Origin of the sequence: Erwinia tasmaniensis Et1/99 (assembly GCF_000026185.1) — a bacterium.
In the GTDB taxonomy this organism is placed as follows: domain Bacteria; phylum Pseudomonadota; class Gammaproteobacteria; order Enterobacterales; family Enterobacteriaceae; genus Erwinia; species Erwinia tasmaniensis.
This window is the reverse complement of record NC_010694.1, coordinates 3,739,583-3,854,925: the sequence shown is the minus strand read 5'-3', so window position 1 is coordinate 3,854,925 and position 115,343 is coordinate 3,739,583. Positions and strand designations below refer to the sequence as shown.

General features: G+C 54.4%; 97 protein-coding genes and 1 pseudogene (1 of these 98 cut by a window edge). 54 read left to right on the top strand and 44 right to left on the bottom strand.

Features of this window, described 5'->3' with window-relative positions; genetic code table 11:
• Positions 1-50: 50 nt before the first annotated feature.
• The 4 genes and pseudogenes from yidC to rpmH all read right to left on the bottom strand — a co-directional run bounded on the left by yidC (position 51) and on the right by rpmH (position 2,439).
• A complete protein-coding gene (gene yidC, locus ETA_RS18465; RefSeq protein ID WP_012443123.1) occupies positions 51-1,697 on the bottom strand; it encodes a membrane protein insertase YidC in 1,647 nt (548 codons plus the stop codon).
• A 2-nt stretch (positions 1,698-1,699) separates the two neighbouring features.
• A pseudogene (gene yidD, locus ETA_RS19520) lies at positions 1,700-1,958 on the bottom strand (membrane protein insertion efficiency factor YidD).
• Entirely contained in the window at positions 1,922-2,281 is a 360-nt protein-coding gene (gene rnpA, locus ETA_RS19515; RefSeq protein WP_004161182.1) for a ribonuclease P protein component, read from the bottom strand. The pseudogene yidD and the gene rnpA overlap by 37 nt, the downstream one beginning before the upstream one ends.
• Before the next feature lie 17 nt (positions 2,282-2,298).
• Positions 2,299-2,439 carry a 50S ribosomal protein L34 gene (gene rpmH / locus ETA_RS18455; RefSeq protein WP_003023858.1) on the bottom strand — a complete coding sequence of 47 codons (141 nt, stop codon included), beginning with the start codon at positions 2,437-2,439 and terminating at the stop codon, positions 2,299-2,301.
• Between the two features lie 627 nt (positions 2,440-3,066).
• Between rpmH and dnaA the strand changes: the two genes are divergently transcribed.
• The 6 genes from dnaA to ETA_RS18425 all read left to right on the top strand — a co-directional run bounded on the left by dnaA (position 3,067) and on the right by ETA_RS18425 (position 11,893).
• Positions 3,067-4,458: a chromosomal replication initiator protein DnaA gene (gene dnaA / locus ETA_RS18450; RefSeq protein WP_012443122.1), complete on the top strand. Its 1,392-nt coding sequence runs from the start codon at positions 3,067-3,069 to the stop codon at positions 4,456-4,458.
• Positions 4,459-4,460: 2 nt separating this feature from the next.
• A complete protein-coding gene (gene dnaN, locus ETA_RS18445) occupies positions 4,461-5,561 on the top strand; it encodes a DNA polymerase III subunit beta (protein ID WP_012443121.1) in 1,101 nt (366 codons plus the stop codon).
• A 187-nt stretch (positions 5,562-5,748) separates the two neighbouring features.
• Complete coding sequence (gene recF, locus ETA_RS18440) at positions 5,749-6,834, top strand: DNA replication/repair protein RecF (RefSeq protein WP_012443120.1); 1,086 nt, start codon at positions 5,749-5,751, stop codon at positions 6,832-6,834.
• 17 nt (positions 6,835-6,851) lie between these two features.
• Positions 6,852-9,260 (top strand): DNA topoisomerase (ATP-hydrolyzing) subunit B, encoded by a 2,409-nt coding sequence (gene gyrB, locus ETA_RS18435; RefSeq protein WP_012443119.1) that lies wholly within the window; start codon positions 6,852-6,854, stop codon positions 9,258-9,260.
• A gap of 447 nt (positions 9,261-9,707) precedes the next feature.
• Entirely contained in the window at positions 9,708-10,517 is an 810-nt protein-coding gene (gene yidA / locus ETA_RS18430; protein ID WP_012443118.1) for a sugar-phosphatase, read from the top strand.
• Between the two features lie 77 nt (positions 10,518-10,594).
• Positions 10,595-11,893: a DUF3748 domain-containing protein gene (locus tag ETA_RS18425; RefSeq protein ID WP_042959219.1), complete on the top strand. Its 1,299-nt coding sequence runs from the start codon at positions 10,595-10,597 to the stop codon at positions 11,891-11,893.
• Here the strand turns inward: ETA_RS18425 and ETA_RS18420 are convergent.
• A complete protein-coding gene (locus ETA_RS18420; RefSeq protein ID WP_012443116.1) occupies positions 11,844-12,206 on the bottom strand; it encodes a YceK/YidQ family lipoprotein in 363 nt (120 codons plus the stop codon). The two genes, ETA_RS18425 and ETA_RS18420, sit on opposite strands and share 50 nt — an antisense overlap.
• 316 nt (positions 12,207-12,522) lie before the next feature.
• Between ETA_RS18420 and ibpA the strand changes: the two genes are divergently transcribed.
• Positions 12,523-12,942: a small heat shock chaperone IbpA gene (gene ibpA, locus ETA_RS18415; RefSeq protein ID WP_012443115.1), complete on the top strand. Its 420-nt coding sequence runs from the start codon at positions 12,523-12,525 to the stop codon at positions 12,940-12,942.
• Between the two features lie 52 nt (positions 12,943-12,994).
• Here the strand turns inward: ibpA and ETA_RS18410 are convergent, their stop codons facing one another.
• Both ETA_RS18410 and ETA_RS18400 read right to left on the bottom strand, forming a co-directional pair.
• On the bottom strand, positions 12,995-13,297 hold the full coding sequence (locus ETA_RS18410) for a YjeO family protein (protein ID WP_012443114.1): 303 nt from the start codon (positions 13,295-13,297) through the stop codon (positions 12,995-12,997).
• 763 nt (positions 13,298-14,060) lie between these two features.
• Positions 14,061-15,311, bottom strand: coding sequence for a valine--pyruvate transaminase (locus ETA_RS18400; protein ID WP_012443112.1), 1,251 nt, complete (start codon positions 15,309-15,311; stop codon positions 14,061-14,063).
• 322 nt (positions 15,312-15,633) lie between these two features.
• Between ETA_RS18400 and ETA_RS18395 the strand changes: the two genes are divergently transcribed.
• The gene (locus ETA_RS18395; RefSeq protein ID WP_012443111.1) at positions 15,634-16,842 is read left to right on the top strand and encodes an aldose 1-epimerase family protein; all 1,209 of its coding nucleotides are present in this window, start codon (positions 15,634-15,636) and stop codon (positions 16,840-16,842) included.
• Positions 16,843-16,987: 145 nt separating this feature from the next.
• A complete protein-coding gene (locus ETA_RS18390; protein ID WP_042959218.1) occupies positions 16,988-17,266 on the top strand; it encodes a hypothetical protein in 279 nt (92 codons plus the stop codon).
• 221 nt (positions 17,267-17,487) lie between these two features.
• Here ETA_RS18390 and ghrB read toward each other — a convergent pair whose 3' ends face one another.
• The 4 genes from ghrB to ETA_RS18370 form a co-directional block, all read right to left on the bottom strand.
• Entirely contained in the window at positions 17,488-18,453 is a 966-nt protein-coding gene (ghrB, locus tag ETA_RS18385) for a glyoxylate/hydroxypyruvate reductase GhrB (RefSeq protein ID WP_012443110.1), read from the bottom strand.
• 42 nt (positions 18,454-18,495) lie between these two features.
• The gene (locus ETA_RS18380; RefSeq protein WP_012443109.1) at positions 18,496-19,785 is read right to left on the bottom strand and encodes an MFS transporter; all 1,290 of its coding nucleotides are present in this window, start codon (positions 19,783-19,785) and stop codon (positions 18,496-18,498) included.
• Positions 19,786-19,860: 75 nt separating this feature from the next.
• Entirely contained in the window at positions 19,861-20,814 is a 954-nt protein-coding gene (locus ETA_RS18375; RefSeq protein ID WP_012443108.1) for a sugar kinase, read from the bottom strand.
• A 3-nt stretch (positions 20,815-20,817) separates the two neighbouring features.
• Entirely contained in the window at positions 20,818-21,567 is a 750-nt protein-coding gene (locus ETA_RS18370) for a sugar phosphate isomerase/epimerase family protein (RefSeq protein WP_012443107.1), read from the bottom strand.
• 581 nt (positions 21,568-22,148) lie between these two features.
• Between ETA_RS18370 and ETA_RS18365 the strand changes: the two genes are divergently transcribed.
• The gene (locus tag ETA_RS18365; RefSeq protein ID WP_012443106.1) at positions 22,149-23,858 is read left to right on the top strand and encodes a protein-tyrosine phosphatase family protein; all 1,710 of its coding nucleotides are present in this window, start codon (positions 22,149-22,151) and stop codon (positions 23,856-23,858) included.
• A gap of 165 nt (positions 23,859-24,023) precedes the next feature.
• Here ETA_RS18365 and ETA_RS18360 read toward each other — a convergent pair whose 3' ends face one another.
• The 4 genes from ETA_RS18360 to fdhE form a co-directional block, all read right to left on the bottom strand.
• On the bottom strand, positions 24,024-25,058 hold the full coding sequence (locus ETA_RS18360; RefSeq protein WP_012443105.1) for a LacI family DNA-binding transcriptional regulator: 1,035 nt from the start codon (positions 25,056-25,058) through the stop codon (positions 24,024-24,026).
• Positions 25,059-25,345: 287 nt separating this feature from the next.
• Positions 25,346-25,918: a DNA-3-methyladenine glycosylase I gene (locus tag ETA_RS18355; protein WP_012443104.1), complete on the bottom strand. Its 573-nt coding sequence runs from the start codon at positions 25,916-25,918 to the stop codon at positions 25,346-25,348.
• A gap of 32 nt (positions 25,919-25,950) precedes the next feature.
• Positions 25,951-26,562, bottom strand: coding sequence for a glutathione S-transferase (locus tag ETA_RS18350; protein WP_012443103.1), 612 nt, complete (start codon positions 26,560-26,562; stop codon positions 25,951-25,953).
• 3 nt (positions 26,563-26,565) lie between these two features.
• Positions 26,566-27,471, bottom strand: coding sequence for a formate dehydrogenase accessory protein FdhE (gene fdhE / locus ETA_RS18345; protein ID WP_012443102.1), 906 nt, complete (start codon positions 27,469-27,471; stop codon positions 26,566-26,568).
• 469 nt (positions 27,472-27,940) lie between these two features.
• On the opposite strand from fdhE, the gene fdhD reads away from it, so the two are divergent.
• Positions 27,941-28,708, top strand: a complete 768-nt coding sequence (gene fdhD, locus ETA_RS18340; protein WP_042959391.1) for a formate dehydrogenase accessory sulfurtransferase FdhD — start codon at positions 27,941-27,943, stop codon at positions 28,706-28,708.
• Here fdhD and ETA_RS18335 read toward each other — a convergent pair.
• Positions 28,705-29,481 (bottom strand): DeoR/GlpR family DNA-binding transcription regulator, encoded by a 777-nt coding sequence (locus tag ETA_RS18335; RefSeq protein ID WP_012443100.1) that lies wholly within the window; start codon positions 29,479-29,481, stop codon positions 28,705-28,707. The genes fdhD and ETA_RS18335 overlap by 4 nt on opposite strands.
• Positions 29,482-29,661: 180 nt before the next feature.
• On the opposite strand from ETA_RS18335, the gene ETA_RS18330 reads away from it, so the two are divergent.
• The 5 genes from ETA_RS18330 to ETA_RS18310 all read left to right on the top strand — a co-directional run bounded on the left by ETA_RS18330 (position 29,662) and on the right by ETA_RS18310 (position 35,744).
• Positions 29,662-31,002: an aspartate aminotransferase family protein gene (locus ETA_RS18330; RefSeq protein ID WP_012443099.1), complete on the top strand. Its 1,341-nt coding sequence runs from the start codon at positions 29,662-29,664 to the stop codon at positions 31,000-31,002.
• Between the two features lie 203 nt (positions 31,003-31,205).
• Entirely contained in the window at positions 31,206-31,823 is a 618-nt protein-coding gene (gene sodA / locus ETA_RS18325; protein ID WP_012443098.1) for a superoxide dismutase [Mn], read from the top strand.
• Positions 31,824-32,143: 320 nt separating this feature from the next.
• On the top strand, positions 32,144-33,649 hold the full coding sequence (locus ETA_RS18320; protein ID WP_012443097.1) for a sugar ABC transporter ATP-binding protein: 1,506 nt from the start codon (positions 32,144-32,146) through the stop codon (positions 33,647-33,649).
• Positions 33,650-33,678: 29 nt separating this feature from the next.
• Entirely contained in the window at positions 33,679-34,653 is a 975-nt protein-coding gene (locus tag ETA_RS18315) for an ABC transporter permease (protein WP_193345542.1), read from the top strand.
• A 23-nt stretch (positions 34,654-34,676) separates the two neighbouring features.
• Positions 34,677-35,744, top strand: a complete 1,068-nt coding sequence (locus ETA_RS18310; RefSeq protein ID WP_012443095.1) for a sugar ABC transporter substrate-binding protein — start codon at positions 34,677-34,679, stop codon at positions 35,742-35,744.
• 337 nt (positions 35,745-36,081) lie between these two features.
• Here the strand turns inward: ETA_RS18310 and ETA_RS18305 are convergent, their stop codons facing one another.
• Positions 36,082-36,486 (bottom strand): winged helix-turn-helix domain-containing protein, encoded by a 405-nt coding sequence (locus ETA_RS18305; RefSeq protein ID WP_012443093.1) that lies wholly within the window; start codon positions 36,484-36,486, stop codon positions 36,082-36,084.
• A gap of 362 nt (positions 36,487-36,848) precedes the next feature.
• On the opposite strand from ETA_RS18305, the gene ETA_RS18300 reads away from it, so the two are divergent.
• Positions 36,849-37,118, top strand: a complete 270-nt coding sequence (locus tag ETA_RS18300) for a FaeA/PapI family transcriptional regulator (RefSeq protein WP_012443092.1) — start codon at positions 36,849-36,851, stop codon at positions 37,116-37,118.
• Positions 37,119-37,210: 92 nt separating this feature from the next.
• On the opposite strand, the gene ETA_RS18295 is transcribed toward ETA_RS18300, so the two are convergent.
• The 6 genes from ETA_RS18295 to ETA_RS18270 form a co-directional block, all read right to left on the bottom strand.
• Positions 37,211-37,834, bottom strand: a complete 624-nt coding sequence (locus ETA_RS18295) for a response regulator transcription factor (RefSeq protein ID WP_012443091.1) — start codon at positions 37,832-37,834, stop codon at positions 37,211-37,213.
• A 540-nt stretch (positions 37,835-38,374) separates the two neighbouring features.
• A complete protein-coding gene (locus ETA_RS18290) occupies positions 38,375-38,737 on the bottom strand; it encodes a YibL family ribosome-associated protein (RefSeq protein WP_012443090.1) in 363 nt (120 codons plus the stop codon).
• 73 nt (positions 38,738-38,810) lie between these two features.
• Positions 38,811-39,356 carry an MltR family transcriptional regulator gene (locus tag ETA_RS18285; protein WP_042959217.1) on the bottom strand — a complete coding sequence of 182 codons (546 nt, stop codon included), beginning with the start codon at positions 39,354-39,356 and terminating at the stop codon, positions 38,811-38,813.
• A gap of 71 nt (positions 39,357-39,427) precedes the next feature.
• Positions 39,428-40,576, bottom strand: coding sequence for a mannitol-1-phosphate 5-dehydrogenase (locus tag ETA_RS18280; protein WP_012443088.1), 1,149 nt, complete (start codon positions 40,574-40,576; stop codon positions 39,428-39,430).
• Between the two features lie 101 nt (positions 40,577-40,677).
• Positions 40,678-42,609, bottom strand: a complete 1,932-nt coding sequence (locus ETA_RS18275; RefSeq protein ID WP_012443087.1) for a PTS mannitol transporter subunit IICBA — start codon at positions 42,607-42,609, stop codon at positions 40,678-40,680.
• 685 nt (positions 42,610-43,294) lie between these two features.
• Positions 43,295-44,011, bottom strand: coding sequence for a DUF3053 domain-containing protein (locus ETA_RS18270; protein ID WP_012443085.1), 717 nt, complete (start codon positions 44,009-44,011; stop codon positions 43,295-43,297).
• A gap of 334 nt (positions 44,012-44,345) precedes the next feature.
• On the opposite strand from ETA_RS18270, the gene ETA_RS18265 reads away from it, so the two are divergent.
• A complete protein-coding gene (locus tag ETA_RS18265) occupies positions 44,346-44,642 on the top strand; it encodes an HTH-type transcriptional regulator (protein WP_012443084.1) in 297 nt (98 codons plus the stop codon).
• 42 nt (positions 44,643-44,684) lie between these two features.
• Here the strand turns inward: ETA_RS18265 and ETA_RS18260 are convergent, their stop codons facing one another.
• The 3 genes from ETA_RS18260 to glyQ form a co-directional block, all read right to left on the bottom strand.
• Positions 44,685-45,731 (bottom strand): NAD(P)-dependent alcohol dehydrogenase, encoded by a 1,047-nt coding sequence (locus ETA_RS18260; protein ID WP_012443083.1) that lies wholly within the window; start codon positions 45,729-45,731, stop codon positions 44,685-44,687.
• A gap of 188 nt (positions 45,732-45,919) precedes the next feature.
• The gene (glyS, locus tag ETA_RS18255) at positions 45,920-47,989 is read right to left on the bottom strand and encodes a glycine--tRNA ligase subunit beta (protein ID WP_012443082.1); all 2,070 of its coding nucleotides are present in this window, start codon (positions 47,987-47,989) and stop codon (positions 45,920-45,922) included.
• Between the two features lie 9 nt (positions 47,990-47,998).
• Positions 47,999-48,910, bottom strand: a complete 912-nt coding sequence (gene glyQ / locus ETA_RS18250; protein ID WP_012443081.1) for a glycine--tRNA ligase subunit alpha — start codon at positions 48,908-48,910, stop codon at positions 47,999-48,001.
• Positions 48,911-49,164: 254 nt separating this feature from the next.
• Between glyQ and ETA_RS18245 the strand changes: the two genes are divergently transcribed.
• Positions 49,165-50,160, top strand: coding sequence for an acyltransferase (locus ETA_RS18245; RefSeq protein ID WP_012443080.1), 996 nt, complete (start codon positions 49,165-49,167; stop codon positions 50,158-50,160).
• On the opposite strand, the gene ETA_RS18240 is transcribed toward ETA_RS18245, so the two are convergent.
• The 4 genes from ETA_RS18240 to ETA_RS18225 form a co-directional block, all read right to left on the bottom strand.
• On the bottom strand, positions 50,145-50,597 hold the full coding sequence (locus ETA_RS18240; protein ID WP_012443079.1) for a SemiSWEET family sugar transporter: 453 nt from the start codon (positions 50,595-50,597) through the stop codon (positions 50,145-50,147). The genes ETA_RS18245 and ETA_RS18240 overlap by 16 nt on opposite strands.
• Entirely contained in the window at positions 50,594-51,997 is a 1,404-nt protein-coding gene (gene dalD / locus ETA_RS18235) for a D-arabinitol 4-dehydrogenase (RefSeq protein ID WP_012443078.1), read from the bottom strand. The genes ETA_RS18240 and dalD overlap by 4 nt, the downstream gene beginning before the upstream one ends.
• Before the next feature lie 113 nt (positions 51,998-52,110).
• Entirely contained in the window at positions 52,111-53,031 is a 921-nt protein-coding gene (locus tag ETA_RS18230) for a GlxA family transcriptional regulator (RefSeq protein ID WP_012443077.1), read from the bottom strand.
• 1 nt (position 53,032) lies between these two features.
• On the bottom strand, positions 53,033-53,575 hold the full coding sequence (locus tag ETA_RS18225; protein WP_012443076.1) for a cysteine hydrolase family protein: 543 nt from the start codon (positions 53,573-53,575) through the stop codon (positions 53,033-53,035).
• On the opposite strand from ETA_RS18225, the gene ETA_RS20085 reads away from it, so the two are divergent.
• On the top strand, positions 53,550-53,813 hold the full coding sequence (locus ETA_RS20085; RefSeq protein ID WP_157861826.1) for a hypothetical protein: 264 nt from the start codon (positions 53,550-53,552) through the stop codon (positions 53,811-53,813). The genes ETA_RS18225 and ETA_RS20085 overlap by 26 nt on opposite strands.
• Here ETA_RS20085 and ETA_RS18220 read toward each other — a convergent pair.
• From ETA_RS18220 to ETA_RS18210, 3 genes are all read right to left on the bottom strand, one after another.
• Positions 53,788-54,648 carry a carbon-nitrogen hydrolase family protein gene (locus tag ETA_RS18220; RefSeq protein ID WP_042959216.1) on the bottom strand — a complete coding sequence of 287 codons (861 nt, stop codon included), beginning with the start codon at positions 54,646-54,648 and terminating at the stop codon, positions 53,788-53,790. The two genes, ETA_RS20085 and ETA_RS18220, sit on opposite strands and share 26 nt — an antisense overlap.
• 413 nt (positions 54,649-55,061) lie before the next feature.
• Positions 55,062-55,397 (bottom strand): DMT family transporter, encoded by a 336-nt coding sequence (locus ETA_RS18215; RefSeq protein WP_012443073.1) that lies wholly within the window; start codon positions 55,395-55,397, stop codon positions 55,062-55,064.
• 103 nt (positions 55,398-55,500) lie between these two features.
• Positions 55,501-56,082: an HD domain-containing protein gene (locus tag ETA_RS18210; protein ID WP_012443072.1), complete on the bottom strand. Its 582-nt coding sequence runs from the start codon at positions 56,080-56,082 to the stop codon at positions 55,501-55,503.
• 63 nt (positions 56,083-56,145) lie between these two features.
• Here ETA_RS18210 and ETA_RS18205 point away from each other — a divergent pair, with 63 nt between their 5' ends.
• From ETA_RS18205 to ETA_RS18100, 22 genes are all read left to right on the top strand, one after another.
• Entirely contained in the window at positions 56,146-56,607 is a 462-nt protein-coding gene (locus ETA_RS18205) for a MarR family winged helix-turn-helix transcriptional regulator (RefSeq protein WP_012443071.1), read from the top strand.
• 90 nt (positions 56,608-56,697) lie between these two features.
• Positions 56,698-57,126: an organic hydroperoxide resistance protein gene (locus tag ETA_RS18200; RefSeq protein WP_012443070.1), complete on the top strand. Its 429-nt coding sequence runs from the start codon at positions 56,698-56,700 to the stop codon at positions 57,124-57,126.
• A 306-nt stretch (positions 57,127-57,432) separates the two neighbouring features.
• Positions 57,433-59,100 carry a kdo(2)-lipid A phosphoethanolamine 7''-transferase gene (gene eptB / locus ETA_RS18195; protein ID WP_012443069.1) on the top strand — a complete coding sequence of 556 codons (1,668 nt, stop codon included), beginning with the start codon at positions 57,433-57,435 and terminating at the stop codon, positions 59,098-59,100.
• A 381-nt stretch (positions 59,101-59,481) separates the two neighbouring features.
• Complete coding sequence (locus tag ETA_RS18190; RefSeq protein WP_042959215.1) at positions 59,482-59,931, top strand: hypothetical protein; 450 nt, start codon at positions 59,482-59,484, stop codon at positions 59,929-59,931.
• A 522-nt stretch (positions 59,932-60,453) separates the two neighbouring features.
• Positions 60,454-62,064, top strand: coding sequence for a dipeptide ABC transporter periplasmic-binding protein DppA (dppA, locus tag ETA_RS18185; RefSeq protein ID WP_012443068.1), 1,611 nt, complete (start codon positions 60,454-60,456; stop codon positions 62,062-62,064).
• A gap of 203 nt (positions 62,065-62,267) precedes the next feature.
• Positions 62,268-63,287 (top strand): dipeptide ABC transporter permease DppB, encoded by a 1,020-nt coding sequence (gene dppB / locus ETA_RS18180; protein WP_012443067.1) that lies wholly within the window; start codon positions 62,268-62,270, stop codon positions 63,285-63,287.
• Between the two features lie 9 nt (positions 63,288-63,296).
• Positions 63,297-64,199, top strand: coding sequence for a dipeptide ABC transporter permease DppC (gene dppC / locus ETA_RS18175; RefSeq protein WP_012443066.1), 903 nt, complete (start codon positions 63,297-63,299; stop codon positions 64,197-64,199).
• A gap of 8 nt (positions 64,200-64,207) precedes the next feature.
• Positions 64,208-65,194 (top strand): dipeptide ABC transporter ATP-binding protein, encoded by a 987-nt coding sequence (gene dppD, locus ETA_RS18170; RefSeq protein WP_012443065.1) that lies wholly within the window; start codon positions 64,208-64,210, stop codon positions 65,192-65,194.
• Positions 65,184-66,185, top strand: a complete 1,002-nt coding sequence (gene dppF / locus ETA_RS18165; protein ID WP_012443064.1) for a dipeptide ABC transporter ATP-binding subunit DppF — start codon at positions 65,184-65,186, stop codon at positions 66,183-66,185. Before dppD ends, dppF begins: the two co-directional genes overlap by 11 nt.
• A 351-nt stretch (positions 66,186-66,536) precedes the next feature.
• Positions 66,537-67,160 (top strand): cellulose biosynthesis protein BcsO, encoded by a 624-nt coding sequence (bcsO, locus tag ETA_RS18160; RefSeq protein ID WP_012443063.1) that lies wholly within the window; start codon positions 66,537-66,539, stop codon positions 67,158-67,160.
• Positions 67,151-67,948 (top strand): cellulose biosynthesis protein BcsQ, encoded by a 798-nt coding sequence (gene bcsQ / locus ETA_RS18155; protein ID WP_012443062.1) that lies wholly within the window; start codon positions 67,151-67,153, stop codon positions 67,946-67,948. The genes bcsO and bcsQ overlap by 10 nt, the downstream gene beginning before the upstream one ends.
• Before the next feature lie 83 nt (positions 67,949-68,031).
• Positions 68,032-70,131 (top strand): UDP-forming cellulose synthase catalytic subunit, encoded by a 2,100-nt coding sequence (bcsA, locus tag ETA_RS18150; protein WP_012443061.1) that lies wholly within the window; start codon positions 68,032-68,034, stop codon positions 70,129-70,131.
• A complete protein-coding gene (bcsB, locus tag ETA_RS18145; protein WP_012443060.1) occupies positions 70,128-72,524 on the top strand; it encodes a cellulose biosynthesis cyclic di-GMP-binding regulatory protein BcsB in 2,397 nt (798 codons plus the stop codon). Before bcsA ends, bcsB begins: the two co-directional genes overlap by 4 nt.
• Positions 72,454-76,551, top strand: a complete 4,098-nt coding sequence (locus ETA_RS18140; RefSeq protein ID WP_042959214.1) for a cellulose biosynthesis protein BcsC — start codon at positions 72,454-72,456, stop codon at positions 76,549-76,551. Before bcsB ends, ETA_RS18140 begins: the two co-directional genes overlap by 71 nt.
• 2 nt (positions 76,552-76,553) lie before the next feature.
• Positions 76,554-77,021: a cellulose biosynthesis protein BcsD gene (gene bcsD / locus ETA_RS18135; RefSeq protein WP_012443058.1), complete on the top strand. Its 468-nt coding sequence runs from the start codon at positions 76,554-76,556 to the stop codon at positions 77,019-77,021.
• Between the two features lie 8 nt (positions 77,022-77,029).
• The gene (locus tag ETA_RS18130; protein WP_012443057.1) at positions 77,030-78,031 is read left to right on the top strand and encodes a glycosyl hydrolase family 8; all 1,002 of its coding nucleotides are present in this window, start codon (positions 77,030-77,032) and stop codon (positions 78,029-78,031) included.
• A 308-nt stretch (positions 78,032-78,339) separates the two neighbouring features.
• Complete coding sequence (gene hmsP / locus ETA_RS18125; protein WP_012443056.1) at positions 78,340-80,334, top strand: biofilm formation regulator HmsP; 1,995 nt, start codon at positions 78,340-78,342, stop codon at positions 80,332-80,334.
• A 192-nt stretch (positions 80,335-80,526) separates the two neighbouring features.
• Complete coding sequence (locus tag ETA_RS18120; protein WP_012443055.1) at positions 80,527-81,801, top strand: dicarboxylate/amino acid:cation symporter; 1,275 nt, start codon at positions 80,527-80,529, stop codon at positions 81,799-81,801.
• A 297-nt stretch (positions 81,802-82,098) separates the two neighbouring features.
• Entirely contained in the window at positions 82,099-83,565 is a 1,467-nt protein-coding gene (locus tag ETA_RS18115) for a M16 family metallopeptidase (RefSeq protein ID WP_012443054.1), read from the top strand.
• A gap of 158 nt (positions 83,566-83,723) precedes the next feature.
• Positions 83,724-85,004, top strand: a complete 1,281-nt coding sequence (locus ETA_RS18110) for an alginate lyase family protein (RefSeq protein WP_012443053.1) — start codon at positions 83,724-83,726, stop codon at positions 85,002-85,004.
• 235 nt (positions 85,005-85,239) lie between these two features.
• Positions 85,240-86,013, top strand: a complete 774-nt coding sequence (gene pdeH / locus ETA_RS18105) for a cyclic-guanylate-specific phosphodiesterase (RefSeq protein ID WP_012443052.1) — start codon at positions 85,240-85,242, stop codon at positions 86,011-86,013.
• 64 nt (positions 86,014-86,077) lie between these two features.
• Positions 86,078-88,135, top strand: coding sequence for an AsmA family protein (locus ETA_RS18100; protein WP_012443051.1), 2,058 nt, complete (start codon positions 86,078-86,080; stop codon positions 88,133-88,135).
• A 68-nt stretch (positions 88,136-88,203) separates the two neighbouring features.
• On the opposite strand, the gene ETA_RS18095 is transcribed toward ETA_RS18100, so the two are convergent.
• On the bottom strand, positions 88,204-89,526 hold the full coding sequence (locus ETA_RS18095; RefSeq protein ID WP_012443050.1) for an MFS transporter: 1,323 nt from the start codon (positions 89,524-89,526) through the stop codon (positions 88,204-88,206).
• Positions 89,527-90,226: 700 nt separating this feature from the next.
• Here ETA_RS18095 and ETA_RS18090 point away from each other — a divergent pair.
• Together ETA_RS18090 and mgtA are read left to right on the top strand one after the other, a co-directional pair.
• Positions 90,227-90,925 (top strand): MgtC family protein, encoded by a 699-nt coding sequence (locus ETA_RS18090; protein ID WP_012443049.1) that lies wholly within the window; start codon positions 90,227-90,229, stop codon positions 90,923-90,925.
• 293 nt (positions 90,926-91,218) lie between these two features.
• Positions 91,219-93,900 (top strand): magnesium-translocating P-type ATPase, encoded by a 2,682-nt coding sequence (gene mgtA / locus ETA_RS18085; protein WP_012443048.1) that lies wholly within the window; start codon positions 91,219-91,221, stop codon positions 93,898-93,900.
• A 198-nt stretch (positions 93,901-94,098) separates the two neighbouring features.
• On the opposite strand, the gene ETA_RS18080 is transcribed toward mgtA, so the two are convergent.
• Positions 94,099-94,344, bottom strand: coding sequence for a DUF1158 family protein (locus tag ETA_RS18080; protein ID WP_012443047.1), 246 nt, complete (start codon positions 94,342-94,344; stop codon positions 94,099-94,101).
• Between the two features lie 461 nt (positions 94,345-94,805).
• On the opposite strand from ETA_RS18080, the gene mntP reads away from it, so the two are divergent.
• Positions 94,806-95,378, top strand: a complete 573-nt coding sequence (mntP, locus tag ETA_RS18075) for a manganese efflux pump MntP (protein WP_012443046.1) — start codon at positions 94,806-94,808, stop codon at positions 95,376-95,378.
• A gap of 105 nt (positions 95,379-95,483) precedes the next feature.
• Here the strand turns inward: mntP and ETA_RS18070 are convergent, their stop codons facing one another.
• The 6 genes from ETA_RS18070 to ETA_RS18040 all read right to left on the bottom strand — a co-directional run bounded on the left by ETA_RS18070 (position 95,484) and on the right by ETA_RS18040 (position 100,566).
• On the bottom strand, positions 95,484-96,116 hold the full coding sequence (locus ETA_RS18070; protein WP_012443045.1) for a LysE family translocator: 633 nt from the start codon (positions 96,114-96,116) through the stop codon (positions 95,484-95,486).
• 178 nt (positions 96,117-96,294) lie between these two features.
• A complete protein-coding gene (locus ETA_RS18065) occupies positions 96,295-97,470 on the bottom strand; it encodes a Gfo/Idh/MocA family protein (RefSeq protein ID WP_012443044.1) in 1,176 nt (391 codons plus the stop codon).
• Between the two features lie 15 nt (positions 97,471-97,485).
• Positions 97,486-98,409: a TIM barrel protein gene (locus tag ETA_RS18060; RefSeq protein WP_012443043.1), complete on the bottom strand. Its 924-nt coding sequence runs from the start codon at positions 98,407-98,409 to the stop codon at positions 97,486-97,488.
• Positions 98,410-98,866: 457 nt separating this feature from the next.
• Positions 98,867-99,076, bottom strand: coding sequence for a YdgH/BhsA/McbA-like domain containing protein (locus ETA_RS18050; RefSeq protein ID WP_012443042.1), 210 nt, complete (start codon positions 99,074-99,076; stop codon positions 98,867-98,869).
• 124 nt (positions 99,077-99,200) lie between these two features.
• Positions 99,201-100,121 (bottom strand): nucleoside hydrolase, encoded by a 921-nt coding sequence (locus ETA_RS18045; protein ID WP_012443041.1) that lies wholly within the window; start codon positions 100,119-100,121, stop codon positions 99,201-99,203.
• 49 nt (positions 100,122-100,170) lie between these two features.
• Positions 100,171-100,566 carry a hypothetical protein gene (locus ETA_RS18040; RefSeq protein ID WP_012443040.1) on the bottom strand — a complete coding sequence of 132 codons (396 nt, stop codon included), beginning with the start codon at positions 100,564-100,566 and terminating at the stop codon, positions 100,171-100,173.
• Between the two features lie 484 nt (positions 100,567-101,050).
• Between ETA_RS18040 and ETA_RS18035 the strand changes: the two genes are divergently transcribed.
• Complete coding sequence (locus ETA_RS18035) at positions 101,051-101,968, top strand: DMT family transporter (protein WP_012443039.1); 918 nt, start codon at positions 101,051-101,053, stop codon at positions 101,966-101,968.
• A 247-nt stretch (positions 101,969-102,215) separates the two neighbouring features.
• The gene (kdpF, locus tag ETA_RS19755) at positions 102,216-102,305 is read left to right on the top strand and encodes a K(+)-transporting ATPase subunit F (RefSeq protein ID WP_071819206.1); all 90 of its coding nucleotides are present in this window, start codon (positions 102,216-102,218) and stop codon (positions 102,303-102,305) included.
• Positions 102,306-102,415: 110 nt separating this feature from the next.
• Here the strand turns inward: kdpF (ETA_RS19755) and ETA_RS18025 are convergent, their stop codons facing one another.
• Positions 102,416-103,108, bottom strand: coding sequence for a hypothetical protein (locus ETA_RS18025; protein ID WP_012443038.1), 693 nt, complete (start codon positions 103,106-103,108; stop codon positions 102,416-102,418).
• Between the two features lie 885 nt (positions 103,109-103,993).
• Here ETA_RS18025 and kdpF (ETA_RS19505) point away from each other — a divergent pair.
• Genes kdpF (ETA_RS19505) through kdpD form a run of 5 tightly spaced genes read left to right on the top strand, consistent with a single transcriptional unit; the run spans position 103,994 to position 111,101 of the window.
• On the top strand, positions 103,994-104,083 hold the full coding sequence (gene kdpF / locus ETA_RS19505; RefSeq protein WP_071819206.1) for a K(+)-transporting ATPase subunit F: 90 nt from the start codon (positions 103,994-103,996) through the stop codon (positions 104,081-104,083).
• Positions 104,083-105,768 carry a potassium-transporting ATPase subunit KdpA gene (kdpA, locus tag ETA_RS18005; RefSeq protein WP_012443034.1) on the top strand — a complete coding sequence of 562 codons (1,686 nt, stop codon included), beginning with the start codon at positions 104,083-104,085 and terminating at the stop codon, positions 105,766-105,768. The genes kdpF (ETA_RS19505) and kdpA overlap by 1 nt, the downstream gene beginning before the upstream one ends.
• Before the next feature lie 18 nt (positions 105,769-105,786).
• A complete protein-coding gene (gene kdpB, locus ETA_RS18000) occupies positions 105,787-107,835 on the top strand; it encodes a potassium-transporting ATPase subunit KdpB (RefSeq protein ID WP_012443033.1) in 2,049 nt (682 codons plus the stop codon).
• A gap of 11 nt (positions 107,836-107,846) precedes the next feature.
• Complete coding sequence (gene kdpC / locus ETA_RS17995) at positions 107,847-108,419, top strand: potassium-transporting ATPase subunit KdpC (protein WP_012443032.1); 573 nt, start codon at positions 107,847-107,849, stop codon at positions 108,417-108,419.
• 9 nt (positions 108,420-108,428) lie between these two features.
• Positions 108,429-111,101: a two-component system sensor histidine kinase KdpD gene (kdpD, locus tag ETA_RS17990; RefSeq protein WP_012443031.1), complete on the top strand. Its 2,673-nt coding sequence runs from the start codon at positions 108,429-108,431 to the stop codon at positions 111,099-111,101.
• 65 nt (positions 111,102-111,166) lie between these two features.
• Here kdpD and ETA_RS17985 read toward each other — a convergent pair whose 3' ends face one another.
• On the bottom strand, positions 111,167-112,669 hold the full coding sequence (locus ETA_RS17985) for an RNA-directed DNA polymerase (protein WP_231853294.1): 1,503 nt from the start codon (positions 112,667-112,669) through the stop codon (positions 111,167-111,169).
• 14 nt (positions 112,670-112,683) lie between these two features.
• Positions 112,684-113,334, bottom strand: a complete 651-nt coding sequence (locus tag ETA_RS17980) for a hypothetical protein (RefSeq protein ID WP_012443029.1) — start codon at positions 113,332-113,334, stop codon at positions 112,684-112,686.
• Positions 113,335-114,505: 1,171 nt separating this feature from the next.
• Here ETA_RS17980 and ETA_RS17975 point away from each other — a divergent pair.
• Both ETA_RS17975 and ETA_RS17970 read left to right on the top strand, forming a co-directional pair.
• A complete protein-coding gene (locus tag ETA_RS17975; RefSeq protein WP_042959211.1) occupies positions 114,506-115,084 on the top strand; it encodes a cupin domain-containing protein in 579 nt (192 codons plus the stop codon).
• Between the two features lie 12 nt (positions 115,085-115,096).
• A protein-coding gene (locus ETA_RS17970) for an SMP-30/gluconolactonase/LRE family protein (RefSeq protein WP_012443027.1) crosses the window boundary here: on the top strand, positions 115,097-115,343 show its 5' end (the start). Its footprint extends 770 nt past the window's final position; only the first 247 of its 1,017 coding nucleotides appear in the window; the start codon lies at positions 115,097-115,099; its stop codon lies beyond the right edge, outside the window.

Here is a 115,343-nt window from a genome sequence, read left to right as displayed (position 1 = left end):
ACTGACCGCCTTATGATAGACATCGTGCCTTATTTTAGCACGGACTGAAATTACGCCTTTTTCTTGTCGCGGCTGTGCAGGCCACGTTTTTCCAGCCCGCGGTAAATCAGCTGCTGCTGGAGGATCGTGACCAGGTTACTGACGATGTAGTACAGCACCAGTCCTGACGGGAACCACAGGAAGAAGACGGTGAAAATCACCGGCATAAAGGTCATGATCTTCTGCTGCATCGGGTCGGTCACTGTGGTCGGAGACATCTTCTGAATGAAGAACATCGTCACGCCCATCAGGATCGGCAGGATGTAGTACGGGTCTTGTGCAGCAAGGTCATGGATCCACAGCGCGAACGGCGCATGGCGCAGCTCCACCGAGCCCATCAGCATGTAATACAGGGCCAGGAAGATAGGCATCTGGATAACCAGCGGCAGACAGCCACCCAGCGGGTTGACCTTCTCTGCCTTGTACAGCGCCATCATTTCCTGGCTCATACGCTGCTTATCATCACCTAAACGCTCACGCATTGCCTGAATCTTGGGCTGCAGCATGCGCATTTTTGCCATTGAGGTGTACTGCGCTTTGGTCAGCGGGTACATGATGCCGCGCACGATAAAGGTGATAACGATAATTGAGAAGCCCCAGTTACCGATAAAGCCATGCAGGAATTTCAGCAGCTTAAACAGCGGCTGCGAGATAAACCATAGCCAGCCATAATCCACGGTCAGATCAAGATGTGGCGCAACCGCCGCCATTTTGTCCTGAATTTCAGGTCCAACCCACAGCGTAGCTGCCAGCTGCTGCTGGGAACCTGCGGCGACGATCACCGGTGCAGATTTATAACCGATAGCGGCAACACCGTTACCCAGATTGCTGGTATAAAGGGTGTTGCTGCCCGCCGTCTGCGGGACCCATGCGGTGGCGAAATACTGCTGTAGCATCGCTACCCAACCATTGTTAGTGGTGGTGCTGAGATTTTCGTTATCGCGGATGGTATCGAATTTGTACTTCTCGTAGTTGGTTTCGCTGCTGGAGTAAGCCGCACCACGGAAGGTATGCAGGGCAAAATTGCTGCTGCCGGTATCGCGATGCTTCGGCAGGTCAATTGTCTGCTTCAGCTGACCAAACATCGACACTTCCAGCGGCTGCTGGGTGGTGTTGTTGATCTGATAATCGACGCCGATAGCATATTCACCGCGCTTCAGGACGAAAGTCTTGGTGTAGGTGACGCCATTTTCTGCGGTAAAGGTCAGCGGGATACGCAGCTCGCCCTGCCCATTGGCAAGCTCGAAATGATCCTGACCGCTGGTGTAAAGAGGGCGTGCGCCGTTAGCCGGGTTATCCGGGCCGTTACGCCCTGTCAGGCCGCTCTGCGCCTGATAGAGGAAGCCTGGAGTGGATTCCAGCAGCAGGAAAGGCTGGTCTGAACCCAGTTTATCCGGGTAGGTCAGCAGCTGTGCCTGATCGATGTCGCCACCGCGCGTATTAATGTTTAAAGACAGGACATCAGTCTTAACGGTGATCGTTTTGCCCTGTCCGCTGGCAGGTACACCCTGATTGACGGCATCACCTGCTGCGCTGGTCGTGTTCTGTGTGGTCTGGGTTTGCAGTGGCTGCGGAGCGTTATCCGTCTGCCAGGCTTGCCAGATCATAAAGGACACGAACAGAAAAGCGATGAGGAAGAGATTGCGTTGCGAATCCATCGTTAATGTTCTCTGGTATCAATGGTTGTGTGGCGGCACCGGGTCGTCGCCACCCGGGTTCAAAGGGTGGCATTTTAATATGCGTTTCATCGCCAACCAACTCCCTTTTACTATCCCAAACCGACGCAACGCCTCGATAGCGTATTGCGAACAGCTGGGATGAAAACGGCAGTGGGGTCCTAACAGCGGGCTGATAACGCGTTGATAGACGCGTACCAGCCCGATTAAGAGCCGCGAGCCAAGCGACAATGGCGACGCCATAATTTCTCCAACGCTTCCGTCAGTGCATGGTTATCCAGCTCACCAATGCCCTTTTTTGCAACGATCACAAAGTCCATCGCCGGAAGTTCATGCTGACGCAGGCGGAAACTTTCTCGGGTCAATCGCTTGATCCGATTGCGTTCATGCGCACGTTTAACATGTTTTTTCGCGACGGTAAGACCGATGCGGGGATGCCCCAGCGCGTTCAGGCGGCCGAGAATGGTGATTTGCGGCGTGCCAGCCCGTTGTGGCTGCTGGAAGACGAAAGTGAAGTGAGTGGGAGTTAACAAACGTAACTCCCTGGGAAATGCGAGCTTAACCACTCAGCGGTTAGCTTTTATTACTTAGAAACGGTCAGACGAGAACGGCCTTTAGCACGACGACGTGCCAGAACCTGACGACCATTTTTATTTGCCATACGAGCACGGAAACCGTGTGAACGGTTACGCTTCAGTACGGACGGTTGAAAAGTGCGTTTCATGGCGATTTCTACCTAAACTTGAAAAATTTCACTTGTGACGCGTATCTGGCCCGAAAAAAAGACCGACGCCTCAGTGTGTCTTTAATAAAGAGGCGGGATTGTAATAATTGTACAGTCCAGAGTCAATTTACTTCGCGTGCAAAGCGCGTCTTGATTGCCCGTAGTGAACCTAAAAATCATCCAAAAGGGCTATGGCGCACATGCCGGGGCAAGAATTATACGGCGTCCGCTAAAAATCGCAAGGATCGCGCAGGATCTTAACGCGATCCGTCGACGTCATATTGTCCATCTTAGCGAGCCGAGCCGATTGATTTCACAAATTGCGGACGATGCGGAGTGCCTTTTGCACAAGGTGGCGTAAACTTATCCTCAGGATCCGCACCTGTGGATAAATTGGATCAAAACTGTGTAGAAAGTGAAGATCTCTGTCGCGCTTTACGCTATGATCCGCCCTTCCGCTAGAGATCCTCCGGGTCGATCGTTCTCGAAAGCATGAAAGATATCGGGCACGGGCGGAGTAACCGCGGATAGCGGTTCGCATGCGTCTCTTCGGCATGCGTCAACAATGATGAAATTATCGCTTCAGTACCTTTGTTACTTATCGAACTTTTTCGAGTGGAGTCCGCCGTGTCACTTACGCTTTGGCAACAGTGTCTTGCCCGCCTGCAGGATGAACTACCTGCCACCGAATTCAGCATGTGGATACGCCCCTTGCAGGCCGAGCTGAACGACAATACGCTGGCCTTGTATGCACCAAACCGTTTTGTGCTCGACTGGGTTCGAGATAAATACCTCAATAACATCAATGCGTTGCTAAATGAGTTCTGCGGGGCGAACGTGCCTTTGCTGCGCTTTGAAGTGGGCAGCAAGCCCGTGGCTCAGGCGATCAGTCAGCCGGTAATGGTCAGCGCACATGCCAGCGCACCCGGCGTGGTGAGCCGCCCGGCACCCACTCGCCCGAGCTGGGATAACGTGCCGGCATTGGCAGAGCTTTCCTACCGCTCAAACGTCAATACCAAACATAATTTCGACAACTTTGTTGAGGGTAAATCAAACCAGCTGGCGCGTGCGGCGGCACGTCAGGTGGCCGATAACCCCGGCGGGGCGTATAACCCCCTGTTCCTTTATGGCGGTACGGGCCTGGGTAAAACTCACCTGTTACATGCGGTGGGGAACGGGATCATGGCGCGTAAACCCAACGCGAAAGTGGTGTATATGCACTCCGAGCGTTTCGTGCAGGATATGGTTAAGGCGCTGCAGAACAACGCGATCGAAGAGTTTAAACGCTACTATCGCTCGGTTGATGCGCTGCTAATCGATGATATTCAGTTCTTTGCTAATAAAGAGCGCTCGCAGGAAGAATTTTTCCACACCTTCAACGCCCTGCTTGAAGGTAATCAGCAGATCATCCTGACCTCGGATCGTTACCCGAAAGAGATCAACGGGGTTGAAGATCGCCTGAAATCGCGCTTCGGTTGGGGATTGACGGTCGCGATCGAGCCGCCGGAGCTGGAAACTCGCGTAGCGATCCTGATGAAGAAAGCCGATGAAAATGACATTCGCCTGCCGGGCGAAGTGGCTTTCTTTATTGCCAAACGTCTGCGTTCAAACGTACGCGAGCTGGAAGGGGCGCTGAACCGGGTGATCGCCAATGCCAACTTCACCGGCCGTGCGATTACTATCGATTTCGTGCGTGAAGCGCTACGTGACCTGCTGGCGTTGCAGGAGAAGCTGGTGACCATCGATAATATTCAAAAGACGGTGGCTGAATATTATAAAATTAAGGTGGCCGACCTGCTGTCGAAGCGCCGTTCGCGTTCGGTGGCCCGTCCGCGCCAGATGGCGATGGCGATGGCAAAAGAATTGACCAACCACAGTCTGCCGGAAATCGGTGATGCTTTTGGGGGTCGTGATCATACCACGGTGCTACATGCCTGCCGTAAAATCGAGCAGCTGCGTGAAGAGAGTCACGACATTAAAGAAGATTTCTCAAATCTAATCAGAACATTATCTTCCTGACTATGAAATTTACTGTAGAACGTGAGCTTTTACTCAAACCATTACAGCAGGTAAGCAGCCCGCTGGGTGGCCGTCCAACGCTGCCGATCCTCGGCAACCTGTTGTTACAGGTAACGGAAGGCACCCTGTTGCTGACCGGTACCGATCTGGAAATGGAAATGGTGGCGCGCGTTGCGCTAACGCAGGATCATGAGCCGGGTGCGACCACCGTGCCCGCGCGCAAGTTCTTTGATATCTGCCGTGGCCTGCCGGAAGGGGCAGAAATTGCGGTGATACTGGAGGGCGAAAGAATGCTGGTGCGCTCAGGCCGCAGCCGTTTCTCTCTGTCTACCCTGCCAGCCAGCGATTTTCCGAATCTTGATGACTGGCAGAGCGAGGTTGAGTTCACCTTGCCGCAGGCCACCATGAAGCGCCTGATCGAAGCCACCCAGTTTTCTATGGCCCATCAGGACGTGCGTTACTACCTGAACGGGATGCTGTTTGAAACCGAAGGTGATGAGCTACGCACCGTGGCCACCGACGGTCATCGCCTGGCGGTATGCTCCATGCCGGTCGGCCAGTCGTTGCCGAGCCATTCGGTGATCGTGCCGCGTAAAGGCGTCATTGAGCTGGTGCGACTGCTGGACGGCGGTGACAGCCTGTTGCAGGTACAGATCGGTAGCAATAATATCCGTGCTCATGTGGGTGACTTTATCTTCACTTCCAAGCTGGTGGATGGTCGTTTCCCTGATTATCGCCGCGTATTGCCGAAGAACCCGGATAAGACCCTCGATGCCAGCTGCGATCTGCTGAAGCAGGCCTTTTCCCGTGCGGCGATCCTCTCAAACGAGAAGTTCCGCGGCGTTCGTCTGTACGTGAGCGAAAATCAGCTGAAAATTACCGCTAATAACCCGGAGCAGGAAGAGGCGGAAGAGATGCTGGACGTCACTTATGGTGGCACCGACCTCGAAATAGGCTTTAACGTCAGCTATGTTCTGGACGTGTTAAACGCGTTGAAGTGCGAAAACGTGCGTCTGCTGCTGACCGATTCCGTCTCCAGCGTGCAGATTGAAGATGCGGCCAGTCAGTCTGCCGCCTATGTCGTTATGCCGATGAGGTTGTAATTTATCGGGCTAACGTGCTTGCCATTTTGGGATTGGGCAGTGCCCAAAATCCTCACGTACTTTGTGTACGCTGTGGTTTTTGCGCGCTGGCCGCACCCAAACTGCCTGCACCGTTGACGCCCTGGTTTATCGTCAAGAAAAGACAGGGCGATGCCGCATCATCGCCTGTTTTGGGATTTCCTCCGCTATGGCTTTAACCCGCCTGCTTATCAAAGACTTCCGTAATATCGAAAACGCGGACCTGGCGCTGGCTCCGGGGTTTAACTTCCTGGTCGGGCCAAACGGCAGTGGCAAAACCAGCGTGCTGGAAGCGATTTATACTCTCGGCCACGGCCGTGCGTTTCGCAGCTTGCAGGCCGGTCGGGTGATCCGCCATGACCAGGACGCCTTTGTCCTGCACGGGCGTATCGCCACTGCCGAACGTGAAATTTCCGTTGGGCTGACGAAAAATCGCGCCGGTGACAGTAAGGTACGCATTGACGGCAGCGACGGTCATAAAGTGGCCGAGCTGGCGCAGATGTTGCCCATGCAGCTGATTACGCCGGAGGGGTTCACCCTGCTGAACGGCGGACCCAAATATCGCCGGGCCTACATCGACTGGGGCTGTTTTCACAACGAGCCGGGTTTTTTTCACGCCTGGAGCAATCTGCGTCGGCTGCTGAAGCAGCGAAACGCCGCGCTGCGCCAGGTTTCGCGCTACCAGCAGATCCGCGCCTGGGACCAGGAGCTGGCTCCGCTGGCCGAGCAGATCAGCCAGTGGCGTGCAGCCTACAGCGAAGCCATTGCGGCGGATATCAGCGCCACCTGTGCGCAGTTCCTGCCCGAATTTCAGCTGAGCTTCTCCTTCCAGCGCGGCTGGGACAAAGAGAGTCATTACGCTGAGCTGTTGGAACGCAACTTCGAGCGCGACCGCGCGCTCACCTACACCGCCAGCGGCCCGCACAAAGCGGATTTCCGCATTCGTGCAGAGGGCACGCCGGTGGAAGATTTGCTGTCACGCGGCCAGTTAAAGCTGCTGATGTGCGCCCTGAGGCTGGCGCAGGGTGAGTTTCTCACCCGACAGAACGGGCAACGTTGCCTGTATCTGATAGATGATTTTGCCTCTGAGCTGGATGAGACACGCCGCCACCTGCTGGCAGCGCGTTTAAAAGCCACTCAGGCCCAGGTTTTTGTCAGTGCCATTGCCGCGGAGCACGTCTTCGACATGACTGACGAAAAGGGCAAGATGTTCCACGTAGAACAAGGTAAAATAGCGGTTCAACCTGAAGATTAAACGAGCGAGAAAAGTTGATGTCGAATTCTTATGACTCCTCCAGTATCAAAGTTCTCAAGGGGCTGGATGCGGTACGCAAGCGCCCGGGTATGTACATCGGCGATACGGATGACGGCACCGGTCTGCATCACATGGTATTTGAGGTCGTGGATAACGCCATTGACGAAGCCCTCGCCGGTCACTGCTCCGATATTCTTGTGACTATTCATGCCGATAACTCTGTATCGGTACAGGATGATGGCCGTGGTATCCCTACCGGTATTCACGAAGAAGAGGGGATCTCTGCCGCTGAAGTGATCATGACCGTGCTGCATGCCGGCGGTAAGTTTGACGATAACTCTTATAAAGTGTCCGGCGGCCTGCACGGCGTGGGCGTTTCCGTGGTTAACGCCCTGTCGGAAAAACTGGAACTGACCATCCGTCGTGAAGGCAAAGTTCACCAGCAGGTCTACGTTCACGGCGTACCCCAGGCCGCGCTGAATGTCACCGGTGAAACCGACCTGACCGGAACGCGCGTGCGTTTCTGGCCGAGCCACCAGACGTTTACCAACGTTGTCGAATTCGAATACGAGATCCTGGCAAAACGCCTGCGTGAGCTGTCGTTCCTGAACTCCGGCGTCTCCATCAAGCTGGAAGATAAGCGTGACGGTAAGACCGATCATTACCACTATGAAGGCGGTATCAAGGCGTTCGTTGAGTATCTGAACAAAAACAAAACGCCTATCCATCCCAACGCGTTCTATTTCTCCACTGAGAAAGACGGCATTGGCGTGGAAGTGGCCCTGCAATGGAACGACGGTTTCCAGGAAAACATCTACTGCTTTACCAACAATATTCCGCAGCGCGACGGCGGTACGCACCTGGCAGGCTTCCGCGCCGCCATGACCCGTACCCTGAATGCCTACATGGATAAAGAAGGTTACAGCAAGAAGGCCAAAGTGAGCGCCACCGGTGACGATGCGCGTGAAGGTCTGATTGCGGTGGTCTCGGTCAAAGTGCCGGACCCGAAATTCTCCTCACAGACCAAAGATAAGCTGGTCTCCTCTGAGGTGAAGTCGGCGGTTGAACAGCAGATGAATGAACTGCTGGCTGAATACCTGCTGGAGCATCCGGGCGATGCGAAAATCGTGGTTGGAAAAATCATTGATGCGGCCCGTGCGCGTGAAGCGGCACGTCGTGCACGCGAAATGACCCGCCGTAAAGGCGCGCTGGACCTGGCAGGGCTGCCGGGCAAGCTGGCCGACTGCCAGGAACGCGACCCGGCGCTGTCTGAAATCTACCTGGTGGAGGGCGACTCCGCCGGTGGTTCAGCCAAACAGGGCCGCAATCGTAAAAATCAGGCCATCCTGCCGTTGAAGGGTAAAATCCTCAACGTCGAGAAGGCGCGCTTCGATAAGATGCTGGCTTCGCAGGAAGTAGCCACGCTGATCACTGCGCTGGGCTGCGGTATCGGTCGTGACGAATACAACCCGGACAAACTGCGCTATCACAGCATTATCATCATGACCGATGCTGACGTCGACGGCTCGCATATCCGTACCCTGCTGCTGACCTTCTTTTATCGCCAGATGCCGGAAATCATCGAGCGCGGCCACGTCTATATTGCGCAGCCACCGCTGTACAAGGTAAAAAAAGGCAAGCAGGAACAGTACATTAAAGACGACGAGGCGATGGATCAGTACCAAATTGCCATCGCCCTCGACGGTGCCACGCTGCACGCCAATGACAGCGCTCCGGCGCTGGGCGGCAAGCCGCTGGAAGACCTGGTGTCTGAGTTCAACAGCACGCGCAAGATGATCAAACGCATGGAGCGCCGCTATCCGATGGCGCTGCTGAATGCGCTGATTTACCACGCCACGCTGGGTGACGTGTCGGCACAAGCGCCGGTACAGAACTGGCTGGACGGTCTGGTGACGTATCTCAACGATAACGATCAGCACGGCAGCAGCTACAGCGGCATGGTGCGTGAAAACCGCGAACTGCATCTCTTCGAGCCGGTACTGCGCGTGCGTACGCACGGTGTGGATACCGATTATCCGCTGGATAACGAATTTGTTCTCGGCGGTGAATATCGCAAAATCTGCGCGCTTGGCGAGCAGCTGCGTGGCCTGATCGAAGAAGATGCGTATATCGAACGGGGTGAACGCCGCCAGCCGATTGCCAGCTTTGAACAGGCGATTGAGTGGTTAGGCAAAGAGTCGCGCCGTGGCCTGTCGGTTCAGCGCTACAAAGGTCTGGGAGAAATGAACCCGGAGCAGCTGTGGGAAACCACTATGGACCCGGACAGCCGCCGTATGCTGCGCGTGACGATTAAAGACGCCGTTGCGGCCGATCAGCTGTTTACCACGCTGATGGGCGATGCGGTAGAACCTCGTCGCGCCTTTATTGAAGAAAACGCCCTGCGCGCCGCCAATATCGATATCTGATCCCGCTCCAGACAATCCGGCAGCCCCAGCGTTGCCGGATTGCCCCGTTGGTTCCCCGCAGATCGCGTCACTTCAGGTCTGATAAGGTTTACCTCCCCCACGCACTATCTCCCTTCAGTCCCGGCTTTGCTTCCCCTTCGATGGATCTTTTTTCTGCGACAGATCGGGTATGTTACGAAAGGGCAGCTTCCTCACGTCTGTGTTTTTACGTTTTCGTTTATCCCTGACTGTTGGCCAAAAAATGAGAATATCGGCGAGGATGTCCAGTAGCCCATTCATAGCAGAATAACTCCTGTCGATTTTCAGTGACGGATGCTGATAGTAACAGACACAGCGCTCTCTCAATTGAGCGGATGATTGCTGCATCAAGCTTTCGCACACTCCGGCTGGTCAATGTGAACTGAATCGCGCTAGCATGCAGAGATACCGTTAGCTAACGAGGATGATATGGCGATTAAACTGATTGCGATTGATATGGACGGCACGTTACTTAATCCGCAGCATGAGATAACGCCACGGGTCAGACAGGCGATTCAAACGGCGCGTGATAAGGGCGTTGCGGTTGTTCTTGCCACCGGGCGGCCGTTTATCGGCGTACAGCGCTATTTGCAGGAACTGGGCTTACAACAGGAAGGCCAGTACTGCATTACCAATAATGGCGCGCTGGTGCAGCAGGCGGCTGACGGCGAATGTGTGGCGGAAGTGGCGCTCACCTTCGAGGATTATCTCTATTTTGAACAGCTGTCACGTACGCTGGGCGTGCATTTCCAGGCGCTAAGCAAAACCGAGCTGTTTACCGCGAATAAGGATATCAGCGAATACACCGTCCATGAGTCGTGGATGACCGGTATTCCCCTGCGTCACCGCAGCGTCAGTGAAATGGATCGCAACCTGACCTTCCCGAAGGTGATGATGATCGATCCTCCTGAACTGCTGGACGCGGCCATTGCCCGCATTCCGCACGAAGCGTTACAGCGCTATACCATTATGAAAAGTTCGCCTTACTACCTCGAAATTCTCGACAAGCGGGTGAATAAAGGGGCGGGCGTACGGCTGCTGGCAGAGCGACTGAAGCTTTCAAGCGACGAAGTGATGGCGATTGGCGACCAGGAAAACGACCTGGCGATGCTGGAGTATGCCGGTACCGGCGTGGCCATGGGCAACGGCATTGATAAGGTGAAGGCTGTGGCGCAGTTTGTCACCAAAACCAACGCAGAAGACGGTGTTGCCTGGGCGATTGAGAAGTTCGTACTTTAACCGGGCGGATCGCTGACCGATACCATCATGGCTGTGAATGGATTACCCTTAGCAAAACCGTGCTAAGGGTATTTCCGATGAAAGAAAACCAGCTTACATTTGCGCCGCGCAATCATCAGCTTACCAATATTAACGTCTGGACCGCCGACGGTCAGTGGCTGGCTTATGACGTGCGCCCTAACGGCGCCTCTTTTACCGGACTGACCATTGAGCGGATACATATCGGCAGCGGTAGCACCGAGGTGCTGTATCAGGCGCGCAACGGTGCCTATGTTGGTGTGGTTACCGTCAGTCCCGATCTGCCGCCGCGCTATGCGTTTATTCACGGCCCGGAACACCCGGACGAGCGCTGGCACTATGACTTTCATCATCGGCGCGGCGTGGTGGTTCAGCAAGGACGAGCAGAAAATCTTGACGCCTGTGATATCACACCGCCATTTACCGCCGGAGCGCTGCGCGGCGGTTCCCATGTGCACGTCTTCAGCCCGGACGGATCGCGTCTGAGCTTTACCTATAACGATCATGTGATGCACGAGTGGGATCTACGACAGGATCTGCGTAACGTGGGGATCGCCCTGCCGCTGCATGCGGTTTGTCCACCGAAAAGACATCCGCGAGAATACGATGGCAGCCATTATTGCGTGTTGGTGAGCCGGACCACGGCCACGCCGCGGCCGGGCAGCGACGACATCAATCGCGCTTACGAAGAGGGCTGGGTGGGCAATCGGGGCTACCTGCGCGCCGATGGCAGCCGGCAACGCTGGGCGCTGGCGTTTATCGGCGACACGCTCTCGGCCAGCGGGGAAAAAGTGGCTGAGGTGTTTATCGTCGATTTGCCGGAGAAAAATGCTGATTATGCCATTCCCGGTCAGGCGCCGCTGGAAGGAACGGCGATGACGTTGCCCGCGCCTCCCGCCGGCGTCAAACAGAAGCGCCTGACTTATACCGATCAAAGAGCTTATCCGGGCCTGGCGACCACGCCGCGCCACTGGTTGCGCAGCTCGCCCGACGGTAGCGCGATTGCGTTTCTGATGAAGGATGACGTGGGGCGGGTACAGCTGTGGACGGTTTCACCGCTGGGAGGGTTGCCCCGGCAGGTCACGCGCTGCGACAGCGATATTCAGTCAGCGTTTAGCTGGCATCCTGACGGCCGCGGGCTGGCGTTTGTTTATGACAACAGCATTACCGTCTGTGATATTGCCAGCGGGGCGTTACGCAGGATCAGTGAGCGCAGCGCTACCCCACCGGTGGCGGATGCGGTGGTCTTCTCCCCGGATGGAAGGCGGGTGGCCTTTATGCGTGACTGTGCCGATCACCGTCAGATATTTACGGTGCGGGTTGACTGGCCGGAGCCGGGGCGATCGTCTGCGACATGATGGTATCCGTGTGGTTAGCCTGCTCGCTACGGCGTACGCGCTCACCGGGTGAATCGCGATCGCCAGATGTCACATAATCGACCGGCAACAGCAGCGTATCGAGTAGGGCGGAGAAAGGCAGGTCGATTAACGCCATTGGCCGCATAATCCAGCTGCTGTTTTCATCGGTGAGAACGGCCGCGCTGGCTCGTGTTCCGGGATAGTAGCCCGTGTTGGGGCCAGTGTGTGCCATCATACTGGAGCAGCCGCTGGCGCTGGCCAGAGACAAACAGGCAACAAAGCCGGCAATGTGGCAACGCTTAAATGCTTTCATTTTATAATCCCTTTAGTCACAACAAGTCCGGCTGATAATAGTTGCCAGCGCGTGGGATAACCTATCCCTTTCCCTTCAGTGGTGGCTGGTGCGCAATGCCGATGAGTTCATCCTTGAGTGTAAGACATTCGCTGATTTCAGGTTAAAAAAAACCGCATTTATCCCCTTGAAAGCGTATCCGGCACCACCATCTTATGACTACGCTCAGTAAAACCCGTGCCGACAGGGCGGTGTTTTTCTGCAGCGGCGGCCCGTCCATTGTGGAGGGTTGCGTGCCAAAATCAATCAATAACTCGCTGAATATCAGGAGCTGAAAATGCGTAACTTCGATCTTGCCCCGCTTTATCGTTCATCCATTGGTTTTGACCGTCTGATTAACCTGCTGGAAACCAATCAGAGTCAGGGAAACAATGGCGGTTACCCGCCGTACAACGTTGAGCTGGTGGCTGAGAATCACTACCGTATTACGATTGCCGTGGCGGGGTTCGCCGAAAGCGAGCTGGATATCACCTCCCATGACAATCTTCTGAGCGTACGGGGTTCGCACCCTGACGAACAGCAGGAGCGTACCTGGCTTTACCAGGGCATCGCCGAGCGCAACTTTGAGCGCAAATTCCAGCTGGCTGAGCATGTGCATGTCCGAAATGCACGGCTGGAGAATGGGTTACTCTATATCGATCTGGAGCGCGTGGTGCCCGAAGCCAACCAGCCTCGCCGTATCGACATTATGAAATAAGCCCTTTACGCGGGTCGCCTATCCGGCGACCCTGAATCAGCTGGTTCCGCCTCTAACAGAGAGTGACCCTGACAAAAAACCGCCACGCCGAGTAAAAAATCACTGCGATGGTCAGAAAAATAACGCTGGTTGATTTAAATTTCGTTTTCTGCAAAAAATAAAAACAGGGTACTAACAATATTATCGCTAACGTAACGGTGAAATCTCTTATATCATCAACAACAAATGCCCTGTGAGCCATACAGGCATTTCTAATTTCAACCCCATCAATCAGACTCTCCTCTTTAAATGAAGAAAGAAGATAAATCACGGGGAACAACATGATATAATAAATATATATCGTCACCTTTCCCATTTAGTATCCTCTCATTATTCTGGCTATCGTTTCTTTTTTCTCAATAATACGGCGACCATATGAACTATATTCTCTTATGGGGTCTCCTAACGGCGCTGATATTGAACGTATGAAGTCAGCTTTCTTCCTTTCAGTACCGCGATTATAGCGAGACCCCGCCAGTGTAATTTGTTCATCAGTTAAGTTAACCCTGTCTTGTAAGGCAGCGTTATCGAATAAAATGAGTTTTCTGAGGTGCTGAGCTACGGCTCTTATATTGAAGGGATCAGAAAGCAGGTATGTGGCTAACCTGTCTGGAGCACCACCCACTTCAGCAGCCGCCACGCCAGCTAAAAGTATAACCGGAACTCATTCCTCTCTCGCAATATTATTGATTAAATTTCTGTGATAGGTTAAGTACGCTGCCTTATATGCCCACAAATAATAATCACCTGTGGCAAGTCTAATGTTTTTAGGTGATATTTTGTATCTCACCGTCCCAAATAAAGTGAATTTTGGGAAGCCATTTCATCTACCTTGCAATATTCGTTATAAGGCATATCATCAGTCTTTTTTATTTTATATATTAGCGTTGCTGTTCCATATTATTAATTTGACCCATAGAAAAAGCATGATCAATTGATTTAATGACTGACGACGGTCAAGCTTTATACAGATTTTTCAGCCGTTATCTCTGTTGTTGTTCATCAGATGCGGAGAGCCGGGGCACCGCTTTTGCGTCGTACCCCTGTACCCGTGGACAATTCCACAGATGACCCCGGTATTACCCTTCGCGGTGCGCCCGCTCAATCTCTTCTGCCAGAATGGCAATCCCGCGCTCAATCTTGTCACTGTCCGGCACATAGTTCATGCGCATGCACTGGTGCGTGTGCGGCCACTCCTGTTCCAGTCCGGGGAAGAAGAGCTGCCCGGGCACCATCAATACGCCGCGCTGTTTCAGGCGCTGATACAGCACTTCCGTAGTTATCGGCAGGTCCCTGAACCACAGCCAGAGGAATATCGCTCCTTCAGGTTTATGGATCAGGCAGCGATCTGCGGTTAAATAGCGGCGAATAACGGCAATCGTCTGGTTAACGCGCTGCTGATAAAACGGTTTTATCACCTGTTCTGACAGCCGCAGCAGGTCACCGCGCTGGATCATCTCGTTGGCGATAGCCGGGCCCATGCTGCCGGGGGCCAGGCTGATAATGCCGTTCATATTGCCGATGGCGGAGATGACCTTTTCATCGGCGATAATAATGCCACAGCGCGAACCGGGCAGTCCGAGCTTTGACAGACTCATACACAGGATGATGTTCGGGTTCCACAGGGGCCGTACTTCGCTGAAGATAATGCCGGGAAACGGCAGGCCGTAGGCGTTGTCGATCAGCAGTGGGATATGATGCTGCTGTGCCAGGGCATCCAGCTTTATCAGCTCCTCGTCAGTAATGACGTTTCCGGTGGGATTGGTTGGGCGTGAAACGCAGATCAGACCGGTATCTTCGCCAATATGAAGATGTTCAAAGTCGACGTGGTATTTAAACTGGCCTTCCGGCAGCATTTCAATATTTGGCCGCGTGGAGACAAAAAGATCTTCATCCAGCCCCGCATCGGCATAGCCCAGGTACTCCGGTGCCAGCGGAAACAGGACGCGTTTCCTGCTGCCATCTTGACGCCGACCGGCGTAGAGGTTGAACAGATAGAAGAAGGCGCTCTGGCTGCCGTTGGTTAATGCGATATTTTCCGGCGCTATCTGCCAGCCGAACTGTTCACGCAGCAGGCCAGACAGTGAATCCAGCAGCGCGCTTTTGCCGCGTGGGCCGTCGTAATTGCACAGGGCTTCCGTCAGCTTTCCTTCATCGTGCATCTGTTGCAGCAGCTGCTGGAAATAGGCGTCCATCTCTGGGATGTGCGCGGGGTTGCCGCCGCCCAGCATGACTGTCCCAGGGGTTCGAAGCCCTTCCCCCATATCTTCCATCAGACGTGTAATACCTGAATGCCGCGTAAATTTTTCGCCAAATGCTGAAAAGCTCATACCCTGTTAATCACTTGTTATCCACACAAGGGCATCACCTTAACGCCAGCACCCGTGTGATGCAATAACGGGAACACGAGATCGGTGCGTGCAGGGAACGATGACCGGCGGATCGTTTTTCCCAGGTGAAACAACCGTTAACCATCGCACAATATGGATGTAAGAAAGCCAACTCAACTATAAATAAGTGATGCAGCACGCGTTTTATTAAGCTGATAAAAGCAATAAACCGGGCGGTGATGGCTGTCACGGTTTTATCCTGCTGCGGTTTGTAGTCTTAGCCGGGTTAAAGCTAAATCAATTCAGCTAAAGGCATGAAAAAATGAAAAAGAGAATTCTGGCAGGGGTAGTGATGGCGGTTATCAGCGGTCAGGCGGCAGCACAAAGCTGGTTGCTGACGGATGCTGAAAGCGGTACTGAAAAGGGAAACTGGCAGATAGACAGCCAGCAGCTGAAGCTGTCGGGGGAGCGCTTCAGCATTCAGCAAAAAGTTCTGCATGGGGGGAAGCAGGAGGGCAGCAAGGTGCTGACCTTAACCAGTCAGAACGGTTTGACTATCGCACTTAGCCCAAGCCGTGGCATGGACCTGCTGCATGTTAACGGCCACGGCGTCCGTCTTGGCTGGGACTCTCCGGTTCAGGACGTGGTCAATCCGGCCTATATGAACCTGGAAAGCCGCAACGGCACGGGCTGGCTGGAAGGTTTCAACGAGATGATGGTGCGCTGCGGTTTTGAGTGGACGGGGCACCCGGTAAATAAAGACGGGGTGCTTTATACCCTGCACGGCAAGGCGGGGAATACCCCGGCATCAAAGGTGGAGGTGACGGTGGACGACCGCGCCCCGCATGAGATCCGCATTCGCGGGCTGCTCAAAGAAGCCACCTTTAAAAAAGCCAAACTCGACACCTGGACCGAGCTGCGCTATGTGCCCGGTTCTGATTCATTCACCGTACATGACGTGTTAACCAATCAGGCCGATTATCCCCACGATTACCAAATTATTTATCACAGCAATTTTGGTACGCCGATCCTCGAAAAGGACGCGCGCTTTATTGCTCCGCTGAAGTCGGTCTCGCCGTTTAACGACTATGCGAAAAAAGGGCTGGACGGCTGGGATCGCTATGGCGCTCCGACCAAAGATTTCGATGAAATGGTGTTTAACCTGACGCCGAAAGCCGACAGCAGCGGAAAAACCGTGGCGGCGGTCATTAACGCTAAGGGGGATAAAGGCGCATCCATCGAATTTGATACCCATCAGCTGCCGCTGCTGACCATGTGGAAAAACACCGATACGCTGAAACAGGGATATGTTACCGGCATTGAGCCTGGAACCAACTACGCCTATCCGGTGACGATTGAGAAAGAGCAGGGACGGGTGAAGCAGCTGCAGCCAGGGCAGAGCACTGAATTTACGCTGACCTATACGCTGCTGAAAGACGCCGGCGCGGTGCAAAAAGTTGAAGAGCGCGTGCGTCAGATTCAGGGCAGCGAAGCCGTGACGGTAAATGAAACGCCGATCGCTAAGGAGTAATCAGCGCTGCGTCTGGACGGAAGTGCAGGTTACCGGGTTCTGCGGTTGCACACGTTTTAACCAGGGTGGTACACCTCACGTATATAGAGCCAGCGGTAGACTGGATGTAGTTTTTTACATCCAGACATTTACAGGAGGTAATATCATGCGTGGAGTGGCAAAAACTGAGGGTTCGATCTCTGGAACTTATCGAACAACAGAGGGCGCAAACGGTCCCCAAGACGCATTTACCCGTTCGTTAAAAGGGGTGGGAAACAGCTCTCAACCAAAAAATAACCAGCGAAGCGGCGACGGAGCTGAAAAAAAAGGAGGGGGAGGAGTGACTAGAGATAAAGCAGGCAATATGACGATATCTGGAGTCAAAGGTGTTCATATAGGAAAGACAACCGTGTTCGATGTCTGTTCTGCGCCGAAGAAGAAATAGCGCATACATCCAAGACGTCGTTTCTCTCTATTAAGATGATGGCGACTTCACGTTCGTTCCACTGCCGGTAAGTCATCTGCATCGTCAGTACAGGACATACTCCGGCAAGGGTTGCCGCAACGCCCGGACAGAATGGTAAAAGAACAAAAGGTCGCGATGGCGACCTTTTTGACGGATGGGCGCTGCGGAACAGGCACACTGCGGTTGTGCCCTGAACACCGTTAACGGGGATTCACGCAGTTCTTCTCAACCTTGCCGTTCAGTGCGGCAATCAGATTATCTACCGCATCTTTCGCCATACCGTAGCGCGTTTCATGGGTGGCGGAACCAATATGCGGCAACGCAACGACATTGCGCAGCGCCAGCAGCTCCGAACTGACGGGCAGCGGCTCCTGCTCAAAGACATCCAGCCCGGCGGCATGCAGGGTGCCATCCTTCAGCGCCGCAATCAGCGCCTGCTCGTCGACCACCGGGCCACGCCCGGCGTTGATCAGTATGGCGCTGCGCTTCATTTTTGCCAGCTGCTCGCGACCAATCAGATGGTGGGTCTGCTCCGTCAGCGGCAGGCTGATGCAGAGAAAATCCGACTCGGCCAGCAGCGTATCCAGGTCGCAGTACTCAGCATCAAAACGCTGCTCGGCCTCATCATGATGCTTACGGGCGTTGTAGAGGATGGGCATACCGAAGCCGAGATGGGCGCGCTGTGCCAGCGCCAGCCCGATGCGACCCATGCCGAGAATACCCAGCTTTTTGTGGTGCACGTCAATGCCAAACCAGTCGGAGGAAATGCTGCCGCGCCACTCGCCGGATTTAACGCGTTCCGCCATTTCCACCACGCGGCGTGCGCTACTCAACACCAGCGCCATCATGGTATCGGCAACGGTTTCGGTCAGCACCGTGGGTGTGTGCATCAGCAGCACGCCGCGATCGTTTAACGCCGCCACGTCAAAATTGTCATAGCCAACGGAGATGCTGGATGCCACGCGCAGCTTCGGCGCCTGGCGTAAAAATTCTGCATCGACCTTGCCACCGGAACCGAGGATGCCTTCTGCCTGGCGGAAAACGTCTTCGTGTTTGGCGATATTCTCCGCGGTTAGCCCGTTAATTTCGGTCACATGACAATGTTCATCCAGCCGTGCGCGCAGGTCTTCTGGTAACGATTTATACAGAACGACAGAAGGTTTCATACCGTGATCCCTGTTAATTAAGTAGATGAGTCAGTGTTACTGCTACCCTTTTGACGATAGCGCACCATGAGGAAGGGGTGAATGCTTCTCCTGCGCCGGTTTGACGATCAGCGTCAGACAAACCGCCGCCAGCAGAGCACCTCCCATAAAGATGTAGGATACGGCCGGGCTTCCGGTCGCCCCGTTGAGATAACCCACTACCCAAGAGCCGAGGAATGAACCCAGCGCGCCCATGGCGTTGATCAGGGCCATTGCGCCGCCGGCAACGTTACGCGGCAGCATTTCCGGAATAATGGCAAAAAACGGGCCGTAGGGGGCATACATGGCGGCCCCGGCCAGCACCAGCAGCGCATAGGACAGCCAGAAATTGCCAGACCCGACCAGGTACGATGCGATAAATGCCAGCGCACCAATCAGCAGCAGCGGCCAGACAAACAGTTTGCGGTTCTGTAACTTATCCGATGCCCAGGAGACAATAATCATGGCCACGGTCGCCGCCAGGTAAGGTACTGAAGAAAGCCAGCCGGCTTCGACCATCCCCATCTGCGTGCCGTTACGCAGAATGGACGGCAGCCACAGCACAAAGCCGTATACGCCGATACTCCAGCAAAAATATTGGGTGCACAAAATAATGACGTTGCGCGATTTAAACGCCTCGGAGTAATTGCGTACCGCCTTCAGGTTTTCCTGCTCTTTCTCCAGCTGAGCATGCAGCGCGGCTTTTTCGCTATCGCTCAGCCACTTCGCCTGTGCCGGTTTATCCTGCACCAGGAACCACCAGGCTACCGCCCAGATCACCGCCGGAAAGCCCTCAATAATAAACATCTCGCGCCAGCCGAAGGCGTTAATCAAATAGCCGGAGACCACGGACATCCACAGCACGGTAACCGGATTACCCAGCATCAAAAAGGTATTGGCGCGTGAGCGCTCTGATTTGACGAACCAGTTGCTGATATAAATCAGCATCGCCGGCATGACCGCCGCTTCTACCACGCCCAGCGTAAAGCGGATTGCCGCCAGCATCGGAATATTGCTCACCAGCCCGGTTAGCGTGGCGCAAATGCCCCACAAGATCAGGCACCAGAACACCAGCTTTTTAACGCTGCGTCGTTCGGCATAGATGGCCCCGGGGATTTGAAAAAAGAAGTAACCGAGAAAGAACAGCGCGCCCAGCAGGGACGATACGCCGTGGGTGATACCGAGGTCTTCATTGATCCCCGCAGCGGAGGCAAAGCTGAAATTGGCACGGTCCAGATAAGCCAGGCTGTAGGTGATGAACACGATGGGCATGATATACCACCAGCGTTTTGGCGCGATTTTCTGATTGCTCATAGTTCTTCCTCGGTAGCCGCATTCTCTTGTAGGGTGGGCGATGCGGTTTTGTTATGTTCCGGTCAGGGCTGGCGCTTAGAAATCACCTAAAAGGGCGCGCGTTGGCAATCCTTCGCTGTCGCCAATGGCCTGGATCGCCAGCGAACCGATTTTGTTGCCGCGCAGTACGGCTGCGGGTAACGACTTTCCTTCCAGCAGGGCGCTGATAACGCCAACGGCAAAGCCATCACCGGCGCCCACGGTATCAATCACGTTATCGGTTTTCACCGCGGCCACCTGCCCGCTGTCACCTTCAGCGGTTTTATACCAAGCCCCGTCGTCGCCGGTCTTAATCACGACCGCCTTAACGCCCATTGCCAGATAAAAATCGGCGATGGCCTCCGGCTGATGGTAACCGGTAAGGATCTTACCTTCACTTATGCCCGGCAGCACCCAGTCGGCATACTGCGCCAGATTGTTCAGCTGCCTGACCATCTCCTGCTCGCTTGGCCACAGCACCGGACGCAGATTGGGGTCAAAAGAGAGGGTTTTGCCCATCGCTTTCATTTCGCGTGCAGCATAAAGCGACAGGGCCAGCGAGTCATGGGATATTGCCGCCGCGACGCCGCTCAGGTGCAGATGGCGTGCGCTGCCGAAGTAGTCACGATCGAAATCTTGCTGTGAGAGATGGCTGGCGGCGGAGCCTTTACGGAAATACTCCACCCGCGGATCGGAGCCATCCTCAACCTTCGATTTTAGCTGAAAACCGGTGGAGTAACGCTTATCCAACGTCACCCGGCGACGATCCACGCCTTCCCGATCCAGCTGCTGGCAGGCGAATCGGCCAAAAGAGTCGTCACCAATACGGCTGACCCAGCCCACTTTCAGACCGAGGCGCGCCAGTCCGATCGCCACATTCAGCTCTGCCCCCGCGATGCGTTTGGTGAAATGGTTTGCGCTGGCGAGATCGCCCGCTTCATCCGCCACAAACATCGCCATCGCTTCACCGATGGTGACAACATCCAACGTGCCGTTGGCATCAATAGTCATGATCTATCCCTCGCGCAGCTGGTCAACGTAATGCCGGGTAATGGCCACCAGGTCGGGACCTTCCAGCGGAAACTCAATGGCACGCGGCGCGTCGGCAGGCAGTAACGCCAGCGTGTCACGCCACAGGTTATCGGCCTTGTCGAGAGGCAAAGCCCGCCATCTGTCACCATACGGCGCTGCGGCTTTCACATGGATGTAGTGAACATAGCGGCTCAGAGACTTGGCCGCGGCGAGCGGCTGGTCACCGACCCACAGCCAGTTGCCGATATCAAACGTCATGCCGTTGATGATGCGATCCTTTTCATCGGCGTGGAAAAAACGCTCGATGGCGGTCAGCCTGCCGCAGTCGGTCTGGTCGTTTTCCACCACCAGCCGTACCGTTTTTCCCGCCAGCCTGTCACGCAGTTCGCTGCCATCAAAGCCCGGCTGGAAATGGCCGAGTGAGTATTTCAGCATGCGCGCGTTGAGCTGCTGCGCTTCAGCGAAGTGCAGATCCAGCCGCGGGTTAAGCGAACCATCCGACATAAATAGCGCTTCCGGCACCGAATAAAACGCCGTCAGCCGTGAATCCGCGATGGCCTGCGCCAGCTGCGGTAACTGCGTCAGCTGTTGCGGGGTAAACAGTTCCCGGCGGATCTCCACGCCGTCGGCCCCGGCGGCGGCAATAATTGGCAGCAGCGCCTGCTGGCCGCCCAGTGCGCTCACCTGCTGCTGACCGTAAGCAGCGGTAACGACAATCACATCTCTCTTCATGATCCCTCCATTTACATTAGAAAAGCGTAGATGGAACCGGTTCCAAAGGAAAGATACAGAGATGTAACTTATGATGACGCTCACGATGTTGTTATTTTTAGGTGGGGATTTTTCTTAAAATGACAGGGGGGACGGTCGGTAACGGGGGGCAATCAGGAAAATGGCAAAAACAGGCTCTTATGCCCGTTTCGCAGGGGCATACGATTATCGTATAGGGTGAAAAAAGGCTGTGGAAAATAACAATAAATAACACCTCCTGTGAGGGAGGAAAAAATGGTTATTCAGCTACCAGTCATCTTTTTAATCGCTCTTGTCGATAAATAGTTTTAGTTAGAAAATTAAATATTTTATCCGCTTATCTGTAAGGTAATGAGCGATTTTACGTGAAATTGTATTCAGCCTGATGCAGGAGTAGTGTTGTTATTTGGTATATTCCGCCGCCATTATCATTGCAATATTGATTAATATGAGACGACCGATTTTTTGTTGGCTGTGGAAGAGGTGCCTGATATCAGGAAGGAAAGTGGCTTCGGGAAAATACACGTTTTTAATTTAATAATAATCATTATAAGGTGACGGCGATGAGAATCGAAAATCAACAACAACCCTCCCAGCCTACCCAAGATATACCAAGTCATTCGAAAGATTATGTCATGGCGCCAGAAAATTCGGTTGTGTGTCATCTGCGAAAAACCAGCAACACACAAAAAAAACTTACCTTGAAATTGGACTTATTAGAAAATAAAAAAGATGACAAATCTTTGACCTTAAAAATCCTCCTTGAGGATGTAAAATACCGGTTAAAACCTTCTGGTGATAATGATCCTCGCTATTTTATTGAGGGGAATAAGGTGGTTAATCTTTTCAAAGATATATCATCAAGAGTCGAAACTCGGGTAGGTCATGGCCTTCATGCTAACAATATCACTATCGATAATAAAAAAATTGCCATCGCCACCCAATATCCCTTAAAGGAACAGATACAGAGTTTTCTTGAAATGATAGTGCAACAAAACACGCCCTTGATCGTGGTTCTCGCATCGGAGGCCGAAATCAATAATCAGAGTAAAGAAATGCACAACTATTTTCACCGTTCGGATGATTATGGTGAGATGACCACCAGATCTAACAAAACTGAAGCCTACGAGTTGGCCGATAAGACAAAGGTGGAGACTTATGATCTGCTTATCCAGAGTCAAAAAAATGATTTCTCAGTTAACGTACACCATGTCACTAATTGGCCAGATCATGGGACTTTAAGCCCAGAGGCAACCAGGCAGCTTATAGACAGCATCAAAAATGCGCAAGAGGGAAATGAAGGCGTACCGGTTATACACTGCCGTGCGGGTGTCGGGCGTACCGGGGTGGTTCTTTGCGCCCTGGCCATGAATAACGATGTCAGCGTGGAAAGAGCGATAGTCGATGCGCGGGAATGCAGAAATGGGCATATGGTTCAAACCAACGAGCAGAGAGATTGTTTAATAGAAATGGCCGTGGCCAAAGGGTGGCCAGTGCTCAAAGAAGATGAACCAGAGAGTAAAACGCCGCCGCGAACATCAGGATTGTTAAAAACGATCCAAAGCGCGGAGGGTGACGATAAAAGCGCCGCTCCTTCAAAAACCGTCTATCCTGCGTTTCCAGTGCCCCCTCTTCTGAGAAAAAAGAATAACGAAAACGGTCAAGCCATCATTGATGCCCGTGGCGTAAGGAACGCGGGAACTTTTGAAAATATTTTTGGTAAAACAATCATGTTTAAAAGCAAAGATGACGGCGAATATAAAAGTGCCGCTATGGTTGTCGACCTCCTTCCACTTCAACATTCGGGAGAACTAATGAAAAGTATTTTTGATAACCGCACTCCCGTCATGGTTATATTGGGCGAGCATACAGAAAACTTATTAATAGAAGGTGTGCATAACTTTTTCACTAAAGAGAAAGATTATGGTGACGGAATTAAACTTGAAACAACGGAGGAAGGAAGTAAGAAATTAGCTGAGGATTTAAATATCAGTGTTTACTCGATGGATCTTTGCGTTAAAGATAAGGGTATCACAATCCCAGTGATTCATGCTTATGATTTACCGCGTAGTTTTTTTCAGGATGACAAATTAATTAATCTTATGGCAGAAGAAATAAATTTTCATTCTGCGAAAAGTGTCGATCACTATAAATTAAAAAGAAGCCGTGCTATTGGTGATCCCAATAAATTATTACCGGTGTTTGTTTGCTCTAAAGAATCAAATGAAGTACAGGGGCTGATTGATGCCGTGATAAAGAACAATAAGCGATGAGCGGAGAAACACCCTCACAGTCGCTTACCGCGATCATCGGAAATTAACTGCTTTACGGTTTTCTTCGTCTGGTAGAAGACATCTAACGGGATGTAAAAGACCGCGGTAACGAAGAATGATTTGCCCACCGCATTATTCTGGCTGTGGGCACGGGCGTTCACGCGGCTAAAACGTTACCGCTTTCCCGGCCGTCGAACCGCGCACAATCAGTTCGCCGCTAAAGAGCTGTTCGTGCACCGGATCATCATCGCCTTCGATGCGCTTCAGTACCTGTTCAAGGGCGGCGTAGCCCATTTGCCACGTGGGCTGCTTCAGCGTGGTGATCCCCACGCCCGCCAGCTCGGCCCAGTCCAGTTCATCGAAGCCCAGCAGGCCGATGTGCTCTCCCCAGCTGAGGTCCAGACGGCGCAACGCGCGTGCCACCTGTAGCGTCAGTGCGCCATTGACCACCATCACCGCGCAGGGGGCATCATGGTGGTGCTGGTAAAAATCGCGCAGCACCTGCTCCAGCCGCTGTGCGTCACCCAATGCAACTTCGGCCAGCTCGGCGACACGATCTGGCTGCTGTGCCATGCGCTGACGGAAGCTGTGCACGCGCTCCAGCCGGGTATTGATCATGCCCAACGGTTCGCTGATAAACAGCAGCGCACGATAGCCTCGTGCCAGCAGATGCTCGGTTGCCTCCCGCGCAGCGGCATGGTTATCCAGGCCAATGACGTCACAATGGAAATCGGCAATTTTGCGGTCGATTAACACCATCGGCAGCTGTGATTGCTGTAGCTGGTTCAGCGCCTCTTCGCGCATTCCTACCGCGTTAACCACAATCCCCTCAACCTGGTAGCTGTTCAGCAGATTCAGGTAGTGCTGTTCCAGATCGATTTCATTATTGGTATTACACATCAGCAGGGTGAAGCCATTGGCGCGGCAGGCGGCTTCAATACCGCTCAGCATGTTGATTGAATAGGGATTGGTAATATCCGCGATAATCAGGCCAATTAAGCGAGTACGCCCGCGTTTTAAACCGCGCGCCATCTGGCTGGGATGATAGTTAAGCTGGGTTATGGCGCTTTCAATGCGTGTTTTGAGATCGGTAGAAAGCGCGCTTAGCTCGCCGTTAAGATAGCGGGAAACGCTGGTTTTTCCGGTATTTGCGGCTTTAGCAACATCGCTGATGGTGGCTTTGGATGCTTTAAGGTTCATGTTGCTCCCAGGGGTTAATCATCGGTAAAGGCTATCATAACTGCCGCGTCAGGTCAGGTTCCGGCTCAATATCACTGGCATGGAAAGCCACAGATATCTTCACTTATGGTTGTCCAGCATGACCTTTCTACATCAATAGTGATTTTTCCCGCCGCGCTTTTTCCGCAAGAATGTTGTTTTATTGATAGGCATTTTCTTTCACAACGGCGGGCGGACACCTTACCAGTAAACGCGAGGACCAGGGTGCAAAACCCCGGAGAAATTGGCCTGGCCCACTCTAAAATGTGTTACCAAAGGCGACTTTTATTATCGGGATGGCAAAAACAGCCGGTAACATGCTCACAAAGCAGCCCGCAGGCCTGCATAAACGAGTAGCAGGTGACGGAGCCGACAAATTTGAAGCCGCGTTTTTTCAATGCTTTTGACATGGCATCGGAAGCAGCGCTGGTGGTCGGCGTGCTATGAGCGTCATTGAAACGGCCGATTTGTGGCTGATGGTCGACGAAGCCCCAGATAAATGCCGTAAAGGGTTCTCCAGCCGCTTCCATTGCCAGCAGAGCGCGGGCATTAGCGATAATTGCGCTGATTTTACCGCGGTGGCGGATAATCGCACGTTCCTGCATCAGCCTGTCGATATCCGCCTCATCCATTTTTGCTACCGCCTGCACGTCAAAATGATGAAACAGGCGGCGGTAGTGCTCGCGTTTTTTCAGCACCGTGAGCCAGGAGAGCCCGGCGACCTGGCCTTCAAGGCAGATCATTTCAAAGAGTGCCTGCCTGTCGGTATGGGGCACGCCCCATTCGTTATCGTGGTAGGCAATATATAGCGGATCGTCAGACACCCAGCCGCAGCGTTGCATGTTCGTCCCTCCTGTCGCTGTCGTACATGAATTCAGCCGGCAGGCGGCTCGGTACGCGCAAAGCTGTCACGCTGAAACAGGGTTGTTGCCAGCGCGACCAGCTGCGGACGATCGACGCACCAGCTGGGTGCCACTCTACGAAAATTGAGGTAGCCCAGGGTGCAGACGGTGGCGATATCCGCCAGGGTGATCTGCGCGCCGTTCAATCCTTTTCCCTCGACGGCCGCGGCTTCCAGCGCGTCCAGCCCGCGCCTGATTTTATCGCGCTGGCGCTGCATTTCGTCCGTGCAGCGTTGGCCGGGGGCTTTTTGCTGTTCCCGCACGATAAGCAGCGCCGCATCGCATACTCCATCGGCCAGCGTTTCCAGCTGACGCACCGCCAGCGCCAAATGAGGATCGGCAGGCAGAAAGGCAGGATTGGGATGATGCAGCTCCAGCCAGGCGGCGATAATCGACGAGTTGTACCAGGTTGCGCCCGCATCGGTAACCAGCGCCGGCACTTTTCCTAACGGCGTGTAGTCTGTGACCTGGCTTTCTTCCAGCCACGGAGACTGGTTAACAAATTCAAACGCTATCCCTTTTTCCAGCAGCAGCACCGAAATTTTGCGAACGTACGGGCTGGTATAGGTGCCTATTAGCTTCATCTTTCACTCTCCCGGGAATAAAAAAGGATTCAAACTGCTGCGGGCAAATCCTTCCTGCTCCATGCGCGCATCAAGGATAAGCGTTGCCAGGTCATCAGCCACCGCCTCGACCGCCGGATCCTTTTCCTGATACAGCCGTTTCAGCCAGGTGCCGCAGTCACCGCAGCTTTCAGCCTTAACCGCCGCGCTATCAAGCGACCAGTGGTGAAGATCGCGCGTCTGTTCGCAGTTACTGCATTTTGCGTCCGCCACATGCCACTCGCTTTCGCACAGATTGCAGTGCAGGTAACGCACGCCGTCCACATGTATCATGCTGGAGACCGGCACGCTGCCACATACCGGGCAGAACTGGCGCTGTTCACCGGCCTTTACATACGCCTTTCCTGGGATCAGCGCCGCCATCTGCGCCCAATAGATCGACAAAGCGGCCCAGATAAACGGGGCTTTATCACTGCTGACCTGGGAAAACTCATTGGAAAACAGCGCGCCGGCCATCGCTTCCAGCTCGACAGATGAAGATTTCTCCAGGTTTTCCAGCACTGAAAGCGCCTGGCCGCTCATGTCAGGCTTCAGCTCGGCAATCAGTGAATGCAGCAGCCGTTGCCAGTGCGCATCGCGCGGCAGGGTGTTGATATCAAGCGGCGGCCTGCCGGAGCGAGCGCTTTCTTCCAGGCGAGCGCGCGGATCCATCCGCAGCGGGTGGTCATACAGTACGATCTCCTGCGCGCTGGCAATGACCGCAGCAAAACGCAGATAGTCGCCCAATGGATTTTTTGCCGCCAGCTGGCGAAGACGCGCGGCACGGCGGCTGTAAGAATTTTTCAGACGGGGGAAAAGCAACGGCGGTATGGTGTCCACCGCCGGGTTGCCGTTCTCCGACGGGTCCTGCGGGATAATAAGAATCGTCATCAGAGACCTTTTTCGGTTGTTTATCTCTTTTTGCCGTGCATTTACGCTGCGCAAATATCGGGCAGCGGCGTTTTATTTTTTCCGGCAGGAAATCGTCCTGCTGGGAGCGCGAGCCAGATCGCGTGATGAAACGGACAGCCGTTAATAAGAATACGCGCTTCAGTTTGATATGGTAGCCCCGACGGCGACGAATGCCGCGTTTTACTGAATCTCCCCCTTCTCTCCGCGCCTTATCCTTATCCTTTTTTTGCCAGCAAAGGGCACAATAACCGTGCCGAATGGATATCGCTGAATAACTTTTGCGGCCTGGGCCTCGGAGGTTCACAATTGAGAAAAGGCGCTTTTACGCGCCCAGGTTAACAGCTAAGCCACGGCGATCTGTGGCGCACAGGATGAGAGATATTGCGTGAATGATAAACCGCACGACATTGAAAATCAGGGTGAAAAACCCGTCGGCGCGCGGCAGACGATGGTGTGGCAGCGTGATGCGCGGCAGCAGGCGCAACCGGACTGGCTGGCGGAAGAAGTGCCGGTCGCGCTGGTCTACAACGGTATTTCTCATGTCGTAATGATGGCCACGCCGAAGGATTTGGCCGCCTTTGCCGTCGGTTTTTCGCTGTCGGAAGGGATTATCGCGGTGCCTGGTGATATTTTCTCGATGGATATCGTGCCGGTCTGCAACGGTATTGAAATCCAGATTGAGCTATCCAGCCGTCGTTTCATGGCGTTAAAGGAACGGCGGCGGTCAATGGCCGGGCGCACCGGGTGCGGGGTTTGTGGCGTGGAACAGCTGGCAGAGATCGGCAAGCCGCTGCGGCCGCTGCCGTTTACCCAGCGTTTCGATCTTAATCAGCTGGACAGCGCGCTGCACCAGCTAAAGGATTTCCAGCCGGTAGGGCAGTTAACCGGTTGTACCCATGCGGCGGCATGGATAGATCCGGACGGGCAGCTGCGCGCCGGCTGCGAAGATGTTGGCCGTCATGTGGCGCTGGATAAGCTGCTCGGCGTTCGCAGCCAGGCCGAATGGGCCACGGCAGACGGTGCCCTGCTGGTTTCCAGCCGCGCCAGCTATGAGATGGTGCAGAAAGCCGCCATGTGTGGGGTGGAGATCCTGTTTGCCGTTTCTGCCGCCACGCGTCTGGCGGTAGACGTGGCAGAATCCAGTAATGTGACGCTGGTGGGCTTCAGCAAACCGGGGCGTGCAACGGTTTACACCCATCCGCAGCGGCTGAATTAGGCGAGGATCACCTGCGGCACAACCTGCTCCAGGGCCAAAAAAGCCGATAGCGCAGCGGCACCCCGGTCGGTCACCAGCGTGCTGACCTGGCGGATGCTGGCGTAATTCATTCGGCTGCTGACGCCGAGTTTGCTGTGATCCGCTAACAGGATCAGACGGCTGGCCTGGCGGGCCATCGCACCGGCAATGGCGGCTTCATGAGGATGGAAGCTGCTGGCCCCGAAGTTTTGCTCAATTCCGACGGGAGAAAGCAGCGCCACATCGGCGCGATAGCGAAAAATCTCACCAACGGTCAGTTCTCCGCGCGTTTCCTGCGCGCCGGCCTGCAGGCTTCCTCCCAGCAGGATCACCTGATTGTTCAGCGTTTCATGCTCTTCCGCCGCAGAGAGCTGTAATGCGGCATTCAGGCTGTTGGTGATGACCGTCAGGCCAGACATCGTACGCAGCTCTTCGGCCAGCATGGTGGTGGTACTGCCGGCATCAAGAAATACGGTCTGACCGGGCAGCAATAGCTGTGCAGCGGCGCGGGCAACGGCCCGTTTCTCTTTCGCCATTACCGTGCTGCGCACCCTGAGCGGAGGTTCAGGTGCGGTGTCCAGCGCGACCAGCCCGCCGTGGACACGTTTAGCCAGCCCCTGAGCTTCCAGTTCAATAATATCGCGCCGGGCGGTTTCCCGCGAAATGCCCAGCTCTTTGATAATTTGTTCGGTACCGATCCGGCTGAAGGTACTGAGCAGCGCCCGGATGCGGTGTAAGCGTGTTTCCTGCAACATTATTCTGATTTCCTGACCCTAACTCACTGCCCTAGCCTAACCGACTATTCGCGGCTCTGCATGTGTATTTTATTGTGTTTGTGTATTTTGTTGCTTTTGTCTAAAAATTTGCCATGATGGAGTGAAACAGTGCTGACTGCCTGCCGCCAGGCGAACCTCAATTTTGCAACGGGAGTGATCATGGCCACACGTTCTACCATCATGGATACCAACAGTTTCCGCGCCGAGCATGCCGAAGGTCTGAGCGCTGACGTGCGTAAGCTGACGGACAAACGCAGCAAGGTGCTGGGAGAGTCCTATCGCCTGTTCTATCGTAAACCGGTTCACCTGGTACGGGGTAAGGGCCAGTATCTGTGGGATGCCGCGGGGGAAAAATACCTTGATGTGTATAACAACGTTGCCAGTGTTGGTCACTGTCATCCGGCGGTGATTGATGCGGTGTGCCAGCAGATGAATCAGCTGAACACCCACACCCGCTATCTGCACGAAACGATCCTCGACTACTCTGAACAGCTGCTGGCCACCGCACCGGCGGAGATCGACCGCGCAATGTACATGTGTACCGGGTCTGAGGCCAATGACCTGGCGATCCGCGTGGCGCGGGCTTTCAGCGGCGGCAGCGGGATAATCGTCACCCAGGAGTCTTATCACGGCACCAGCGACCTGACCTCCGGCGTGTCTCCGGCACTGGGCAGCGGGCAGCCGCTGGCCGCCACCACGCGTCTGGTGCCGCCCCCGGATCGCTACCGCGTTGATGCACCGGATCTCGGCGCCTGGTTTGCCGAACGGATCCAGCAGCAGATCGATGATATGGCCGCGCACGGTATTAAATTTGCCGGTTTCCTCGCCGATTCTATTTTCTCCTCTGACGGCGTGCTGCCGGGGCCTAAAGGGTTCCTTCAGCAGGCTATCGACGTGGTGCATCGTAACGGCGGCATTTTTATTGCCGATGAGGTACAGCCCGGCTTTGCCCGCACCGGCGAAGCGTTCTGGGGTTTTGCCCGACATGATGTGGTGCCGGATATCATCACCACCGGCAAGCCGATGGGAAATGGCATTCCCGTGTCCGGGCTGCTGGCAAAAAGCCATGTGCTGGCCGCATTCAGCGATGATATTCCTTACTTCAATACCTTCGGCGGCAATCCGGTGGCGATGGCGGCCGCGCAGGCGGTGTTGAAAGTCATTAAAGAAGAAGATCTCCAGGCGCACAGCCGGGTTGTCGGGGCGAAACTCCTGTCAGAACTGACCACGCTGAAAGAGAAATATGAATGCGTGGGCGATGTGCGCGGTTCCGGCCTGTTTATTGGTTTCGAGCTGGTGAAAGACAAGGCCAGCAGGACGCCGGACAAGCAGCTGGCGCTGGATGTCACCGAAATGCTGCGCGAAAACCGCGTGCTGACCTCGGTCGCCGGCCCGTACGGCAATGTGCTGAAACTGCGCCCGCCTCTGGCGTTCCAGGAAAGCGATATCGACTGGCTGGTGGGGGCACTCGACAGGTCGCTGGCGGCTCTGCATCGTTAAAAGCGTCTTAGATCATTTAGAGATATTCCGATGGGTAAACGTGATAACGGCGTTACGGCATGGATTGTCACAGATACCCTCATAAACGTCGGGGCATTGATAACCCTTTTACCGGGGGTTTATTTAACTATAATGATTTGACTGCTTACGTGGCGCTAAACAACAATTTGCAGCGCCGCCCTACATGACTGGAGATGAATAATATGAGCTATACACTACCATCCCTGCCTTATGCCTATGACGCACTGGAACCTCATTTCGACAAGCAGACGATGGAAATCCATCACACCAAACACCACCAGGCCTATGTGAATAACGCCAATGCCGCGCTGGAAGGAACAGAGTTCGCCAACCTGCCGGTTGAAGAGCTGATTGCTAAACTTGACCAGCTGCCGGCTGACAAGAAAGGCCCACTGCGTAATAACGCGGGCGGCCACGCTAATCACAGCTTCTTCTGGAAAGGTTTGAAAACCGGCACCTCTCTGGGTGGCGATCTGAAAGCAGCCATCGAGAAAGATTTCGGTAGCGTTGACGCTTTCAAAGCAGAATTCGAAAAAGCAGCAACCACCCGTTTCGGTTCCGGCTGGGCGTGGCTGGTGAAAAAAGGCGATAAGCTGGCGGTGGTTTCTACCGCTAACCAGGACAGCCCGCTGATGGGAGAGGCCATTTCTGGCGCATCCGGCACTCCGATCGTTGGTCTGGACGTGTGGGAACATGCTTACTACCTGAAATATCAGAATAAACGCCCTGACTATATCAAGGCTTTCTGGGACGTGGTGAACTGGGATCAGGCAGCAGCGAACTTCGCCGCCGCTAAATAACCCCATCCACGGCAATAACCGGCGACCCGTTCGCCGGTTTTTTTTGCCTGCTAACCCGGAAAACTAGCCTCCCGGCCGATCCTCGTGACCTTCGCACCCGTAGCGTGCCACGCAACAGCACAACCAACCTGTTATCGACGTTATCCCGCTGCTATCTACTGGTAAAAGACCAGGCCCCAGCGCTAAAGGCTGTAATTTATGGACATCTGGATGGCTAAGATAACTTTGTGCTAGCTTATGTCTTTTCGGTTGTTGCCTGCCGTAACAATCCAATGAAAAATGCACTTCGTGCCCTTTTTTTAGCCAGAGAAAACATGCCCATGACAGCGATCAATCGCCTTGAGATGCGCCAGATTTCCCTCTCCTTTGGCGATGTTGCGGCGCTTAAATCCGTCGATCTGACCCTTGAGGGGCATTCTGTACATGCGTTGATGGGGGCTAACGGTGCCGGGAAATCCACGCTAATGGCGGTGCTTTCTGGCGCGCATGAACACTATAGCGGAGAGATCCTGCTCGACGGCCGTCCGGTAACCCTCCGTAACCCGCGTGATGCCAGGCAGCTGGGCATTCACCTGGTACAGCAGGAGGTGGATGTGGCGTTGGTATCCGGCCTGAGCGTGGCAGAGAATATTATGTTGGATCGGCTGGCCGAGGGCGGGCAGCTCTACCGCTGGGGCGAGATGCGCCGTCAGGCGCGGGCGCTACTGTCACAGCTTGACGTGCATATAGACGTGCGGAAACGGGTGGATAGGTGCTCGCTGGCCGAAAAGCAGCAGATCCTGCTGGCGCGCGCGCTGTCGCATCATTGCCGCTTTCTTATCCTCGATGAGCCCACCGCTCCCCTTGACCAGCATGAAAGCGCCAGACTGTTTGCCGTGGTGCGCCAGCTACAAAATCAGGGGATCGGCGTGGTGTTTATTTCTCACCGCATTCACGAAATCAAAGCCATCTGTGACCGACTGACGGTGCTACGCGATGGTGAGCGCGTCGAGAGTGGCCCGATGCAGGGACTGAGTGGGGAACAGATTATCGAAAAAATGCTCGGTCACCCGCTGGACGACATTTATCCGCCGCGACGCCCGCCGTTCGGCGCGGAAAAACTACTGCATGTTGTCGGGCTGCACGACGAGAGGCTGCTGAAGGAAATTAACCTGACCCTGCGCAAAGGCGAGATCCTCGGTATCGCCGGGCTGGCCGGTGCGGGTAAAACCGAGCTGTGCAAGGCGCTGTTTGGTGCCAGCCGCAGCCGGGTACAGCACGCCGAGCTGCACGGCCAGCCGTGGAAACCCACTTCCCCCCATGTTGCGGTTGAAAACCGTATGGCGCTTATCCCGGAAGAACGGCGCAAAGAGGGCATTTTTATTGCCGAATCGGTGATGATGAACCTTAGCGTAAGCGCCGATAACAGCTTTTCACGCTGGGGCCTGTTTGGTCATCGTCAGGCGTGGCGCTGGGCTGAGGAGGTGATTGTGCGCTTGGGCATTCGCACCACCGGGCCGAAGCAAATGCTGCGCAGCCTGTCAGGGGGTAACCAACAGAAAGTCGCCATTGGCAAATGGCTGCGCAACGACGCGGATATCCTGATTTTTGACGAACCGACCAAAGGCGTGGACATCAAGGCTAAAACCGATCTGTTCAGCCTGATTGACGGGCTGGCTCGCAACGGTAAAGGCGTGATCTATGCTTCGGGCGAGTTTGCCGAGCTGATTGGCCTGTGCGATCGCATCTGCGTACTGTGGGATGGCCGGATTGTCGCGGAAATCGCGTCCGATGACGCCGATGAAGAGACGCTTTTACTTTATTCTACCGGAGGAACGCCTGCGTGAGCAGCAAAGAACTTTCCCTGAAATCGGCAATGTCCGCACGGCATCAGATATATGATTTTCTCTATAAATGGGGGATGTTACTGACGGTCGTCGCGCTGATCGGCGGCTTCGGCATCGCGTCGGATACCTTTCTTGAACCCACGAACATCATCAATATTCTGCGTTCGATTGCCATCGTAACGGTGATAGCGATAGGCGTATCGATATCCCTGACCATTGGTGGCTTTGACCTGTCGGTCGGCTCTACCGCATCGTTGGCTAACTCGCTGGTTATCTCGCTGTTCGTTTGGTACGGCTTCGGGCCGACTCAGGCCATCGCCCTCACCCTGCTGCTGTGTACTCTGGTTGGTCTGTTTAATGCTTTTATGATCGTGGTGCTGAAGATCCCCGACATGCTTGCCACGCTGGCCAGCCTGTTTGTGGTGCAGGGCGTGGCGATGACGTACAGCTATGGCGGGTCGATTACCGAGAACATGGTGCTGCCGAGTGGGGATATGGCCGAGGGTACGATCCCGGCGATATTTTCACAGCTTGGACAGGTGCCGATCATCGTTATCGTTATGCTGGTGGTGACGGTGGTGGCACAGCTACTGCTGTCGCTGACCAAACATGGCCGCCGCATGTATGCCATCGGTGGGAACCCTGAAGCGGCGCGGCTTTCCGGCATCCGTACACGGCGCTATCGCGTGCTGGCCTATGTGATATCGGCGCTGCTCGCCGGACTTGGGGGCATCCTGCTGGCTTCGCGTATCGGTTCGTCACAGGTCAATGCCGGAGGGGGCTATCTGATGGATGCCGTTGCCGCTGCCTGGATCGGTTTATCGCTCGCCGGAGCGGGCAAGCCTAACGCGCTGGGAACGCTGCTGGGGGCGGTGATTCTGGGCGTTTTACAAAATGGCCTGGTGATGCTGTCCGTACCCTATTACGCGATGGATATTATCAAAGGGCTGGTGCTGGCGGTTGCACTGGCAATCACCTATGTACAGCGCGCGCAGGTTGCTTAACTTTTAAACAGGGCTATCACAAAATGAATAAATTCACTTTATCACTGCTGGCGCTGAGCCTGCTCACGACATCATCGGCCTTTGCTGCCGATGCCGCGATACCTGCTGCTATCGCTAACCACGATGGCCCGGTACGTGTGGCGGTTATCCGCAATCTCGGCTCCGATGATAATACCACGCAGTTTGTCGCCGGAGCCGTTCAGGAAGGCCGCAAGCTGGGCTTTAAAGTCAGCACGTTCCTGAGCAACGGGGACGATGCGCGCTTCCAGGACTTTGTTAATCAGGCAATCAGTCAAAAATATGACGCTATTATTCTGTCTCATGGCAAAGACCCTTACTCGACCGAGCTGGTAAAACGTATCTCCGAGGCCGGAATTAAAGTGTCGGTATTTGATACGCCGGTCAACCAGCCCATCGCTGGCGTGACGGTGACGGCACAGGACGATGCTTCGCTGGCCCAGATCTCTCTGGACCAGCTGGTTAAAGATAGCAACGGTAAGGCGAACATCGTCAAACTGTGGGTGGCGGGCTTTCCGGCTATGGAACGCCGACAGGTCGTTTATGAAAAAGTGCTGAAAGCAAACCCCGGCATTCACCAGCTGGAGTCTATTGGCGCGGTTTCCTCGGATGTGCAGGGGGACACGGCTAACAAAATTGGCGCTATTCTGGCGAAGTATCCAAAAGGCAGGATTGATGCGATCTGGGGGGCATGGGATGCGTTCGCCCAGGGGGCCTATAAAGCCCTACAGGAAAACGGACGTACGGAAATCAAGCTCTATAGCATTGACGTATCCAATCAGGACCTGCAGCTAATCCATGAGAAAAACAGTCCCTGGAAGCAGACCGTTGCGGTTGACAGTAAGCTGATTGGAGCAACGAATATGCGCCTTGTTGCCAATAAAATTGGCGGTGAGCAGACGCCCGCCAGCTATCAGTTCAAAGCTTCCGCTATCTCGCAGGCCGCTCTGGCTACCCAGAGCGGCGCGGTTAACGTTGCCACTTTGAACAAAATCATTCCGGGTTGGGGAACCTCGACTGACTTTATCGCCCCGTGGTTTGCCGGCCTGGAAGCGAAGTACGCGAAGAAATAAGGCTTGGGCTGACCCTCTTATTTAAATGGCCTATCTGCTGCATGGATAAGCCCTATTTTTGCTATGGCCGTACGCGTATTATTAACTCATACTCTTTATATTCGTGGGTTAGGATTTATCCGTGAGCGGCTTTTTCTGCGTACTCAATTTCTGCGTACTCAATGGGGGGGAGGTTCTTTTCCCCCTATTTTTCTGCCGAGAAAAGAGTCGTCTTATCACCTCAATATGGGTAAATTTGATGGTGGAAAGTGACGCAGTGTTTATCTCTTCTCCGGTACGTCCGGTAACCAGGCTGAATGGGTCCTCTCGGTCACGAATAAATTTTCCTGTTTTGCTGTTATGATTTTGTTTTCCATTGCCACAACAAGTCTTTAACTTTGCTAATGAAAAAACCGGAGGGACGGTGGGGCATTCCATAAGTATCGATTTCAGCCTCAAGCCGAAAACCAACTTTAGGCACTGTGATAATAATACGTTCTGTCATATCCAGTTGTAAGAATGCTTTCCTCAACAGACTGATATGGTTGCTCAAGTTGCTACCGGACGGGGTGAGGTTGTGATCTTCCCACACTTTTTTGATTAAATCTTCGCGCGTCATTATCTCACCAGAATGAATAATCAACTCGGCAAGTAGCCTTGCTCCCGGCTTGGAAAGTTGTACCATAGGAACGCTGTTATTCATTGAATTAAGCAATCCTTTTAATGAGTTGAAGTAGATTTTTTTATTGATAATGTAATTCATTTTTCTCATCGGCAAGATTTATTAATCGTCAGGTCGTTTGTAGCACAAAGACATCAGATGGCTTGTTACATTAATGTTATTAAAATATTTCCTGGCTATGCAATATGCTGACGGATAAACAGAGCCAGAGCGTGTGTTTTTTAGATTATTTATTTAACGTTACTGGTTTTTCTATCATTTTATAATGCCTTTCACTTGAAGATTATCTCAACATGAATATTAATGATAATAATGTTTAATAATTGAGATTAAGTTTTTTTTTATCATGTTGCGTATTATCATTGATTTGCTCATCCTTGTATCCCTCTTAAGGATTTGCATACCAAATCGGCAGGAGCCGGCTATAAAAAAGGAGCAGTACAATGCGCGATAACTGCATCAAAAATGCTAAGCGGAAAATATCGGTAGATAAAGTTATAAGAGCGATAAATGAGTTCTTTGAAGAGAGTGGCTCTAATAACGCCTCCTCTATCTCGGCCAGCACCAGAGATATTGCAAACAGATCGGAACTCAGTATATATAACGCAAGGCATATATTAATCAAACTTGAGCAAGAAGGTGTTATCACCTCATTCAAAAAAGAAAACAGCAAAAGTTTGTATTGGAACAAAACGGGCGCTTTCAAGGGGTGACTTTAACACATGTTAAGCGATGGCGTATATCTCCGGCAGAATACGCCAAAATTCAGGTTTTCTTTAAAATATAAGTTTCTTTTCAGATCGTTTTAACTACTGCGTAGAGATTCACACCACCCTTCTTGAATTAACCAGTAGCTAAGCTCTGCGGGCCGTACCATATTCAGCTTCGACATGATGTTTCTTTTGTGTGCGCTGACCGTCTTTTCACTAATATTCAGGAAGCGTGCCACGCCTCCATTGGTAATGCCACGTGCCAGGTAACGAAGTATTTCGGTTTCACGACGAGTTAAGTTGTTATTGGAACGATTAACACCTAAAGGGGAGGGCATGGTACGAAAGTTATTCATCTGTTCCATTTGAGCGTTGACTACCGCCAAAATGCTTTCAACCGATTGATTGCGGTAAATCACCGCGTAATGATGAATACTGTCCGTCTTGATATCTGGAGTATCACCTTTCCCGGGGGCATTTTTAATAATAAAAATGCAAAGTGGCCGCATCGACATACGTCGATTCAAATAGTGAATGTTCGCTAAAGATAAAGACTCTTCTGCCAGAAAGATGATTTTAGCTCGGCTATTAAATGCAGACTCAGTGTAGTTTGCGTTGAATCCTTGTTTTAAAAAGTTTTCATAAACACTACTCTTTAATCCTTCAAAATAAAATCGATTTGGGTCATTGATGACAACGGTAACATTGTTTTTTTTCATGGAAAATTACCTGAAGATATCCCTAAACAGAGGCGTTAATTAGCTGCCTCCACGAAAATCCTGAATAGTCCTTTCTGAATTATTATATTGAAAATAGTCTAGTGACGATATCAATGTTTGCCGCAATTATTATTACGATATTTGATGTTGATTTATTGGGTTTGAATTGTCATATAAATCGCGATTTCAATATATCTGATTTTTTTCGATACTAAATATCGATATCCAATAGCACTATATTTTTTTATATTATAATTTCTTGTGATTTTGTTATGGAAGAGGAGAAGGACGATGGGGGTAGGGCAATCAGCGCCGAAAAGATTTACCGCCCATGAAGCAGGCTATAGGCTTCGGTCAATCTTTTTATGATGCATAACGGCATTAATAAATATTAATGCCAGCATATAAAAAAATGTGTTTTGTGAATCAGCAGCTGCTATTGGAGTCAGGTTTTAAGGGGAAGGGGGATAAGATGCCGGTAAAAAAGATGAAAAGCAGGATGGCAGCATCCTGCTTGCAACGTCACAAGAAAGCGACGGTTTAAAACGTGGTTTTTGCGAAGCCGGTCATCTCTTTCAGGCCCATTTCTCGCCCTAGCGCGGTGGTGGGGTGAACAACCACTAATCCGCGCACGCTTTTTTTCAGCGCGCCCATATTGGCCTGTTCTTTTTTAGTGATTGCGCGGCTGAATGGGAGCTTCTGCAACTGTTGAGCTTCTTTGCTCAGCTTCTCGGCGCGCACGCCACGCAGGCGCTCGATTTCTGCTTCAATTTTGTCCTTCTCTTTCAGCATCTCACCCAGCTTCTCACTTTCACCGGACGCCAGCAGAGCTGGCTCTTTGTGATTCAGCGCATCCAGTTTGTCACTGAGTTCTTTAATTTCTGCCTGTACCTGTTCTTTCATTACGCTCAACCATTAAATTCATTCATTACTGCAAAGGATACACGAAAGCGGGGCAAAGAGGGAAAGGAGTCGGTTACTTTTTGAAGGCTTGTTTCAGACCCAGAGGGGAAATTAGCGCCGTCAGCGACAGCACCAGCGTGGAGCGCAGCACCTGCTGATAACGTTGCTGCTGCATAGCACGCAGTTCGCTATCGTGGCTGGAGAGATTGGGGCAGGTTGGCCACGTATCCACGCAGTGCAATGCGCTGACGGGCCCGGCAACCTTATCATCAGTGAAACGGTACTCGTGTCGATCATGGTTCAGCGCTTCGCATAGTGCCATCAGGCGCTCGCAGTCTTCATATTCGTTCCGATTAATCGCCCCCAGCCCATAAATCAGCTTCAGGCGTACGGACAGTTCACCCAGCGGGCCGTCCCCCTGTAGCAAAGGCTCAACGGCATATTTGACCGCGTAATCATCTTTGCGGAACACCTGACCCACCAGCAGATCAACCGCTTCTGCCAACATGTCAACGGCCGCGATAAGCAAGCACCTCACCGAGCGCCCGGAGTTCAGGCGTTCAAGAACGCGATTTTCAAAAGCCTGGGGCTGTCTTGTTAAAGACAGAATGTCATTCATAGGGCGCCATTGTTTTGTACGGGCACAGCGCATGCCGTGCCTTATTCGTCCTTGGTGAGCGCTGCACCGGCTCAGGCCAGCGCGTTTACCGCTTTCACTACTGCTTTGACCACGTCGCTGTCCTTGTCGAGACCCGAAATGTGAACCAGCGTTGTGGCAACATCCTGGCGGGATAGCAGGCCGGCAAGCTCAATCGCCTGTGGGTCCCCTTCGTTGCGATACAGCAGGGCTGCCGCAATGCCGGTGACTAGATTATTATTCGGCAGATGATACTCCAGCGTGCCCAGCGTTGGTTTAATCAGGCGGTCGCCGGCGCTCAGCTTGCGCAGCGGCTGACGGCCCACGCGCTCTACATCATCGATCAGGTACGGGTTTTCGAAACGGTTGATGATTTTCTGGATATAGGCCGCATGTTTATCCGCCGCAAAACCATAGCGTTTAATCAGCACCGCACCGCTCTCTTCCATTGCTCCCTGAACGATTGCCCGAACTTTTTTATCCATAATCGCTTCACGTATGGTTTTATGGCCGGCGAGCTGTCCGAGATAGGCGGCAATAGCATGACCGGTATTGAGGGTAAACAGTTTACGTTCGACAAATGCCATCAGATTATCGGTCAGTTCCATGCCTGGAATCGTGGGCGGCTCGCCCTTGAACTGGGTTTTATCTACAATCCACTCGCTGAAGGTTTCTACCGTCACTTCCAGCGGATCGCTGCTGTCTGCTGCCGAGGGGGGAACGATACGATCGACCGCGGAGTCGACAAAGCCGACATGTTCTTCCAGCCAGGCGTGATACCGTTCGGGCAATGCCTTTAACACATGCGCTTTGAGCTGCGTGGTGCCACGCACCATATTTTCACAGGCAATAATATTTAGCGGACGGGAATTAGCGTTATCACTGCGTTTAGCAATGCCTTGTGCCATGCCTGCGGCAATGCGTTCCAGGATTTGTGGACCCACCGCCGTGGTAACGATATCAACCTCTGCAATCAGCGCGATAATATCGTCGCTGCTACTGTGTACGGCATTGACCCCATTCACTATTTCAATCTGGGCCTGCTCACCCACCACATGAACCGGATATGTGCCACGGGCGTTCAGCGCATCCAGCACCGCCTGGTTGACGTCAGCAAAAGTGAGCTGAACCCCGGCATCGGCCAGCAGCTTGCCAATAAAGCCACGGCCGATATTGCCGGCACCAAAATGTAACGCTTTCATAAATATCCCCGTATCAATGATGCAAGGCTCTGGTCTCACCAGAGCTCAAACGGGGCCGGGCGTCTGTCCCGGCCCCCGCAAAGTTATCGCCGCCAACCGTTTCAGGTGCTGGCTTTGCCGGATAAGAGATCCAGGACTTCCTGTATATCAGTCGTGGTTGCCAGGCGTGCGATCACACTGTCATCGTCCAGCGCGTTAGTCAGGCTGGTAATGACCTGGATATGCTCGTTGTTGCGCGCTGCGATACCGATCACCAGTCGAGCGATGTCGTCGGGCTCTTCACCAAAGTGTACCCCGGCAGGATATTGGCAGAATACAACGCCGGTTTTCAGCACGCGGTCTTTCGCTTCGACCGTTCCGTGTGGCACGGCGATAGATTCACCCAGGTAGGTTGGCGTTAGTCTCTCACGCGCCAGCATTGCTTCCACGTACTCGGCCTCTACGTAGCCGCCTTTGACCAGCTGCTCACCGGCAAAGCGAATGGCCTGTTCTTTATCCGTGGCATGATTGTTCAGAAAAACGTTACCCGCGCTGAGTTTGAACAGGTTTTGCTGGTTGTCATCAAGGCTGTCATTGAGCACCGCGCTCACCTTCTCACGATGTTCGGCAGCGCGGCCCGCCTCCGCCAGACGCGCCGTCAAATCATTGTACAGCCCGCTATCGAGGAAGTTCGTCAGCGAAATATGCTGGGCATGGGGTGCCTGGCGCATTGCCCGCTCCGTCAGGTCGCGATGGGTGATCACCAGGTCAACATCCCCCGGCAGGCTGTTGATTGCGCTGTTCGTCACAGAAATATGGGCCAGGCCCGCTTCGCTCACCTTCTTACGCAGTACGCCCGCACCCATTGCGCTAGAGCCCATGCCGGCATCGCAGGCGACAATAATTTTGCGTACGTGTGCCAGATCGCTCTGTGGACCATCGTGCCCCACGGTGGCCGATGCAGGGATCCCTTTAGACTGGGATTTCATCTCCTGCATGCGGCGTGTTGCCGCTTCAATGTCGTCAGACTCTTTCACTTTACTGGTTTTCAGCAGAATAGCCGCGACCACGAAGGAGACCGCAAAGGCCGCCGCAATTGCCGCGATGTTAGCGAAGTAGGCGCCTTTCGGCGTCATAGCCAGTACGGCAAGAATCGACCCCGGTGAGGCTGGAGAAACCAGCCCGCCGTTTAACAGCGTCAGGGTGAGCACGCCGGTCATACCACCGAGGATTACGGCGATAATCAGACGCGGGTTCATCAGCACGTACGGGAAGTAGATTTCATGAATACCGCCAAAGAAGTGGATAATTGCTGCTCCACCCGCAGACTGTTTGGCACTGCCACGGCCAAAGAACATATAGGCCATCAGCACGCCCATGCCCGGGCCTGGATTAGCTTCAATCAGGAAGAAAATCGATTTACCCGCTTCGCTTGCCTGCTGAATACCCAGCGGCGAAAAGATACCGTGGTTGATTGCATTATTCAGGAACAGGATCTTTGCCGGTTCCACGAATACAGAGGTCAGTGGCAGCAGATTATTTTGCACCATCAGATTGACGCCAGAGGCGAGAAGATGGGAAAGACCCTGTACCAGCGGGCCAATGGCCAGAAATGCGAGAACCGCCAACAGCATGCCGATAATACCGGCAGAGAAGTTGTTCACCAGCATTTCGAACCCGCTTTTGATCTTGCCATCAACCCGGCGATCGAAGGTTTTGATAGCCCAGCCGCCCAGCGGGCCGGCAATCATCGAGCCGAGGAACATCGGCATCTCGGCTCCGGCGATAACGCCCATTGTGGTGATTGCCCCCACTACGCCGCCGCGATCGCCGCCAACCAGACGACCGCCGGTATAACCGATCAGTAGCGGCAGCAGGTAGGTGATCATTGGTGAAACCAGTTTCGCCAGCGTGGCGTTTGGCAGCCATCCGGTCGGGATAAATAGCGCGGTAATGATGCCCCATGCGATAAACGCGCCGATATTAGGCATGACCATATTACTCAGAAAACGACCAAAGCTTTGAACTTTGATCTTGATATCTGATGAGGACATATAAACCCACCTCTTATAAGTAAGCGCTAACCCAATAAGAGAGCGCGTTGATTTTTGGATGAAACGTTACGGCGCGGGCCGCTGGTGTCACTGTAAGTCGGCTGACTCTATCATGCGAAGATGACGCTTGCGTAGCCAAAGGATTAAGTGTGATCAGTGTCACTGAATAATGGGGGGGAGGTGATGGTTTTTAGTGATATTAATCACGAAGAATAAAGATGTTTAAAAAAAACCGTCGAAAAAACAGACGCGGTCGGCGTGTTTTTGTGATTTTAATCACATTTCTTCATTTGTCTTTTCTATTTATAATGTGATGTGATTCACAAAATTTCGCTCATTTCCGCGGTGCCTGCCCCGGAGAAACGCAAAGTGATACCGATCGCATTGATAATAATATCTCCGTCTGGCCAGCGTGATTCAATGAACTTTAAAAATGGACACGCCTGCTGCCCCTATTTATTGGGCTTGAGTCGGCGTTTTAACATCGATATCGAATAAAATATTTTCAGCGGTCAGAATCAATCGGACAGGGTTTCGCTGCGGTGTGAACGGATTTTGCATCGGCCCGTTCAGCGCTAAAGTCAAAACAGAAAAGATGCGCTGGTTATCATGCGCCTGAATACTCTTAATGCCATGTAGGCTGCCAGGAGGCAACGCTGCCGTTGCCCCTCTGCGCTTCTGGGGGTTAGTTAACCTCACCTTGTAGTAAACGCTGCGCCTGAGATAAGGCCTGAACGTTGGCGCTCAAATTACTCATCAGGGTATTGTATTGCGTTGCCTGCTGCTGGGTGGGGAACTGGATCGCCGCGCCGTTAAAGCTGACGTTTGTTCCCTGCTGCTGTAGAAAATCACCGGCCTGTACCGCGTCCTGGCTCAGGGTTTGCAATGCCGGAAGCAGAGGGGACAGCGATGTGGCAGGCTGGGTAACCACCTTGTTGTACACATTGTTGTACACCGTTTTCAGATCTTCCGGCTGTTTCAACGTCGACCTGCTGCTTTCCGCCTGGTTTTTCGCCGTTTGGATCTGCTGGGCGAGCACGCCCAGCGATCCGCTCGCCTGGCGGAGCATCTCACGGTGCGTCAGGTAGTCTTGCGGTGTGCGAATAGCAGAAAGCTCGTTTACCACCGGCTTGAGGCCGGAATCTACCGCGCGGTTAATCTGTTGGGCAAAGCCGTAAAGAATGGCGTAATCGCCGACATAATTGCCGAATTTTTGCTTCTGATCTTCGCTCAGGCTGGGTAAATGCTCGCCGCTGCGCATCACCGTATTCTGTAGAAAATCGATAAACGCTTTGCGTTGATCGGCTTCTTTATCGCCACAGCCGGTCAACTGCAACACCAGAAACAGCGCCATAAATGGCACCAGCGCACGCGTCCAGATGCGTGATAATCCTGTCGTCATAAGAAATTAACTCCTGTTAACAAATATCTGTCGATTTTGCCTGCTTAATATCTTGCGTAGAGAATAGTCGAAATCAATTTTTATGGATAGGTGTCTCTGTGCATCTTCATTTTTAACCCGTCCGGGCACCTGTAGCAGGCCGTTGTGAGCGGTAAATATAATCTGAAATATCGATCGGAGTCCCGGAAATGATCTAATACTTAGAGTTCTGGCGTTTCCCTTTTTGCTGCCTCTGAAGTGTCCTTATGGCAGATATTCGCCGGTATTCAGAGCCTGATCTTCAGGTTCACCCCCTCTGGTTTTTCACATTAAGTGAGTTTATTGAGGTGTGCTGATGGAGACTAAAGATCCAATGTCCGAACTGCTGTCCAGTCTGGAGCAGATGATAGTGTTAACCCGAGAAGGAATGCCGACGGCGCTCGCCCAAAACGACATTATGGCGATGCCCGAATCGCAACGAATTCGTGAAATTACCGGTTTGCAGATTGATGAGTTTGCCCAGGTATTAGGCGTGAGCGTTTCGTCGGTGAAGAGCTGGGAAGCGAAACGGACCAAACCTTCGCGCAGTACGCAGAAGCTAATGCAGTTGAGTAAGTCGAATCCGTATCTCAGCAGAGATCTGCTGAACTAGAAAAAGGAACCCGCCATCAGGCGGGTTTTTGTGTTATAACGGTCACTTAGCGGCTTTCATATCAATAACAAAGCGGTATTTCACATCCCCTTTCAGCATTCGTTCAAACGCCTGTTCCACTTCATCCAGGCGGATCACTTCAACGTCAGACACGATATTGTGTTGTCCACAGAAATCCAGCATCTGCTGCGTTTCCTTGATGCTTCCGATGGAAGTCCCCGAGATGCTCAGGCGCTTAAACACCATCGGCGTCACATCAGGTGACTTATGTGGCGCATCAGGGATGCCTACCAGCACCAAATGGCCGTTAGTCTTCAGCGCGCTAAGGTACGGGTCGAGATCGTGCGGCGCAGCAACACAATCGAGGATCATATCCAGGCTGTTTTTCACGCTTTCCATCTGTTGTGCATCTTTTGATATCACCACCTGGCTGGCCCCGAGCCGCAGGGCATCGGCTGCTTTGGCGGGGGAGGTGGTAAACAGTACCACCTCGGCACCCAGCGCAGTCGCCAGCTTGACCGCCATATGGCCCAGTCCACCCAGACCAATAACGCCAACACGCTGGCCCGGCTGCACGTTCCAGTATTTCAGCGGTGACCAGGTGGTAACACCTGCGCACAGCAGCGGGGCGACGGCATTCAGCGGCAGATTTTCCGGCACGGCGACAACAAATTTGCTGTTAACCACGATGCTGTCGGAGTAGCCGCCGAAGGTTTTACCGCCAATAAATTTCTCTTCACCGTTGTACGTGGCGGTAAAACCGGTCTCACAGTACTGCTCTTCGCCATTGTGGCACTGTCCGCAGTGACCACAGGAGTCGACCATTACGCCGACACCGACCAGATCCCCAGCTTTAAAGGTGCTGACGTCACTGCCTGTGCGCAGTACGCGCCCGACGATCTCGTGGCCTGGCACCAGTGGGAACTGGCTGACGCCCCATTCGTTACGCGCCATGTGAAGATCGGAATGACAGACGCCGCAATAGTGAATATCGATAAGTACATCGCCAGCCTGAAGCTCCCGGCGTGTAAATTCGAAGGGTTCCAGCGGGGTGTTAGCTGCTTTCGCAGCAAAGCCATGTGATTGCATAAAGTCTTAACCTGGTTGGCAAAAACCGCACAGGGTAGGGGAATGACGCGCGGTGGGCAATGGGGGAAGGGTAAGATGAAGTGTCAGAAAACTCGGCGGGCGGCTAAATTTAGCCGCCCGTTTGTTAGCGCATCATTCTGATGCGGGCGGCGGCGGACCTGTGCGGTTCCGCCGCTGACCACGCCAGATTATTGCAGCAGAGAGATATCGGCCACCTGAAGGAACAGCTCACGCAGCTTGGCCAGCAGCGTCAGGCGGTTGATACGCACCTCTTTCTCTTCGGCGTTGACCATCACCTTATCGAAGAAGTTGTCCACCGCTTCACGCAGCTGCGCCAGCTCAATCAGCGCATCCTGGTAGCGACCTTCGGCAAAGAACGGCTGCAGTTTGCTGCTCAGTGCGGTGACATAGGTCGCCAGCTTGATCTCTTCATTCTCTTTCAGCAGTGATGCCTGCACGCTGTCGTTCAGCGGCTCGGTCGCCTTCGCGAGAATATTGGAGACGCGCTTGTTGGCTGCGGCCAGACTTGCCGCCTGCTCCAGGGTACGGAAATGAGAGACCGCCTTCATACGCGCATCAAAGTCTGCCGGACGTGTAGGACGGCGTGCCAGCACCGCCTGAAGGGTATCCACGCTGTGGCCTTCTTCCTGATACCAGGTGCGGAAACGGCCCAGCATAAAGTCGACCACTTCATCGACCGCCTTAGCGTTAGACAGCTTACTGCCATACAGCCGTACCGCTTCTTCGGTCAGGGTTTGCAGATCCAGCGGCAGATTCTTCTCGACGATGATACGCAGCACGCCGAGCGCAGCACGGCGCAGTGCAAACGGATCTTTATCGCCTTTCGGATGCTGACCGATGCCGAAGATCCCCGCCAGGGTGTCCATTTTGTCAGCAATGGCCAGCGCGCATGCCACCGGGTTAGAAGGCAGCTCATCACCGGCAAAGCGCGGCTGATACTGCTCGTTCAGCGCCACCGCGACGTCTTCGGCTTCACCGTCGTGACGGGCGTAGTGCATGCCCATCACGCCCTGGGTATCGGTGAACTCGAATACCATGTTGGTCATCAGGTCACATTTGGACAGCAGGCCCGCGCGCGTGGCGTGATTAACGTCAGCGCCAATCTGCGCAGCAACCCAGCCGGCCAGCGCCTGAATGCGGTCGGTTTTCGCACGCAGGGTGCCCAGCTCTTTCTGGAACAGTACGGTTTCCAGACGCGGCAGGTTATCTTCCAAACGGCGTTTGCGGTCGCTGTTAAAGAAGAACTCGGCGTCAGCAAGACGTGGGCGCACCACCTTCTCATTGCCGGAAATAATCTGCTGCGGATCTTTCGACTCGATATTGGTTACAAAGATAAAGTTCGGCAGCAGCTTGCCCGCCTTGTCATACACCGGGAAGTATTTCTGATCGCCCTTCATGGTGTACACCAGCGCTTCGGCAGGAACCGCGAGGAACTTCTCTTCAAACGTCGCCGTCAGCACCACCGGCCACTCGACCAGCGAGGTCACCTCTTCCAGCAGGCTGTCGCTCAGGTCGGCAACGCCGCCAATTTTCGCCGCTGCCGCTTCGGCATCCGCTTTGATGATGGCTTTACGTGCTGCGTAGTCCGCCTGCACTTTGCCGCGCTCCAGCAGGATCTGCGGGTACTGGTCGGCATGGTCGATGGTGAACTCCGGCTCGCCCATAAAGCGATGGCCGCGGATGATGCGTGCCGAATCGATACCGAGAATGTTGGCCGGGATCAGCTCATCGCCCAGCAGCAGCGTTACGGTGTGAACCGGGCGCACGAACTGCACCTCGGACGCGCCCCAGCGCATCAGTTTCGGGATCGGCAGTTTTGCCAGTGAGGTGGCGATCATGGCCGGCAGCAATACCTGGGTGCGCTCACCGGTCACCCGGGCGCGGTACATCAGCCATTCGCCTTTATCGGTGCTCAGGCGTTCGGCCTGGTCGACGGTGATGCCACAGCCGCGCGCCCAGCCTTCAGCGGCTTTGGTCGCCACGCCGTTAGCATCGAACGCCGCCTGGATCGCCGGGCCACGTTTTTCCACTTCGCGATCCGGCTGTGCGGCGCTCAGATTAGCGACTTTCAGCGCCAGACGACGCGGGGCGGCAAACCAGCTTACCTCGCCGTGGGCGAGGCCCGCAGCGTCCAGCTCGGCGGTCAGATTAGCGGCGAAGGATTCGGCCAGGCTGCGCAGCGCTTTCGGAGGCAGTTCTTCGGTGCCGATTTCCACCAGAAAAGTTTTATCAGTCATGGCTGCCTCTTATTTCTTGTTATTGCACATCGGGAAGCCCAGCGCCTCGCGGGAGGCATAGTAGGCTTCAGCCACGGCTTTTGTCAGGGTACGAATACGCAGAATATAGCGCTGACGCTCGGTGACGGAGATCGCTTTGCGCGCATCCAGCAGGTTAAAGCTATGTGCGGCTTTCAGAATACGTTCATAGGCAGGCAGCGGCAGCGGTTTTTCCAGCGCCAGCAGGCTCTGCGCCTCTTTCTCGTACTGCTCAAAGCAGGTAAAGAGGAAATCGACGTCAGCGTATTCGAAGTTGTAGGTCGACTGCTCGACTTCATTCTGATGGAACACGTCGCCGTAGGTGGTTTTACCCAGCGGGCCATCGCTCCAGACCAGATCGTAAACGCTGTCGACGCCCTGGATATACATCGCCAGGCGCTCCAGGCCGTAGGTGATCTCACCGGTCACCGGCTTACACTCCAGGCCGCCAACCTGCTGGAAGTAGGTGAACTGCGTCACTTCCATGCCGTTCAGCCACACTTCCCAGCCCAGACCCCAGGCACCCAAGGTTGGGTTTTCCCAGTTATCTTCCACAAAGCGGATATCGTGAATGGTGGGATCCATGCCCAGCTCCTTCAGAGAGCCGAGGTACAGCTCCTGAATATTGTCCGGTGAAGGCTTGATGATCACCTGGAACTGGTAGTAGTGCTGTAGGCGGTTCGGGTTTTCACCATAGCGGCCGTCGGTCGGACGACGTGAAGGCTGCACATAGGCGACCGCGGTCGGCTCCGGCCCGAGCGCACGCAGGCAGGTCATCGGGTGGGATGTTCCCGCGCCGACTTCCATATCCAGCGGTTGGATAATGGTGCAGCCCTGGCGAGCCCAGTAATCCTGTAAGGTCAGGATCAGTCCCTGGAAGGTCTTGGTATCAAACTTTTGCATGTTGATTTCGCACGCGATACGAGTAGTGATAAAAGTGGGTAGCAGTATACCCTTTGACCGGGGGGATTACCAAAATGGTATCTGCACTTGCGGCGCGCTGCGCAAAATGGGTGACGGCGCGTTTTTCACGTTTCCGCGCGCCACAAACGCGCCTTCATCCTGCTCCTAATTTCTTGTTTATGACTTGTTGAAGACGGGTCGACTGGCTACCCTCAATTCGCATACAGACAGGGTTGATCGGAAATGAGGATGAGATGTCGCACAAAATCGATTGGATAGAGAATTTACGCGCCGTGGCCTGTCTGATGGTGATTATGATCCATACCACTACCTGGTATGTGACTACCGGCATGTCGGTAGGTGAGCGCAGCTGGGATCTCTCCAACCTGCTGAATTCCGCCTCACGCGTTTGCGTACCGCTTTTCTTTATGATTTCTGGCTTCTTATTCTTTGGCGAGCGCAGCGCGCAGAAGCGGCATTTCCTACGCATCGTGCTGTGCCTGCTGTTTTACAGCGCGGTGGCGCTGCTCTACATCACGCTGTTAACGCCGATCAACGAGGCGCTCTCCATCCGGCATTTGCTGCAAAAGCCGGTGTTCTACCACCTGTGGTTCTTCTTCGCGATTATCGTTATTTATCTTTTTTCGCCCTTAATTCAGGTCAAACCGGTGCGTGCAGGCTATCTGGCCGTGGTAACGCTGGTGCTGGCGATCCTCGCCAACCCTAATACCGTCGACGGTTCCATCGCCCGATTCCACTGGCTGCCGATTAATTTGTATATCAGCGGCGATACGATTTACTACCTGTTATATGCGTTGACGGGGCGGGCGATAGGGATGATGGAGACGCAGAAACGCGGCGTTAGCGGGCTGGCTGGGGGAAGTTTTGTCCTCTGTGTTGGGCTGATCGCGTTCGGCACTAAAAGGCAGTTTGCGATAAACGGCGCTTTTGCCGATACCTGGTATCTGTATTGCGGCCCGGCGGTGTTTATTGCCGCCGTCAGTCTGCTGGTGCTGTTTAAAAACACCCTCAACCAGCGGGTTAATCCGTTTTTTGCGCTGATCTCACGCTATTCGTTGCCGATCTACGGCTTCCATGCCCTGTTTATCCACTTTATGCGCACCCATCAGCTGGACAATACCGATCGTCCGCTGCTGGATATCCCGCTGGTATTTACCCTGACCCTGCTGGGCAGTTTGCTACTTGCGGCGGGACTGAGGCGCATCGATAAATATCATTTGGTGAGCTGACGTTTTTTATCCCGGCGGCGCATTCCCGGCGTGACCAGCGGTCGAAGACGGCTGATGCGTGGGTTGAGGATCACCCCCGGCGTGCGTACCAGCCTGCGCCGGTTCGGGTTTCGCGTCGGGCGCTCGTGCCACAGTTTGAGCATAATCACCGTCAGAGCCAGTAGTGCGGTAATACCGTTAGCGCTCATCACCGGGACGTCGTGCATGCGGTAGCCGTACCACGTCCAGCAGGCAACGCCGAAGAACAGCGCGGCCCACATTCCCAGCGAGAGCCCGCTGGTATCCTTATTTTTAACGATATGCATGACCTGAAGGCAAAAGGACCCGGTGGTGACCCAGGCCGCCAGGGTTCCCAGCCATACCGGCCAAGGGGTGAGGAAGATTATCGATAACAGCGCCAGGACAACGGTGGCGATGACAATCAGCAGATTCTTCATGCACCTTCTCGCATCTGTTGCAGACCTTTGTCTACGTTATCCACCGCTGCGCTCAAATCGCGATACAGTTCAGGGCGGCCGGCCAGCGAACCGAATAATTTTTTCTGCTGAGTAAACGCCAGAAGGGGATCGTCGGCGTTGAAGATATCTGCGAACGGCACCTCGTCCAGCGCACGGTCTTCATAGTCGAACGGCAGCGTTCCGGCATGATGCTGCTGCATAAAGCGGAACCACAGGGCCGGGAGGATCAGCGTGGCTGCGGGTGTTGCGTCCTGCTTGTAACGGGCTTTCAGCGTTGGCACGATAAACTGCTGTAGCTTGGCGATACTGTCTGACGAGACGCGCTGCGTGGTATCGCGCACCCATTTATTGCTAAATCGGTTTAGTGTGGTTTCGCCGTAATGCGCTAAATCGATGTCACAAGGCTGTAACGCCGCCGCGACGTCTTTCAGCACGTAATCGCTCATCCACCGTTTGATCAGCGGTTGCAGACTCTGGTCGATATATTTTTTCCCCAGCAGCGCACCGGCCCAGGCAATACCGCTGTGGCTGGCGTTCAGTACGCGAATTTTGGCTTCTTCATACGGCGTCACGCTGCTGACAAACTCCACTCCGGCGTTTTCCAGCGCCGGGCGGCCGGCAATAAACTTGTCTTCCAGTACCCACTGCGAAAAGGCTTCGCAGGAAAGCGGGGCGCCGTCATTTTCGATCCCCTGTTCTGCCAGCCGCTCAAAGAGCGCGGCATCAAATTTTGGCGTGATGCGGTCAACCATGCCGTTAGGGGCAGAGGTATTCTGCTCGATCCACGCCAGCAGCTGCTGATCGCCCTTCGCGTTGACAAACTGTGATAGCCCGCGCGCCACGCTATCGCCGTTATCGCGCAGGTTGTCGCAGTTAAGCAACGTCACCGGGCCGGTTTCATTACGCATGCGTTCGCGCAGAATTTTCACCAGCGCCCCGTACAGCGTGCTGGTTTCCTGCTGCTCTGCCAGATCGGCCTGGATCGCCGGGTGTTCAAGATCAAGTTCGCCATCATCATCAAGGAAGTAGCCCCCCTCGGTGACGGTAAAGGAGATAATTTTCGTTGCTGCACTGGCACCCACGGCGACCAGCGATTTTAGCCCCTCATCCCACAGGATGACGTTTTCAACGGCTTCGATGGGCTGATAGACGATTTCACCTTCGGGAGAGATAATTTCCAGCGTGTAGCGACCCTGCTGTTTTGCCAGCTGTTGCAGCGTTTTTTGCGTTTTACTATTGCGAATATTGGCGAGAGAAAGTGCCCAGCTGTTGTCTCCCTGCTGGTGGAGTTGGTTCAAATACCAGCTCTGGTGTGCGCGGTGAAAGGCGCCAGCGCCAAGATGTAACCAGTTGGATTTTTTATCGTTGTTGGGGTGCAAACCTTATCCTTAATCTGATACAGATAGTGACAATGTTACCTGTAACCGTAGCACAGAAAATCAACGTTATAAAACTGGCGGCATCAGCGCCCGGCGGCGGCGGCGAGAAAAAATCACTCCTGCCAGCGCTCCAGGGCGCGGCGTAACTGGCGTGAGGAAGAGAACCCGGCTGACAGCGCCGCTCTTTCACTGCCTTCACCCTGCTGGAGCCGCTGGCGGGCAACGGTCAGACGCAGCTGTTGATGGTAATCACGCACGCTGATCCCCAGATGCTGCCGAAAGAGGCGCGTAAGATGGCGTGCGCTGACATGAGCGCACGAGGCAATTTCTTCCAGCGACCACGGCTGCTCCGGGTGTTGCGCCATCAGGTCCTGAGCCCGATGGATGGCAGGGTGGATATGGTTACGATAGCGCAGCCAGGGTGACAGCTGCGGGTCTTCCCCCGAACGACGGAAAAAGACCACCATTTCGCGTGCGACGTTCAGCGCGACCTGAGATCCGCACAGGTGGCCGATAAGATGTAGTGACAGATCGATGCCGGCGGTAATGCCCGCGCTGGTCCAGATAGCGCGATCTTCGACGAAAATGCGGTTTTCTTTAATGATCGCACCGGGTTCTGCCGCCTTCAGGCGAGCTATCACGTCGTGGTGAGTGGTGCACTGCACGCCGTTCAACAGCCCGGCCCTGGCGGCCAGCAGCGAGCCGGAACAGATACACACCAGCGTGAGCTGGCGTGCATGGATCATCGGCTGGATACGGAGCAGCCAGTTGCGTGCCGCCAGCGCTTGCGGGGTGTCAAACCACAGGCTGGAGTCGCTGACGCCGGGTATCACCAACAGACTTCCGACGGGCAGCGTTTCCGGCAGGGGTTCAATACGGCTGATCGACATGCCGGTTGAGGTCAGAACGCTTTCATCCGGGCCGATGTAGCGCAGGGAAAAGGCATCACCCGCCAACTTAAGCGTTTCCGCCGGGCCTGTCAGATCCAGCGCCATGATGCCGGGCAGGGTGATAAACCACACTGGAATAGTCATATTATGTCAGCTCCTGCAGGCAGTCATCGACGCGACGTATCGCGGCGAAACGGTCGATCAGCACGCTTTCGGTACGGTGGCGTAAATCGGCGATGCTGAGTGTCATACCGTTATGGGTAAGCGGGAATGTTAGCGTTGCTTCGGTCACAAAGGTCACGCGATAGCCAAAATCGGACGCCACGCGGGCCGTAGTTTCACAGCATTGCTCCGTTCGCAGGCCACTAATAATGACATGCTTCACCTGGCGCTGTTCCAGCCACTGCTGCAAACCGGAGTCGGTCAGCGCATTATGCACGGTTTTACGAAAGGTGGCCGCCGCCTGATGCTGTAGGAAAGGCAGACGTACCACTAAACCGGATCCCGCCGCAAAAGCCCCTTCGCTTTCCACATGCAGAATATCCACTATCGGAATACCTTTGGCCCGGCAGCCGTCTGCCAGCTGACTCAACACCAGCTCAAAGGCTGGGGTTTCAGGCGCCTCGAGGTAGCCACGATGATAGAAGGATTGCTGGGCATCAATGATTAACAGAACGCTATCGGTCATTTTCGGACTCCTGGCTGATTGGGTTAACCCTATCATCGCCAAGGCCCGTGACATAAAGAAGGTCAAAAACGGACATGATGTGGTCGTGGAGGGACAGGATGAGGGGGGAGCCCATCTTCGGCATGTTGCAGCCAAAACAGGGAAACCGAACTTTAACGCCGCTGATGGCACGGCTGCATTCAGCGGGTCACTGTTTTACTTTCTGTTCCGCATCACGATGATGATTGTGCCAGGCTAACAGGATCGGCCAGCGTGAAGTAACGTTCGGCGAAATCGCTTAGCATGCTTTCACGGCCGCGCATATCGCGCAGGAATGCCGGGTCCAGTTCTGTCACGATCACTTCCGTATCTTCTGCGCTGGCCTCGGCAATAAGCTTGCCGTAAGGATCCCAGACGGCGCTGCCGCCGCAGGCCTGCCAGCCTCCGGTCCTGCCAACGTGGTTGGACATCAGCACGTAGAGGGTGTTGTCCAGCGCGCGCGCTGGCATCCAGATACGGGATTCATGGTAGCCATTGCCACAGCTGAACAGGGCGCTCACCAGGTAAGCATGACATCCTGATAACGCGGCAGCGCGGGCGTGTTCGGCAAATCCGCTGTCGTAGCAGATAGCCAGCCCTAAAGACCATCCTTCGACCTCAATGGCTACCGCCTGCTGGCCGGGCTGGAAAAACTCCGCCTCGCTGCTGAACAGCGCCCGTTTGTGGTAACGGGCAAACAGCTCGCCCTCTGGGTTAAAGCACAGCGAGGTGATGCAAACCCCGGTATCTTCGCACGTAGCAGCACCAATAATGGCGAAAATACCCGCCTGACGGCAGGCTTCCGCAATCGGCTTCAGCCGCTGGTCATCAGCACCGATGGCATAACGGGCCGGATCGGCCTGGATTAATGCAGGTTCATAGCCGCTAAGAAATTTCTCTGGCAGCAGGATCACCTTAGCCCCCCATTCTGCCGCACGTTCGATAAGGCTAACGGACTGCTGCACATTGGCCGGGATATCTCCGGCCACAGGTTCCGCCTGCGCGACGGCGACTTTTAATTTATTCACGGGCCAGGTGTGGCGATACGCGCACATAGTTTGACTCCTTGAAACGTGCGCTCTTGCGGATGGCACGTTTGGTTTCAGCTCAGAGTATGTTGACCCGTACTGTGACCCGTTCTGGCTGGATACACATAAAAGAGAGGCAACGGATGCAGCATAATATCGGCAACGATTAACTGCCAGCTCGCGAAACCGTTATGGCAGCGCTCATGCGCGGCAAACAGCCGCATTGCGGCCGGGGACGACAGGCGCACGCTGCCCAGCCTCGATCGCTGGAAAAGGTTCGCTTCCAGAAAGTCGTGACGGGAAAAATGATTTGCTGACAGGGGGAAGGAAGAAATAGCGGGGTGACTAACATGATGGAAAGAGGCTTTATTTAAAGAAGCATGACGACAAAGGGGAGCCGTGGAATAGCATTCCCCTTTACCGTGAGGCCGTACTCTTTATCAGTGAGCGACAGATTTTGAAAACACCTGAATAATGATAATACCCGCGGCTATACAGAGCATTCCTGCAATGGCCGGAAGGTCGAGTCGCTGTTTATAGATGAAGAATGACATAATGGAGACCAGAAATATCCCCATTCCTGCCCAGATGGCATAGGCAATTCCAATATTCATGGTTTTAACAACCTGTGACAGACCATAAAATGAAATGGCATAGCCAATCACAACAAAAATACTGGGGATCAGTCGGGTGAATCCTTCTGACGCTTTCATCATGGTTGTGGCAAGCGTTTCAGCACAGATTGATATAGCAAGAATGAGATAAGTATTAGGCATAATTCCTTCAGATAGCCGTTGAGTTTGTGAAATTATACATGACCGCGATTGACAGAAACCTTAACGAACATGTTCTGGATGCGCCGGGCAGCCGTTGAGCGGACTAACGATACTTCGCTTCCTGCCGCTTAAACCAGTCTGTCGGGACATTGTGCGGCGGTTGCTCCAGCTGCCGTATGCCCTGCTCGATAATCCGTTCAGCCTGCTGCAACAGCGTAGCATTCCCGGCAGTGAGATACCCTGTCTGCACGCGTTTTTCAACCAGATAAACCCGGGCAAACTGGGGGGCGTACTGAACGATTGAACGCGTATTGTCGATAATATCGGCCAGTTTGATCGTTTGCGCCTCCGGGTTAGCGCGCTGCGAGTGCTGAAAATGGGCGACTTTGCGCGCCACACGGCTCAGACCTTCCGCGCCATCGCGATGGGTGAGCATATCAACCAGGGTGGCAATAGTGTCACCAAAGTGGCTGCGGATATCGTCAAGTGTGCTGGCGGTATCTTCGACAGTGTCGTGCAGCCACGCCGCAGCCAGCATGTTTTCATTGTGACTGACGCTGCGAACCAGCTCCACTACCGCTGCGGGATGTACGATATAAGGCTCGTCAGTATATTTTCGCCGCTGCCCGGCTTCGGCATGAGCTTTACTGGCATAGCGACGCGCTCTTTCTTCCACCGTATTCATGCTCTCTCTCCCCCGAAAATAAAATCGCTTGCTATTATATAGCTCACTACCTATCATCTTAACATGATGACCGATAAAGACGACAAGAAAGCGAGCGATGCACTACCACTGCTGCTTGACCAGCAGCTGTGCTTCGCGCTTTATTCCGCCAATCTGGCGCTGCATAAGTTGTACCGACAGCTGCTGGCCCCGCTTGGCATCACCTACCCACAATATCTGGTGATGATGGTGTTGTGGGAGCAGGATGATGTCACGGTATCTGAGGTCGGCACGCGTCTGTACCTTGATTCGGCCACCCTGACGCCATTATTAAAGCGTCTTGAAACGGCCGGTCTGTTAAACCGTCATCGTTCGCGTAAGGATGAACGTCAGGTGGTCGTTACGCTGACAGAGCAGGGAAGCGCACTGCGCGAGCAGGCGCTGGATCTCCCCGCATCCGTCTGTCGTGCCTCCGCCTGTGAACTGACGCAGCTGCAATCGCTGAAAAGTGAGCTTGAAATGCTACGCGATAACCTTAACGGTTAAGTGTGCTGACACCGGGAAAATGCCGTAAATTATTACTCTTATAAATAGTGTGCGATTTAATCGCAAGCAAACAAACTAAGGAATTTCACTATGTCATTAGAAAAAGTTATATACCGTGCAAAAGCAAAAGCCACCGGTGGACGTGATGGCCGTGCGACTTCCTCCGACGGCGTGCTGGACATCAAACTCGGCGTGCCGAAAGAGATGGGCGGTGCGGGCGGCGAAGCGACCAACCCAGAGCAGCTGTTTGCTGCCGGCTATTCCGCCTGTTTCCTGGGCGCGATGAAGTTTGTTGCCGGTCGCGATAAATTCACCATGCCAAAAGATGCCTTTATTGAGGGCGAAGTTGGCATCGGGCCGCTACCTACCGGGTTTGGTATTGAAGCTACGCTGAATATCCACCTGCCTGGTATGGACAGTGCTGAAGCTCAGAAGCTGGTTGATGCTGCACATATCGTCTGCCCTTACTCAAATGCGACCCGTGGCAATATCGACGTGACGCTGAATATCATTAACTAAGCTGACGTTATCTTAAACGGCCGGGTTTATCTGACCCGGCCGTTGTCATTTTCCCTTTCTTAATCAGAAAATTGCGCGAGCTTTATTATAAATCGCTCACTTTTTTTCCGTGGTTTACCCTAAGCACAGACGCGCAGGCGTAAGTATGTTTAACTGACCCCCCTGCAACGTCATCTCGTTCCCCAGGTTTATAACCCTTCTTGAGGTTAAACGTTCGCGTCGGTGAACTCTGACGTATCGCCAGGGTCTGATTAGCGTTCGGATGGTGTTTGGCAATTGTTCAGATTAGGTCAGGATTAAGGTTGAATGAATTATATTAAAATGTGTACCCAACAAACGCTGTCGCTGCTGTTGGCCCTCTATATCGGACTGTTCCTCAACATGCCGGTGTTTTATCGTCGCTTCGACCCCTTCCTCGCTAAGTTTGCAATGATGCAATGGCTGTCCGCGTTGGCTGAAGTTGTGGCAGTTGTGTTGTTGGTTTTCTTCCTGCTGCGCCTGCTGTCGCTGGGGGGAAAACTATTCTGGCGCCTGTCCGTCAGCCTGCTGGTGGTGATCTCCGTGGCGGCCAGCTACTACATGACCTTCTTTAATGTTGTCATCGGCTACGGCATTGTTGCCTCGGTGATGACCACTGACACCGACCTGTCGAAAGAGGTGGTGGGCTACCACTTTGTGCTGTGGATGGTGCTCATCAGCCTTATCCCGCTGGTCGCGGTCTGGCGCAGCCGTCTGCGTCTGACGCTGCTTGAACAGATGAAAACGCCAGGGCAGCGCATCAAACCGCTTCTTACGCTACTGCTGGCCGTGCTGCTGGTCTGGCTGCCCATCCGTTATTTCGATAAGGCTCAAAGCGCCAACGAGAAGCAGACCAATATCGATCTGCCAAGCTACGGTGGCGTGGTGGCACACTCCTACCTGCCGTCTAACTGGCTGACGGCGCTGGGACTGTTTGCCTATACCAGCTACGACGAACATATGGACAGTGGTAACCTGCTCGATCCGGCGAAAAAATTTACTTACACCGCGCCTGCCGGAATAGATGACACCTATGTGGTGTTCGTGATCGGCGAAACCACGCGCTGGGACCATATGGGCCTGCTGGGCTACCAACGCGATACCACACCGAAGCTGTCTAAAGAGAAAAATCTGGTGGCGTTCCGTGGTGAGTCCTGCGATACCTCCACCAAGCTTTCGCTGCGCTGTATGTTTGTGCGCGAGGGGGGAACGGATGATAACCCGGCCCGCACGCTTAAAGAGCAGAACGTGTTTGCGGTGCTGAAAGAGCTGGGCTTCAGTTCAGATCTGTATGCGATGCAGAGCGAGGTTTGGTTCTATAACAATACCAATGCAGACAGCTACGCCTTCCGCGAACAGATTGGCTCAGAGCAGCGTAATCAGGGTAAATCGGTGGACGATATGCTGCTGATACCCGAGCTGAAGTCGTCTATTGACGATCATGCAAAGGGCAAACATCTGGTGATACTGCACACCAAAGGCTCACACTATCTTTATTCACAGCGCTATCCACGCGAATTTGCCCGCTACCAGCCGGAGTGCATGGGCGTAGACGATACCTGTAGTAAAGAGATGCTGATCAACGCTTACGACAACTCCATTCTGTATATCGACACCATGCTCGACAGCGTGTTTGACCAGCTGCGTGATAAGAAGGCGATTGTGTTTTATGCCGCCGATCACGGCGAATCGATCAGCGATAACATGCACCTGCACGGCACGCCACGCAATATGGCCCCGCCGGAGCAGTTCCGCGTGCCGATGATGGTCTGGGCATCAGATAAGTATCTTGCCGATGGGCAAAATAAGCGCGCTTTTGAGCAGCTACAGGCGCAGCAGCGTGCGGGTAAAACTCACCGCCATGTTGAACTGTTTGACACCATCTTAGGCTGTCTGGGCTACACCTCCCCAAATGGCGGCATTAACCCGTCTAATAACTGGTGTGCCGCACCATAAACTCTTCAGGGCCGTCTGCTCCAAACGGCGGCCCCGCTATCCAGCGATTATTGATAAAGCTGGGCCTGCATCACAATAGCGGCAGGTCACAACTGCTGACTATTCCCCCCCCCTCCTCTCGAATAAATGTATATTCACTCCTGTTTTTCACGGTCGCTAACGACCGTTTTAATTGACTTTCTTAACGCTGTTGTTTAAAAGTTGATGCGTTCTTAAAAAGCTAATTCATATTTTCAATAATGCATTAAAAAACATAAATAATATCAACCAGCATCGCCGGCTGTCGGTAATAACCTAACCTATTCGACTTACCGTAAGGTTGAAAGGTAATATTTTAGAAAAAGTAATTATTTGACTATCGGCTGAAAAGGATCTTTTAGAATGCTATTTTTTTCCCCGACATTACACCTCGCACGCGCACATTTTTTAAAAAGCAGCAGTTCAGCCAGCTGGTTGGCGTTCAATAATAAACGTCATATCCCTTTTGCAGAGAAGCTTGTTAAGGTCAAATTAACAAATGCAGAGCTAAAGATGAGGCGAATGGATAGTCTTAACCAAAATACCACTCAGGACTCGCAAAAAATGATTTCGATGAAAGATAAAATAGTAAAATACCATGAAATAGAAAAAAACATTTCTCTCCTTAAAAAAATAAAGTGTATAGACATCCAGAACGTATTCGAACCAGGATATACCCAAATGGATAAAAACGACTCTCCACCTCTGCCTTACGTATCACAAGTTAACCTAAACACGCATTTCCCCCCTCGGTCTTATCGCAGTTGCTGTGGAAAGTGGATCGCCCTGAGTGGTAAAGAAAATCTTATATAAACCGGCTGAAGATAGCAGTCCGTCTACGGTTACTTAATTCGTTACGCATTTTACTTATGGTCAGCTTCAATACGTTGACCATTTCTTATTTATGAGTTGCAGCGTTTTTGTCTGTTAAACAGGACTCCATGCTGTTTTCTCATGGAGAATGGCGACTTTTTTAGATTATTTATAAAGTTTATTCGCAGAGTAACGCACTGCTAATATGTTTTTTTTAGGTGGTTAAGACTGATTTTTTGACTTAACGCGCTGATATTTACGATGAAGAAAGGGCTTAATGGCATTTTTATATTTGGTTGCTGAATCTCACATTAGTAGTAAAAAACTGGCGTTTGTATTGACGTTCTTTGCAACTATTGACAAATTGAAGCTTCAGTACAAAAGGTATGGGAATCTTCTGGTCACTTCAGGGCAACCAATCTCGCTATGTCACTGATGCCGTAAGGCACCACGCACAGGCCACCCACAATAATTATTGGCCGGCGTACAACACACATCACACATCACTACTGGAGTATAAACATGCGTATTCCCCAGGCTAAATTCGGTATGCTTAAAGTGGGTCTCACTACCCTTGCATTGATGATTGCCACAGGCGTTCAGGCAAAAACTCTGGTTTACTGTTCTGAGGGTTCGCCAGAGGGTTTTAACCCGCAGCTCTTTACTTCGGGTACCACCTATGACGCCAGTTCAGTGCCGATCTACAACCGTCTGGTTGAATTTAAAATCGGCACCACTGAAATTGAGCCGGGCCTGGCGGAAAAATGGGATGTCAGCCCTGATGGCAAAACCTATACCTTCCACTTACGCAAGGGCGTGAAGTGGCAGACCAGCAAAGATTTTAAACCTACGCGCAACTTCAACGCTGACGACGTGGTGTTCTCGTTCGAGCGCCAGCTGGATAAGAACAATAAATATCACGGCGTTTCCGGCGGCAGCTACGAGTACTTTGAAGGCATGGATATGCCGAAGCTGATTAGCAAAATTGTTAAAGTCGATGATTACACCGTTCGTTTCGAGCTGAACCGTCCAGAGTCGCCGTTCCTTGCCGACCTCGGCATGGATTTTGCCTCAATCCTCTCCGCTGAATATGCCGATAACATGCTGAAAGCCGGTACGCCGGACAAGCTGGATCTGAATCCGGTTGGCACCGGGCCGTTCCAGCTTCTGCAGTACCAGAAAGATTCGCGCATCCTGTATAAAGCCAACCCGGACTACTGGGGCAGCAAGCCGAAGATAGACCGTCTGGTGTTCTCCATCACGCCTGATGCCTCCGTACGCTACGCCAAAATGCAAAAAGGCGAATGCCACGTGATGCCGTTCCCCAACCCGGCCGACCTTACGCGCATGAAGGAAGATAAAAATATCAACCTGATGCAGATGCCCGGCCTGAACGTGGGTTACCTGGCGTACAACACGGAAAAGAAACCGCTGGATAATCTGAAGGTGCGTCAGGCACTAACCCTGTCGGTCAACAAAAAAGCGATTATCGAAGCGGTTTATCAGGGGGCAGGCCAGGCGGCGAAAAATCTTATCCCCCCTACCATGTGGGGCTATAACGACAGTATTCAGGACTACGGTTACGATCCCGAAAAAGCCAAAGCCCTGTTGAAAGAAGCCGGCATGGCGGAGGGCTTTACTATCGATCTGTGGGCGATGCCGGTGCAGCGTCCGTACAACCCGAATGCGCGTCGCATGGCCGAAATGATCCAAAACGACTGGGCGAAGATTGGCGTGAAGGCAAAAATCGTCACCTACGAATGGGGTGAATACCTGAAGCGTGCCAAAGCCGGTGAACATCAGACCGTGATGATGGGCTGGACCGGAGACAACGGGGACCCGGACAACTTCTTCGCCACCCTGTTTAGCTGTGCCGCTGCGAAAGACGGATCGAACTATTCACGCTGGTGCTATAAGCCGTTTGAAGACCTGATCCAACCCGCCCGCGCCGAAGCCGATCACAGCAAGCGTATCGCTGACTACCAGCAGGCTCAGGTGGTGATGCATGACCAGGTGCCTGCGCTGGTTGTCGCGCACTCAATGGTGTACGAACCGGTCAGTAAAAAGGTTTCTGGTTACGTGGTTGATCCTTTAGGTAAGCACCATTTCGATAACGTCGATATCCAGGAATAAAGTATTGGCCGTGTGAAAACGGCCAGACGGATCCCCAAAGGGCCGGGGAACCCCGGCCCTTCTTGCCAGTGAGCAAAACGGTCGTCAAGGCGCATGATTTGCGTAGCGAGTGGTTAATACCCACGGGTATCACCGCGCGCAAGATGTGAGCAATAATAATCCTGTCGGTTACGGCTGGCAGGAAACAAAAGAGAATCCGGAATATGCTGCAGTTCATACTCCGACGCCTGGGGCTTGTCATCCCGACGTTTATTGGTATCACCCTGTTAACCTTCGCGTTTGTGCACATGATCCCCGGTGACCCGGTGATGATTATGGTCGGCGAACGCGGTATCTCCGCTGAACGCCATGCCCAGCTGATGTCCCAGCTCGGCCTGGATAAACCCCTTTGGCAGCAGTACATCACCTATATCAATGGCGTCATGCACGGTGATTTGGGCATGTCGCTGAAGAGTCGCGTGCCGGTATGGGACGAATTCGTACCGCGCTTTAAGGCCACGCTGGAACTGGGCATTTGCGCGATGCTGTTTGCCATTGCCGTCGGCATTCCGACCGGCGTGCTGGCGGCGGTCAAACGCGGCTCCATTTTTGACCACACCGCCGTGGGTATTTCACTCACCGGCTACTCAATGCCGATTTTCTGGTGGGGCATGATGCTGATCATGCTGGTATCGGTGCAGCTCAATCTGACCCCGGTCTCCGGGAGAATTGCCGATACCGTCTTTCTTGATGACAGCCAGCCGTTAACCGGCTTTATGCTGATCGACACCCTGATCTGGGGCGAACCCGGCGATTTCAAAGATGCGGTGATGCACATGATCCTGCCGGCCGTCGTGCTGGGAACTATTCCACTGGCGGTGATTGTGCGCATGACGCGATCGGCGATGCTGGAAGTGCTGGGTGAAGACTATATCCGTACCGCGCGCGCCAAAGGGTTGACGCCCCTACGGGTTATCGTGGTGCACGCCTTGCGCAATGCCATGCTGCCGGTGGTCACGGTGATCGGGCTACAGGTCGGCACGCTGCTGGCCGGCGCCATCCTCACTGAAACCATTTTCTCCTGGCCGGGCCTGGGGCGCTGGTTAATTGATGCACTCCAGCGTCGCGACTATCCGGTGGTGCAAGGCGGGGTGCTGATGGTGGCCACGCTGATTATTCTCGTCAATCTGCTGGTTGACCTGCTTTACGGCGTGGTGAATCCGCGCATCCGTCACAAGAAATAAGGGGCCAACATGTCTGTTATGGATCCAGGCAGCGCGACTGCTGCACCCAAGCCGATGACCCCGTTACAGGAATTCTGGCACTACTTTAAGCGTAACAAAGGTGCCGTCATTGGCCTGGTCTACGTGGTTTTGATGGTACTGATCGCCCTTTTTGCCAACGTGCTGGCACCACACGCGCCCGCAGAGCAGTTCCGTGATGCGCTGCTGCGTCCGCCAGCCTGGCAGGAGGGCGGCAGCTGGCAGTATCTGTTTGGCACCGACGACGTGGGTCGTGATGTGCTGTCGCGCCTGATGTACGGCGCGCGCCTGTCGTTACTGGTCGGCTGTCTGGTGGTGATCCTGTCGCTGGTGCTGGGGGTGATATTTGGCCTGATCGCCGGTTACCTGGGCGGGGCGGTTGACGCGGCCATTATGCGTCTGGTGGACATTATGCTGGCGCTGCCAAGCCTGCTGCTGGCGCTGGTGCTGGTGGCTATTTTTGGCCCGTCGATTGTGAATGCCTCGCTGGCATTGACCTTTGTGGCGCTGCCGCACTATATCCGTCTTACCCGGGCAGCGGTACTGGTCGAGGTGACGCGAGATTACGTGACGGCATCGCGCGTGGCGGGGGCCGGTATGCTGCGCCAGATGTTCGTCAACATTTTACCAAACTGCCTGGCACCGCTGATCGTGCAGGCATCTCTCGGTTTTTCCAACGCCATTCTGGATATGGCCGCGTTGGGTTTCCTGGGTATGGGCGCGCAGCCGCCTACGCCGGAATGGGGCACCATGCTCTCCGACGTCCTGCAGTTCGCGCAAAGTGCCTGGTGGGTGGTCACCTTCCCAGGGGTGACGATCCTGCTGACGGTACTGGCATTTAACCTGATGGGCGACGGCTTACGCGACGCTCTGGACCCGAAACTCAAACAGTAGGCAGCGAAATGGCATTATTAACTGTAGATAAGCTTTCGGTGCATTTCGGTGACGAAAAAGCACCGTTCCGCGCCGTGGACCGCATCAGCTATCGGGTTGAGCAGGGGCAGGTGGTGGGTATTGTTGGTGAGTCCGGCTCCGGTAAGTCCGTCAGCTCGCTAGCGATCATGGGGCTGATTGACTATCCCGGTAAGGTGATGGCCGAACAGCTGGTCTTTAATCAGCGCGACCTGCAGCGCATCTCTGAAAAAGAGCGCCGCCAGCTGGTGGGCTCGGAAGTGGCGATGATTTTCCAGGATCCGATGACCAGCCTTAATCCTTGTTACACCGTGGGGTTCCAGATTATGGAAGCCATCAAGGTGCATCAGGGCGGCAATCGCCGCACTCGTCGCCAGCGTGCGATCGATCTGCTGGAGCAGGTGGGCATCCCGGACCCGGCTTCGCGGCTGGATGTTTACCCGCATCAGCTGTCTGGTGGGATGAGCCAGCGCGTGATGATCGCGATGGCGATTGCCTGTCGGCCAAAGCTGCTGATTGCCGATGAGCCAACCACGGCGCTGGACGTGACCATCCAGGCGCAGATCATTGAGCTGCTGCTTGACCTGCAACGCCAGGAAAATATGGCGCTGATCCTGATCACGCATGACCTGGCGCTGGTGGCAGAAGCCGCGCAGCACATCATCGTGATGTACGCGGGCCAGGTGGTGGAAACCGGCGAAGCGCGGGATATCTTTAAGGCCCCTCGTCATCCCTATACCCAGGCGCTGCTGCGTGCGCTGCCGGAATTTGCCGCGGATAAAGCGCGACTGGCGTCACTGCCTGGCGTCGTGCCCGGCAAGTACGATCGGCCGAGCGGCTGCCTGCTGAACCCACGCTGTCCGTATGCGAAAGAACGCTGTCGTAGCGAAGAGCCCCCCTTGCGTGATATTGCCGGGCGTCAGTCAAAATGTCATTTCCCTCTGGACGATGCCGGGAGGCCCTCTTATGAAGCCTGAACACGATAAATCGCACCTGTTGATGCAGGCCATCGACCTGAAAAAACACTACCCGGTGAAAAAGGGGCTGTTTGGCCAACAGCAGCTGGTCAAAGCCCTTGATGGGGTTTCGTTCGACCTGGAACGCGGCAAAACGCTGGCGGTGGTGGGGGAGTCCGGCTGCGGTAAATCCACGCTGGGTCGCCTGTTGACCATGATTGAAACGCCCACGGAAGGTCAGCTGTTTTATCAGGGACAGGATCTGCTACAGCCCGACCCGCAGGCAGAAAAACTGCGCCGTCAGAAAATTCAGATCGTTTTCCAGAACCCGTACGGCTCGCTCAATCCGCGCAAAAAGGTCAGTCAGATCCTTGAGGAGCCTTTGGTGATTAATACCCGCCTGACCCGCGCCGAACGGCGGGAGAAAGCGCTGGAGATGATGGCGAAGGTGGGGCTGAAAACCGAGCATTACGACCGCTACCCGCATATGTTTTCCGGCGGCCAGCGTCAGCGCATTGCCATTGCGCGCGGGTTAATGCTCGACCCTGACGTGCTGATTGCCGATGAGCCGGTATCGGCACTCGACGTTTCGGTACGTGCGCAGGTGCTGAATCTGATGATGGACCTGCAACAGGAGCTTGGCCTGTCTTACATCTTTATCTCTCACGATCTGTCGGTAGTGGAGCATATCGCCGATGAAGTGATGGTGATGTATCTCGGCCGTTGCGTAGAGAAGGGCAGCAAGGAGGCGATTTTTGCCAACCCGCGCCATCCTTACACGCAGGCGTTGCTGTCGGCGACCCCTCGCCTTAACCCGGACGAGCGCCGCGAACGTATCAAACTGACCGGAGAGCTGCCAAGTCCGCTCAATCCACCGCCGGGCTGTGCGTTTAACGCGCGCTGTCGCCGCCGCTTTGGCACCTGCGTGCAGCTACAGCCTAAGTTGAAAAACGTCGATGGCCAGCAGATTGCCTGCTTTGCCGTTGAGCAGGACGAAAGCCGGCCGTCCTGAACAGAGCAGGGGGCACCGGTTGCCCCCTGTTCCCCGCATTAAAGCAGACTGCCAGATCCTGATGATATTTGGTGGCTTTCATTCCGTGAAATAGCAAAGAAATCAGAATGAAAACATTCTGAAGCATAAATAAGGCCGTCATAAATAAATAGAGAATTCAGTCTTATTTATTCCCTGTCATTGTCTTAAATTCCCTGTTTTGTTTAAATAAATTACCGCACATTGTTTATTATTGATGATTATCAACATGAGATTATACTTATTTTATAAGAATAATCTCATGTTGTATTACCGTTGTTCCGATGATGTGTTACATTCAGGGGAAATTCCCTACCTTCGGCGATCATACTGATGAAAAGTTATGATGACCTGCAGCGTTTTAAAGAAAAAATAAAAACAAAGAATATTGATTTTAAAGATATGTCTGAGCAATTGTTTCATGCCAACGACACCCGCTGGGCGGTGATTAAGCAGCTTATGAATGAAAATGCCGGGTCTGAGTGGCATATCGGCCAGCGAATTGGCATACCGCGCACGGTCAACTCCACGGCTTTTCTGGCCCCGAAGCGCGCTGAAAAGTCCGTAATGTTGGGCAGCAACCCACGGGAAGCGGTAAAAAAAACGGGGGCACCGTTGCTGAACAGTATTGCTGTTTCCATGCCGTTGCCTGAAGCCACCTCGGCCGCCGCGCGTGCTGACGTTCCGCCGCCGTCCATGGCGCAGATGGCCGCCGTATCCGGTCTGACCCTCTTGAAGCAGTTGGAGTCGGTGCCGGCTTCACCATCCGCCACGGCCAGCACCGCACCGGTATCACCACGGCCTTTTGCGGTGGCTGCAACGGCAACGGAGGCAGAGGAGTCCGCGAAATCTGCCTATGGACGGTTATTTCGTTCGTCGGCCGCGCTGGCATCGGATGCGATGGGGAAAGAGACATTGCTCAAACCCCTGCTGGAGAAAATTGCCTTATGCCGCTAGTTTGTGTCTGCTCTCCTAAAGGCGGGGTAGGTAAAACCACGCTGGTGGCCAACCTGGCCTATGCGCTGGCGCGTGACGGCAGCAAAGTGCTGGCGATTGACTTTGATGTGCAGAATGCTTTGCGCCTGCACTTCGGCGTGCCGCTGTCAGACGGCCGCGGTTTTGTGGCGACATCTGCGCAATCTTCTGACTGGAGCCAGTCCATCCTCACCACCGACGACACTATCTTTGTTATGCCCTATGGTGAGGTCACAGAAGATCAGCGTATTGATTTTGAATCACGTTTAACCAACGACGCCAACTTTATCGCCAGGGGGCTGCACGCGGTTCTCAACTATCCGGGGCTGGTCATTATTGCCGATTTTCCGCCTGGGCCGGGGCCGGCTCTGAAAGCGATGGTGGCGCTTGCCGATTTGCATTTGGTGGTCATGATGTCTGATACCGCCTCTCTTGCCCTACTGTCGCAGATCGAAAATGAAAAAATGATCGGTGGCGAGCTGAATCGCCGGGCCGGTCACTGCTTCGTGCTGAATCAGATCGATAACCGCCGTCAAATCAGCCGCGATGTCACCGCCTTTATGCAGCAGCGCCTCGGCGACAGGTTGATTGGTGTCATCAACCGCGATGAAAGCGTGGTGGAGGCGAATGGATCACAGCAGTCTATTTTTGAATTTAATCCGGTCTCTGCTGCGGCTTTTGATATTGAGCTGATTGGTAAGCGCCTGGTGGCATTGCTGAATATCAACGTGGGTAACGGGGAAATGCACGCACCGCTCACCTCTCGTTAATTTTCGGATTATCGCCAGGCAGGGATGTCTGAATTCATGTGGCAAGTATGCCACCTGGTATAACAATATAATTTGGATGACCTATGAATAAGGTCCTGTTTTATCTGCTGTTGCTGATATTGTTTCCGCTGGCTGCTGTTATCGTAGTGGCTCCTATGGATAGCCAAAAGCAATATATTTTTGGGCTGGTTTCGATTGCACTGCTGTTTTTATTAAGTCTTAGTAAAAACAAAAAAATTTCTTTGATTATGGTTGTGCTGTCCACGCTAATGTCGACCCGTTATATTTATTGGCGCGCGACAGAAACGCTGCACTTCAATTCTGAAATAGAAGCGATTCTGTGTATCGGCCTATTTCTTGCCGAGCTGTATGTCTGGCTTATTCTCATCCTCGGTTATCTGCAAACATGCTGGCCGCTTAAGCGCACTATCGAACCGTTGCCTGCTGATGTCCGCCTGTGGCCAACGGTCGATGTCTATGTTCCCAGCTATAACGAAAGCCTCGACGTGGTGCGTGATACCGTTCTGGCGGCCCAGTGCATCGACTATCCGCAGGATAAGATAAAAATTTACCTGTTGGATGACGGGAAACGCAGTGAATTTGCGCGCTTTGCCGCCGATGCCGGCGTTGGCTATATCACCCGGCCTGATAACCGCCACGCGAAAGCCGGTAACCTGAATCACGCATTGCACATCACTCAGGGTGAGCTGATATGCGTATTTGACTGTGACCATGTGGCGACCCGCACCTTTTTACAGGCAACGGTGGGTGCCTTCCTGAAAGACGCCAGGCTGGCGCTGTTACAGACGCCACACTACTTTTATTCGCCGGACCCCTTTGAACGTAACCTGAAAGCCGCGCGTGAGATCCCAAATGAAGGGGCGCTATTCTATGGTCCTGTTCAGCAGGGTAACGATAACTGGAATGCCACTTTCTTCTGCGGTTCCTGTGCGGTTATACGCCGCTGTGCGCTGGAAGAGATCGGCGGTTTTGCCGTGGAGACGGTCACCGAGGATGCGCATACCGCACTGAAAATGCAGCGCCGGGGGTGGGGAACCGCCTTTCTGGCCATCCCGCTGGCGGCCGGGCTGGCGACCGAACGGCTTGGCCTGCATATTATCCAGCGGACCCGCTGGGCGCGGGGCATGACGCAGATATTTCGCGTGGATAACCCGCTGCTTGGCCGGGGTCTGAAATGGCAGCAGCGGCTGTGCTATCTCAACGCCATGCTGCATTTCCAGTTCGGCCTGCCGCGTGTGGTATTCCTGACCGCGCCGCTGGCCTATCTGCTGTTTAATCTCAATATTATTCACTCTTCGGCCAGCCTGATCTTTGCCTACGTGCTGCCGCATCTGGTGATGTCGCTGTACGTCAACGCCCGTATGAATGGCCGTTTCCGCGCCAGTTTCTGGGGTGAGATATATGAAACGGTGATGGCATTCCATCTGGTGCTCCCTACGCTGCTGACGATGATTTCACCTAAACACGGTAAGTTTAACGTGACGGACAAAGGCGGCCTGCTGGACGTCGGTTTCTTTGACTTCAATATTGTGCGGCCACACATTATTTGTGCCCTGTTACTGTTTGCTGGCGTGGTCAGCGGCATCGTGCGCGGCACGGCCCAGGATTACTTTGGCGTTGACCGCTATGTGATCGCGCTGAACGTGGGCTGGGCAAGCTTTAGCCTGATCATCCTGATGGCTGCCATCGCCGTTGCGCGTGAAACCAGACAGGTGCGCAAAACTATCCGTATCGATGCCGCTCTGCCCGCTATTGTGCACTACGCCAGCGGCATCTCTTCACGTACTCATACCATCAATCTGTCAATGGGCGGCGCACAAATCCACGCGCCGGACGCGCGCCATGAAAATGATGACATCGAAGCAATAGATGTGATCCTGCATTCCGCCACTATCTCGATGCCGGTGCAGTATATCGACGCGCACGATGGCGTGATCCGCCTGCAGTTTGAGGAAATGCCGCTTGCGCGCCGGCGTGAGCTGGTGCGCGTGGTGCTGTCGCGTGCGGATGCGTGGCTTAACACGTCGGAATACAAAGATAATCCGCTGCGTTCGTTGTTGAACATTATTCGTACCGTATTTGAACTGTTTTGGCTGTCATGGAAAGACCTCCGGGCGAAGAAAAAAAGTCAGACGCAAATAAAAGAGGAGGGTGCGGCATGAAGCAGCTTATCGTGCGCGCCCTGTGTTTATGCGCGGTGCTCACCTTTTGCGCCGTTCAGGCAGCGCCTGCCGACGTGACCCGGAACAGTGATGCGCTGGCGGATATCCCTCCTCCGGCGCACGTTGGCTCCGCGGCACCAGCGCCAGTTGGGCTGTCTGCCGACCCTCAACAGGGGCTGCCCCCGCTTCCGGCCATTGCTGATGACGCGCCTGTTGTGCAGCCGATCTCCAGCGCGATTAGCGTGGCGGAGATGGGGCAAACCCGGGGGGTGACTCTGAATGGGGGGCAGCTAGAGGCAGGCATTATCTTTACCCTTCCGAACGATCGGGTGGTGACTCATGCACGGCTTAACCTGTTGCTGAAAGTCTCGCCCGCGCTGGCGGCGCGCAACGCTTCGCTGCAACTGATGCTGAATGGTCAGCCGCTGGGTACGCTGCCGCTGAGCGCAACGGACAGCGCCAGCGAAGAGTATGAGCTGGACATTCCGGCGGCGATGGTGGTTTCCCGCAACAATTTGAGCTTTAAAATTAATGATGTGGACAGGCTGATGTGTGAGCGTGACAGCGCGCGGCGCTATCAGGTGACGATCCTGCCACAATCCCGGCTGGCGCTTGAAGGGCTACTGCTGAATACCGGTAACAGCCTGCGTCATTTCCCTCTTCCGTTTATCGATCCGCTGCGCATGAGCCCGGCCAGCGTGGTCATCGGCTTTGGCCAAAATGCCACACCGGGAACGGTAAGTGCGGCGGCGATACTGGCGTCCTGGATGGGGATCCAGGCCGATTATCGTGGTGTCAGCTTCCCGGTGATACGCGGACAGCTGCCGGAGCAAAATGGGGTGATTTTTGCTCATCCCGGCGAAAAAATTGGCGCTCTGACGTTGCCCGACGGTGAAGGTCCGTCATTGCAACTTATCGATAACCCGAATAACCCTGCGTACAAGCTGTTACTGGTGATGGGCAAGGATGATGACGCGCTGCGTCAGGCGACCTGGCGTCTGCTGCAACCGCTGGAACAGGACGCGCCCCGGCTGGCGGTCGCACGGCAGGAGATCCCGCTGCGCAAGCCGTATGATGCGCCGCGTTGGATCGACACCGATCGCCCGGTTCGCCTTAGCGAACTGCTGCGCAAAGATCAGGACCTGACCACTACCGGTATCTGGCACGACGCGCTGCGCGTTAACTTCCGTGCCGCGCCGGACTTATTTTTATGGGACGGTGACAGCGTTCCCGTGCTGCTCAACTATCGTTTTCCGTCAGAAAGCTGGATTGATGAAGATAACTCGCTGCTGAACGTCACGCTGAACGGCACCTTTCTGCGCAACCTGACGGTGAACAAAGTCGGCCTGCTGGAGAGTATCTGGCACCGTCTTGGTGGCGATGCACGCCAGGAGCAGTATACGCTGCGGCTGGACCCGTATCTGATCTACGGTGACAACCAGATGCAACTCTATTTCGATATTAAGCCAAAGAACAACGCACCCTGTAGCGTACTGGCCAACAACAATATCAAAAGCCGCATTGAGGGCGACTCCTTTATCGATCTCAGCCATACGCGCCATTTTACACTACTGCCGAACCTCGCCTATTTCGTCGGCGCGTCTTTCCCATTCTCTCGCCTTGCAGACTACTCGCAAACCGTGCTGATGCTGCCTGAAAAGCCGTCCAATGGCGAAATCAGCACCCTGCTGGATATGGCCGGCCGTTCCGGTAATGCCACCGGCGTGGCGCTGTTCCACAACAGCGTGATGTTTGGTATCCCGCCTGACGGCACGCAGCGTGAACGTCTGGGAAACAGCGATATTCTCGCCGTGTCGACGCTGGAGCAGAGCGTTTTTAACCAGCAGATCTTGGCCGACTCTCCCTATGAGTTCAATCACCATACGCTTGGCGTCAAGGTCCCCGATACGCTGAATAGGCTGCGCGGCTGGCTGGACGGAGACTGGTATCGTCAGACGCTTGACGCAGACCGTTATCTCTCCTCTAACGAGGAGTGGCGTGGTTTTATCAGCTACCGTTCGCCGTGGAACCCTGGCCGTGTGGTGGTGATGGCCGTGGCGACCAATGACGACCAGCTGTCGCGTCTGCATAACGATATGACCTCCAGGAAGATCAACGCCGGTATCCGTGGCGACACGGCGATCATTACTGACGAAAACGCGATTCGCAGCTTTCGCGTGGGCGCACAGTTCCCGAGTGGAGAAATGCCGTGGTATCTGAGGGTAGTGTGGTATGCCAACCAGCATGCGGTGCTGCTGTCACTGCTGGCGCTGTTTTGTTCAACCCTCGTCGGCCTGAGTGTCTGGGTTCTGCTGGAACGCCATGCGCGGCATCGTCTGCACCCACGAGGTAAGCCGGGGTCTTCTGGCGGGAAAAAAGATGATGAAAAATAAACCTGTTCACGCCATCGGCCGTTTTCGCCAGCGTTGGGCGATGGGCAGCGGCCTGGCATTGTCGATGGTGGCGTTACCGGCATATGCGGCGGCTGACAATCCTGCACTCCAGGCGCTGTTCGACCAGGCCAACTACTGGCATCAGAAAGCCCACGATGATTTGGCGCGTGAGGCGTTACAAAAAGTCCTGCTGGTCGACGGCAACAACGCGCAGGCGCTGTATCTGATGGCGTTGTGGTCACAGCAGAAAGGGGACGCCGCTGAAGCGGCCAAATGGCGCGCCCGACTGGGCCAGCTCCCGACGCGGGAAGCACGTCTGGCAGAGCTGGATAACGACCTTCAGCTCCAGGCCCTGCCGGCGGCACAGCTGGCGCTGGCGCGTCAGCAGGCGCGCAGCGGCAACACCGCCGGCGCGCTGCAAACCTGGCGTAATACCTTCAGCGGTAACTCGCCTCCGGCCAGCGTCGCGGCGGAGTATTATCTGACGATGGCCGGTGACCGCAGCCTGCTGCCGCAGGCGGTGGATAATCTGCGGCAGTTCTCCGCCCGTCAACCGCAGGATATCGGCGCGAAACTGGCCCTTGGCAAAGCCCTGACTTACCAGGAGTCCACCCGGCGTGAAGGTTTACAGATGCTGGAAGGGCTGGCGGACGGCAATACCGATGCCGATCGTTCCCTGCGCCAGGCGCTGCTCTGGCTTGTCCCCCGGCCCGGTGACGCGCCGCTGTACCAGAATTTCCAGCAGCGCCATCCGCGTGACCAGGAGGTGCCCGACTACTATCGGAAAAATGTCGCGGTGGCGGAAAAAGACCAGGGCTTTAGTGCGCTGGACAGTGGCGATATTCCGGCGGCGCAGAGCGCCTTCGACGAGGTCTTACAGACTAACCCGCAGGATGCGGATGCGCTGGCCGGGCTTGGCTATGCGGCGCAGCGCAGCGGACGCTATTCTCAGGCGGCAGATTACCTGGATCGTGCGGCGAAACTCGGCGGTAACGACAGCCAGCAGCGTCAGCAGCAGGCAGACGACGCGCGTTTCTACGGTCAGTTGGCCAACGCACAACAGGCGCTGAAATCCGGCGACAGCGCGCAGGCGCTGAGTCTGAGCGCGCCGCTGGCGCAGGCGGAAGGTGAAAAAGGCGTTGCGGCGAAACTGTTCCGCGCGGACGTACTGCGTCTTAGCGATCGGCCGGATCGGGCGGAGCCGATCTATCGCGCCGTGCTGGCCGACGATGCGGCTAACCGCCAGGCGCGGGAGGGGCTGTTTTACGTGCTGCGCCAGCAGAATCGTACTGCCGAAGCCAACACCCTGCTGGCGTCACTACCGGCCAGCGTCCGCGAGGCCGTGACGCCGCGCCCGGTCGCCAGCAGCGCTCCCCTGCGGCACGAAGCACAGCAGCGGCTGGCGGCGGGGGATGCGCAGCGTGCCATAGGTATCCTGCAACAGGGGTTGCAGCGTTTTCCGAACGATGGCTGGTTACGTCTTGACCTTGCGCGTATCTATCAGCAGCAGGGCAACACCGCCGCAGCCGCCGACGTGATGCAGCCCGCCTTTCGCCCGGGGGCCGGCAGCAGCGAGATCTATGCTGCCGCGCTGCTTGCCAGCGAAAACGATGCCTGGCCGCAGGCGCAAAGCCTGCTGTCGCGCATTCCTCCCCGCGACCGGAACACGGATATGCGCGATCTGATGCGGCGGGTCAATTTTAACCAGCAGATGGTGGTGGCCCGGCGCTATCTGGCACAGGGTTCTACGGCGGCAGCGGCCAATACCCTGAAGGCGCTGGCGGTGGATCCACCGTACAACCCCCTCGACGCGGGGAACCTGGCGGCCGGTCTGGCGCAGGCAGGCGACCTTTCTACCGCCGTGGCGGTGGTGCGTAACAATATGCGGCGTGGTGTTCAGGGCAATGCCGGCGACTATGCGGCGCAGCTGGCGGTGCTGGATCGGGCCGGGCTGGCAGAGGAAGCGCAAAGCTTTATTGATAATCCTCAATTGCAGGCGCGCAGTACCCGCATGCAGCTGGCCGGCGTGCGCAACGGCGCGTTAATCAATCAGGTGGATGAGCTGCGCGAACGCAAACAGTATGCCGCCGCCTACGACAGGCTGATTGGCGCCCTACAACAAGATCCGCAGAACGGTGACCTGATGTTTGCTATGGCGCGCCTGTATCAGTCCGGCAAAATGAACAAAGAAGCGGCGGTGGTTTACAACTATCTGATGACGCGGGATAGGCCAGGCCAGGAGGCGCGTGAAGGGGCGATCAATACCGCGCTGGCGCTGAATGACGTGGCGAAAGCGCGTGAGCTGGCGGCTGGCCTGCACGGTGAACCTTCACCACAGCGTTTGCTGCTGCTGGCGCGAGTATCAGAAGCAGACGGCGACCGCAGCCGGGCGCTGGGCTATCTGCGCAGTGCTAAGGGTAAAATGCTGGGACTGGAGGGCAGCCATGTCGGCAGTGCTGTCGACATTGGCGGTCTGGCGCTGGCGGATAACCCGTTCATCAACCGCACCACGCTTTCAGCCGTTCCGTCCCCGTCGACCTATGGCAACGCCATGCCGTGGCAGCAGTCACCGGATGCGCGTGACTACCGCAGTATTGATGGCGTCAGCGGGCCGAATCAGACGCTGCGCCAGATTGATACCCTGATGGATTCTCTGCAAGCGGAGACCGGCACCTGGGCGCAGGCCGGAGTACAGGTCCGCGGCCGCGATGGTGAAGAGGGTCTGAGCAAGTTGAATGAAGTTAAAGCGCCGCTCACCTGGTCCAGCTCGCCGCTGGGCGATGCGCGTGTCGACTTCACCGTGACGCCAATGACGCTAAGCGCGGGCAGCGCCAGCGGCGATGCTTATCGCCGTCTGGGAACCGGTGCCGCTGGCGTGGCGGTGGCCAATCAGATCCAGAACATCAAGAACGAACAGGACTCTCTTAACGCGTTGCGGGCCACGGACAGCGCTAATGGCAATACGAAGGGCGTAGATGCGTTCAATGCCGCCAACCCGGATGTCGCATCCGCGTTGGATAGCCTGAATGGGATCGACACGGCTGATTACAACCCGTTCACTAACAGCGGGTTGAGCAATCTCAACGCGATCAACGGCAACACCGCCCTCAAAAATTATCTCGCGGCTTCGTCGCGCAAAGTTAACCTTGATAGCGCGAGCACCTACTCCTCGGATCCCCAGACGGCGTCCGGCGTGGAGCTCAACCTGGCGTTAAGCGGCGAGAGTTACCGTATCGACCTCGGCAGTACGCCGCTCGGCCAGGATCTCAGTACTCTGGTCGGCGGGATTAAATGGGCACCTAAACTGACGGACTACCTGACGCTGATCCTGACCGGTGAACGCCGCGCCGTGGCCGACAGCCTGCTCTCCTATGTGGGTATGAAGGATCAATACTCGGGTAAGCGCTGGGGACGGGTCACCAAAAACGGTGCTAACGCGTTGTTAAGCTACGATGATGGCGATGCCGGATTTTATGCGGGGGGCGGTGGATACGGCTATACGGGTGAAAACGTGGCCAGCAATAATGCCTTAATGGCCAATGCCGGGGTCTATGTGCGTCCGTTTCACTCTAGCGATCGCGAGCTGAAAACCGGGATTAACATCAGCTGGATGAACTTCTCAAAAAATCTCAGCAACTACAGTTTTGGCCAGGGCGGCTACTTTAGTCCGCAGGACTATATCAGCGTGTCGTTGCCGGTGGACTTCTCACAGACTTACGACGATCTGAGCGTTAAATTGGGCGGTTCTGTAGGCTATCAATCCTACACTCAGAACAGCAGCGCTTACTTCCCGAATAACGGAGAGTATCAGTCGCTGCTGGAGGAAATGGTCACAGCAGGCTACGCAAAAGAAGCCTCTTTCGGCGGCAGCAGTAAGAGTGGCATCGGCTATAACATTCATGCTGGCGCAGACTATAAGATTAACAAAAACGTGACCATCGGCGGCCAGCTCGGCTATGACACCTTTGGTGACTATAACGAAAGTACGGCACAACTCCACTTGCGCTACATGCTGGGAGGCAAATAAGCATGAGTCCGTTATTACAGGAATACACCCTGCAATATTATCGACAACGGCAGTCTCATCCGGGCTGGTTCGATCTGTTGAGCGTGACGATCGGCAGCATGCTGGATAATGCGGGTGAGCAGGAAACCCAGGCATTTTTGCACCAGATGGGTGAGAAACTGGCCGTCCGTTACCCGTTGGGTGAGGCGCGAACCGTGGCCGATCTGGAGGATCGGATCAACAAGGTGCTGGCCCAGTTCCACTGGGGCTTTGTCGATCTGCGCCCCTGTCACAACGCGATCGTTATCGATCACCGTGCGCTGCCGGCGGGTGATGGTGTTATGACGCATGGGCAGTGGCAACTGGCCATGGGGGCGGTGCTGCTCGGACTGTATGCGGGCTGGCTGCGTAGCCAGGGCGGCAGCGATAGGGTTGGGCTGTCACATGAAGAAACCGATGACGGTTCACTTCGTTTTCGTTATCAGGCTTGAGAGGCAAGATGATGGCAATGTTCAGGACGGGCTTGCTGCTGCTGGCGCTGATGCTGGGAATGGCCCAGGCAGCCGCAGCCGATGGCTGGAGCAGCTTTAAACTTCGCTTTATGACCAGCGACGGGCGCATTCAGGATACGGGTAATCAGAACGTCAGCCACACGGAAGGTCAGGGCTATGCGATGCTGATGGCGGTGTATTACGACGATCGCAGCAGCTTTGACAAGCTGTGGCGTTGGACGCAAAACAACCTGAGTAACCCGAAAAATGGCCTGTTCTACTGGAAATACAATCCTGCGGCTCGCGATCCCGTCAGCGACAAAAATAATGCCGCCGATGGTGATGTACTGATTGCCTGGGCGCTGCTGCAGGCGGGTGAAAAGTGGCAGGTTGCCGGCTGGCTACAGCAGTCAGACCGTATTCAGCGCGCCATTGTCGCCCATAACGTGATCGTCTTTGGCGGCCGCACCCTGATGCTGCCTGGCGCAGAGGGCTTTAATAAAACCAGTTACGTGGTGCTGAATCCCTCCTACTTTGTCTTCCCCGCCTGGCGGGATTTTGCCCGGCGCAGCCATTTAAAATTGTGGGATAAACTGATTAAAGATGGGCTGGATTTACTGACCGAAATGCGCTTCGGCGACACCGCTTTACCGCTGGACTGGGTGGCGATGAACGTCGACGGCTCGCTGGCTCCGGCCACCGCCTGGCCCGCGCGTTTTAGTTATGATGCGATCCGCATTCCGCTGTACCTGCACTGGTATGATGCGGCTTCTCTGCGCCTGGTGCCGTTCCAGCGTTTCTGGATGGGGTTCCCGCGTCTGCAAACTCCGGCATGGATTGATGTGCTGACAAATGAGAAAGCCCCCTACAATATGGCGGGTGGCCTGCTGGCGGTACGCGATTTAACGCTGGATGACGCCGGGTATCTCAACGATTCGCCGGGTGCCAGCGAAGACTACTATTCGTCGAGTCTGCAATTGCTGGCGTGGCTGGCGTTTAAAAGCCGCTAAACATCGCCGGGCGTGCCGGTCGCCCCCGGCCAGCCCAGCAGGTGGATGCGGCCCGATCTGAGGTGTCCGTAATCGCTTTATCAGGTCGCCATTCTTAGAACCGTCACTCCCCGGACCCTGTACCTAATTCTCCGCGCGGGTCAACGCTGCGCGGCTCCGCGAGCAACGTGATGATTTTGTCCAGGAAAACACTTAAAGGGCCGCTGGCCAGGCATGTTAGCTTAATAAGTTGTTACCTTAGGGTATACTCAGGGCTGTTTTCGCCCTAAACGCGCTAAATAACCCATTCAGCGCTTCGGAGAGCTTGCTTGCGCGTCAGTCGTTCATTAAAGATTAAGCAAATGGCGACCATTTCCAGCGTTGTGCTGGTCACCGTCTGTATCTTTATCGTCATACAGCTTTTTCACTTTGTGCAGCAGCGCAGGATTGATTACGCCCAACAGATGGAGAACGTGGCGCATACCGTGCGTCATCCCCTTTCGCAGGCGGTGCTGAAAGCGGATATCGCGCAGGCCGAATTTATCCTGAATTCGCTCGGCCCGGCCGGGATACTTGCGCGGGCAGAGGTCGTATTGCCCAACGGCTTACAGGCGCTGCATTCCGAGTTTGCCGCGGAAAAACCGATACCTCACTTTATCGCCCGGCTGTTTGAACTGCCGGTGCAAATCACCGTACCGCTCTACTCGGTCGAACCCGCTAACCCCAAACCGTTGGCCTTTTTAGTGCTGCAGGCGGATTCATGGCGTGTTTACCAGTTTATCCTTAGCGCAGTCTCGACCATGGTCACGGCCTACCTGCTGCTGGCGCTTATTCTGTCGGTTTCTATCAGCTGGTGTATTAACCGACTGATGGTGCGCCCGCTGCGCAACATTGCTAATGCGTTTCAGGATCTTACGCCACAGCAGGCGGTTACCCATCAGTTATCAATGCCTAAGTATCACCGTAATGACGAGATAGGCCTTCTCATCCGTAACTACAACCGAAATCAGCAGGCGCTGAGCGCCAGGTATGATGAGATGAGCCGCCAGAGCACTTACTTTGCCTTGAGCGATTTGCCGAACAAAACCCTGTTTCTCGCGTTGCTGGAACAGCATTTGAGCGCGGTGGGTAGCGCGAGCGTATTTACGGTCATGGTCGTGCGTATTGAAACGCTGCTGGAAGCGAATGGCCTGGTAACCGACGAGCAGCGCAACGCTTTGCTCCTGACACTGGTAGGTAAAATTCGCGCCTGTATTGATGAGCATACGGTGCTGGGGCAGCTGTCGATCGGTGATTTTGCCCTGCTCATCAAGCCAGCCAACAACCCCTTTCGCGCACTGAGGCTGGCACGTAATCTGATGCAGGCGCTTAATCAGCCGGTGTTACTCCAGCATATGCAGCTGCGCCCCAATGTCAGTATCGGCATCGCGCAGCGCGAAGCAGGTATCAGCGCCGACGACCTGCTGGCGCGTTCCGTCTCGGCGATGATGTCAGCGCGTCACGAGGGAAAAAATCAGATCCTGTTCTTTGATGTGGGACTGACCGAGCGAGCGCAAAAGCGTCTGACCCAGGAGCATGACATTCTACAGGGGTTGGCAGAGGAACAGTTTGCGCTGTGGCTACAGCCGCAGGTGGATATGCGCAGCGGCCAACTGGTCGGTGCCGAGGCGCTGTTGCGTATGCGTCAGCCTGATGGCACCTGGTCTTTGCCGGGAGATTTAATTGCTAACGCGGAAGAAATTGGCGTGATCGCAGCACTCGGGCACTGGGTATTTGAAGAGTCCTGCCGCATCCTGGCGATCTGGAAACAGAGAGGCTCTGATCTGACGTTAAGCGTGAATCTTTCCGCCATCCAGCTGCGCGAGGCGGCGATGGTGACCCACTTGCAGGCCCTGATCCAGCGCTATGATATCTGTCCCGGCCGCCTGGTGGTGGAAATTACGGAAACTGCCCAGATTGGTGAGCCAGAGCAGGCGCTGCTGCTGCTACAGGGGCTGCAAAAGACCGGCGTTGCCGTGGCGCTGGATGATTTTGGCATGGGTTATGCCAACCTTAACTGGCTAAATCAGTTTAAAACCCTGCCGATAGACAAGCTGAAGATGGATCGTAGTTTCGTTGCGGCGCTGCCCCTTGATGCCACTATGGTGCACATCGTGGCGGCGATTGCCGGGATCGTGAAGCTGGACGTGATTGCTGAAGGTGTCGAAACCGAAGAACAGCGCGAGCAGCTGCTGGCCTGTGGTATCCACTACGCTCAGGGATATCTCTATGCGGAAGCGCTGCCGCTGCCCCAATTTAACCGACGCTATCTGTCGAATGCCTGAATGGCGTCGCGGGCTGTGTTCGCACGCCCTTACTTTCTTTAGTTTTACAAGATCCAACTGAAGTGATTCAGCTCATAAAAATGAACTGTGCAAGGTCCTGGCCTTGCGCACGATATATCTATCTCGTTAATCCGATGTTACTTTCGCGTTATCTTTCCTTTGATAATAATTAAAGCGATTAACGGAAATTATATGAAACCTTCTCTGTTCAAAAGCCTCTATTTCCAGGTGTTGGCTGCTATCGCTATCGGCGTCCTGTTGGGTCACTTCAACCCTGAGCTGGGCGCTCAGATGAAGCCTCTGGGTGACGGCTTTGTTAAGCTGATTAAAATGATTATTGCCCCGGTGATCTTCTGTACCGTTGTCTCAGGGATTGCCGGTATGGAAAGTATGAAGGCCGTTGGGCGCACCGGTGCCGTAGCGCTGATCTATTTTGAGGTGGTCAGCACCATTGCCTTGATTATCGGTCTGGTGGTGGTCAACGTACTGCAACCCGGCGCGGGTATGAACGTTGACCCGGCTACGCTGGATGCCAAAGCGGTAGCGATGTACGCCCAGCAGGCTGAACAGCAGGGCGTGGTGGCGTTCCTGCTGGATGTGATCCCCGGCAGCGTCATTGGCGCTTTTGCCAGCGGTAATATTCTACAGGTGTTGCTGTTCGCTATTTTGTTCGGCTTTGCGCTGCACCGCATGGGTGATAAAGGCACGCTGGTGTTTAACTTTATCGACAGCTTTTCCCACGTGTTTTTCGGCATTATCAATATGATTATGCGGCTGGCTCCGGTCGGCGCTTTCGGCGCTATGGCGTTCACTATTGGTAAGTACGGGGTGGGGTCTCTGGTTCAGCTCGGCCAGCTGATCGTCTGTTTCTATATCACCTGTCTGCTGTTTGTGGTGGTGGTGCTTGGGCTAATTGCCCGCGTAGTAGGCTTTAACATCTTCAAATTTATCGCCTATATCAAAGAAGAGCTGCTGATCGTACTTGGCACCTCCTCATCGGAATCGGCGTTGCCACGTATGTTGGCTAAGATGGAAAACCTGGGGTGCAAGAAATCGGTGGTGGGTTTAGTGATCCCGACCGGATACTCCTTCAACCTTGATGGGACGTCGATTTATCTGACGATGGCGGCTGTCTTTATCGCCCAGGCAACCAACAGCCATATGGATATCTGGCATCAGATCACTCTGCTGGTGGTGCTGCTGCTCTCATCAAAAGGCGCCGCGGGCGTGACCGGCAGCGGTTTTATCGTGCTGGCGGCAACGCTGTCTGCGGTCGGGCATCTGCCGGTAGCGGGACTGGCACTGATCCTCGGTATTGACCGCTTTATGTCCGAGGCCCGTGCGCTGACCAATCTGGTGGGTAACGGCGTGGCGACCCTGGTCGTGGCGAAGTGGGTCGGCCAGCTGGATGAGAAAAAGCTCAAAGAGCAGCTTGTTCACAGAAAAAATGAGGTGAAAAGCGTCTGAAATCATGCAACCCGCAGTTAATTTGTGAAAAACCGCTACAAATGCCCGTCGTGACTTGCCCTCACGGCGGGCATTTGCATAATAACCCCCATCTGTTTTAAGAAATTTCATGCCGCTGTGTGACATCCTTGAGGATGCGTGGTCTAAGAAGCTGTTCCTTAAAAAAAGCGGCTTTCCTGATTTGTACCCAAAATAATGTGAGTTACAGGTAACAAAGCGGGTATATATCATTGCGCGATAGCAGCAGGCCGTAGCTCACCCGTTATTTATTGAGTTAGTGATCAAGTAGGGGTTCACATGCAGGACACCAGAATTCGTCTTTTGGTTGGGGGGATACTGCTGGCAGCAGCCAGTTTAGTGCAGGCGGAAACGCTGCAACCCGACCCCGCCTGGCAACAAGGAAAGCTGGAAAACGGTTTCAGCTGGCAGCTGCTGGCTACACCTCAACGGCCAAGTGACCGTGTTGAGATCCGCCTGATGGTCAATACCGGCTCGATGGTGGAAAGCACCCAACAGGAAGGTTATAGCCATCTTTTACCGCGCCTTGCGCTGGTTCATAATGCAAAGCTTGACCCCACCCAGCAGCGCGCGCTCTGGCAGCAGAGCATCGATCCGCAGCACACACAGCCACCGGTTATCATCTCGTACGATTACACGCTGTATAACCTCAGCCTGCCCAATAACCGCCCGGACGTGCTCAAAGAAGCCCTGAACTGGCTGGCGGCAACGGCAGGCGATATGTCCATTAATCAGCAGGTCGTGAATACGGCGATTCATGCTGACGATCCCATCGCGACATGGCCGGGTAATCCGCAGGATGTCTGGTGGCGCTATCGCCTGAAAGGCTCGTCCATGCTGGCGCACGACCCCGCTGCGGTCGTGAAGCAGCCCGTCGATCTTGCACAGCTCAATGCCTTTTATAAGCAGTGGTACACGCCGGATGCCATGACGCTGTTTGTGGTGGGTAATGTCGACAGCCGCAGCCTGACGGAGCAAATCAATAAAACGTTCTCTCCGCTGCACGGCAAACGTGAACAGCCCGCCGTGATGCCAACCCTTTCTCCTTTGCTGCAACAGCCGGTGAGTCTGGTTAACAACGCCCTCGGCCAGGATCGTCTGTCCCTGGTATGGGATAATCCGTGGCCACCCATTCGCGAATCGTCCAGCCTGCTGCGCTACTGGCAGAGCGATCTGGCGCGTGAAGCGCTGTTCTGGCATGTGCAGCGCGCGCTGAGCGATAAAAAAACGCCGGGCATCCAGGTTGGCTTCGACTGTCGAGTGCTGTATCAACGCGCCCAGTGCGCCATCAATATGGATTCCGACAACGGGGCGTTGACCAGCAATCTTGAGCTGGTAGCAAAAGAGATGGTTTCCGTGCGCGATAAGGGCCTGACGCAGACGGAGTTTAATGCGCTGATGGCGCAGAAAAACGCCGAGCTGAGCAAACTGTTTGCGACCTATGCGCGTACCGATACCGGCGTGCTGATGAACCAGCGTCTGCGTTCACAGCAGAATGCGGTCGTGGATATCGCCCCTGAACAGTATCAGACGCTGCGCCAGAAGTTTCTGTCTGGCCTGACGCTGGATATGCTTAATCAGGAGCTACGCCAGCAGCTGACGCAGGATATGACTATGGTGCTGATGCAGCCTCAGGGCGAAGCGGAAACCAACATTAACGCGTTGCAGGAAGGTTTTCAGAAGATTATGGCCCCCGTTGCCTCTTCAGAAGCCGCAGCCGGCGAGAACGCCACCCCCGCACCTTAAGTCTTTACTATACAGGGGCAGCCGGCGGCGGCTCCCCTGATTGCGCCGGATAATCTTCTCCATTCCAGTTAAATACCGGATCGTGCCCGTGCATGATGCCCGTCGTGACGGCCTGCAAACGCTATGCTTTATGGCAGGGATATTGCCGGGGGATCGCCATGCAGTCTGTTCTTTGCCGCATCGTTCTGCTGCTACTGACGGGCTTTTTCAGCCTGGCGTTGGGCGCACAGGAATATGCTTTTCTTCATCGCCACGAGCTGGCGCTGAACAAGCGGTTGCTGCAACAGCAGCAGGCGCCCGATCTGACCGTTGCCGCCTGGCGTCGGTTACGGGTACAGGCCGACCGCGATCTGACTCTGCCGTTGCTTAGCGTCACCGATAAAAAACTGACGCCGCCGGGGGGATCTCAGCACGACTACTACAGCCTTAGCGCCTACTGGTGGCCGGATAATCTTGCCCCGGACGGACTGCCGTGGCTGCGACGCGATGGTGAGGTCAATCCGGCGAGTAAAAATGGCGACAGCGACGGCGTGCGCCTGGCCGAATTTACCGCCCGCGTGCAGACGTTGACGCTGGCCTGGTATTTTTCCGACGATGAACGTTACGCCCGCCGCGCGATAGCGCTTATTCGCCGCTGGTTTATCTCCCCGAGCACGCGCATGGATCCCAACCTGACTTTCGCCCAGATGATACCGGGCAGGGCATCCGCCCGGCGCTCCGGGGTGCTCGACGGGCGGTATTTTGCCACGCGTATCGTCGACTCGCTGATCATGCTGCGGCTAGCTCCCGGCTGGCGTGCCGAAGACGAAAAGCAGATGCAGCGGTGGATGAACGACTATCTGTACTGGCTGCTCAACAGTCGGCAGGGACGTAGTGAGGCGCGGGCGGAAAACAATCACGGCAGCTGGTACAACGTACAGGTGGCAGGGATTGCCTGGTATCTGCAACGACCGCAGGTGATTAAGCAGATGGTGCAGCAGGCAACAGGGCGCATGAATAGTCAGTTTGCCGCTGATGGCAGCCAGCCGAAGGAGCTGGCCCGCACCCGCTCCTTCCACTACAGCTGGTTTAATCTGCAGGCGCTCACCGCGCTGGCCGGGCTGGCACGGCACGGCGTAGGCGAAGATCTTTGGCACTATCGCACCACGCAACAGGTTACGCTGCTGAAGGCGCTAGATTTTATGGTGCCGTTTAGCGATGGCCGTCAGCGCTGGCCGTGGCGTAGCTTAGACCCTATCGGGGTACGCCTGATCCCGCTGTTGTCACAGGCGGATAATCAGCTGGGTAGCGATCGTTATCAGCAGGCGATTCGGCAGACGGCGTGGACGCTCCCCGAACGCGGCGCGGCGCGTGGGGCGATGCTGGATGCGCAGCGCGATTGCTGGCTGCTATCGCAACCGCGCTTCAGCATCCATTCGCCGCCAGCGCGCGCGGAATAAATCCGCAAGATTATTGAACATCGGTATTTATTGGCATTCACGGCGCTAATTTATTTCGGATGAGGGATGAAGCACCCTAAAGGCTGCCTGTTTTGCCGATTGAAAAGTGCGCGGCTTCATTACCATGAGTGGGATGAAGGTGACGATATGATGGATAAAGTTCTTTAAGACGTTGCCGATACTTGCTACAGGGGGTGCCATATGAAGGCGGTCTCACAGATATAGGGTCATATTAATGGTGCTGAATAGCCTCAGCCACCGGCTTCCTTCCGCAATTGTCGAACAAGGTCTGCTAAGAGAACGTGGATACTGGCAGCAGTGTCAGCGCTCCTATCACTTCCAGCCGATTTATCGGGTGAACGGAAGCCTGATGGCAATTGAGTTGCTCACCGCGGTGTTCCATCCGTCCGCCCCGGGCCAGAACGTGTCGCCGGAGCTGTATTTTGCCAAAATTGAGATCTCGCAGCGCCTGAACATTATCGCCGAGCAGCTGGAATTGCTGGTTAGATGGGAAAGAAAGTTTATCGGTGAGAAACTGGTTGCCTCGATCAATATCGACGGCTCGACCCTGTTAGCCATTCGGCATAATAACAGGGTGCGCCAGCTGATCGCGCGCTGTCCGTGGGTGCGTTTTGAACTGGTGGAACATCATTTGGTGCCACAGGAGCTGATTGTGACGCAAATGTCTGAACCCGTTCCCCTGTGGCTTGACGATTTCGGATCGGGTATGGCGAATTTCTCGGCCCTGACCGAAATGAAGTATGACTACATCAAGCTGGCGCGAGAACTGTTTATTATGCTGCGCGCCAGCGAAGAGGGGCGCAATCTGTTTGATGTGCTGCTGGTGCTGATCAATCGTTACTGTAAAGGGGTGATCGTTGAAGGCGTCGAAACCCATGAAGAGTGGGAGCAGGTGCGCCGCTCCTCCGCCTGTGCTGCCCAGGGCTATTTATTTTCTCGCCCCGTGCCGTTTGACCAGCTGGATATTCTGCCAAAGCACTTCATCTGATGGCATGTGTAGACGGCTCGACTATGCTTTGACCTGAGACAGATAGCTATCAGGAGAAGCACGCATGTCGCGTACGGGAAAAGTTATAGGCAGTATTGGCGGGATTTTTTTATTACTGGTGGTCGTCATTGTGGCGGTGGTCGCGTGGTTTGACTGGAATCGCCTGAAACCTACCCTCAATCGGAAAGTGTCGACAGAGATCAACCGCCCGTTTGCTATCCGTGGCGATCTCGGCGTGAACTGGCAGCGTAACCGCACCGAACCCGGCTGGCGCGGCTGGGTGCCCTGGCCCCAGGTGCATGCGGAAGACATCATGTTGGGTAATCCGCCCAACGTACCCGATGTCACCATGATCCATCTTGAGCGGATAGACGCCACGATTTCCCCGCTGGCGCTGTTGAGCCAGCAAATTTATCTGCCGTGGATCAAACTGCAACAGCTACAGGTTAAGCTGGTGCAGAACGCCGATGGAAAAAACAACTGGACGTTTGACCTGGCGGACAGCGATGGCGAAAAGGCCAGTCAGGCTCCCTCCGCATGGTCTTTTCGTCTCGACAACGTCGCCTTTGATCGGGGCACTATCAGCTACCGTGATGCCATCAATAAGGCCGATGTGCAGGTCGTGGTCGACCCGCTGGGTAAGCCGGTGCCTTATGCCCAGCTGGCTGGCGGCGATGATAAGCAAAAAGGTGCGGCCGACTTTGTGTTCGGCTGGCGGGCCAGCGGCACCTACAATAATGAAAAACTGACCGGCGAAGGCAAAATTGGCGGCATGCTGTCACTGCGCAGCCAGAACACGCCATTCCCGGTTGCGGCCGACGTGCGCAATGGCACCACCCGCGTGCGCGTGGCGGGCACCGTGCAGGACCCGATGGATCTGGGCGGGATGGATCTCCGTTTGCGCTTCTCCGGCGACACCCTGGCTAATCTTTACGGACTGACGGGCGTGCTGCTGCCGGATACGCCGCCTTATGAAACTGACGGCCATCTGACGGCGCGTTTTCAGCAGCCGGGCGGAGCCGTATTCCATTATAAAAACTTTAACGGCCATATTGGCGACAGCGACATTCGTGGCTCGCTCGCTTACGCTCAGGGCGACCGCCGGCCTAAGCTGGAAGGCTCGTTGGAGTCGCTTCAGCTGCGCATGGCCGATCTTGGGCCACTGATCGGCGTTAACTCCGGTAAAGACAGCGCGAAGACGGCACGGGCCAAAGCGCAGCGTGGCGAAAAGTCCATGCAACCTGCCGGGCGCGTGCTGCCGCATGACACATTCGACACGCAAAGTTGGCAGGCGATGGATGCTGATGTGCGCTTTCGCGGCAAGCGCATTGAGCACGGCAGTTCGCTACCGATTAGCGACCTTTCGACGCATTTGGTCCTTAATAATGGCAATCTGCTGCTCGATCCGCTGCGTTTTGACATTGCAGGCGGTAGCCTGAATGCCACCGTGCGCTTACAGGGCGACCGGTCGCCGATGCTGGGAAGAGTCGATCTGCATGCGCGCCATCTCAAGCTGCGTCAACTGTTCCCCGACGTGGCCGCCATGCGCAGCGCGCTGGGTCAGATAAACGGAGATGCCAGCCTGAATGGGCGTGGCAACTCGGTGGCTGACCTGCTTGCTACCAGCAATGGCGATCTAAAACTGCTGATGAACGATGGCCTTATCAGCCGCAGCCTGATGGAGATCGTTGGTCTTAACGTCGGTAACTTTGTGGTGGGTAAACTGTTTGGCGATGACGAAGTGAAAATCAACTGCGCCGCCGTCGATTTGCAGATGAAGCAAGGGGTAGCCTCGTCGCGTCTGCTGGTGTTTGATACCGAGAACGCGATTATCAATGTCACCGGTAGCACCAACTTTGCGAATGAACGTCTGGATCTCTCGATTAATCCGCAGAGTAAGGGCATCAGGATTATTACCCTGCGTTCACCGCTCTACGTGCGGGGCACCTTTAAAAACCCGGATGCCGGGGTGAAAACCGGTTCGCTGCTGGCCCGTGGTGCCGCCGCCTTAGCACTGGGTACGGTGGTGGCTCCGGCCGCCGCGTTACTGGCGTTGGTCTCACCCAGCGATAATGACGAGAATCAGTGCACCCGCGTATTGCAACAGATGAAAGCGAAATAAGCCCGGCTTGATAAGGGGTAAAGCGAACGGAAAGGGTCATGGACGACCCTTTTCCGCCTGCCCTTTAGCTACTCAAACAGCGACGCGTGGCGCGTCTCTTTACACAAGATGAGCGCCACCAGCGTCAGACACGCCATCGCCGTCAGGTAGATTCCCACGTAGAACAGCCCGTAAGTGTGCGCTAACCAGGTGGCAATGTAGGGGGCGACGGACGCGCCGAGAATAGACGACAGGTTGTAGGAGAACGATGCCCCGGTATACCGTACCTCGGTAGGGAAAAGCTCCGGAAGCAGCGCGCCCATAGGGCCGAAGGTCAATCCCATGATGCTCAGACCGCACAACAAAAAGGCCATAATCAGCCCCTGATTACCGGAACCCAGCATTGACGGGAAAATCAGCGCGAAAGCGATGATCAGCAGCGTAATCACAATCATCGTCCTGCGGCGACCAAAACGGTCCGCCAGCAGCCCGGCAATCGGCACCATCACGCCAAACCCGATTACCGCCAGCATCAGCATCCACAGGAAGGTATTACGCGGGATCCCTAAGCCATTTGGTATCGGGGTTGTTCCGTAGGTCATTGAATACACTGTCATGATGTAGAACAGCGTATAGGTCGCCAGCATAATAAACGTGCCGATAATGGTGGTGCCAAGATGCTTGCTGAGCAGGGTGCCAATCGGGACTTTTACCTGCTTTTTCTCTTTTTGTACTTTGGCGAAGACCGGCGATTCATGCAGCGACACGCGCACGTACAGGCCAATCAGTACCAGCACGGCAGAAAGAATAAACGGCACGCGCCATCCCCAGTTCATAAACTGTTCTTCGCTTAGCAGCCAGGAGAGCAGCAGGAAGGTGCCATTGGCAAAGAAAAAGCCGATAGGCGCACCGAGCTGCGGGAACGATCCGTACAGCGCACGCTTTTTCGCCGGGGCGTTTTCGGTCGCCAGCAGGGCTGCGCCTCCCCACTCGCCACCGAGGCCGAGCCCCTGACCGAAACGTGCCAGCGCCAGCAGCAGCGGGGCGAACACGCCGATGCTGTCGTAACCCGGCAGCAGGCCGATAACAACGGTTGAGATCCCCATCGTCAGCAGTGAGGCAACCAGCGTCACTTTGCGGCCGGCACGATCGCCGAAGTGGCCAAACAGGGCGGAGCCAATCGGGCGCGCGACAAAGGCAATGGCGAAAGTGGCCAGCGACTGGAGCGTGGCAACGGTGGTATCCCCCTGTGGGAAGAAAATATGGGGAAAGACGATGACAGCTGCGGTGGCGTAAATATAGAAGTCGAAGAACTCAATAGCCGTTCCGACCAGTGAGGCGACCATCACTTTACCACGTGAGTTGACGGGGGGGGCTTCGGCGTCGATAGAGGGTGCGATGGAGGCTGACATATATATATTCTTATCTATTTGTAAACGATGAACACAGAATCTTACGCATTGGGCAGGCTGCATTCAATGGTATGCGGGCCCGCGTCTGCCGCTCGTGCTGGTCAACAAGAGGATAATCTTCAATACGTCTTATTTGTACCTATATGGCAGCGTTAAAACGCGCTTTTCTGGCTTGAATCACTGCAAAAGGGCTAAATAAAAGTGGGTCGACGGCGGTATAGGCCACTTTGCGCGGTATAATTAACCTAACAGCGCGATTTTTGGCTGATCAAGGGCATTTTCTTCAGGCGGGAAGAAATGAGACTACTCTCTCCGCGTTGATAAACGGTTTACGAAAGTGACTATGATCAATGTTTACAACCTTTGCCCACGGGGCTAGAATTCGGCCACTTTCTCAAATGGAGCCCACAATTGGACAGTCACCCTGTAACTCAAGCGTTATAACAGGCAGGCGCACGCCATTTGTGAGCCTGCCGTAACACGGCGGGCTATGTTTCATCTCTTCTGAGCTGTCGCATCCCGAATTTAGATATCTGAACGTCCTGGCCCTGGCCAGAATGGGATTGCTTATGCGTCATATCATTATCACACCACAACGTCATCATCTCTTTCCTCCGGGCTGCTCACGCACGCTTTAACCCGGTGGTGCGCGTCTGCGCATCTGAATTCCCGTCGTGAGACGACAATGAGGACAATGAGAATGGCATGGACTCCTTTTATCCTGCATCTGGCCCTGGCGGTGACGCTCGGGGCGATTATCGGTGCTGAACGTCAGTGGCGTCAGCGTATGGCCGGGCTGCGTACCAATGCCCTGGTCGCGACCGGCGCGGCAATTTTTATTCTTAGCTCCGCCAGCACGTCGCCAGACAGCCCTGGCCGCATTGCGGCGCAGATTGTTTCCGGCATCGGTTTTCTCGGCGCAGGGGTGATTATGCGCCAGGGGCTGAATGTCTCCGGGCTGAATACCGCCGCCACGCTATGGTGTTCCGCCGCGGTTGGCGTGCTTTGCGGTCTTGGGCAGTTTGCTAACGCCACGCTGGCTACGCTGGTATTACTTTGCGCCAACATCCTGCTGCGTGAGGCGGCTCAACGTATCAATATGCAGCCCCGAGCCGCAGACAGTGAAACGGAACAGCGCTACCGTATTCAGATCGTCTGCGGTAGCGAAGATGAAGTGTTGGTGCGTACCCTGATTTTGCAGGCGCTCAACGGCATGGCGCTGCGCCTGCAGTCGCTTTATAGCGCCGACATTGCCCGGCCGGGGCATCTTGAAGTGAGCGCGGAGGTGATGGCTTTCCCCGCCGCACAGCGCGAAATAGAAAACATTGTCTGCCGCATCAGCCTGGAAAAAAGCGTCAGTGCGGTGCACTGGCGGATAGCACCAGCGGTAGCGGTTTAACCACGCGATAAGGAGCACATGATGAAAGAACCTCCGTCCGGAGAGAGGCGGCGCTCTGTTCTCGATACCGACAGCCGCAGCGATTAATGGCCGTGTACTCATCCCCAGTTACTGACAACCAGCGCCGGGGGATGCGCACACCTGCCACTCTGCTGCCGCTCCGTTATTTGGAATAGCCCCCCGGGTTATTTAACCCTGTCAGCTCCGTCTTCCCTCTGAATAGTTTTGAAAATCCTCTTTGGCAGGCGTGCGACGCCTGCGCGTAAAAAACACTTAATTCAAGGAACTGGCACATGAAAATGCATAAAGCCAACCTGAAAAAGGCACGCGATCTGGCTATTGCCAGCGCAGCGACACAGAGCCTGGACAATACCCTTGCTCGCCTGAATACCCAATGCCAGGGACTGACCTATGAAGATGCCGCCGAACGGTTGCAGCAGTATGGATCAAACCAGGTAGCCAGCGAACGGGCACCTGCCGCGTGGTTGCAAATGTTGCGGGCTTTCAACAACCCGTTTATCTGGATACTGATCGTGCTGGCCGCCATCAGCTTCTTCACCGACTATTTGCTGCCGCGGCATCAGGGTGAGGAGACTGACCTGACCAAAGCGATTATTCTGCTGGTGATGATCGGTCTAAGCGGGCTGCTGCGTTTCTGGCAGGAGTACCGCACCAATAAATCGGCCGAGGCGCTGAAATCCCTGGTTCGCACCACGGCGACCGTTGTTCGCCGGAGCCATGCCGACCGTGAGGCGGTAAACATTGAGGTGCCGCTTGCCGAAGTGGTGCCGGGCGATATCGTTGTGCTGTCAGCCGGGGATATGATCCCCGCTGACGTGCGGCTGCTCACTTCCCGCGATCTATTCGTCAGCCAGGCGGCCTTGAGCGGTGAAGCGTTGCCTGTCGAAAAATATGACACCTCCAGCCGGCCGCATCGCGAAACGCTGGAGGCACCGCTTGATGAACAGGCGCTGTTAAGCCAGCCCGGTATCTGCCTGATGGGAACCAATGTCGCCAGCGGAACGGCTACTGCGGTAGTGGTGGCTACGGGTAACGATACCTGGTTTGGCTCGTTGGCCCACTCATTGCTAGGCGATCGCCCACAAACCTCTTTTGACAGAGGCGTCAACAGCGTGAGCTGGCTACTGATCCGCTTTATGTTGGTGATGGTGCCGGTTGTGCTGCTGTTAAACGGCTACATTAAGGGCGACTGGAGCGATGCGCTGATGTTTGCCCTGGCGGTGGCCGTTGGCCTGACGCCGGAAATGCTGCCAATGATTGTCAGCTCTAACCTGGCGAAGGGGGCTATCGCGCTGTCTAAGCGCAAAGTCGTGGTTAAGCGACTGAATGCCATCCAGAACTTTGGCGCGATGGACGTGCTGTGCAGCGATAAAACCGGCACTCTGACTCAGGATCGGATCATTCTTGCGCAGCATCTCAATCTGCACGGCCACAGCGATGAACACGTATTGCAACATGCCTGGCTCAACAGTCGCCATCAGACCGGGGTGAAAAATCTGATGGATAAAGCCATCCTCGCCTTCAGCCAGGGCAGTGCGGCGATCGGTGAACTGTGGCGTTATCGCAAAGTGGATGAGCTGCCGTTTGATTTTGAGCGTCGTCGTCTGTCGGTACTGGTGGCTGATAAGGATCAGCAAACCCTGATCTGCAAAGGGGCCGTGGATGAAATGCTGGCGGTATCGGCCTACTGGATGGATGCGGGAGAAGTACGCCCGCTGGACGATGCGGCTCGCCAGCATGTGAAGCAGCTGGCGGAAAGCTACAACCGTCAGGGGTTCCGCGTGCTGCTCATCGCCTCTCGCCAGATGAGTAAGCACTCGCCTACAGAGCTGCTTAGTGCCGGAGATGAACGTGAGCTGGTCATCAGCGGCATATTGACGTTCCTCGATCCCCCGAAAGAGAGCGCCGCGGAAGCGATTGCTGCCCTGCATGAAAACGGCGTCACGGTCAAAGTGTTAACCGGCGATAACGCGATTGTCACCGCGAAAGTCTGCCGTGACGTTGGGCTGGATCCGGGTGAACCTCTGTGCGGTAGCGAGATTTCGCGCCTCGATGATGCGGAGCTGGCGCGGCTGGTCGAGCAAAGAACGCTATTTTGCCGCCTCAGCCCGCAGCAGAAAACCCGCGTGTTACAGATGCTGCAAAGCAACGGTCACACCGTGGGCTTTCTGGGTGACGGTATCAACGATGCGCCAGCGCTGCGCGCGGCCGATATCGGTATCTCTGTCGATAGCGCTACCGATATCGCCAAAGAGTCGGCGGATATCATTTTACTGGAGAAAAGCCTGCTGGTGCTGGAACAGGGGGTGATTCAGGGCCGTGAAACCTTCGGAAATATCATCAAATACCTGAACATGACCGCCAGCTCCAACTTTGGCAACGTCTTTTCGGTGCTGGTGGCCAGCGCATTTATTCCGTTCCTGCCGATGATGGCGATCCATCTTCTGTTGCAGAACCTGATGTACGACCTTTCCCAGCTGGCGCTGCCGTGGGACAAAATGGATAAAGAATTTCTGCGTAAGCCGCGTAAGTGGAACGCGAAAAATATTGGCCGTTTTATGCTGTGCGTCGGCCCGACATCGTCCATTTTCGACATCACCACGTTCTGGCTGATGTGGCACGTTTTTGCCGCCAACAGCGTGGAATCACAGGCGTTATTCCAGTCCGGTTGGTTTGTTGAAGGGCTGCTGTCGCAGACGCTGGTGGTGCATATGCTGCGTACCCAGAAAATTCCGTTTATCCAGAGCCGTGCCGCGTTGCCGGTGATGCTGATGACCGGGTTAGTGATGGCGTTGGGTATTCTTATCCCGTTCTCGCCGCTGGGTCATGCCGTTGGCCTGGTGCCGCTGCCGTGGAGCTACTTCCCGTGGCTGCTGGCAACGCTGCTCGGCTACTGCCTGGTGACCCAGGGCGTAAAACGTCTTTATATGCGCCGTTTCGGCCAGTGGTTCTAAGGAGAACAGATAATGAAACAAGATAATGCGGTGACCGCGATCGTGCTGTTTTTCGTCGGGCTACTCATCTTTGCCGGCGGTGTGGCCATGGTGTTTAGCGGCTAAACAGATGGCAGGGCGTGAACCGGCACGACAGGGTGTCAGTTAACATCATTCTGCTATTTTTTGCGGGCGCCGGCTTTTGCTGGCGCCTTGTTGTTAACGGGGATCGACAAACCGCAGCCAGATAAAGCGGATCGCGTAATACTCCAGCGCGCCAAGCACCAAAAACCACAGGCAGAACACCAGCGTATACAGCTGGCCGATATCCTCCAGATGGAAAACCTCCACCAGCTGACGCGTTAGCGCCAGGCCGAACCAGGGCGCGGGCAGCAGCAGCGCGGAAAGAAAGCCGAGCAGCAGGGTGCTCATGGGCATAAGGAAAGTGTCAAAAGGGTTTTTCATCGCGGTTCCGTATTGTTTTGATGTCGCTATTTTCAGCCAATCCTGCCTGGGGTTCAACGATTAAACGGCCAGGCCACTCGTGGGCACGGCGCCAGACTTCAGATCGCCTCCCATTTTTTCCCCCATGGCAGCGCCCATCCGCGCCGGGCAAAAAAAGAGATAAGAACCGGCCGCTCAACCCGGTGAATTATTCCCCAGATACATCAGGGATGTTTATCCCCGCACTTTGTGTAACACGGTAATTCTTTTAGAGTTTCCGCCTTAGAATCAATGTCAGAAATAGCATTCGTTAAAAAGTATAGCCGAGGCTATACTCAAATCCATGATTTTACTGTCTTTTTTTATTCGTTAACGCATGATAGGATGCCCTTCACTTGAGCTGGCCTGTGGCTAAAATAGCAACATAAGCCAACATTTTAACGATTGGAGCGTACCCGGAGTCTCAGACCGGGATAAATACAATGAACCTATACGCAACCCTGATTCTGGCTTTTGCTATGTCGATGGACGCTTTTGCCGCCGCGATCTGTAAAGGTGCCAGCCTGCGCCGCCCGACTTTGAAAGAAGCCCTGCGCACCGGCCTTATTTTTGGTGTGATTGAAGCACTGACGCCGCTTGTTGGCTGGGCTATCGGTATTGCCGCCAGCCAGTACGTGATGGCGTGGGATCACTGGGTGGCGTTTGGCCTGCTGTTTATTCTCGGTGCGCGTATGATCGTTGAAGGGATACGCAAGAAAGAGTGCAGTCTCGAAGATGCACCCAGTCGCCACGGATTCTGGCTGCTTGCCTGTACTGCGGTAGCAACCAGCCTTGATGCGATGGCGGTGGGCGTTGGCCTCGCGTTTTTGCAGGTCAATATTGTGACTACCGCGCTGGCGATCGGCGCATCGACCATGATTATGGCGACCATGGGTATCCTGCTTGGTCGCTTCCTCGGCCCGGTGATGGGTAAATGGGCAGAAATCTTTGGCGGCGTGGTACTGATTGGTATCGGCAGCAGTATCCTGGTTGAACACCTCGGGCTGCTGGGCTAATTCTCTGGCTTTTCAGCCCGTAGCGGAGCGAAAGTGGCGTACGCGATAATCCTTTATCGCTGACGTCAAATGACAGGCGGCTCGCCGTATTCGCTTCTACCCCCGTCAGCCGATAAACTCGCGGTAGCCGGAAATAATCACGTAGGCGGCGAAGTAACAGAAAATCAGCGCCGAAACGATATACGAGCCGCGCAGCATTTTTGACCCCAGCATCCGTCCGCCGATGCTGGCCGACGCGCACAGAATAGCCGTCCAGCTTACGCCCGCCAGGAAGAACCCTGCCAAAAACCACCCTGACGCCGCCGTGCTGTTATTGCCCATGCGCGCAATCAATGCGCCGCCAACTGCCGCAAACCACAGGATGGCGGTCGGTGAGGAGACGGCAAGTAAAATGCCGCGCAGGAAGTTCTGCCGCCGACTCAGCCGCTGGCCGATATCACCCATGCTCAGTTCGGTTGAGGGGCGCAGCGCGCTCTGCACCATTTTCCAGGCAAACCACAGCAGCATCATCGAGCCGCCAATCCATAAAACCCAGCGCACGCTGGCGAACTGTAACAGCACCGCCATGCCGGCCATAGCAAGGATCGCGTAGATCAGATCGCCAACGCAGGTGCCGATCCCCAGCCAGAAACCGTGCATATAGCCACGCTGCATCGCCAGCGTGATCATGGCGATATTGGCAACCCCAATGTCCAGGCACAGGGACAGGCTAAGTAAAAAACCGTTAGAAAAGGGCATCTGCATCCTACTCCGAAGAAGTGATACGACATTATGCTTCGGGAGCGGCACAAATATAGAAAATAATGGCGTCGTTGCGGTGAAAATAACGTGAGCGGAAAGTCTGCCGATGGGCGTCTGGATCTGATGGCAAAAAAAGAGGGCGAGCACAGGCGAACGCCCCGGTGATTAACGCGATCTAACTGGCGAAGTCTACCCATATTGCGCCCGCATCCGCCGACTCGACGCAGCGTTCAACCCACCGTACGCCCGCTACGCCAGCGTGAACGTCCGGATACCAGAAGCGAGCCAGCAGCGCTTTATCGCCGCGATCGGTGGCATCCATCGCGATGGCAAAACGGCGATACAGGTTTGACCAGGCCTCAAACAGCCCTTCCGCATGGCCACCGCTGATACGATCTTCTTCCAGCACATGCGGTGCCAGGTAGCTCATGCCGCGCTCCAGGATGCGTACCGGTTCGCCCTGAACTTCATAGCGTAGCTGGTTTGGCTGTTCATCCCACCACTCAATGCTGGCTTTAGAACCGATCGCCCGGATCCTCTGGCCGTGCATCGATCCGCTGTTTACCGCTGAGCACCACAGCGAGCCGACCGCGCCATTATCGTACTCCATCAGCACAAAGGCATTATCTTCCAGCGGCGCACGGGTTTTCACAAAACTCTGGCGTGAGCACATCAGGCGCTTGATTTTCAGCGCCGGAAGCAGGGTTTCTGCCAGAAATAGCGGATGGGTCGCCAGGTCACCCAATACATAACTTGGCCCGACAAACTTCGGGTCAACGCGCCAGCGCGTGCTCGGATTATCCAGCTCAACCGCTTCGTTATGAAAACCGTGCGAAAACGACATATTCACGATGCGAATATCGCCCAACAGCCCTTCGGCGATCATACTGCGCGCCTGCTGGATCAGCTGAAAGCCGGAGTAACCGTAGGTCAGGCCAACAATTTTGTTCTGTTTCTGGCTGAGTTCTGCCAGCGCTTCTGCCTCGGCGGTGGTGAAGCACAGGGGTTTCTCGCACACCACGTGCAGGCCATATTCCAGCGCGGCTTTGCAGATGGCAAAGTGGGTATTGTTCGGCGTGGCGATCGAGACCGCCTCAATGCCGTCTGCGCGCTCCGCTTCCTGACGGAACAGCGTCTCATAGTCCGCATAGCAGCGATGGCTATCGACGCCCAGACTCGTGCCAAACGCACGACCGCGCTCCGCGTCGATATCAAACGCACCTGCCAGCAGCGTAAAGGTATTATCACGCAGCGCGGCTGAACGATGGATATAGCCTATCTGGCTGGTGCCGCCGCCGCCCACCATGCCCCAGCGCAGTGAGCGATCGAGAGGTTTGATGCCGTTAATCATCGGGTGACTCCTTGATTAAAATCCAATGGATTTGAGGTAACGCAGACTTTCGGTGACGTCGTGCAGGCTGCCCCCGGCATCGCGCGGGTCACGCTCCTGTTCAATGGTTACCCAGCCCTGGTAATGACGCTCGGCTAACAAAACACGTATCGCCGGATAGTCGATAGCGCCTTTGCCGATGGGGCACATCACGCCTTCCGCACAGGCGGTAAAAAAGTCCAGCCTGCGAGCGATAACGTCGCGGAATACCGCCTCGTTGACATCCTTGAAGTGGATGTAGTCGATACGTTCAAAGTAACGACCGAGCCAGACGACAGGGTCCATCGCTGAATAGTAGAGATGTCCGGTATCGAGACACAGGCCCGCCACGCTGTGCGGAATATCCTGAACCAGCCGCTCAATTTCATCGGCATATTCGATACAGCCGCCGGCATGTGGGTGGATCACCGGGCGTACGCCGTATTGCTCCTGCGCAATACGGCTGATTTCCGTGATGTGCCGCATCATGCGCTGCCAGTCATCGTCCGACAGGCGCTCAGCCTGATGATACTGACCCGCGAGACGGGCACGCCCGGGGTGACCAAAATCGATAATCACCAGATAAGGCGTCTGTAAGTGAGCAGCGTGGGCATTGGCCGCCGTAGGCACTTTAGCCAGGTTGCGACAAATGTTGTGCGTTAATTCAAGCATGGCCGGGAAATTGGCCTCGCTCACCAGATCATCGAAAAGCGTACCGGCCACCAGCGACAGGCCATACTGATTGAGTTGGCTGGTAAGCAGCGTCGGATCGGTTGGCAGGTAGCTCCACGGGCCAAGCTCGATGCTTTTGTAGCCGGCCTGTGCCGCCTCTTTAAGCACTTTTTCATAAGGGGGCAGATACGGGTTTTTCGGATCATCTACCCCCCAGCTACAGGGCGCGTTAGCGATATAAATAGTCATGATGATCTCCTCTAATAATCTGCATCTGTCTTATGGACGTCACGATCGACCGGGTTGGCCGTTGTACGGTAGTCAGCTTCGACAAGCCCACAGATGGTGAATGAGAGATAATTAAATTAATATTCCATTTTATTCAATATTGGAATATTTAATTTTTGATGTTGCTCCCAATATTCTCGATTTTAACAGGGAGAAGTGGTGAGTTTCGCGAGTGAAGGGGATGTAGCGCAGCTGAACAGGGCTGGGAAGACACCCAGCATCCAGATTTTTTTCAAGACTGTTTATTTTGGAAATGAATATTTCATTGTGCGGGACATTCTTCTACGGAATGTCCTACGGACAGGTTTCAGTCAGACGATCGGAAAACCGTTATGGACCATATTGGCGGTCTTTAACGGTTTAACGGTTTAACGCTTTAACGCTTTGCGTAACCTGTCCGTGGATCCCAACCCTCAGGTTACTTAATCAGCTCTGCGGTCATATGCACAACATTGTTGGTGTTCGCCTCGGTAATCTTATAAGAGGCACCAGCCTGCTGTGCCTGGGCGGCAATTTTAGCTTCAGCGCTGTCCAGAGTTGTGCCGGTTGCGGTCACGCTTTGGGCGAAACTGGTGAAAGATACGGTAGAGAGAACAAGAACAGCTGCAATATTTTTGATGGTTTTCATGGTGTCATTCCTTCATTAATCATTATTCTGAAAGGCGGTTTGCCTCGTTGAAAGCAATAGTACGCCTGCTAATGATTTCTGAATAGCGGATTGATTTGTCTATCTACATCAAAAAAATTGATTTTCAGTTTTGCAGAGTAGCAAGGAGATGCTGCTTAACCCGTTGCGACTGTACCGTAAGGCAGAGCTGCTGTACCGGGTGACCGGCACAGGGATCGTGACCGGACGCGAACATTTCTGTCTGGCGCAAAGTTTGACCCCGGCTGATGCCCTCGGGGGTCACGCGCACGCGAGATTCCGCGATACCAAACCATTCGGGATGATTAAGCCAGGCGATGGTTAGCGTATCGTGCAGCGCAATGGCCGCAATGCCATTCTTTTCACGGCTATATTGCAGATAGCGCCGCGAGATGGCTTCCAGAACGGGCTGGTTGAGTGCGCTGATCTCATCGTCACTGACCAACACCTCAAGCGTGACATCCAGCGGTATCATCACTACCGGCAGCCCTGACTGGAGCACCTGGTCTGCGGCGTGCGGATCCCGCCACATGTTCCATTCGGCATAGGGCGTGATGTTACCGCCACGCCCCTGCGTGCCAAATGCCCCTCCCATCATGACCAGTTGCTTTATCTGCGGAACGATATCCGGTGCCTGATTAATGGCCAGGGCGATATTGGTCAACGGGCCGGCGGCAACAAGGGTTAGTGCATCAGGACTGTGGCGCACGCTGTTAATAATAAAATCGACGGCGTTGCCGGCCGCGCCGTTCCACGGATTATCAAATACGTCACCGAAACCATCTTTACCGTGTATTGTGCTGGCGGGGGATGTGGGCAAGTGGATCAGCGGCCGCGAACAGCCGCGATAGACGGGAACATTCAGGCCAATTTTGTGACTACAGAGGCGGGCGTTGCTAACCGCTTGGGCGACCGGCACGTTGCCAAAAACCGTGGTGATGCCAACGATGTCGACGCTTTGCGCCGCATAAGTAAGAGCAAAAGCGTCGTCGACGCCGATATCCGTATCGAAGATAATTTTCTGCATCTGAAGGTCCTTTCCATTGTGTGACGCACGTTCATCCCTGTCCTGATGATCAGGTCGTCAGCAGGCTATGCAGTGTCTGCAAATCGTGTTGCGCTGACTCCAGCTGTTGAGCAAATTTTTCATCGGAGAGCAAAGGCTGGCGAAATACGGTGACAAGTACCTGTGCGCCTTCTTCATTGGCCACGATGCGCATAGGGATAAAAATTTCCTTGCTGTAACCGCTGTCAATATAGTGATCCATAATGCAGAACGCATTGTATTCGGTGAAACGCGCTTTCACCGGGCCATGCGGGCCCTGGCTCTTCCAGCTATTGCCATCTTGCTCAAGCGGCCCCTTGCCGAGCGCGGAAACCCACTTCGGGAAAAAATCCGGCTTCCAAATCGTTTCGTACAGATCGATCCAGTTACGCTGGATAGCCAAACTAACGGTGTGTGAGGACAGCATAAAATCTCCAATCGGGGGTGAGTACTGAATTTAACCATTCTGATAAGGAGAAGTGAAGGATGCTGTACACAGACTGTTAACTGGGTAGCGAAGTGCGTTGATAGATTGAAATTAATCGGCAGGAAACGATCGGTTTCACGGACACAGCGCGCGAGGTGCACATTTTCTGGCCTAACTGCGGTGGCCCATCAGCGGCGCCAGGGAGCCGTGACCTGTCGCAGAGGGGAACGCGTGTATATTCATTTTTTATGGGTTTCCCGTCATAAATTGCCATGAGATCCTATCGTCATTTTTCGAAATACTCTATTCCCATCATTATTTTTGGTTATCGATCGCCTGATACTCGGCGTTTTGTTATGGAGTAAGATATTGATCGTTCGATGTCCGAAAACGGCTTGCTTTGATTTCCAGATGAAGCCTATAAAGGTTGCTTAACGGTGACAGCGATATCTTCTGTCACATTCTTATCTGACGGGGGAGCGGCGTGAAGCAAGGTGATATCGGGCGGTTATTATTATTGGCGGCCATTTGGGGCGCCAGCTTTTTGTTTATGCGCGTCGCCACGCCGGTTTTCGGTTCGTTAAATACGGCTTTTTTCCGCGTCTTCTTTGGCTGTCTCGGTCTGCTGGCGCTGCTGTTGGTGATGCGCACGCCCTTTAATTTTAAAGGAAAGGCCCTGCTGGCAATGTTGCTGGGGATCATTAACTCGGCGGTGCCGTTGGTGATGTACTGCATGGCGGCAAAATGGCTGCCGGCGGGCTACTCGGCTATTCTTAATGCCACCACGCCGCTGATGGGCGTGCTGATTGGCGGCCTGTTTTTCAGCGAACCCCTTAGCTTGAGAAAGGTCGGCGGCGTGCTGCTGGGGCTGGTGGGTATTGCGGTTCTGACGGCCTCCGGCACTCTGGGCCTGTCACATTCGGTGCTGTTGGGTATCGCCGCCTGCCTGGTCGCGACGGCCTGCTATGCGCTGGCTGGCTTTATGACCAAAAAGTGGATTGGCGATCGTGGCGGTCTGGACGCGAAGCTGGTGGCATTCGGCAGCCAGCTGGGAGCCCTTATCTTTATGCTGCCGCTGTTTGTCGGTTCAATAAGCACGCAGCCAGCGGTTGACTGGCATCATCCCGGCGTCTGGCTGTGCGTTCTGGCGCTGGGGCTGGTGTGTACCGCCTGGGCCTATGTCCTGTTTTTCCGCCTGATCGCCGACATTGGCCCGCTGCGTACGCTGACCGTCACCTTTTTGATCCCGCCATTTGGCGTGCTGTGGGGCTATCTTTTCCTCGGCGAAACGCTGTCCCAGGGGTTTATTGCCGGGGCATTGTTGATCATCCTGGCGGTGTGGCTGGTGACCGGTACAGTCGCCCCCCGCCTGCCGCGTGGTGATGCCGCCGTTAAGCGCTAAGCGCCATTTCTGCGGTCAGACGCCTCGCCGGAGAGCAGACTAAGCGATTTTCATGCTGTGCAGTCTGAGGACAGGTCCAGCCCGTTTATTCTCTATAAACGGGATCGGGCGCAGCGGTCTGGCTGAAACTCAGGCAACACTCCGCCATTTTTATATTCTTTTTACATCCCGCCCCGATATTTTTACATCAACTTTGCACGCTAACCGTAACACTGTCCGCCATGTGAAACGCCTCTGGAGGTGTACTGTGAGCATCGCTGTGATAACCGGCATTGTGCTGGTGTTTATCTTGTTGGGCTATCTGGTCTATGCCCTGATCAACGCGGAGACATTCTGAAGGGAGCAAACTATATTCCAAGGTAAGTCAGGGAACGATTGCAAAAAACCTCCCACGGACTGCCTGCATTATATAAAAACTTGTAAACCAATAGCCTGAATATAGTTATTTCATCTTGCCAGATATCTAATTATAGATATGAACCGCTCTTCTCCTCGCAATCCTATCGAGTTAATTAAAGCTTTATCAATGCTGTCACTCATTAGGAAATAGAGCATTTCAATATTATTAGAATAGTATACTTGGTATAAACCGGGTGAGAGCTGGCGTAATTTTCTGGCAGCTAATGCAGCCACCTGAACTTTCCCATAAAATGCTGCTGCGGTAACGATGGCGATAGAGTATTTATTCAGTCTCACTAATACTTCATTTTTAAAGTGAAATGAATTCACAACTAATATTGAAAGACTGCTGGCTATGGCTGTTTTTGTTAGTTTACCAGCACTATATCCAACAAGAATTTTAGCTAGCCTTGCATCAATGGATTGGATCTCTGATCGATCCGCCGTCTTTAATTCTGCTTCGATATACATCCTAATCATATCAGCGATGATATCTCTTCTTTTGTAAATTTCAAATATTGCTTTAATGAACCTACGATCTTCACCTTTCAACTCAGAACATACATCATCGTATTTATCAAAAAGGCAAGAGCTGTACCATAATGCCCTTTCCACACCGGCTTTCACATCGTCCAGGGACCCCATACTGTTCGCGCCTACGCCGTTCACAGCTTTATCAAGGGCTATCGCGGCATCTCTTTCAGATGTAGTCCGGAATTTTATTATTGATGATATATACATTACAGTGTATCCTTTTCATGTTCGTGATAAAAAATACCTTGTTTTACAGTATCATGAGGTAATGAATTTTGAAAAAGAAGATTTTTAAAATTATCCTATTTTTTGTTCTTCTTATTGTGGTGTCCGTACTGATTTTCGAAATAGCATTCAGGCTTGGAAATGCTGATATATTTATTTCCCTGTTGGGGAATTTGTCATTTTTAGGTTTTAAAGAGTCATTTGACTCGTTATTTATTGGCTTATTGGTTTTTTCTTTCTTGATCGCCATTTTAATTTACTGCTGCGCAATGAAATTAATTAAAAAGAATAACCTTAAATGAAAGGTTTTTTTCAGGCTTTTTTAAAAGATACGGCTTCATACTTAAGCATCAACGTAGTTGTCATATTATTATTTGTTTTTTACTATTTTTTTGTTCCCGATTATTGGCTTTTGTGCAGCGTGCTAACATTAATCATTGCCGCCGCCGTAGAGATTTCCATAATTTCCAAAAAAAAGAAGAAAGACTAATCATGACTTGCTGTGCGTGGCTTTCATGCCCAGGAAGTGGATTGGCGATCGTGGCGGTCTGGATGCGAAACGGGTGGCATTGGCAGCCAGCAGTTAACTGGCATCATTAGGCGCTAAACCCCTTTGTCTGAAAACATTGCCAGCACCCTCCTGCGGTCAGACGCCTTGTTGGAGAGCAGACTAAGCGATTTTCATGCTGTGCAGCCCTATCCCGTTTATTCTCGATAAACGGGCTTGGGCGGAGGATGATGGCTGAAATTCAGGCAACACTCCGCCATTTTTATATTCTTTTTACATCCCGCCCCGATATTTTTACATCAACTTTGCACGCTAACCGCAACACTGTCCGCCATGTGAAACGCCTCTGGAGGTGTACTGTGAGCATCGCTGTGATAACCGGCATTGTGCTGGTGTTTATCTTGTTGGGCTATCTGGTCTATGCCCTGATCAACGCGGAGACATTCTGATGATGGCTAGCGCAAGTTTGCTGATTGGCAGCTATCTGCTGCTGCTAATGCTGTTGGCGCGTCCGCTGGGTAAGGGGCTGGCGCACCTGGTCGCTGACCGCCCGCTTCATGGTTTTGCCACCGCCGAGCGCGGGCTGTGGCGCGTCAGCGGTGTGGAAAACCAGGGAATGCGCTGGCAGCGCTATCTGCTGGCCATTTTGCTGTTTAACGCCGCCGGGCTGCTGCTGCTGCTGCTGATCCTGATGAATCAGGCCAGCCTGCCGCTGAACCCGCAGCAGATGCCAAACCTGAGCTGGGATCTGGCGCTGAACACCGCCGTCAGCTTTATCACCAACACCGACTGGCAGGCGTATGCCGGTGAAAGCACGCTGAGCTATTTCAGCCAGATGGCCGGCCTGACCGTGCAGAACTTTCTCTCGGCGGCCACCGGGATTGCCGTTGCCTTTGCCCTGATGCGCGGTTTTGTTAACCGCGAGCAGGGCGAACTGGGCAACGCCTGGCGCGATATTACTCGTATCACGCTGTATGTCCTGCTGCCCCTGTCGCTGCTGATGGCGCTGTTTCTGGTCAGTCAGGGAACATTGCAAAACCTGCACGGCTACCTCGACCTGACCACCCTGGAAGGGGCGAAACAGACGCTGCCGATGGGGCCGGTGGCCTCGCAGGAGGCGATTAAAATGCTCGGCACCAACGGCGGTGGCTTCTTTAACGCCAACTCGGCCCATCCGTTTGAAAACCCCACGGCGTTGAGTAACTTTGTGCAGATGCTGGCGATCTTCCTGATCCCGGCGGCGCTGTGCTTTGCCTTTGGCGACGTGGTGCGCGATCGACGTCAGGGCCACGCGCTGCTGTGGAGCATGTCGCTGATGTTCGTCGCGGCGGTGGTGGTGGTGATGTGGGCCGAAGTAAAGGGTAACCCGCACTTTCTGACCCTCGGTGCTGACAGCGCTGCCAATATGGAAGGTAAGGAAACGCGCTTCGGCATTCTGAACTCGAGCCTGTTTGCGGTGATCACCACGGCGGCCTCCTGCGGTGCGGTTAACGCCATGCACGACTCGTTTACCGCCCTCGGCGGCATGGTGCCAATGTGGCTGATGCAGATAGGTGAGGTGGTGTTTGGCGGGGTTGGTTCCGGGCTGTACGGCATGCTGCTGTTTGTGCTGCTGGCGGTGTTTATCGCCGGGCTGATGATCGGCCGTTCGCCGGAGTATCTCGGTAAGAAAATCGACGTCTGGGAGATGAAGATGACCGCGCTGGCCATTCTGGTGACGCCGGTCCTGGTGCTGCTCGGAGCCGCCCTGGCGATGATGACCGATGCCGGGCGCAGCGCCATGCTTAACCCCGGCACCCACGGTTTTAGCGAGGTGCTGTACGCGCTCTCCTCGGCGGCGAATAACAACGGCAGCGCCTTTGCGGGCCTGAACGCCAACACGCCATTCTGGAATATGCTGCTGGCGTTCTGCATGCTGGTAGGCCGCTTTGGCATCATCGTTCCGGTGCTGGCGATCGCCGGCTCTCTGGCGATGAAAAAAGTCCAGCCGGCCGGTAACGGCACGCTGCCTACCCACGGAACGCTGTTTATTGCCCTGCTGATTGGCACCGTGATGCTGGTGGGCGCACTGACCTTTATCCCCGCGCTGGCCCTTGGGCCGGTAGCGGAACATCTGCACATGTCCGGTCATTAACGGGCGGAGAATCGAGTTATGAGTCGTAATCAACTGGCGCTGTTTGACGCGGCGCTGATGCGTGTCGCGCTGCTCGATGCGTTGAAAAAGCTGGACCCGCGTACCCAGGTGCGCAATCCGGTGATGTTTGTGGTGTGGCTGGGAAGTGTGGTCACTACGCTGCTGGCCGTCGCGATGGCCGCCGGTAAAACGCCGGGCGATACCGGATTTACCGTAGCCATTTCAGTCTGGCTGTGGTTTACCGTGCTGTTTGCTAACTTTGCCGAAGCGCTGGCGGAAGGGCGCAGCAAGGCGCAGGCCAACAGCCTGAAAGGCGTGACCAAAACCAGCTTTGCCAAAAAGCTGAACGAGGCGAAGTACGGCACCAGCCACTATCCGGTGGCGGCGGACACGCTGCGTAAAGGCGACTGGGTGCTGGTCGAAGCGGGCGATATTATCCCCTGTGACGGCGAGGTGCTGGAGGGCGGTGCCTCGGTGGATGAGAGCGCGATTACGGGGGAATCCGCTCCGGTGATCCGCGAATCCGGCGGCGACTTCTCCTCGGTGACCGGCGGTACGCGCATTCTTTCAGACTGGCTGGTGGTGCAGTGCAGCGTGAACCCCGGCGAAACCTTCCTTGACCGCATGATCGCGATGGTGGAAGGGGCGACAAGACGCAAGACGCCAAACGAAATCGCCCTCACCATCCTGCTGCTGGCGCTGACCATCGTGCTACTGCTGGCGACCGTGACGCTCTGGCCGTTTTCCGCCTGGGGCGGTAACCCGGTCAGTATCACGGTGCTGGTGGCCCTGCTGGTCTGTCTGATCCCCACCACCATCGGCGGCCTGCTGTCGGCGATTGGCGTGGCGGGCATGAGCCGGATGCTGGGGGCCAACGTGATTGCCACCAGCGGTCGCGCGGTGGAAGCCGCAGGTGACGTCGACGTGCTGCTGCTGGATAAAACCGGCACCATCACGCTGGGTAATCGGCAGGCCACGCAGTTTCTGCCTGCGGCGGGCGTGAGCGAGGAGCAGCTGGCGGATGCCGCCCAGCTCGCCTCTCTGGCTGATGAAACCCCGGAAGGGCGCAGCATTGTGGTGCTGGCCAAGCAGAAATTTAATCTGCGAGAGCGCGACCTTAACAGCATGGGCGCGACCTTTATTCCGTTCTCGGCGCAGACGCGCATGAGCGGGGTCAACGTCCAGCAGCGGGCCATCCGCAAAGGGGCGGCGGATGCGGTACGCCGCTATATCGACAGCAACGGCGGCCAGTTCCCAGGCGAGGTCAACAGCCTGGTCGATCGGGTGGCGCGCGCGGGCGGTACGCCGCTGGTGGTCAGTGACGGCAACCGGGTGATGGGCGTGGTGGCGCTGAAGGACATCGTCAAAGGCGGAATAAAAGAGCGCTTTGCCGAGCTGCGCAAGATGGGGATCAAAACCGTGATGATCACCGGTGATAATCCGTTGACCGCCGCCGCGATCGCCGCAGAGGCCGGAGTGGATGATTTTCTGTCGGAAGCCACGCCGGAAGCCAAGCTGGCGCTGATCCGCCAGTATCAGGCGGAAGGTCGGCTGGTGGCGATGACCGGCGATGGCACCAACGATGCCCCGGCGCTGGCCCAGGCCGACGTGGCGGTGGCGATGAATTCCGGCACCCAGGCGGCAAAAGAGGCCGGTAACATGGTGGATCTGGATTCAAACCCCACCAAGCTGCTGGAGGTGGTGCACATCGGTAAGCAGATGCTGATGACGCGCGGTTCACTGACCACTTTCAGCATCGCCAATGACGTGGCTAAATATTTTGCCATTCTGCCCGCCGCGTTTGCAGCGACCTATCCGCAGCTCAATCAGCTCAACGTGATGGGGCTGCATTCACCGGCATCGGCGATCCTGTCGGCGGTTATTTTTAACGCGCTGGTGATTGTGTTTTTGATCCCGCTGGCGCTGAAGGGCGTGAGCTACCGGGCGCTCAGCGCGGCGGCGCTGCTGCGCCGCAATCTGTGGATCTACGGCGTGGGCGGGCTGCTGGTGCCTTTCCTCGGCATCAAACTGATTGATATGCTGCTGACCGTCACCGGTCTGGCATAAGGAGAACGACCATGAGCCAACTTCGTCCTGCCGTCTTTTTAGTGCTGTTGCTGACGCTGATCACCGGGCTGCTCTATCCTTTATTGACCACCACGCTGGCACAGTGGATGTTCCCACAGCAGGCAAACGGCTCGCTGCTGCTGGAGCAGGGGAGCGTGCGCGGTTCGGCGCCGATCGGCCAGAGCTTCAGCCGCGCGGATTATTTCCAGGGGCGGCCATCGGCAACCAGCGATCGCCCCTATAATCCGCTGGCTTCCTCAGGCAGCAATCTGGCGGGCAGCAACCCGGCGTTGGATCAGGCGGTGAGCCAGCGCGTGGCGGCGCTGCGTGCGGCTAACCCGCAGGCCGGCCAGCAGGTGCCGGTTGACCTGGTCACGGCCTCCGCCAGCGGGCTGGATCCGCAGATTTCACCGCAGGCGGCGTACTGGCAGGCCGATCGCATCGCGGCGGCGCGTCGGCTGCCGCGGGAAGTGGTCAAACGCCTGATTGACGAGAATACCACCACGCCAATGCCGGCATTTCTTGGTGAACCGGCGGTGAACGTGCTGGCGCTGAACCTGGCGCTGGATGCGTTACAACGCTAAAGGACAGCTATGAACGATGAACTTCAGCGCCCCGACCCGGATGCGCTGCTACGCCAGGCGGTGGAAAGCCATCGCGGCAAGCTGAAAATTTACTTTGGTGCCTGTGCCGGGGTGGGAAAAACCTGGTCGATGCTACAGGAGGCGCGGCGACTGCGCGCCCAGGGTCTGGAGGTGCTGGTTGGCGTGGTGGAAACGCATGACAGGCCGGAAACCGCGGCGCTGCTGTCCGGACTGACTGTGTTGCCACGGCGAGCGACCGGGCCGCAGCGCCGCCCGGAATTTGACCTTGATGCCGCGCTGGCGCGCCATCCGGCGGTGATCCTGATGGACGAGCTGGCGCACAGCAACACGCCCGGTTCGCGCCACCCTAAGCGCTGGCAGGATATCGACGAGCTGCTGGAGGCGGGCATTGATGTGATGACCACCGTCAACGTGCAGCATCTTGAAAGCCTGAACGACGTGGTGGGCGGCGTCACCGGCATCCGGGTACGTGAAACGGTGCCGGATCCGTTTTTCGATGCCGCCGACGAAGTGGTGCTGGTGGATCTGCCGCCGGACGATCTGCGCCAGCGCCTGAAAGAGGGCAAGGTCTATATCGGTGAAAGCGCGGAACGCGCGATTGAAAATTTCTTCCGCAAGGGCAACCTGATCGCCCTGCGCGAGCTGGCGCTGCGGCGCACCGCCGACCGGGTAGATGACCAGATGCGTGCCTGGCGTGATACCCAGGGGCGCGAAAAGGTATGGCACACGCGTGATGCCATTTTATTGTGCATTGGCGATAACAGCGGCAGCGAAAAGCTGGTACGCAGCGCGGCGCGGCTGGCGGCGCGCCTCGACAGCGTATGGCACGCGGTATATGTCGAAACGCCGCGCCTGTACCGGCTGTCCGAGACGCGGCGGCGCGGCATTTTGCGTACGCTGCAACTGGCCCAGGATCTCGGCGCGGAAACGGCCACGCTCTCCGATCCCAGCGAAGCCAGCGCGGTGTTGCGCTACGCGCGGGAACATAACCTCGGCAAAATTATCATTGGCCGTCGGCCGACCCGGCGCTGGTGGCGTGAAAGTTTTGCCGAACGTGTCGGCGAGCTCGGCCCGGATTTGGATATTCTGATCGTCGCGCTGGATGACCCGCCGCCGGACAGCGTCAGCTCACTGGCTGAACGGGTTGATAGCCAGGAGGGAAAAAGAGGTAGCCAGCTGCGCGGCTGTGCCGCCGCCCTGTTGCTATGTATGCTGGTGACGCTGGCCGGGCGCTGGCTGCTGCCCGCGGTGGATTCGGTCAATCTGGTGATGGTGTACCTGCTGTCGGTGGTGATTGTTGCATTGCGCTACGGTCGCTGGCCGTCGGTGGTGGCAACCCTGCTGAATATCCTCGCCTTCGACCTGGTTTTTGTTGCGCCGACCGGCACTATGGTGGTGTCAGACGTGCAGTACCTGGTGACCTTTGGCGTGATGCTGGCCGTGGGGGTGATCGTCGGGAATTTAACCGCCGGAGTACGCTACCAGGCCAGGGTGGCGCGCTACCGTGAGCAGCGGGCACATCATCTTTATGAAACGGCAAAAGCCCTGAGTCGCGCCCTGACACAGCGCGATATCGCCTCCACGTTACAGCGCAGCGTGGAAAGTACCCTACAGGCGCGCAGCGAGCTTTACCTGCCGGACGAGCACGGCGAGCTGGTGCCAGTGGGCGCTGCGCATCTTAGCGCGGTGCCCGACCGGGCGATCGCGCGCTGGAGCTTTGATAAGGGCCAGCCAGCCGGCGCGGGCACCGATACCCTGCCGGGCGTGCAGTGGCAGATGCTACCGCTGAAAAGCGGCAGCGATATGCTGGGTCTGCTGATCCTGGAACCGCTTAATCTGCGTCAGCTGATGATCCCGGAACAGCAGCGGCTGGTGGAAACCTTTACCGTGCTGATCGCTAACGCGCTGGAACGCATGGCGCTGAGCCAGCGCGAAGCCGCCTCGCGGCTGGCAGCCGAGCGCGAACAACTGCGCAATGCGCTGCTGTCGGCGCTGTCGCACGATCTGCGCACCCCGCTGACGGTGCTGTTTGGCCAGGCGGAAATCCTCACGCTCGATCTCGCCAGTGCAAATTCCCCCTACGCCGGGCAGGCCAGCGCGATGCGTGAACAAACGCTGAATACCATCCGGCTGGTGAACAATCTGCTGGATATGGCACGTCTGCAATCTGGCGGCTTTAGCCTGCGCCGCGAGTGGATGGCGCTGGACGAGCTGATTGGCAGCGCGCTGCGTCAGCTTGCTCCGCTGCTGGCCGATCGTCCAGTCACACTCGATTTACCTGCCGAGCTGTTGCTGATTGACGTGGACGGCCCGCTGATGGAGCGGGTGCTGGTTAATCTGCTGGAGAACGCGCTGAAATATGCGGGTGATAAGGCACAAATTGGTATCCGGGCACGCGCCGTGGCGCAGCGGCTGGAGTTAGAAGTGTGGGATACCGGGCCTGGCATTGCGCCGGACCAGCAGCAGCTGATCTTTGAGAAATTCTCACGCGGCGATAAAGAGTCAACGGTACCGGGGGTTGGGCTGGGTCTGGCCATTTGCCAGGCTATCGTCACGCTGCACGAAGGCAAAATTCATGCGGAGAATCGGCCACAGGGCGGGGTAAGCTTTGTTATCTCTCTGCCGCTGACGGCACCGCCGATGCTGGAAGAGTATACTTAAACAGAAACATCAATTGCTGTTAGGAATATATATGATTTATGCGATAAATACGGTCTATCTTTATATTATCCTGAAATCCTCGGGAATAGATCAAATTCTAAAGAGTCAATCACGTCTTCTATTTCATGTAGCTTTGTTAAGTCAATTATTGGAGTTGTGTTCATGATTCGCATAATTTTTTTGGAACTGATCCATTCTGAATTCCATACAGAGTTATTTGGTTCTGTAACTAAATTGCAAAGTTTCTCGTTGAATGTAATTGTCTCTATATTTGATTTTATAGCTCTCTGAAACCATATTTCCATATACCCAATGTTAGGTAGTTTGTTGAATTTTATATTTATCCTTTTAATTAGTGAGGTCCGTTCTTCAATATCTGTTATTAAGGATAAGTATTTACTGAGTATGGCAAAAGCTACGGGATAGGTTCTTGGATTTCTATAAGAAATATCAATTATTATACTTATAATTGAGTAAGATGTTGTGCTGTCGAACTTTTTAAGTTTAACTATTCTTTTGTGAAACTCACTTAATGCTGTAGAAAGGCTTCCTGAATTAGGATAATTCAAAGAATGTTGCTTGATTAGAGAGCAATGCTTTAGTAGGTTATTATGATATCCTTTAGATGCCATCCAGGAATTTTTATCAGATTTGACTGATGAGGTAATAATGTCACTACTTGATTTTGTTTTAGATGAGTTTAGACGAAATCCCATATCAGACATCACATCAGCTAAAGTTTTTAATATAAGCTCCCCATCTGATTGATTATTGACAAATATGCGGTAATCATCGCGATAGCGGAGTATTTTATAGTCTGATATTAAAATTTCACTTAGCTTTTCACCAACGATTTCGTCAATGTAACCAAGGGTTATTTCAGCTATAAAGTCCATTAAAACAGAGCCCTGAGGTATTCCATTTGTTTGATTGAACTGCATTTTCTGAATAGTTTTATCAATGAAATTACCCAAGAGAGCTATACTGCGATTTATTTTAGCAACCTCTTTGGTTTCAACAGCCCAGGCAATAGAGTGTGTGTAAATAGAGCCATAACAATCAGCAATATCTGTTTCAAATAGATAGTCGTAATCTATAGCTAATTCAATAGATTGTAGTTCAAATTTCTGCCACCAACTATTAACCTGAGCCGCCTTATCTTTTTTGTTTTCAGAGGATTTTACAGGTATGCTTAAGCATGTTATTTTTTGGTTTGATGAGAATTTACTAAATCTTTCTTTTATTTTTTCCCAGTTTTTAGCCTCTGTTAACTCCCTCACTAAATAAAAGTATAAAACAGGGTGAATTAACTGCAAAGGACGCCAGGATAACTTCCCATCTTTGTTTGTATGTATGGTATGATTTACTTTCTCGCAATCTATTACCTTTTTTTCTGCCATAATTCCATTTAACTGTAAATCCCCCATTGTATTTTTAACTGCATCTAATATTGGTCTGAAGTTAAAGTAAGGCGGCATGTCTGCATTAAAATAACTTTCAGATTTAAGGAAAAAATCCTGAGCCTGCTCATGTGTAAGTTCTAATATTGTAATCGCTTCAGTATTCATATGTTCTCTCATGCTTAAAATGATGCTGGGTTAGGGTATATATAACCAGAGTGTTTTGATTCTCTTGTATTTTCAATGATATCGTTAAAGTAGTTAACCGGTATTTTTCTTATTGTTATGTCAAATAAATTTTCTTTGAGTAAAACCAATTCCGAATATTTTTTTATATTGTTTTTTCTATATTTAATGTCGGTAAAAGTTTTATAGAGTAACGTATTTACGGCTCTTATTTCAGATTTTTCAGGTGTGTTTGATGGGTGGGTTATCAGTTTTTTTAATATTTTAACCGCTGTGGACTCGCCATCTTGGGTGTTTGTTATGCTATCCGTGAGTGCAATGTATGTTTGCAATATATTGATTAGTCGTTTTTTTTCTTTATTTTCTTTGGGGCGGTTGATGGCTATAGTTGCCTCCGTACCTACGGTGACTGCGTCGCCAGAGCTTTCCCCTGTGAGGGGGTTGTAAGAAGCAATATCGAGAGGGTTTTGCCCGTTTAGCTCAAACCATCCCTTAGACGCATGGACACCGCAACAAAATGAACCTTGTTTTTTCTTATCTTCACGATCGGTAAAGATAAAAATATAATAGTCTGTTGTAAGTTTCCCTTTATGATAGGCATTTTTTTCCTGTCCAGGAAGTAATGTTGTTTTTGTTATGGCTTCCACTTCGAACTTTTCGAAAGCTTTTTTTCTTATATCTCCCCTACATAACTAAATATCTTAGGCCATTCCATAAATATCTCCTCAAATTCTAAGTAAAATATTTATATCATAAGTCATTAGATAATTCCTTTGGTGTCCGAGCGCTACATCATGCTTTCGGATTGAGCCTGGCGAGCTGTCTCACCTCTGCTGGCCAGAACGATTCCGGGACATCGAACTGTCAGGCTATACAAAGACGAAATTTTCTAAGGGCAAGGCCAAACCAGATGTTAACTAGGTCGTGACTGACAGCATCATCGAGGCGTTAGAATGGGGAGTTAAGGCGTAGGTATATCCGTGGAAGCTTAACGCGCGGTGTCAAGTGCTCCATTGAAACCCCACCACCCGCACAGCCTGCAGCGTTATGAATATCATGTTGTTACGGTGTAGTGCTGCAAAGCAGTGGTTTAATAATTCTCGCTGGTTGAACTACACCGAAGGCATTTTGTGAAGAAATCTTGCACGGCTATACGTTTCAGCAGAGTTGGCATTTTATCAAATGAGAAAAAAGTCAGACATGCCCACATGCTGTCCTGGAAAAAATCAGGATCCACTGAAATACGATTTAGATCAGAACTCTGTCGTAGGCGGCTTCTTTGAGACGGAAAAAAACCCGGTTTGGAAAACCAGGTTTATTTTCAGTTCCGGCTACGGTTGGAGGCCGCGCTCAGGAACAGGGTGCTGCATGTACCAACTCGCATTGATACACGCCGCGAGGGAAGTTCAAGAGTATAAGCGACGGGTAGCGCCTTCCTGAAAAGAAAGCGGCCAAGTGATAACGCTAAGTACTATCCTGCTGATGTTGCAGATACTGCACGTTAGCTTAAGCATTATCGTTGTTATCAAGCAACTGACCTGACGCCCCTAAGGGCAGAAGGAACTTGAACGAAGGCGAGGGCTAACCACCCCGCCTTTTTTCGTTTCAGCAACGGTAAGTTTAAGCAAGGTATTGTGGCGAATCCGGTAAACGGCAGCAAAATGCACCAACCGCTGGCTTATTCAAAGGACATCAGCCCCTTTATCACCGCACCTGAACACCTGTTTTAGGCATATTCCCTATCTGCCGGGGTAACCAGGTATGCGAGGATAGAGCCGTCTATAATAATACTCTGGTATTAATTATTAAGGGAATATGATGAAAGACAGCATGCTACGCAAAGTGGTACTTATTTGTGGCTTCACCGTTATGGCCTCTGCCGGGGCCAGTACTCAGGTACGCGCCGTGCCCGGCGATTCCCATGAGACCACCGTCAGCGACGGCAAAACCCAGCCACCGGTCAAATTTGCCACCGTCTGGGCCGACGATACGGGTGCCACGCATATCGGCCACTGCCGCTTTGAAGGGCTGGAGCATAAAAGCTATGCGCCGCCGTCCGCACCACAGTGGATTGGCCTCTCCCCGGATAAGGTCGAAAGCATTGCCTATGCCGTGCTGCCGCCGGGCTACGTGGGCAGCTGGCACCATGCGCCCGGTCCGCAGTGGGTGATTACGCTGTCGGGCAAGTGGTCGGTGGAAACGACAGACGGCAGCACCCTGGTACAGGGCCCTGGCGAAGTGCAGTTTAATGCCGATACCCCCTCCCGGCCACGTCCCGGCGATGACCGCGTGGGGCATATCACGCGCACCGTGGGCGCTGAGCCTAACGTCCAGCTGATTATTAAACTCAAACCCGATGCCGATAAGGCCCGCACCCGCGGTGCATGCGCATATTAAGGAGCCATTAACATGTCTTTTCACCACAAATCCTGGTTTTTGAGCGCCGTTGGCAGCATCGTTTTGTTGAATGCCGCCCAGAGCGCGGCAGCCGGATCGGATATCAAGCTGATTGCCGAACAGCCCGGCTTTTACGATCTTATCGCTAAACATCCCGTCGCGCAGAAGATAGCCGATAATGGCAAATGGCTTGAAGGACCGGCTTGCATCGCCCCTGACACGCTTATTTATAGTGATGTGAAGCGCAACGAGGTGATGA

Excerpts from the sequence above, each read along its gene's own strand:
- yidC (WP_012443123.1), bottom strand. The coding sequence starts at position 1,697 with ATGGATTCGCAACGCAATCTCTTCCTCATCGCTTTTCTGTTCGTGTCC.
- rpmH (WP_003023858.1), bottom strand. The coding sequence starts at position 2,439 with ATGAAACGCACTTTTCAACCGTCCGTACTGAAGCGTAACCGTTCACAC.
- dnaN (WP_012443121.1), top strand. The coding sequence starts at position 4,461 with ATGAAATTTACTGTAGAACGTGAGCTTTTACTCAAACCATTACAGCAG.
- recF (WP_012443120.1), top strand. The coding sequence starts at position 5,749 with ATGGCTTTAACCCGCCTGCTTATCAAAGACTTCCGTAATATCGAAAAC.
- gyrB (WP_012443119.1), top strand. The coding sequence starts at position 6,852 with ATGTCGAATTCTTATGACTCCTCCAGTATCAAAGTTCTCAAGGGGCTG.
- yidA (WP_012443118.1), top strand. The coding sequence starts at position 9,708 with ATGGCGATTAAACTGATTGCGATTGATATGGACGGCACGTTACTTAAT.
- ETA_RS18425 (WP_042959219.1), top strand. The coding sequence starts at position 10,595 with ATGAAAGAAAACCAGCTTACATTTGCGCCGCGCAATCATCAGCTTACC.
- ETA_RS18420 (WP_012443116.1), bottom strand. The coding sequence starts at position 12,206 with ATGAAAGCATTTAAGCGTTGCCACATTGCCGGCTTTGTTGCCTGTTTG.
- ibpA (WP_012443115.1), top strand. The coding sequence starts at position 12,523 with ATGCGTAACTTCGATCTTGCCCCGCTTTATCGTTCATCCATTGGTTTT.
- ETA_RS18410 (WP_012443114.1), bottom strand. The coding sequence starts at position 13,297 with ATGGGAAAGGTGACGATATATATTTATTATATCATGTTGTTCCCCGTG.
- ETA_RS18400 (WP_012443112.1), bottom strand. The coding sequence starts at position 15,311 with ATGAGCTTTTCAGCATTTGGCGAAAAATTTACGCGGCATTCAGGTATT.
- ETA_RS18395 (WP_012443111.1), top strand. The coding sequence starts at position 15,634 with ATGAAAAAGAGAATTCTGGCAGGGGTAGTGATGGCGGTTATCAGCGGT.
- ETA_RS18390 (WP_042959218.1), top strand. The coding sequence starts at position 16,988 with ATGCGTGGAGTGGCAAAAACTGAGGGTTCGATCTCTGGAACTTATCGA.
- ghrB (WP_012443110.1), bottom strand. The coding sequence starts at position 18,453 with ATGAAACCTTCTGTCGTTCTGTATAAATCGTTACCAGAAGACCTGCGC.
- ETA_RS18380 (WP_012443109.1), bottom strand. The coding sequence starts at position 19,785 with ATGAGCAATCAGAAAATCGCGCCAAAACGCTGGTGGTATATCATGCCC.
- ETA_RS18375 (WP_012443108.1), bottom strand. The coding sequence starts at position 20,814 with ATGACTATTGATGCCAACGGCACGTTGGATGTTGTCACCATCGGTGAA.
- ETA_RS18370 (WP_012443107.1), bottom strand. The coding sequence starts at position 21,567 with ATGAAGAGAGATGTGATTGTCGTTACCGCTGCTTACGGTCAGCAGCAG.
- ETA_RS18365 (WP_012443106.1), top strand. The coding sequence starts at position 22,149 with ATGAGAATCGAAAATCAACAACAACCCTCCCAGCCTACCCAAGATATA.
- ETA_RS18360 (WP_012443105.1), bottom strand. The coding sequence starts at position 25,058 with ATGAACCTTAAAGCATCCAAAGCCACCATCAGCGATGTTGCTAAAGCC.
- ETA_RS18355 (WP_012443104.1), bottom strand. The coding sequence starts at position 25,918 with ATGCAACGCTGCGGCTGGGTGTCTGACGATCCGCTATATATTGCCTAC.
- ETA_RS18350 (WP_012443103.1), bottom strand. The coding sequence starts at position 26,562 with ATGAAGCTAATAGGCACCTATACCAGCCCGTACGTTCGCAAAATTTCG.
- fdhE (WP_012443102.1), bottom strand. The coding sequence starts at position 27,471 with ATGACGATTCTTATTATCCCGCAGGACCCGTCGGAGAACGGCAACCCG.
- fdhD (WP_042959391.1), top strand. The coding sequence starts at position 27,941 with ATGGTGTGGCAGCGTGATGCGCGGCAGCAGGCGCAACCGGACTGGCTG.
- ETA_RS18335 (WP_012443100.1), bottom strand. The coding sequence starts at position 29,481 with ATGTTGCAGGAAACACGCTTACACCGCATCCGGGCGCTGCTCAGTACC.
- ETA_RS18330 (WP_012443099.1), top strand. The coding sequence starts at position 29,662 with ATGGCCACACGTTCTACCATCATGGATACCAACAGTTTCCGCGCCGAG.
- sodA (WP_012443098.1), top strand. The coding sequence starts at position 31,206 with ATGAGCTATACACTACCATCCCTGCCTTATGCCTATGACGCACTGGAA.
- ETA_RS18320 (WP_012443097.1), top strand. The coding sequence starts at position 32,144 with ATGACAGCGATCAATCGCCTTGAGATGCGCCAGATTTCCCTCTCCTTT.
- ETA_RS18315 (WP_193345542.1), top strand. The coding sequence starts at position 33,679 with ATGTCCGCACGGCATCAGATATATGATTTTCTCTATAAATGGGGGATG.
- ETA_RS18310 (WP_012443095.1), top strand. The coding sequence starts at position 34,677 with ATGAATAAATTCACTTTATCACTGCTGGCGCTGAGCCTGCTCACGACA.
- ETA_RS18305 (WP_012443093.1), bottom strand. The coding sequence starts at position 36,486 with ATGAATTACATTATCAATAAAAAAATCTACTTCAACTCATTAAAAGGA.
- ETA_RS18300 (WP_012443092.1), top strand. The coding sequence starts at position 36,849 with ATGCGCGATAACTGCATCAAAAATGCTAAGCGGAAAATATCGGTAGAT.
- ETA_RS18295 (WP_012443091.1), bottom strand. The coding sequence starts at position 37,834 with ATGAAAAAAAACAATGTTACCGTTGTCATCAATGACCCAAATCGATTT.
- ETA_RS18290 (WP_012443090.1), bottom strand. The coding sequence starts at position 38,737 with ATGAAAGAACAGGTACAGGCAGAAATTAAAGAACTCAGTGACAAACTG.
- ETA_RS18285 (WP_042959217.1), bottom strand. The coding sequence starts at position 39,356 with ATGAATGACATTCTGTCTTTAACAAGACAGCCCCAGGCTTTTGAAAAT.
- ETA_RS18280 (WP_012443088.1), bottom strand. The coding sequence starts at position 40,576 with ATGAAAGCGTTACATTTTGGTGCCGGCAATATCGGCCGTGGCTTTATT.
- ETA_RS18275 (WP_012443087.1), bottom strand. The coding sequence starts at position 42,609 with ATGTCCTCATCAGATATCAAGATCAAAGTTCAAAGCTTTGGTCGTTTT.
- ETA_RS18270 (WP_012443085.1), bottom strand. The coding sequence starts at position 44,011 with ATGACGACAGGATTATCACGCATCTGGACGCGTGCGCTGGTGCCATTT.
- ETA_RS18265 (WP_012443084.1), top strand. The coding sequence starts at position 44,346 with ATGGAGACTAAAGATCCAATGTCCGAACTGCTGTCCAGTCTGGAGCAG.
- ETA_RS18260 (WP_012443083.1), bottom strand. The coding sequence starts at position 45,731 with ATGCAATCACATGGCTTTGCTGCGAAAGCAGCTAACACCCCGCTGGAA.
- glyS (WP_012443082.1), bottom strand. The coding sequence starts at position 47,989 with ATGACTGATAAAACTTTTCTGGTGGAAATCGGCACCGAAGAACTGCCT.
- glyQ (WP_012443081.1), bottom strand. The coding sequence starts at position 48,910 with ATGCAAAAGTTTGATACCAAGACCTTCCAGGGACTGATCCTGACCTTA.
- ETA_RS18245 (WP_012443080.1), top strand. The coding sequence starts at position 49,165 with ATGTCGCACAAAATCGATTGGATAGAGAATTTACGCGCCGTGGCCTGT.
- ETA_RS18240 (WP_012443079.1), bottom strand. The coding sequence starts at position 50,597 with ATGAAGAATCTGCTGATTGTCATCGCCACCGTTGTCCTGGCGCTGTTA.
- ETA_RS18230 (WP_012443077.1), bottom strand. The coding sequence starts at position 53,031 with ATGACTATTCCAGTGTGGTTTATCACCCTGCCCGGCATCATGGCGCTG.
- ETA_RS20085 (WP_157861826.1), top strand. The coding sequence starts at position 53,550 with ATGATTAACAGAACGCTATCGGTCATTTTCGGACTCCTGGCTGATTGG.
- ETA_RS18225 (WP_012443076.1), bottom strand. The coding sequence starts at position 53,575 with ATGACCGATAGCGTTCTGTTAATCATTGATGCCCAGCAATCCTTCTAT.
- ETA_RS18220 (WP_042959216.1), bottom strand. The coding sequence starts at position 54,648 with ATGTGCGCGTATCGCCACACCTGGCCCGTGAATAAATTAAAAGTCGCC.
- ETA_RS18215 (WP_012443073.1), bottom strand. The coding sequence starts at position 55,397 with ATGCCTAATACTTATCTCATTCTTGCTATATCAATCTGTGCTGAAACG.
- ETA_RS18210 (WP_012443072.1), bottom strand. The coding sequence starts at position 56,082 with ATGAATACGGTGGAAGAAAGAGCGCGTCGCTATGCCAGTAAAGCTCAT.
- ETA_RS18205 (WP_012443071.1), top strand. The coding sequence starts at position 56,146 with ATGATGACCGATAAAGACGACAAGAAAGCGAGCGATGCACTACCACTG.
- ETA_RS18200 (WP_012443070.1), top strand. The coding sequence starts at position 56,698 with ATGTCATTAGAAAAAGTTATATACCGTGCAAAAGCAAAAGCCACCGGT.
- eptB (WP_012443069.1), top strand. The coding sequence starts at position 57,433 with ATGAATTATATTAAAATGTGTACCCAACAAACGCTGTCGCTGCTGTTG.
- ETA_RS18190 (WP_042959215.1), top strand. The coding sequence starts at position 59,482 with ATGCTATTTTTTTCCCCGACATTACACCTCGCACGCGCACATTTTTTA.
- dppA (WP_012443068.1), top strand. The coding sequence starts at position 60,454 with ATGCGTATTCCCCAGGCTAAATTCGGTATGCTTAAAGTGGGTCTCACT.
- dppB (WP_012443067.1), top strand. The coding sequence starts at position 62,268 with ATGCTGCAGTTCATACTCCGACGCCTGGGGCTTGTCATCCCGACGTTT.
- dppC (WP_012443066.1), top strand. The coding sequence starts at position 63,297 with ATGTCTGTTATGGATCCAGGCAGCGCGACTGCTGCACCCAAGCCGATG.
- dppD (WP_012443065.1), top strand. The coding sequence starts at position 64,208 with ATGGCATTATTAACTGTAGATAAGCTTTCGGTGCATTTCGGTGACGAA.
- dppF (WP_012443064.1), top strand. The coding sequence starts at position 65,184 with ATGAAGCCTGAACACGATAAATCGCACCTGTTGATGCAGGCCATCGAC.
- bcsO (WP_012443063.1), top strand. The coding sequence starts at position 66,537 with ATGAAAAGTTATGATGACCTGCAGCGTTTTAAAGAAAAAATAAAAACA.
- bcsQ (WP_012443062.1), top strand. The coding sequence starts at position 67,151 with ATGCCGCTAGTTTGTGTCTGCTCTCCTAAAGGCGGGGTAGGTAAAACC.
- bcsA (WP_012443061.1), top strand. The coding sequence starts at position 68,032 with ATGAATAAGGTCCTGTTTTATCTGCTGTTGCTGATATTGTTTCCGCTG.
- bcsB (WP_012443060.1), top strand. The coding sequence starts at position 70,128 with ATGAAGCAGCTTATCGTGCGCGCCCTGTGTTTATGCGCGGTGCTCACC.
- ETA_RS18140 (WP_042959214.1), top strand. The coding sequence starts at position 72,454 with ATGCGCGGCATCGTCTGCACCCACGAGGTAAGCCGGGGTCTTCTGGCG.
- bcsD (WP_012443058.1), top strand. The coding sequence starts at position 76,554 with ATGAGTCCGTTATTACAGGAATACACCCTGCAATATTATCGACAACGG.
- ETA_RS18130 (WP_012443057.1), top strand. The coding sequence starts at position 77,030 with ATGATGGCAATGTTCAGGACGGGCTTGCTGCTGCTGGCGCTGATGCTG.
- ETA_RS18120 (WP_012443055.1), top strand. The coding sequence starts at position 80,527 with ATGAAACCTTCTCTGTTCAAAAGCCTCTATTTCCAGGTGTTGGCTGCT.
- ETA_RS18115 (WP_012443054.1), top strand. The coding sequence starts at position 82,099 with ATGCAGGACACCAGAATTCGTCTTTTGGTTGGGGGGATACTGCTGGCA.
- ETA_RS18110 (WP_012443053.1), top strand. The coding sequence starts at position 83,724 with ATGCAGTCTGTTCTTTGCCGCATCGTTCTGCTGCTACTGACGGGCTTT.
- pdeH (WP_012443052.1), top strand. The coding sequence starts at position 85,240 with ATGGTGCTGAATAGCCTCAGCCACCGGCTTCCTTCCGCAATTGTCGAA.
- ETA_RS18100 (WP_012443051.1), top strand. The coding sequence starts at position 86,078 with ATGTCGCGTACGGGAAAAGTTATAGGCAGTATTGGCGGGATTTTTTTA.
- ETA_RS18095 (WP_012443050.1), bottom strand. The coding sequence starts at position 89,526 with ATGTCAGCCTCCATCGCACCCTCTATCGACGCCGAAGCCCCCCCCGTC.
- ETA_RS18090 (WP_012443049.1), top strand. The coding sequence starts at position 90,227 with ATGGCATGGACTCCTTTTATCCTGCATCTGGCCCTGGCGGTGACGCTC.
- mgtA (WP_012443048.1), top strand. The coding sequence starts at position 91,219 with ATGAAAATGCATAAAGCCAACCTGAAAAAGGCACGCGATCTGGCTATT.
- ETA_RS18080 (WP_012443047.1), bottom strand. The coding sequence starts at position 94,344 with ATGAAAAACCCTTTTGACACTTTCCTTATGCCCATGAGCACCCTGCTG.
- mntP (WP_012443046.1), top strand. The coding sequence starts at position 94,806 with ATGAACCTATACGCAACCCTGATTCTGGCTTTTGCTATGTCGATGGAC.
- ETA_RS18070 (WP_012443045.1), bottom strand. The coding sequence starts at position 96,116 with ATGCCCTTTTCTAACGGTTTTTTACTTAGCCTGTCCCTGTGCCTGGAC.
- ETA_RS18065 (WP_012443044.1), bottom strand. The coding sequence starts at position 97,470 with ATGATTAACGGCATCAAACCTCTCGATCGCTCACTGCGCTGGGGCATG.
- ETA_RS18060 (WP_012443043.1), bottom strand. The coding sequence starts at position 98,409 with ATGACTATTTATATCGCTAACGCGCCCTGTAGCTGGGGGGTAGATGAT.
- ETA_RS18050 (WP_012443042.1), bottom strand. The coding sequence starts at position 99,076 with ATGAAAACCATCAAAAATATTGCAGCTGTTCTTGTTCTCTCTACCGTA.
- ETA_RS18045 (WP_012443041.1), bottom strand. The coding sequence starts at position 100,121 with ATGCAGAAAATTATCTTCGATACGGATATCGGCGTCGACGACGCTTTT.
- ETA_RS18040 (WP_012443040.1), bottom strand. The coding sequence starts at position 100,566 with ATGCTGTCCTCACACACCGTTAGTTTGGCTATCCAGCGTAACTGGATC.
- ETA_RS18025 (WP_012443038.1), bottom strand. The coding sequence starts at position 103,108 with ATGTATATATCATCAATAATAAAATTCCGGACTACATCTGAAAGAGAT.
- kdpA (WP_012443034.1), top strand. The coding sequence starts at position 104,083 with ATGATGGCTAGCGCAAGTTTGCTGATTGGCAGCTATCTGCTGCTGCTA.
- kdpB (WP_012443033.1), top strand. The coding sequence starts at position 105,787 with ATGAGTCGTAATCAACTGGCGCTGTTTGACGCGGCGCTGATGCGTGTC.
- kdpC (WP_012443032.1), top strand. The coding sequence starts at position 107,847 with ATGAGCCAACTTCGTCCTGCCGTCTTTTTAGTGCTGTTGCTGACGCTG.
- kdpD (WP_012443031.1), top strand. The coding sequence starts at position 108,429 with ATGAACGATGAACTTCAGCGCCCCGACCCGGATGCGCTGCTACGCCAG.
- ETA_RS17985 (WP_231853294.1), bottom strand. The coding sequence starts at position 112,669 with ATGAATACTGAAGCGATTACAATATTAGAACTTACACATGAGCAGGCT.
- ETA_RS17975 (WP_042959211.1), top strand. The coding sequence starts at position 114,506 with ATGAAAGACAGCATGCTACGCAAAGTGGTACTTATTTGTGGCTTCACC.